Here is a 112,500-nt window from a genome sequence, read left to right on the forward strand (position 1 = left end):
CTCATAACCTGAAGGTCGTAGGTTCAAATCCTACCCCCGCAACCAAATTAAACGTCGTAATCTCAACAGGTTACGGCGTTTTTTATGTTAACAACTCTAACGAATATATGAAGTGCGGAAGCAAGTGCTTGAAGGCAAGGTTCATAACAAGCAGCGGTAGCTGCGAAGGTGCAGAGAGGGGCATAGTCCCGAGCAAAATCCTAACCACAAAACCAAATCTAAACGCCGCTGAGTTAATCGCTTAGCGGCGTTTTTGCGTTTTGAATCCTGAGTAGGTTCACCCGCCGGGCCTGCAATGCTTCGCATCGCGAAACAGCCCCAAGGGCAGCAAAGCTAAATCCTAAACACAAAAACAAATTTAAACGCCGTTATATCAATGATATGGCGGCGTTCTCTCGTTAGCGGGCTCTTCGGCTGCAAGAACTCTGGAAGCACAAAGAAGGGCTACCAATGGGATGCTTCGAGTGCTTTAAGCACTATTGGAACCTCTGCAACCGCCTAAAAAACGGCAATCACCCAGTCTCCGCGACAAACAAAGTCAATTCATTCAAATAAAACAAAACATCAACGGCTTTGCTAAAAGCCACTCAGCGGTTTTTGTTGCCCGGAAATAATAATGGAAGCAAAGTGCAAGAGGCTCGCTGAGATAAACTCTAGCCTTATTGAGGAAACTATCTATCATCCCTTTGGTGCAAGAGCGATTGTGCGAGATGAGGTCTTGCAGTCATGGAGAACGGCAGAATAGTATCATCGGCTCAGCGGGCTATATCGAAAACCGGGTTTGGGATGAGGGGTTGCAGTTATGAGCAATACAGACAAGCCGGCAGTTACAACCGCGAGAGAGGCCTTTTACGCTAAAATCGGTGAAGACCATATGACGCCGCTTTGGGCTGTCATGTCGGATATCATTACGCCGGAGCCAAAAAGTGCCTGTCTGCCGTACCTCTGGCGTTACAGCATAATAAGAGAATTTCTACTAGAGTCGGGCACGCTGATTACGGCAAAGGAAGCGGAACGGCGCGTGCTCATTCTGGAAAATCCGGGATTGCGAGGGGCGAGTAAAATTACGACATCGATCTATGCCGGGTTGCAGCTTGTGTTGCCGGGCGAAGTGGCACCTGCCCATCGTCATAGCCAGTCGGCGCTCCGGTTCGTTCTTGAGGGTGCTAACGCGCATACGACTGTGGATGGCGAGAAAACGCTTATGAATATCGGCGATTTTGTTATCACGCCGCCGATGTCCTGGCACGATCACGGTAATCAAAGCAATGATCCGATGATTTGGCTGGATGGCCTGGATATTCCGATGCTTTCGTTTTTCGATGCCTCTTTCGCGGAGCCTTTTAACATAGACGAGCAGCCAGTCGCACGTGCGACAGGGGATTCATTGGCAAGATATGGCGCGAATATGCTGCCTGTCGACTTTGAAAAGCAACGGCTAACGTCACCCATCTTCAATTATCCCTATGTGAGAAGCCGCGAGGCGTTGCGAAAAATGGAGGTTCAGGAAGAATGGGATCCTTGCCATGGCCTGAAGTTGCGTTATTCCAATCCGGTTGATGGCGGTTTTGCCATGCCGACGATTGCCGCCTTCATGCAGCTGTTGCCAAAATCGTTCAAGAGCTCATCCTATCGGTCAACGGATGCAACAATTTTCGTCGTTGTCGAGGGGTGTGGGCAGAGCCAGATTGATGGAACGACATTTGATTGGGGGCCAAAGGATATTTTTGTGGCCCCGAGCTGGAAATGGGTGACACATGAAGCGAATGACGAGGCTATTATTTTCAGCTTCTCCGATCGGGTGGCCCAGCAGAAACTGGGGTTTTGGCGGGAAGAACGCCAGGAAAATTAATAAGAAGGGTAACATTTAAAAAATTAGTGCTTTGACGCCACGCCCAGAATGAGCCAGGCAATTGTCCAAGGAAATACGGTTTTTATCTCGTGGCCCAGGTTGGTGCGGCGGGAAAACGCGTTACGGAGCCAACCAAGGCTATCCGTACAAAGATAGGGGGATCGCTAGCGATGGTTAGCAGCAGAAAAGTGCAGATGCTGCAGGCAACGATATGGCACTCAGACATGGCCGAAAGGAATGCGGTCTGGGACACTTGGATCGGCCCGCAGAACCCGGCGACCTGGGCGTGCAGCGAAAGCACGCTAGCAACGTCTGATTATAAGGTAGAAATTGTTATTGTGGCAGCGAAGTAGGCTCATAACATGAAGGTCGTAGGTTCAAATACTACTGGCGCAACCAAATTAATCCCATTAACTCAAAGAAGTATCGGCTTTTTTCGTTAATAGATAATTCCGGACATTCAGTTCTGGAAGCAAACTCGACGGCTTCGTTCATTATCTGCAAAAATATTGTTCAACTATGATTGCAGCGGTGTATTACCTTCATTTTTGCGGCAAATGCGCGGTCCAGAGGAGGCCCATTGATGTGAATATCTACAAAGTTGGCAAGAGGGGCATCTATGTTGCAAGGTCAGTTCTCCGTCCAACGGCAGACATTAAAACGGTCCACATTAATAAAACCTTTAGTTCTGCTATGTGCCAGTAGCCGAGATAAGGAAAACGATGGGGGAGGCGGAGGCACCGGCAGCTCGCGCATGGGGTTCAGTTTGAGTATGCTGCTCAGTCTAGCCCGAGCCAGCGGCGGGCTTCGTCCATATCGCGAAACACCTCGCTGTGGGCGCCAGAGGAATCGCTGTATATCTGTAACATTCGACACATCCCGAATGCATAGTCAGTCTCTGCGACGAAGGCCCTTTTGCTTTGGCCGCTGAATATGTCTTCTTGGGCCGCAATCTTTTTCACATCTTCCTCAGGTATCGCAAATTGAGTGACACGAATTTCGATAAGTTGATTGTAATTTGGGTCAAAATCCGGGTCTTCGCGAAGCCTCTTGTTGTGTGTCCGAATTTCCTGTGTTGTAAGCACGCCTTCTCCCTTGCTGAAAATTATTCCATTAGAAAGGTCGATGCGATATTCGGCGGACATTTCAATTCCTCAGAATTGATTAGGAGTTTCATGAGATCGCTTGAATTAAGATTAGCACCTCCGCGAAAGATAAGCAATATTAGCTTGCTGCAGCTGGTCCAACTAGCCTAAGGACCGTATTGGGTTAATATCAGCCTTCTCAGTGGCCCAAATCTTGATCCGCTTTGCACTATTTACCAGACTTTATCCGGAAAAATGTCGGATAAAGGCGTTAAAATAGAATTCTTTTTGCAAGGTTAGAATTAGTTTGTTATTTGCCAACAGCAGTCAGGGAAGGAATGATTGTGGACAACAAAACTTAAGCGAAACCATGCTATCGATATTTGTCCAGAATTTTGTCAAATGTTCCATCTTTATTAATTTGCACCTAGCCGGCATTAAATTTCACCAATAGCGCTTCCGATCCTTCTGCAGATTTACTAAAGCAAGCATAATAGTTAGAGAAGTTAATTTCGCCGTAAGAAACCTTGTTTGATTGTTTTAGTTGACCCAGATAGAAACGAGTTGGTGCTGCATAGCTCTAGTAGTAGTCAAGCCGACCTTTCAGAAGCAATTACAAACCCTGTCGTTCGTTTGAGAGTTCAACAGTATTCTCTAGTTTGGCGGCGCGAAGTTTATCAAGTATATTATACCCTCTGATCACGCCAACTGATTTACGCCCAAATCCTTCAATCGTGTTCAAGCTGGAAAAAATTATGTTCCTTCAGGCTGAGCAAGCCTGAGGAAGCCTTACCTAAAGGAGACGAAAAAAGGAGGTAATTATCCCTATCTTGCGTGTGCGAACAACTGCACACGCCATTTACTCTACCGCTACGCGCTTCTTCCAAGGCGCTTCCAGGGCATGTACTGGATATCTAAAGAAATGCCCACCCGCTTGAAAGACTATTCTAGAGATTCAACATCAAACCCAGATAGACCGGAGGCATTGTTCTCCATCTTGTAGGGTGGGACCTCGTTACAGGCAAAGAATACAGAACTGCCGGCAAGTACGGGGCCAACTGTTCCAAAATATAGGAAAGTGAAACCTGTTAAAAAAGTACGTATTTTTTGTCACAAAGCCTTAAGTGGTCAGATCAAGGCAATCCTCAATTTTTCCTCACTATATCACGAAAATCGAACGTATGGATAATCATCACACTATATGACAACTTTCGAATGATGAGAAATGTTACGAATAACACAAAATAAATGTCTCTTACGGGTCGCGAACGGATATTTTCACTAGCCTGAATACACTTCTGGTTAGACTTCTTATGACGAGCATTGAAAATGGATTTTAATTCGTTTTCCAAATAGCCTCAGCTTATGGTGAAAATACAGACGTAAATTTGTCAATCTCAAAGAGTCTGAAAAGCGCCAGTAACAGTCTTAATCTCTATTTCAGGTTTTACGGGCTGCTGTTATTAAACACGCTAGTCTTCGTAAAGTGCGCCGTCATACTTGACGTTTGTGAGACCTATTTGTAGCCTTGCTTGTAATGGATTTCGAAAGAAACAAGGCAGCAATTTGCCAACTATATAAAGAAGTGTCCCAGGAATGGAACACATCACTTCTCGATGAGATGGTTTCAGATGATTTTCAGGACCATCTGTGGAATGGGCCAGGCGACGACGCTCAACGCGGACCGAAAATGTTACATCAATTCTATTCGTTGCGATGAAGTGCGTTTCCCGATCTTCGTTTTGAAATTCACATTATTATTGCGGAGAAGGAATATGTCATGGGCAAAGCCCCAGGGCACAATAAATCTTATCCCCGAAACCGAACAAACGGCGTGACTTCAACAGATTACAGCGTTTTTGCGTTAATACTGCACGCATATTTAGTTCTGGAAGCACGGCGGAAGAAAAAGACCAAAACAGAAGGGCCACCATGGGGCTACTTTGATTGCAGATTTGATCTTTTGAAAAGTGGCATTCAAACACACCTTTGGCAGGTTTCTGGCCGAAGCCGCTCTTGTGTACTCGCCAAATCGCGCGAAGGCCAAGTCCATTCCCTAGAAAAGAATTCGTCAAAGTCATTAAGTTGGACGGGTTAGTGCCTTGCCAGCGATCAGAGGCTCATTTGACAGCGGAAACGGTGTGGGCGTTTAGCGAAAGAAAAATATGAGGTAATCCGCCAATGATTTGATGGTACCGAAAACGGTTTTGCTAGTAGCGACACATGTTTTTACCTGTCACCGGGCTATTAACTGACCAGCACAATATCTAAAGCAGATAGACGAATGCCGGCCATCGCCTAAAACCCCTGGATTCCTTTCTAAACTGTAAGATGCTTAGAATTCCGGGGACATCTCAATCAAGAGCCTTCTTGCTACTATACGCGTCAACAAACGGGCAACAACTGGAGATGTAGTCTTGCTCGGTTCCAACTATTAGGCTTTGATCCCGATAGGGGAGGGATGCAAACAGCGCTTGTTGCAAATGATGAGTTTCTAGTGACCCGAGAGTACAAGTATTTTGACAGGGAGCAACAGAGCCTGGATACGTAATATAGCGGCGTGAACAAGGGCGGTTGCGTCTACAATATGAAGGAAAATAGCCTTCATAAAGCCCGTTTCAGGATCTTCCAACTGTTGATGATTGTTCGTATAGGCATTTACGATACATTTGCTGCCAGGCGGTATTGATTTCACCTGTTCCGGATAAATGGGTTCCATTAAGACGGTCAGCGTACCGGGACGCGCTGTCTGTTGAATATCTCGTAGCTCGTTTGAGGGGCGGAACTGTCCCGAAGCAATGACATCTTGGACATCGACAATGACCATTGGGACGATTTCAAACGGTGCCGAAAAACATGTAATTTCTGCAGCCATGCCGCTTGTAAGAACCTGCGCCGAAATCTGGTCAAAACCGGCTTGGAAACGTTGAACGTCGTCCACCACAGGTACTAGGATACCTGCCGGACGGAAGAATGGGTTTACATACTCCCCGACTTTAAGTGCAAACTGTTGGATCCGGCCAGAGATGCCCGCATAGATTGATGTTTTGGCTAATTCTTCTTTCGCTTTATCCAGCGCAGAGAGGGCGCTTTCACGTTGTGCCGGTAGAAGACTTGTCAACTTAGATTCTACAGCCTCTGCATTAGCAACAGCGACCGAAATAGCGGCCTTTTGAATATCTGCTTGATAACGAAAGCTTTGTAATTCACTTCTAGAAACAACGCTGTTCTTTCTTTTTGCCAGTTCCTCTTTACGCCTAAGCTCATCTAAAACCTTCTCGTAGGCACTTTTAGCCTGAGTGATTGCGGATTTTGCCGCTTTTAGTTCGGAAGTCGCGACAATCAGTGCTGAATCAATTTCAGAGACTTTTCGCTGTGCGATCTCAACATTCGCCGTTTGGATTTTGTCATCGAGCTTGAAAATTAAATCCCCTGCTTTGACGTCTTGATTGTTTTCAACAAATATCTCTTTAACCCGGCCGCCGGTCTCTGAGACGATGGTAACCGTCCGAAAGAATGACGAAACATTGTTCGTTGTCGGGTGATAGTAAAATATGATTGTTATCAGTGACAAAGCCAAAAGCACACAACAGGTAATACCCCAGCGAAGATGATACCAGACTGAAAAGAGGGTCAGTTCTCTCCCCCAACGCATATCAAGTACATATCGTCGGTAGAGATAGTCCGGTAGGACAGTCAGCAAAGAGCAGAGAAATATTTCAATCATTTAGTTGTCTCTCCGATCTGAAAGTCGTTTGGCCGCGCGGGCAATCGTATTTAACGGAGAGATGAAGTCTGGAATACGTATAACTGCAAGTAGCAGTGCAAATACCCAAAAGAGGTTATTATGAGTGAACAGAGCCAAAAGAGATAAAATGCCGACCAACTGGAATTGGATACTATTTATGCCATGCGCCATTTTCTCGGGGATCGCATGAAGTTTGAAATAGATATTTCCAAATGCAAGAAGAAGAGCAATCATGAAAATTACAACACCAACAAACAGCCCGTCGGTTTCCCCTGGAGCGGTGAAAAAGGACGGAAGGTGTTCCGGTGTTTTAACGTTTATTACTTTATCCATGAATTCACTCCTTCGCAAAAAGACTAGATTCATTTGAGATGGATTACTATAGATTATATTTTGCTTGGGCCGATACGGTTCATAAGGAACATTTGCATTGCTTTGTTTTGGTAGGGTTGCAAATAATCATAATATTGGAAACCTTACAGTCGGAACCGGAATAAAACCCATCAAAATAACAATCGGAAGGCACCTAAATTACAAGTCTCCCTCTGTCTTCGCTGAAGTTCTTCGAATTCTTTAGCGTCTACATAAACACCGACAGAGCGGCGACCGTCAATGCAAGATGCCGGGGTCACATATCACTCTATTGATACATGTTTTCTTTATGGTGGATTGGTCAATATTGTATTTAGCAGGTTTGGGATCAATTGTCGTATAACATTGTATTTTTCGCCGGAACAGGCAAAGATTGTTGATCCAATGCTTACCCAAGTGCGCCGGACGCTAAGGATCAGAATGACGTTAAACCCGGTCCCCGGTCCTTGTAAACCGTTAACGATGGCGACATTGTTAATCAAGGTAAGCGCCTCGGATCTGAAATCCGGGGCTTTTACTATTCATTGGCTCATTCTTATCGGCTGGCCAGTTTGAGAGCGAGCGCTTCTGCTGACTTGTGGGCGTTTTTGACAGACGCCAAATGCCGGTCGTCGTTGAATTCCTGATATTCAGCGTTGATTTCATGGACGGTTCCAACACCCAAATAGTGACTGAGTGTCCGTATATGTGGGCCGAGATGGTTCATTTTTTCGCGGATATCACCAACCCCGAAACCAAACTCGCCACTGGACGTTATCAGAACCAGTATTTTTCCAGACATAATAGGCTCTAATGGAAAGTCCCCACGCGCCAGGTCAAAGGTGAATGTCTTGTGGATGCGGATGACCTGATCAAACCAGGCCTTCAAAGCAGCTGGCATGCCGTAATTGTACATGGAGGATGACATGACAATGATGTCAGCCTGCTCCAGCTCACTGATCAAAGTATCCGATAGGGAAAGCAAGGCCTTTTGCGCGTCAGTTTTTGCGTCATCTGGCGTAAAAACCGCGGCAATCCAGTCTTGGTTGATAAAATCTGGTGGGTTAACGCCAACATCCCGATGGATGATTTTATCTTCATTGTTCAAGGTTCGCCATTTCTTCAAAAACGTGGCGGCGATTGATTTTGATACAGAATTATATGCAGGTGTCGAGTTGGTTGTTTTTCTCGCGCTAGAGTCAATATGCAAAAGGGTCTTCATCTGATATCCTTTCGTGGGTCCTGGTATCCATTGAAAGTAATATTGCCCTTGAAGACGAGTTTGACGAATGGTGATTTCTTATCTATAGATGAATTTATATAATTCATGGTGGGCTGACTGATGTACCCGAAGCTTCCATCCCTTAACGTCCTTAGGACCTTTGATGCGGCTGCACGGCTAAAAAGCTTTAAGAAAGCCGCCGAAGAATTGAATGTCACACCAACGGCTATCTCTCACCAAATCAAGGCATTGGAGGAGGGGCTTGGAACGCGCCTGTTTGAGCGCCAAACCCGTGCTGTAAAGTTGACCAGAGACGGAGAACTCCTTCTGGACACGACATTCAATGTCTTTCGGCAACTCACTGAAACTGTTAACAATATCGTCGGTTCAGCGGAGATATTGACGATCAGTACAACATCATCGTTTGCTTCCATGTGGCTGGTGCCAAACCTGGATAAGTTTTACGAAGAAAATCCTGGCATCGAGGTTGCCATTCAAACGGGAGAGCAAAAAGTTGATGTGTTGCACGATCGTCGCATTGACCTTGCGATCAGTTATGGGCAGTACGATCCTGCATCGCCCCATGCTTCAAAACTCGTCACCGAAAAGTTTGGCATGTATGCTACGCCAAGATATCTGGATAGCGTCACGACCCTAAAGGATGCTCAGCTTCTTGAAACCGAGTGGATGAATAAATCATTGCCGTCCATTACCTGGGAAGCGGTGGTCAGTCAACATAGGTGCGAAGAGAACCAAGCGAACTTCATTGTAAGGCGGTTCGATCAGGAACATCACGTTATTCAAGCCGCATTGGCAGGTCAAGGTATTGCCTTGGTTAGCTCAATACTGGTTAGAAATGCTGTGAAAGAACAATGGCTTGTTCCTTATACTAGCGATGGTTTGCCGGGTGAAATTGCAGGTTTGACCTATTACCTTGTTGTGCCCCCCCATAATCAACGCAATAAAAACGTCATGGCCTTCACTAATTGGTTGTCTTCTGAAATTCAGGAGAGACTCACCTGATCACCGTTTGGTATTTTTTTGAGATGTTGGAAAGGGCCTAAGCCTCTGCGAATGGGTCAATTGAAATGGATGCCGCCATCGGCGACCAGTACCTGACCTGTGACGGTTTCACTTTTGCAAAATGCTACTACGTGTGAGGCGACATCCTCTAAAGAAGTGGTCTTTTCCAAAACTGCGCGGGTCCGCCATCCTTCGACAAAACTCTCCGGTGCACCGCTGCTCATCATGGTATCTTCCATTAGTCCAGGGGCTACACAATTGACGGTGACTTCCGGCGCGAGAGCGGCCGCCAAATAACGGGTTAGCGGCCCGATTGCGCCTTTGCTGGGGGCATATGGCGCGCCGGCACCCCACGGCCCGATCCCAATAGTGGATCCTAGATTCACAATCCGCCCCCATTTGGATTTGCGTAGAAAAGGCGCCGCGGCGCGAGAAACAAGATAAGGCCCTCGTACATTGACTGTCATCATTTCATCCCATATTTCCGGGGTCATTGCGGCAAGATCGCCGTAAGGCAAGCTATGTCCCCCGGCCGCCATCCCGGCGTTATTGACCAACAGATCGCATCCAGCGAAGTTTTCTGAGACCTTTAAGATAGCTTGTTCAATGGAATCTGGATCGCTTTGATCAATTTTGATGAGTACCGCTTTCTGTCCGGTTTTTTCAGCGGCGGCTTTAACTCTTTCGGCTCTGGCTAATCCATTGCGATATCCAATGGCGATGTCTACCCCTTCCTTGGCAAGAGCAACGGCGATAACAGAACCGAGGCCGCCTGACCCTCCAGTAATGAAAGCACATGCACCGGATAGTTCCATCCTGTTCCTCCATTGTCTTGCTCCATCTCATCGAAACTAAGGTAGAAATGTTTCGGCTTTTTTGCGTATGTCGTCTGGTATAAGGACGGCTTTTCGACTGTTGAGATCAAGAAGAACGCACCTGAAGATCGTTTCAAATACAATCTGGTCATTTTCGGCGCGAACAAGTTGATGGCAGAAAATCATTGATTTCCCACCAATTTCTTGGACACCGGTTTTCAAGAATATGACTTCACCTGCCGTAACCTCAGATTTGAAATCGCTTTCGGCTCGAACCACTGCAAAAGAAAGTTGTCTTCCGCTTCGAACATCCTCGGGTCCAAGACCTAGTTCAGTTTGGAAGGTAATAACGCCGTCGCTACAAGCGGCAAAATACCTTGAAACATTCATGTGTCCGAGATGGTCACAGTCTGATGGCGCAACAACCGTCCGATAGGTTTCACGAAATTTCAAGATCGTTCCCCCTCGCTGATTACCTTTCTGAATTCTGATTTATGGTAGCGAGGGCAACATTAGAAGACAATAATTAATCAAGTGGCAGGGCACAGATATTTTGCGCACTTCAACGCGATGCGTAAAAAAAATGGGTAACGTTTGATAGGCTCTGCGTTCAGGTTGTTTTCGATCGATGTTTGCCCAAAGCGGATGAAATGGTTTTTGTGAAAGTTCTTGGCGACGGTTTTAGCCGGCTAGCTTATGCTTTTGTTCCCATGACAACGCTGGATATGTGCGGGAAAGTGAGCGCTTTGCCATCAAAGCAAGTGCTAAGTCCCTCAAGAATGTCGTCCAAGAGAGCATTGCGATCGGTATCAGACCAAGTCGCTATTATGCCGGCCAAGGGCGTGGACATTATGCCGTTTTGTATGAATGCGCGGCCGTCCTTATGCAGCAAAGTCAAATCGACAGTTTCCCAACTGACTTTATCGAACCCTGCTTCCTTAAAATATTCAGCGATTTCATTCCCATTCGGTAAGCTGCAAACAGCTCGTATACCTGCGGCCGCATTTGCGTCAATATGCTTCGTTAGTGCGGCCACCTGACTATTCATTAAAGGGTGCTGCTCGAGCGATTGTGCGGCAACGACCAGACATTTCCCGCCTGAACGCAGAAGGCGGTGTATTTCCTTTAAGGCACCCACTTTATTCGGAAAGAATTGCAGTCCTTGTTGGCAATAGGCTTTATCAAATGACTTGCTTTCAAGCGGTATATTGCCGACATCAGCCTCTATGCAATTTATCCGGGAGCTGCCAACAATAGATTTTGCAACATTCAGCATGCCAGAATTCAAATCAACACCGGCAACGTTTCCTGATGGTCCAACCCTGGATTTAGCCATTCTCGCGACGATACCAGTGCCGCAGGCGACATCTAGTATGTTTTCACCTTCTTGGGGAACAGCCTTGCTAAGAAGATGTTGGGCCCAAGGTACGAAAATCACAGGCACCAATTACTGCTCGTATAATTCCGCAGCACTGCCTGACAATTGCCATTTTACGTTTGAGCTCATGCTATAATCCTCAATTCACAGTTATCTTAAATAGGTCTTCGGGCAATTGCAAATGGAGGACATCCTTCGCTTTTTTTGGATAAGTATTTTGACGGATATCGTATGGTCGAAGCAGATACCCTGCCATTTAAACAGGGATTAGAAATCTGGTAATGGAATGAATTCATCTCGGTCATCCGGCGGCAAATCAAATTGCCCGTTGCCCCAGTCTGCAAGTTTCCATTGATGTTTTGCTTCTTCTATCTTTTCCTTGCTGGAAGAAACAAAATTCCACCACACATAGCGGGGACCGGCGAGAGTTTCCCCTCCCAGGATCATAATCTGTGCACCTTGTGATCCAGCCGCAATCGTGATCGCGTCTTTTGGGCGAAACACCATCATTTGCCCAGCTTTAAACGTTTGCCCGGCAATGGTCACGCTACCATCAACCACATATAATCCCCGGTCTTCGTGGTCGTCCGGAAGGGGAAAGCGAATATTGGGCTGTAAGTTTACGTCTGCATAAAACATGTCAGAGAATACGCTAACTGGGGCCTTTTCCCCGTATGCTCGCCCGAGAATGAGCCGTACGCTAACGCCATGATCGCTAATCACTGGAAGCGTTGTTTCAGCATGATGTTCAAAACTGGGGGCGGTTTCTTCTTTGTTTTCAGGCAGAGCAACCCAGGTTTGAATCCCGAATAGACTATGTGGATTTTTTCGGGTCTCTTCGCTTGTCCGTTCAGAGTGGGTCACCCCTTTACCCGCAACCATCCAGTTGACGGCGCCGGGCAGAATAAGTTGGTTGGTGCCGAGACTATCACGATGCTGAAACTCTCCTCGGTAAAGATAGGTTACTGTTGCCAAACCGATATGCGGATGAGGCCGGACATCAACGCCCTGACCGGTCACGAAGTCTGCCGGCCCCGCTTGATCGAAGAAAATGAATGGACCCACCATTTGTCTTTTTCTGGATGGAAGAGCCCGCCGCACCTCGAAACTGCCCAAATCGTGGGCGCGAGGTATAATAAGTGTTTCGATGGCGTCAGCTCCAATTTCATCGGGACATCCGGGTTCAATTGAGGGGTTCCAGCTCATTTTCTTCGTCTCCTGGTTAAAGTTAAACCTTACTTCCTGCCTTGGATCGCAATGTAAGCGTTCATCAGGTTTCGATAATCGGGAATATGGTTCGAGAACAGTGTCCCCAAACCTTCAATATCGTTGCGCCAGTCTCGGTGTAATTCACAAGCGACACCAAACCATGTCATCAGTTGGGCGCCAGACTGTTCCATCCGGCTCCACGCCGAATGTCGCGTTACTTCGTTAAACGTACCAGATGCGTCGGTAACAACAAACACTTCGAACCCTTCCTCGATGGCAGAAAGGGCGGGAAAGGCGACGCAAACTTCAGTTACGACACCGGCTATGATCAATTGCTTTTTCCCGGTTGCCTTGATTGCATTGACGAAATCCTTGTTGTCCCACGCGTTGATTTGACCGGGACGGGCGATGTAAGGTGCGTCCGCGAATTTTTCTTTTAGCTCGGGGACCATCGGGCCGTTTGGACCATCTTCAAAACTGGTTGTCAGGATAGTCGGCAGGTTGAAATATTCAGCCAAATCTGCAAGCGCCAAAACATTGTTTTTGAATTTGTCCGGATCAAAATCACGAACAAGCGAAAGTAATCCGGTCTGGTGATCAACAAGCAGAACTGCTGCATTGTCTTTGTCAAGGCGGTTATAGGTTTTTGTCATTGTCGTCTCCTTTTTTCCAAATGAAGATCTGCATTCAGGGCTGCTGATCAAAGCCGATAAACACTGGAAGAAGGTTGCGGCGAAAACGCGGCAACCTTCCCAGACCTATACTGTTCCTGCCTTCCGTAAGGCGCCAAAACCATCTCGTTGGAATTCGGCAATCGCCTGGTTGATTTCAGCCGTTGTGTTCATAACAAAAGGGCCATGCGCGACGACCGGTTCATCAATCGGCTCGCCTGTCAAAACGAGGAGTTTAGCGTCACTATTGGCTTCTATAGATACGCCGCCGCCTTCCCGGCCGAGCAGGACCATTTGGGTTTCACGGGCTATCTCTTGACCATTAATTTCAACTGTACCGGAAAGCACAAGTACAGAGACTGTATGTCCGTTTGGAATATCGAGGGTCACCGATTTGTCGCGCATGAGCCGTATGTCCCACATATTGATCGGTGTGAATGTGCGGGCAGGGCCTGAAACGGTAAGATAGTTGCCTGCAATAACGCGTAACTTTCCGGCGTCATTGGGAAGATCAACGTTTGGGATTTCCTCATTGACTAAAGTTTGATAGCCGGGTTTGGCCAGCTTATCTTTGGCCGGAAGATTTACCCAGAGCTGTACCATTTCAAAAGTACCCCCTTTCTCGGCAAATGCCGGGGAATGGTATTCTTCATGTACAATGCCGGACGCCGCTGTCATCCATTGTACATCGCCGGGGCCGATTGTGCCACCGGCGCCCGTGGAATCCAGATGTTCAACTTCCCCGTCATAAACAATTGTGACTGTCTCGAAACCTTTGTGGGGATGGGCACCAACGCCGCGGCGTCGTTCCGTTGGTTCAAAATGTGCTGGACCCGCATAGTCGAGCATGATGAACGGACTAATATGTTGACCTTGTTCACGGTGTGAAAGCATTGTTCGGACAGGGAAGCCATCGCCCACCCAGTGCTGATGGGGCGCACTACGAATTGCAAGAATTTGTCTCATGGGCTTGTCTCCTTTCAGGTGTTGGATTTGCCGGATTGCTTGATTAGAAAGATATTGTGAGACAATAAAAAGAAAAGTAGGCTAAAATTGACTAGACTGTTCTATTTATAAGACAATGAACCATGCAAAATCTCAATGATCTATTCTATTTCGCACAAGTGGTTGACCACGGCAGCTACGCCGCCGCAGGTCGTGCACTCGGTGTGCCGCGGTCCAAGCTGAGCCGCCGTATAATGGTCTTGGAGGAGCGGCTTAATGTCCGCTTGATCCAACGGTCTACCCGCAAGTTAAAAGTTACAGAAATCGGCCGGGCTTATTACAATCACTGTGTTGCAATGATGGTCGAGGCAGAAGCCGCGCAAGAGGTCATAGATCGCTCACTTTCCGGCCCGCAAGGTGTCATTAGAGTGAGCGCCCCGCCGGCACTTGTCTGTTTTGAAGTGGGAGAGATGGTGGCGCGGTATATGGCCGCTAATCCTCTTGTTACTGTCGAGCTGCAATCAACGTCCAGACGTGTGGACGTTATCGGTGAAGGGGTGGATGTTGCCATCCGTGTAAGATTTCCGCCAGCGGAAAACTCAGACCTGAAAGTGCGCGCATTGGGGCGAAGCAAACAGCAGATTGTAGGAAGCCCAAAATTGATCGAAAGTATCGAAAGCCCGATCAGGCCTCTTGATTTGTCTTCACTTCCTAGTCTTGATTTAAATCAGCCCAATCAAGAGCATGTGTGGGAACTGGACGGTCCCGATGACGCGCATATGCGGTTGCCGCATACTCCTCGGTTGGTGACGGATGATATGTCGCAGCTGTTATATGCCGCAATCGAAGGGATTGGAGTTGTTCAACTGCCAAGTATGGTTGCCGAAGAGGCCCTTCGTACGGGGGCACTTGTCGATGTTTTGCCGTCATGGCGCCCTGTGGCGGGAACCGTGCAGGCGATCTTTCCCTCCCGCCGTGGTCTCTTGCCCTCGGTTCGGGCCTTTATCGATTTTTTGGTTGCCGGGTATAAAATGAAGTCCGCTGAAACCGAAAAAGTCTAGAGTAATGCGGGGCCCTGACAGGGAGGGCTCGGGGCAGTATTACCCTGTTTTCGAGCAGTTATGGTGTGGCTGCATCTGCGCAATTTGTTGGTGCGGGAAGATGTTCGCCTCTTCTGCAGGGCGCGGTTTGATTTCTCCTGTCATCATTTTGAACAGCCATGGGAAATCTCCTTCTTGTGACCGACGGGACGCTACCCGCTCTGCAAGATTATTTACCCCTTCAATGGCACCTACCCCATTTTCTAATTTAAAACGGAAAACATAGTTTGGAGTCAGACCCATCCTCAAATCTGCTTGCACTAATTTTTTATCTGTTGCCTGTGTAAGGCTGTAATATCCTTTGGTAAATGCCCGAAGAATTTCGTGTGCCGGATAGCCGCCCAATTGCGCACAGGTGAGATTTTGCGGCCATCTTTTGTGCCTGTAAAAAAGGGGGGTGTCGTCAGTTTCTACGAGCGGTAAATACAGGTTTGTATAGGTGCCTCCCTGAACGGCGATGGCTTTCCAGGCCAAGGTGGAGAAGGGCAACGGGACGACCAAGACCTGATCTGTTGGAATGTTGCGACTGGCAAAATGTTCGATGGCTCTGTTTTTCATCCAGTCCTGAGCGACAACGGACCATCCCAGATAGAGGGTGGACAGGCAAAATGCGACTGTCAGGGCCTTTTTATAGGCTTTTGTCCAAGTTGGACGGATTAGTGCCCAAACCACAACGAACAGTAATGGTAACGTGTATAAAGGGTCGATGATAAACACAGAGCCAATGCCAAAAGGGTGGTTTGTTATTGGCCAGAATAACTGGGTCCCATAGATGGTGACTGCGTCCAGAAGGGCATGGGTGATCAGGCACAACCAGACCATAAGATAGAAGGTAAACCTGCCATCCAATGGTTTTTTGAAGACCCGCCAAAGACCTTCTGCCAGCAAAGGGGTGATGATCGTTTGAAGAACCAGCGAGTGTGTCGCAGAACGATGAAAGACGAAGTTTTCGAGGGGACCACCATAGTTCCAGAAGACGTCAAGGTCAGGCAGGGTTCCCAACAATCCACCTGTTAAGGCGGCTTTACGCAGTCCGTGGCGTTTTCCAAGGAACGCGGCACCAATACCCGCGCCCAGAACAAATTGTGTGACAGAATCCATCCCTGTCCCTTTTCCCGAAACAATAGATCTAACATATAGATCGCGAACAATAATATACAATGAACAAGCAATGCATCCCACGCGAAAAAATGGCTAAATTCTCGAGATTTAACCAATAAAAGAGGCAATTTTAATAAATTTTTAAATGCTTTATTAGCATGGTTGGTTGAAGTTGCAAGTATTTGGTTGATGGGGTTCTATGTTTCTGTTCAGGCGCCAAACGGCAAGCCTTTGGTTGGTTTTGGTCCTTTTTTTTGGTTTCCAATTCAGTGTTGTTGCTGAGGAGCAACCTGATAAACCGGTCGCCAATAAAGGTGTGCTGGACTTGCGTAATTGGAATTTTCAGGATGAAGGACGACTGGAGCTTGCGGGTGAATGGGCCTTTTACTGGCAGGAATTTATCGAGCCTGCCGAAATCAGCACAACAAAGGCTACTCCAATTTATCATGCGGTTCCAGGCATCTGGCTGGGTTTGGAAAATCACGGTGAAATTCTTGGAAAATACGGCTATGCAACGTACCGCCTGAAAGTTTTGTTGCCTGATCAACCTGCCGATCTGGCCTTCTATTTAAAGCGGGTTCAATCTGCCTATCGCCTTTATGTTAATGGCGAACAATGGATGCAGTCGGGTGTTCCCGGTAAAACCGCAGATACTGAGCGCGCGGTTGTTACCCGGGACGTCGGATCCTTGAAGGGCGCGGCGGGAACACTTGATATCGTCGTCCATGTCTCGAACCACATCGGTTATTCCGGAGGTGGATTTTTCAGTTCTTTTACCCTTGGACCGGAAAAAGCCCAGCATTTAGACCATATGGGTGAGTTGTCTCGCGACGTTTTTTTGTCGGGAGCCCTGTTTTGTCTGGGGGCGTTTTTAATGATCCTTCATTTGGGACGCTTTCGAGAACGGATCTATTTTGTTCTCTATGTGATGTCTTTCTGTTCGGCTGTCTACATGATGACTGTGACGTCTACGGTGGTGGAGCTATTCCCGTCCATTCCTTATTTGGTTTCAGAGAGATTGTCGTATGTCAGTGCCGCCTTTCTGATAGCGTTCACATATGAATTTATTCATCATTTCAGTCCGAGACGGGCGAGCTTGGTCGTTTCCTACTATATCCTTTACCAAACGGTTTTTATTTCACTTTTTGTTATTTTCTGGCTTGGTGGACTACCGCTCGAGACAATTTATATAATTTCTTTTCATCTTTTGGTCGTTTCCGTCGCTTGCTTTGTAGAAATTCGTTATGTACTGAAGCGACGCGTATCCGGCAGCTGGCTGATCGTATCCGGCGTCACGACGTTGGTTGTGTTCGCTATTCACGATATTTTACATGCAAACGGTTTGGTGAAAACGACATATCTCGGACCTTATGGGATCCTTCTTCTTCTGTTTTCCTATGCGGTTATTCTGGCGCTCAGGGTCAATGACAGTATCACGCGCAATGAACAGCTGGCAGAGGCAATCCGGTCGTTGAGCGAAGCTGTTGCGATTTTTGATAGTCGGGATCATGCGGTCGTTTGGAACGATGCCTACAGGCAGCATCTGTCAGTCGATGCGCAGAAGATCCTAAGTCCGGGGCGGTCATTTTTCGAGCTGGTGCGAGCGGATGCCTATTCGGGTGAACTACCCGATGCAATCGGTCGGGAAGAGGACTATATTCGGCAGCGGATGAGAAAACACAACCGACCGACCGAGGCATTTGAGGTGGAGCGAAGCAACGGTTGGCATCTATATAGGGAAGCCCGTACTCCGGACGGTGGCCGGGTGACCCTTGCGGCTAACTTGTCTAGTCAAAAAGCAAAAGAAGAAGAACTACAGGCTGCGCTGGAAAAATTGATTGATGCCAACGAAGCAAAGAACAGTTTTTTATCCAATATGAGCCATGAACTGAGAACACCACTTAACGCAATCAATGGATTTTCGGAAATGATGGTCAAGGGTATCCTTGGGCCGATCAATGTTCAATATCGGGATTATGCTGGCCATATTCACCGCTCAGGACATCATCTGTTACGACTGGTTACAGATATGCTGGATGTTGTGCGGATTGAAACCGGGAAGCTGCAAATCTCTCCAGAGCAGGTCAATATTGCTCAAGTTCTGGAAGACTGTTTCCAAATGGAGATGGAGAAATTTAACGCAAACAACATCGTGTTCGACACAGACATCTCTCAGGAGATACCGCCGTTATTTGTTGATCCGATCCGGGTTCAGCAAATTGTTTTAAATCTGTTAGACAACGCAATCAAATTTACGGATGCAGGGGGAAGAATTTCGGCTTCTGTCAGGGCCGCTTCTGATGGCTCTGTTTCAATCTCAATTACGGATACGGGTATTGGGATGGCCCAAAAGGATATTCAGATCGCGCTTCAGAAATTCGGACAGATCCGTCAAAGCCACTTGATGGCACATGATGGGTTGGGGTTGGGGCTATCAATCGCGAAAGTCCTGATGGAATTACAAGGTGGGGAGTTGCAATTGGATAGTCAATTGGGTGAGGGGACAGAAGTTACCCTTGTTTTTCTTCCGATTGAGCAAGCTAAGGCCTTCTTTGAAAATCCGGTCTTACACCAAGACACCGCAGAAACAGTATAGGGCGATCGGATAATTGAAGGCCCGTGCGGAGAAGAGCTTTCTTTGATCAAGAATTCTGGGAATTGTGTGAAAGAGCCCGTCCGCTGAGGCACAGGTGAATTGCAAGGTCTGTTAAAGGCGTTTTTTGAACGGAAATACCTAAAAACTGTTGGAAAAAAGGCGGCCTGGGCCTTTCCCGATTGTTGGAAGGCCTGCCAGAGTGAGCATATGCCAATAGAGGGCTTGATTGCTGCTGACGACTGGCTTGCCTGTTCTTTGCTCGGCTTCGTCGATAATTGAAAAACTATTGAGGTTCGTACAGGAAACAAAGAGACCGTCTACATCGTTTTGCTTGCTGAGGTCAATAAGGGCTTTGAGAATGGAACGGTCACTGATCCGGGCGACAATGGCTTCCTGCTCTTCTGAGAATGAGCCAAAGGCAGAAATTTCCAATCCGCTCTGTTCCAGTAACGTCCGCATGGCATCTGAAACTTCTTCAATATACGGGGTTATAAATCCAATCCGTTTTATCCTGAGCGCTTTACAAGCAGCCAGAACGGCGCGCATGGGGTCCGTAACCTGCGCCGTTGGGTGAATGTTTTGAACAAGTGTTTTGACTGTCTTGGATCCGATATAGGTAGCGCCGGATGTGCAGGCATAAGCAATAACATCGAACTGTGCGCTTTTTGGCAATAACGCAGCGGCAGCCGGAAGGTCCGCCTTCATTTGCATAAGTGTTTCAGGGGTGAGGTCTGCGCCGCTTGGTATGCGGCTATGGAGCAGGCCCACGGCATCGTTATCAAGGACCGACCGGATTTCATTTTCAATGGTTTCATCGGCCTGCAGGACAATGAGGCCGAGAGCTGTTTTTCTGTCCGCGCGATCATCAATGTCATATGGCAGCTTCATCCAATACCCTTTCTGTTCTATCCCGAAATTATCGGCAGACATTCTGGCGCGGGCCGTGAAAGATAACGGGGCGGGCCGTCCTGAATGAGAATGTTTTCCTCGTGAACCATGATCCGGCCCTCACCAACGCTCATGCTGGGCTCAAGGGTGATGACCATATTTTCTGCGAGAAGAGTGTCATCGAAATGAATAAGGGACGGGGCCTCCGTCAATTGCATGCCCAAACCATGCCCAAACCGGCCAACATCGTTGCTTTCCTGCTGGATGGTGTTTTTTATTATCTGATAAAGGTCACTGCAGCGTAATCCGGGACGAGCCGCGTCGAACGCTGCGCGGGTTGCTGAAATTAGGATTTCATAGGCATGTTTTGCGGTGTCTGACGCATGGCCAAACGCGTAGTTTCTGTCAAAATCGCAAAAATAGCCCTTGAGGGTCGCGCCGGTATCCAACATCAGGATATCGCCCTCTTTTAACGGGGCCTGGCTAGGCGGTGAGATTACATCGGCATATCCCCCTGTACCCGCTCCGCCAACCAGATACGGAACATCGTCGGCACCGTTGCGCAATAAATCAATTTTGAAGGCGCGAAAAACATCCTCCAACGGCATCCCGATGTGAAATAGGGTAGCGGCATTTTCGAAGCTCGAAGAAGCAATGCCACAAATTTGCTGGATAAGTTCTATCTCTGCCGTTGATTTTACCATCCTGAGCTTTTGTACAAGAGGAGTTGCATCGACAAATTCTGAGTGAGGTAGCATGTTTTTTAACATGCCGAAGTCGTTTATGGGCATTCGAAGAGCGCTTTCGCGCCCCATAAGCATTCCAATGGTACCAAATGATTTAAGCCCGTCACAAATAAGGGAAAGCCCATCATCCTGAGCATGCGGGCTCGACCAGGTGCGAATATCCTCAACCCAAGTATTTTGCATTAAAGCCGCCCCGATTTCTGGAATGACTGCAATTGGTTTCCCGTTCAGCGGAATGATCAGGTACCAAGGCCGCGTAGGGCTTTGCCAAAACAAGGTTCGAAAGCCTGTGAAGTAACGCATTTCGGCCTCACTCGTGAAAAACAGAGCGTCTATTTTAGCCGTGCGCATCGCCGCCTGTGCTTTCAGAAGCCTGTTCTCAAATTCAGCTGTTTCGAAGTCGATAATGCCCGGCTCAAGTTGCATCAGATGTGGCCTCTTCAGAAAGGATTGCAAGGACAATCGCTGTTTGATCAAGTCCGTCTATAGTGTCATCAGATTCGCAAAGCGTTTTTAAGCCTGCGATGCCTGCAACGCCTGATGGGGTAGAGGCGAGGTCCTGCTCGGCGAGCCACTGACAAGTAGCTTTGGCTTCTGTATCACTGATTGTCATGAAGTAATCGGCTTCCCGGGCCAAATACCGCAATGCAAGATGGGATGGCTCCTTACAATCCAGCCGCCCCATATTTGAGACGGCCCCGTGCGCCCGACTCGGCTTGCCCGCCTCAATGCTATCGATCAGGCAGGGCGCGTCTTCAGGCTCAACAATAACAATTTTGGGACCTTCCTGCCAGAGATGGCGGCACATTGCGGTGACGCCAGCGGCCAAACCACCAACGCCAGCCTGCAGAAAAACATGGGTCGGGGGTTCAGGAATCTGGTGTTCCATTTCCGATCCAATGATCAGGTACCCTTCCATGACATCGCGGGCTGGCTCAGAATATCCCAGCCAACTGCTGTCTGAAAGAAGTTGCCACCCTTTAAGGTCTGCTGCTTGTCGGGCAGCAACCATACTGGCCTCGTAGTCATGCCCCTCGCGTATAACGGTTGCCCCTTTTCCTCTTAACTTTTCGGCAAAGCTTTCTGGTACCGTTTGCGAAAGATAGACGACCGCCGTTGCTCCGAAAATACGGGCACCTGCGGCCATGGAAAGGCCATGGTTTCCTGCGCTGGCACAGACAAATGTTTTGTCTCTCAGTGCGTTCTCTGGCGCGCTGTCTGGATTGGACTCCAGATAGGGGGCTGCCTGTTTGGCAATCGCAAAGGCCGCGCCTAATGCTTTGAAGCTGCCCAGTCCCATGCGGCCTCTTTCATCTTTGACATATAAGTTGGCGATTCCTATTTGTTCCGCGATTTTTAACGAAGATACCGTAGGGGTCGAATGAGCGGCGGGACACAAACTCATGAGCCTGACCGCCGCTTCAGGATTGACCACAATGTCGCCTGGTTCAAAATTGGGTTGATCAGGCAACCCTTTCTGACGGTATGGATTGGTATTGATCCGCATGTTTCCCCCTACTGTTTCACAAGACCATGGTTAGCCTAACGATAAACAATGGGAAAAGCCAGTATCGCCCAACCTACCCATCTTAAGCTTATTAAGAAGATGAGCGAGAGATGAATACTTGACAATTTCGGTAATAATTTAGTTGCAGTTGAAGAGTTTTGTTAAAAAACGGTAGATTTAAAAGTAAAAAAACAAATAATTAAAAGAATAATTGTGAAAGATTCGTTAATTTGTAGTAGTGACTAACAAGGTTATATAATTTGTAAAGTAAAAGTTATAAACATCATGAGGCTCTTTAGAATTTGCAAAGCGGTCTATTGGCTGTGGATAATAAATTTTTTACAGCAGCTGTTGTTTTGTTGGTTGAATTTTGTTTTAATCAAACTAATTGGGAGACGGGTTTGTAAAAAGCCCGAACGAATATTTGTTACAGAACAGAGGGGGCCAGTTTGGCTAATACAGCGGAGGAGCAGGCGTTCGTTGAATTCGAACGCGTGCAGAAAAGTTATGACGGCGAGACCCTGGTCGTCAAAGATCTGAATCTTTCCATGCCAAAAGGCGAATTCTTAACAATGTTAGGACCATCAGGGTCAGGAAAAACAACCTGTCTCATGATGTTAGCAGGATTTGAGACCGCCACGCATGGAGATATCCGTCTTGATGGGCAGGGCATTAACAATATCCCGCCCCACAAAAGAGGGATCGGCATGGTTTTTCAGAACTATGCTCTTTTCCCACATATGACGGTGAATGAAAATCTCGCCTTTCCACTCGAAATTCGAAAGCTGGGCAGGTCTGAGCGTGAAGCAAAGGTTAAGCGCGCCCTAGAGATGGTGCAAATGGGCGAGTTTGGTTCGCGGCGTATCGCCCAATTGTCGGGCGGTCAGCAGCAGCGTATTGCACTTGCTCGCGCCTTGGTATTTGATCCAACGCTGGTTCTGATGGACGAGCCGTTGGGCGCGCTGGACAAGCAGTTGCGAGAACATATGCAGTTTGAAATTAAACGAATTGCCGATGATCTTGATATTACAGTTGTCTATGTGACCCATGACCAGACCGAGGCGTTGACCATGTCTGATCGGGTTGCCGTGTTTGATGATGGCCGCATTCAGCAGCTGGCGCCACCAGATCAGCTTTATGAACAGCCTGAAAACAGTTTCGTTGCCCAGTTTATTGGCGAAAATAATACGCTTGAAGGCGTTGTTGAGAAAATCAGCGGTGGGCAGGCACTCGTTCGGCTCGATAATGGCGAGTTGATCGATACGACCCCGGTTAATATTAGTAAAGTTGGAGAACGAACCAAGGTCTCCATTCGTCCTGAGCGGGTTGAGTTCGACCGTGATCGGCTTGGCGACGAAGTGCATACACTGAAAGCAGAGGTGCTTGAGTTTATTTATATGGGGGACATTTTCAGGACCCGTCTAAGGGTTGCCGGAAATGAAGACTTTATTGTTAAAACCAGAAATGCGGTAAATCAAACCCGGTTTCAGCCGGGACAACAGATTGAGATAGGGTGGTTGGCAGAAGACTGTCGGGCGCTTGACGCCTAAGTTTACTGAAACGACCTGCTGCAACAGATTAGCAATGACTATCTGAAGGATAGGGTGGTCCCATACCCTGCAGCAAATCTCATTTATATGAACGGGACATGACAGAGGAGATTAGTATGAAATTGTTTACAAAGCTGTCCACTGCAATTGTATTTGCTGCTGTGGGAGCAACTGGAGCTACGGCTGCGGATATGTCTGATGAGATGACAATTGTGTCTTGGGGCGGCGCATATTCCACATCTCAGTTGAAGGCCTATCACGAGCCTTATATGGAAAAAACCGGCATCAAGATCATCAATGATGAAAGTTCTGCCGAAGCTGTTGCTAAACTCCGTGCTATGGATGAAGCCGGTAATGTAACTTGGGACCTTGTTGACGTTGTTGCGTCTGACGCCATTCGCTTATGCGATGAGGGTCTTGCAGAAGAAATCGATCACGACAAGGTTCTTGCAAAAGCACCTGATGGATCCCCTGCCAGTAAAGATTTTGGCGATTTGATCGTATCACAGTGTTTTATTCCACAGATCGTTTACTCCACAGCTTTCGGGTATCGCACAGATCTGGTCGGTGACAAGAAGCCTACAAGTGTTTGCGCGATCTTTGATACAAAAACATGGCCTGGTAAACGGTCCCTTGAAAAGCGTCCAATCAACAACATGGAATGGGCTCTTTTGTGTGACGGTGTCGCTAAAGACAAGGTTTATGACGTTCTGGCCACGCCAGCCGGACAAGAGCAGGCTCTTGCCAAGTTGGGCACCATCAAAGATGACGTGATCTGGTGGTCAGCTGGCGCCGATACGCCTCAGCTACTGGCAGACGGCGAAATTGTAATGGGTTCTACATATAACGGTCGTCTGTTCTCTGTTATTGAAGAACAGAAACAGCCTGTTGCAATGCTTTGGGACGCTCAGGTATTTGACCTTGACGGTTGGATTGTTCCAGCTGGTCTGAGCGACGAGCGTAAAGCCCGCGTGATGGATTATTTGAAATTTGCAACGGATACTCAGCGTCTTGCTGATCAGGCAAAATATATTTCTTATGGCCCAGCCCGTAAATCATCAGCTCCATTGGTTGGCAAGCATGCCAGCCTTGGAATTGATATGGGTCCACATATGCCAACTGATCCAGCCAATGCCAAGAATACATTCTTGTATAACTATGAATTCTGGGCAGATTATCGCGACGACATCGACGCGAAATTCCAGGCTTGGTTAGCCAAGTAAGGCTCTGAAGAAGCGGGTTAAATACCCGCTTCTTTTCATTTACCAGACGAAAGTTCTGGCCAAATTTAATGAACACTGAACTGGCGACTAAAGAATGAGTGATACGATCGAAACTGGTCCTGTGTTGGCGGCAGACGGGACACCTTTGAAGCGGAGTTTGCAGCGCTCTTTGCGGCTACAAAAATTCAGAGCTTTAATGCTGATTTCGCCCCTGCTTGCTTTCATCCTGATCACGTTTATCGCGCCGATCGCAGATATGCTATTTCGCTCCGTCGAAAATGAAATCGTGAGTGAAACGCTTCCGCAAACGGTCAATCTGTTGAACGCGGATACAGAATCTGCGCCGATTGTGCCGGGCGAAAAAACATTCTCCGCCCTCTATGTTGACCTCTTCGTTGCGGTCAAAAACAAAGAACATACGCGGCTTGGGAGCCGCCTGAATTACGAACAAACCGGGGTTTCCTCGCTGTTTCGTAAATCCGGGCGACGGGTTCGCCGCCTCAATGTTGAAATCTATCCAGACCAATTTGCGGCTGTTGATCCCAGTTGGAAAGATGTGAAAACTTGGCAGATGCTGGCAGATTCTTCAGATGCACAAGAAGAATTACCGCAATCCATGTGGGCCTATTCGTCCTGGCGGAAATATGTGATTGAAGATGGGGATGACCCTCAAAAAGAGGCCGTCGCAGATTTTGTTTTTGTCGCTCTTTATAATGACCTCGTGCGTTTAGAGGGTGCATCTTCCAATGCGCTCATTCAGAAAAGCGCCGCGGCGGCTACAAATTTCAAGACCGTAAATTTTAAAGAAGCGTTCCTCAAGTTCGATAAGGAATGGGCAAGTGAAGACGTCTGGAAAACACTCCGCGTTTACTCTCCGCCTTATACCGAAGGTTACTTTCTGACAGCCGTGGATCTTAAAAAGGATTTTGACGGATATTCAGTCCGTCCGGAAAATGAGCGTCTCTATGGAACTCTGTTCCTGAGGACACTGTTTATGTCGCTTGTGATTACTGCCTGCGCCATTTTCCTGGGCTATCCGATCGCATGGCTTATGTCTAACCGTCCAATGCGGGAAGCCAACCTTCTGATGATTATGGTTCTGTTGCCATTCTGGACCTCCTTGCTTGTGAGGACCTCCGCCTGGAAAGTAATGTTACAACAACAAGGGGTCATTAACGATACTCTGGTTTGGCTTAATATCATCGATGAGGCAGGGCGTCTTGTGTTGATCAATAACCAGTTCGGTACGATCGTTGCAATGACCCATATCCTGCTACCCTTTATGGTTCTGCCACTTTATTCAGTGATGCGAACAATCCCGGAAACCTATACGCGTGCCGCGAAATCGATGGGCGCGACAAATTGGACGGCTTTCTGGCGAATATATTTCCCATTATCTGTTCCTGGAATTGGGGCTGGATCCATTCTCGTGTTTATTCTGTCCATTGGTTATTACATTACCCCTGAAATCGTCGGTGGCACGTCCGGTACCTTCATTTCGAACCGGATTGCCTACCATATCTCTAGTTCGCTTAACTGGGGCCTCGCGGCTGCATTGGGCACAATATTGCTGCTGGTCGTTCTGTTGCTCTACTGGGTGTATGACCGAATTGTTGGCATTGATAACGTGAAGTTGGGGGGCTAAGAGTATGTCAAAAAAGAAAGAAAAACCGATTATCGCCTCTATTCAGCAGATTGCAGGCGCGGGTGCCTTCTTTGCGGGTCTGTTTGGCTTGCTGTTTGGTATGACCCAGGAAATCCCGTTGATCGGGGTTGCCGGGGGTGTCATTCTGGGTGCTATCGCGTCTACCCTGATTGTCAAAGTCCTTAAAACAAGGCGCATTGCGCAACTGGTAACGGTTGTTCTTGGTCTTGTCGCTGGTTATCTGCAAGCCGAAATCTCAGGAGCCTTATTGGGCGGGCTATTTGGGTGGGTGTTCACCTGGTTTGTCTTTTGGGTTGGAACCGGCGACTATCGCCGCAGGTTGCCTTCTTATGCAACACCAGGGCAGGTCATCTGGCATCATTCATTTGTGGTTATCTGCTGGGCGATCTTTCTGTTCCTGATCACACCTATTATTGTAGTGATGCCCTTGAGTTTTAATGCAGAGAACTTTTTTACATTCACGCCTGAAATGTTGAATTTTGATCCTGCGGGCTACTCATTGAAGCATTATGAAGACTTCTTTACGAATTCAGACTGGCAGGGTGCGATTAAAAACAGTTTCGCTATTGCGCCGGTTGCGACCTTGTTGTCGGTGTCCCTTGGAACATTGGCCGCCATTGGGTTAAGTCAGCCGTTCGTGCCGTTCCGTCGTGCGATCATGGCGATCATGATTTCGCCGATGATTATGCCACTGATTATTTCTGCAGCCGGCATGTACTTCTTCTATAGCCGTGTTGGATTGCAGGGCACCTATTTTGGCGTTGTTCTGGCCCATGCAGCACTCGGTATTCCGTTTGTGATTATTACCGTGACAGCCACCCTTGTGGGCTTTGATCGCAGTTTGACACGCGCCGCGGCTAATCTTGGTGCCAATCCTGTGACAACCTTCTTCCGTGTACAAATGCCTTTGATCTTACCTGGTGTTGTGTCGGGAGGATTGTTCGCTTTCATTACGTCCTTTGACGAAGTTGTGGTCGTGCTATTTGTTGGTTCCGCTGGGCAGAAAACGTTGCCTTGGCAGATGTTTACAGGCCTGCGAGAGCAAATCAGCCCCACAATTCTTGCCGTGGCCACGATTTTGGTTGTGCTCTCGGTGATGATGCTGACAACACTTGAATTACTCCGCAGACGTTCAGAACGGTTGCGTGGCTTGTCACCGGGGTGATGCGAGCCATCGTTGAAAATGATAAAAAGGCCCGGTTTTACGACCGGGCCTTTTTTGTTTCTCCGAATGACCGTCAATGCTGTAATCAAAGATGCAAAGAACCATTCTAGTTTTTGGCGCTGGGGACCTCTTACCTTAATGTCGGAATATTATCGGCTGGGGTTTTTCAGCTCTCTGTTTACGGATAGAGGTAAGTTGAATTTCCTCCATGTACAATCGATCCAGCTTTGGAGCTTTTTGTTTGCGGCCTCAAAAAATCGATGTCAGAACACGCAGTACTCTCATCGAGCATGCCTTGCCCGCCGAGGAAGGTCCTTTGGTCTGGATGCAGGTCTTTTGGGGTCTGATCTTTGGAAGTACAAATGAACCATTACACGAGCGTCGACAGCCGGTCTATTGTCGCCGTGTTGTGCTTTTGAAGAAGGCAAAGTCCGTTAGTATTCTAGGCTCGCATTATAGCTGTATCCGCAACAAGTCGATTTTTTACGGCTGGCCTTTTATATGTGATCGGAGCCGGAGAAGACAAAATATGATCGTAAGGCTTTGCGCCCACACAAAACAAAAGCCCGCGATGGTAAGTTCGCGGGCTTCGTTTTGGGGAACCCTTGATCAGGTTTGGTTAAATACTTCTGTGACGGCTTCGCTCATAGCCCCAACGATGGTATCCGCTTCTTCTTTTGTAAGGCATAGCGGGGGGGCAAATCCGAGAATATCACCCTGCGGCATTGCCCGCGCAATAACGCCGCGTTTTAGAAGCGCAGCAGCAATTTTGGGTCCGGTCATAAGTGAAGGGTCAAGAAAGGTTCTTTTTTCCTTATCTGCAATTAATTCAACAGCGAGCATAAGACCTTCTCCGCGAACATCACCGACATTGGCATGTTCACCGATGGCTTTTTTCATTTGCTGTTTAAAATAGGGTCCAACATCGCCCGCGTTACCCACAAGACCCATGCTGTCGATGAGTTTCAGGTTGGCTACACCCGCAGCTGCACAAACCGGATGGGCGGAATAAGTCCACCCATGCCCAATTGCGCCAAATTCATCAGTTCCCTGCTCCAGAACGTTCCAAACTTTGTCTGAAACAATCGACGCTGACAATGGGGCATAAGCGGACGTAAGGCCTTTGGCGGAGGTGATGATATCTGCTTCAATACCGTAATGATCAGAGCCAAACATGGATCCCAGCCGACCAAAGCCTGTAACCACTTCGTCAGCAATCAGAAGGATGTCATATTTTTTCAGGACAGGCTGAATGGCATCCCAATATCCGGTTGGCGGCGGAACAAGGCCACCTGTTCCCAGAACGGGCTCGCCGATAAAGGCAGCAACAGTGTCCGGCCCCTCTTTCAGGATTAGCGCCTCCAGATTATCAGCGCACTGCTTTGAAAATTCTTCTTCGCTTAAGCTTAAATCGTCGCGGCGATAGTAATAAGGGGCATCTGTGTGAACAACTTGAGAAAGCGGTAAGTCAAATTTCTTGTGGAATAGTTCCAGGCCTGTCAGGGAGCCGGTCATCAGGCCTGATCCGTGATATCCTCTCCAACGCGAGATGATTTTCTTCTTTTCGGGCCGCCCCAGAACATTATTGTAATACCAGACAAGTTTGATATTTGTTTCGTTTGCATCGGACCCTGACAAGCCATAATAGACTTTGCTCATGTTGTCGGGGGCCCGGTCAATGATCATCTTGGAGAGCGTAATAGAGGCCTCGGTCCCATGCCCGACATAAGAATGATAGTAGGCCAATTCTTTTGCTTGTGCGGCGATTGCATCAGAGATTTCGGTGCGCCCATATCCCACATTGACGCAATAAAGACCGGCAAAAGCGTCAAGCAACCTATTTCCGTCTCTATCTTCGATATGAACACCAGAACCGCCAGTCACAATCCGGTTGGCGAGCTCACCCCGGGCAAATTGTGCCAGATGCGTAGAAGGGTGGAAAAAGTTTTCTCGATCCCATTTACTGAGTTGATCATTTGTAAGCATTGATTTCTCCTGATTTTAAGGCAACGGGGTTACGCCCAGTCGCGGCAGACATATTTAATATTTGAAAAGGCCTCTATCCCGTGGCGAGAACCTTCCCGGCCAAGTCCGGATTGTTTCATTCCGCCAAAGGGAATAGGGGCGCCGGTCACTTTTGTTCGATTAACGCCGACCATGCCAAATTCCAGTTGTCGGCTCAGTCGGTAAATCCGTGAAGGATCTTTCGTATGGAGGTAAGCCATCAGACCATATTCCGTGTCGTTGGCCAGATTGATAACTTCTTCTTCTGTGGAAAAGGAGGCAATCGCGGCAACCGGGCCGAAAGTTTCTTCATGCATTATTTTTGCGTTAAAGGGCACATCGGCTAAAACGGTGGGTTCAAAAAATAAGGGACCAAGTGCCATTTGATGCCCCCCGCACAGTAGAGTGGCACCGGCATTTACGGCGTCGTGCACATGATCCAGTTGTTTATCAACTGCCTGGCTGTTCATCAAAGGGCCAATCTCAGGATCGTCAACACCTTGCCCGACAGAGAGCGTCTTGACCTTCTGGGTGAATTTTTCGCAGAATTCATCATAAACGCCAGCTTGAATATAAAACCGGTTAGCCCCCAGGCAATCTTGACCAGACGTGGCAAACTTGGCCTTTATACCTTCCTCGACAGCCTTATCCAGATCACAATCTTCAAAAACAATAAACGGCGCATGTCCACCGAGTTCCAAACTCAGACGTTTGATGGTTGGCGCGCATTGTTGGTAGAGAAGCCGTCCGATTTCAGTTGAGCCGGTAAAAGAAAGGGCCCGCACTCTTGTATCCTTGGTCCATTCTCCCACAATTTCTGCTGGCTCGCCCGTAATGACATTGAACACCCCTTCAGGGAACCCGGCGCGTTCTGCCAATTCCGCCAGCGCCAACGCTGAAAACGGTGTTTCTTTTGACGGATGTATGATCACAGGGCAACCAACGGCAAGAGCCGCAGCTGCTTTTCGGGTAATCATAGCATTTGGAAAATTCCAGGGCGTGACCAAAGCGGCAACACCGACGGGCTCCAGCCAAACTTCTACTTCAGCATTATGAAGATGAGAGGTGATCCCCAGTATATCTGTTCGCTTTGCCTCTTCGGCGAAAAACTCGATGAACGAAAGGCCATAGTCGATTTCACCGCGAGACTCTGATATCGGTTTGCCCTGCTCAAGCGTCATGATGAGGGCAAGGTCTTCCTTATGATCCTCAATAAGCTGATGCCATCGGCGCAAAATCTCAGCACGTTCCTGTGGAAGGCGGGCGGCCCACCCTTTGAAGGCCTGTTGGGCGCAGTCGATAGCCTGTACGCTCTCTGCGGCATTGAGGGCAGGGACTGATCCGATCCAATCGCCATTTGCCGGGTCGGTCACATCGATAACATTGCCAGAGCGAGCGGACTGCCATTTTCCGGCACTATAAGAAAACTCCCGCAAGAGTTTCGGGTCTTTTAATTGATCCAGTTCTTTGGATCGCGACAAATTCTGACTTAATTCGTTCATGGTCCACTCCGCTCGTTTTCGACTGTGCGATAGTAGAAGAATTTGCGTAGTGGATGTGTTTATTGTCCGCCTTATATTCAGAGAAGAATTCTCTAAAGGCAGATAAAAAGAGAGAAACTATCGGAAGTTAAAAAGAAGTTAGACAATTGAACGAGGATTAGGATGCGCCAAAGATTGAAAAGGGGTTGGCCGATCCACTTTTAACCGGTTTCGTGACGACATATGTGTAATAACGCCGCAAGCCGATATCGGCTTCTAGCATATCATCCACTGTGCGTTGATAGTCATCGACACTGGCGCAAACCAGTTTCAGGAAATAATCCACACCGCCGCCAACGGCCCAGCAATCTGCCACTTCGTCTATTTCCTGGACAGCCTGTTCGAAACGATCAAAGTCTTCGGCCCGGTGACTGGAAAGTTCCACCTGCATAAAAATAGTTGCTGTGGGGCCAAGCTTTGTCAGACAAAGCCGCGCCCCATAGCCTTCGATGATCCCAATTTCTTCCAGCCGTTTCAACCGTTCCCAACAGGCCGTTGGAGACAGGTTGACCTGTGTGGCCAGCTGGTTTTTTGGAATGCGACCATCTTTTTGCAAAACGCGCAGAATTTTTAGATCGCGATCATCTAGCTTATTCATTTCAACTCAATATCTTGGCACTAAACCTTTAGAGCAACGACGCCGATAATATCGCCCATTGCGATTAAGCCCGGAAAGTGCCGTGCGGCAAAGACCCCGTCGATCTCACTGTGATACTCTGTCACGGCGCCATTCGTCCGATCTATATCATAAACTCGGGCAATCAGCTGACCAAAAGTCACATCCTCTCCAAGCTCGACACAATATTCAATCAATCCAACGCTTTCACAATAAATAAAGCAGCGGTGATCCGGCATATCAAGGTTCACTGTTTCTGAAATCTCAGGCTCGCCCTTTAGGACACCGGCATGTCGAAGCAGATTGGAGACGCCTTTTTTGGTAATCGAAATCGTTTCGGCAGAAGCCGTGCCGCCGCCGCCAACTTCTGTGGAAATAAAGACCTTTCCCATTTCCTCAGCCGCGGTGTCATACATCCCAACGGAATCGACCTCCAACAGCATAACGGAATAGGGTGCATTAAAGGCGTGCATGGCCGCAACGCATTGAGCCTGTAACTCTTTACTTTCCAGTACATGAGCCGCACAGAAAGGAACAAAATCCAGTGTTTTTCCGCCTGAATGAATATCCAGAACATAATCTGCCAAAGGGAGCAATGTCCGTTGAAAATAGTCTGCGATTTTTTCGGTTACTGACCCCGCAGGGTTTCCGGGGAAAACCCGGTTCATATTCCGATTATCAATGGGGGAGGTCCTGCGGGCCCCTTTGAAAGCAGGGTAATTCATGGCAGGAATAATAATGACGCGGCCATTTACATCTTTTGCATCCAGCTTTCCAGCTAGATCGAAAAGTGCAATGGGACCTTCATATTCGTCGCCGTGATTGCCGCCGGTCAAAAGAACCGTTGGTCCTTCACCCTTTTTTACTACGGTTATGGGGATCATAATTGATCCCCACGCAGATGCATCATGAGAATAGGGTAATTTGAGGAAGCCGTGCTGAGTGCCTTCCTGGTCAAAATCGACGGTTGCCGTTATTGGATTTGCACGCATGGGCCTAACCTTTAATCATTAGTTGTCGGGGAACCGACGCGAGAAGTTCAACCTCGCCTTCAGTGATAACAATACTTTCTGTTGTCTCCAGGCCCCAATTGTCCATCCACAGGCCGGTCATGAAATGAAATGTCATACCGGGAAGAAGCTCTGTTTTTTCCCCAGACCGCAAGCTCATTGTTCGTTCGCCCCAATCCGGGGGGTAACTCAGACCGATCGGATAGCCTGTTCTACTGTCTTTGAAAATACCGTGCTTTTTGAGAACTCCAAAAAACGCATGCGCAATATCTTCACATAAATTACCGGCTTTGGCTTTTTCAAGCCCGGCTTCCATTCCTTCCTGGATCGCTTTGTCAGCATCTATAAAGGTCTGCGACGGCTTTCCTAAGAAGATGGTGCGGGATAAGGGGGCGTGGTAGCGCCGATAACAACCTGCAATTTCGAAGAACGTTCCCTCTCCTGTTTTAAGGGGTTTATCGTCCCAGGTTAGATGCGGGGCCGCCGCGTCCTCTCCAGAGGGAAGCAGGGGAACAATAGCCGGATAATCACCGCCAAACTCGTCGGTGCCACGGATGCCAGTGTCGTAAATTTCTGCGACCAGATCGTTTTTGCGCATGCCTGGCTCGATAACATCAAAAATCCGCTCATGCATTTTCTCGACAATTTTTCCGGCCCGGCGCATGTAAATCAGTTCTTGCTCCGATTTTACAGCGCGGCACCAGTTAACCAGTGAGTTGGCATCGATGAGCGTGGCGTTTGGCAGGTGTTTTACGAGCGATAAATAGGCGGCGGCTGAAAAATAATAGTTGTCCAGCTCAACACCAATTCTCTTATTGCCATATCCTCGGTCATTCAAAAGACCACTCAAATAGTCCATCGGATGACGTTCTGTGGTTTGAATGTAATTCTCGGGATAGAATTCGACATTCTCGTCTGACATGAAAACGGTCCGTCGTGCGCCATTGGCATCCTGTTTTCGGCCATACCAAAATGGTTCTGTATCGATGGGCAGAACAACGCATTGGTGAACGTAAAAAGACCACCCATCATAGCCGGTTAACCAAGCCATATTGGAAGGGTCTGTTACAATTAAAACGTCAATCCCTTTTTCCGCCATTTGCACGCGCGCTTTTGCAAGGCGGGATCGGTATTCGTCAACTGAAAAGGGTAGATCAATGCCCGTCATGACATTCTCCATGAAAAACTAGTTGGTGAAAAGAGTGCCAACCTCCGCACTTTCCGTGCGGTTTCGGGCAAAGGTTGCGATGGCTGTGTCCTGTACACCGGTGCCGGTAAGGTCGCATATAGTGACTTGTTCGTCAGACAGGCGACCGGGTTTCTGTCCGGTAATGATTTCCCCTAATTCGGGAAATACTGTATCCGGGGCAACGGTTCCGGCTGTGATCGCTGGACGCAATTCCCCCTGTTTAATGCACTGCGCCAATCGGTCACAGACGTAAAGGTCCGCGGCTGGAATAACAGCGGCATCCAGTTCTGTTTTATAGTCAGCATCAGATCCCATTGCCGTAATATGATGTCCCGGCTTCAACATACTTGCGAGAACAAGCGGTTCTTGCGACGGGGTTGTAGAAACCACAATATCGCTTCGGTCCATCAGATCCTGAATAGTGTCTGCTGTCTGCATTTCAATACCCAGTTCTTTGGTACAATCTTCAGCAAGATCCGCAGCTTTTTCATGATGCCGCCCCCAGACGATGCACCTTTTGATATCCCGAACCAGTGTAAGGGCTTTCAGCTGAAGGCGTGCTTGGGTGCCTGTTCCAATCATGCCCGCCGTTGTTGCATTTTTACGGGAGAGCCATTTAGCAGCAACAGCCCCAGCTGCCGCGGTGCGAATATCCGTCAAATAGCCGTTGTCCAAAAGAATGTTTTCAACAATTCCGGTTTTTGCTGAAAATAGAACCATCAAACCATTTAAACTTGGCAGCCCAAATTTGGGGTTGTCAAAAAAACCGGGACTCATTTTTACGGCAAATGAATTGATGCCGGGCACATAGGCTGTCTTGACATCCATCTCGCCATTGAATTCTGGAATATGTAAGCTCAGGATTGGCGGCATTGACACGTTTTTAGTTGCCAATAGTCCAAACGCCTTTTCAACACAGGTTACCGCCTCCATATCGAGTTGTACGGCCTGCCTTAACTGATTTTCGTTTAGGATTTTGATGTCGGGCATTGTCTGTTTCTCACTTAGCCTTGGTCCAATGCCACATTGACATTCTCTCCGTCAATGATCCTTTTATGCAGCTTCATGTCAATATTACTGCCACTAATGACAAGGGCGCAATGTCCGGGGGAGGGCACTTTGCCGGAAAGCAAGGCAGCGATCCCAACGCTGCCAGCGCCTTCAATGACCAGTTTTTCTTTCCAATAGGCGTGATGAATAGCCTGCGCAATTTCGGCCTCACTGACAACGATAAGTTCATCCACAAGATCCTTCACCATCTGAAAGGTATATTTGTTTGTTAATCCGATACCACCTCCAAGAGAATCCGCGAGGGTCGGTATTTCTGGAACTTGAACCGGTTTACCTGCTTTTTGACTTTCAAACATAGCTGCCCCTTTTTCCATAGACACGCCAATTATTCGAATGTCTGGTTTTATAGTCTTTAAGGCAAGGGCAGTTCCCGATATCAGGCCGCCCCCTGACACGGGGACCACCACGGTTTGTACTTCCGGCACCTGTTCAAAGATTTCGAGCCCCAGCGTTCCTTGGCCTGCGATAATATCGGGGTGATCAAAGGGTGGCACCATGGTCATCTTTTTATCTTTGACCAAGCGGTCGACTTCGATCTGAGCTTCATCCTGTGACTGCCCAATAATCCGAACGTCTGCGCCTTGCGCCTTAATAGCCTGCACCTTATTTTCGGGTACAAGTTCTGACATGCAGATGACGCATTTTACGTTAGCATTTTTGGCCGCATATGCGAGGCCCCGCCCATGATTTCCTGTCGATACGCCCACAATTCCGGCAGAACGCTGTTCAGGCGAAAGCGAAAGCACAGCGTTTGTTGCACCGCGGAGTTTAAAGCTACCCGTAGTCTGTAGGTTTTCCAGTTTTAATGAAACATTCCCCTCAGTAATACGGGATAGGGGCATAGAAGGCATTATTGGCGTCTTCTGGATTGAAGAGCCAATTGTAAGCTGAGCTTTTTTGATATCGTCTAGCGTTGGCAAGCCCATAAGAATGGTTTCCTATTCAAGAACATTGGGGATCTGCAAGTGGGCTGCGATCATGAGGGTTTCGTACAGGCTTTATGCAATTTTTTGTCGCGGCAAGACTGTTTCAGAAACAGGGGGGATGAGAAAGGGCATTTTACCATTGTCTGGAATCGGGACCTTAGCCAGTTTTTTTGTCATGCCAGCTCCGTTTCGTGGCTATCGGTAGCGCTACGAAAAAAACAGTACCCTCTTTTTCTCCAGGTTCACACCATATTTGACCGCTGTGAGCTTTCACGATTTTTTTGCATGTCGCGAGACCGAGACCCAGACCGTTTCCATTTCGTGCAGCCCCTCTATTGAGCGGCTTAAAAATTTCGACAGCCTGCTCTCTAGAGATCCCCAATCCGTTATCCTCAATTCTAAAAAGGATATGCTCTTCGGTTTCTTCAACTGAGACGTGAGCGACGGGTTCAGCTTTGTCATTATGGCGTATGGCATTGGCCAGAAGGTTTTGAAATAACTGTACAAACTCAGTCTTTCGAACCTGGAGGGTCGGTAAGTCTGAAACGTGTATTTTGGCCTTTTTCTCCTGGATATCAGACTGCAGAAGCTGAAGGACCGTTCGCATAACTTCAGCACTGTCGGTGTTGACGGACTGTTCGTTTGTTGTACCGGCTTTTGCATAGGAGAGCAGGCTGCGAACCACCTTTTCCATGTGTTTACCGCTGCTTCGTGAATTGCAGATATATTCTTGGGCGGTTGGAGATAGTTGACCGGCTTCGTTTTCTAAAATTAGATCGAGATATCCGATGACGCTGTTAAGTGGGGATATTAAGTCATGTGCAACCAAGCCTGCAAAATTTTCAAGGGCTAGTTTCTGGTAATAGTTCCGCTCTGCATTCTTCGCAGAATCAGTTGCATTTTTTACCGCACGATAGAGCTCTGATTTGGATAATTTGTCTTTAACGACATAATCGTGGGCTCCGGTCTTCAAGGCCTGAACCGCCAATTGCTCGTTCCCCGCACCTGTTACCATGACGAACCCCATATAAGGTGGTTCAGAGGCATTGTTGTATTCGGCAAGCAATTCCAGACCCGTATGAGGTGGTACGAGATAGTCAATGAGAACGCAATCAAACCTTTCCTGGTTGAGCCGCGTTCGTGCTTCTTCTATGGAGATTGCCGTTTGCAATTCGAAGTTATCCTCCAATTGCCCCATAAGGCGACAAATTAACCTGAGATCGACTTCATCATCATCGACAACAAGGACTTTTAGAGACTTATTAGGTAGATGACTGACCAAGTTATTTCCCTGCCGTTGATGTTTACTGCAAGCAGATTAGGAGTGAAATGGATTTCTTAACTCCGTATTTCCAAATTTATTTAATAATCTTAATTCAGTTCTATTTTATGTTGTGTTGTCGTCACTCGTCAATCTTGATACGGGGTTTTCGGGAAACCTGACAGTCAAAACAAACTTTTCAAGCATGCTCACCAAATTCAAAAAATCAACGCCAGCACGACTTTTAACAATATATCCAGCGATTTGTTTGTTATAGGCGAGTGCCATGTCGCGATCATCTTCTGATGTCGTCAGCACAAAAACAACACTGTCTTTTAATGCTTGATCCTGTCTAAGCTCATCAAGGAATTCAAGCCCGTTCATGCGCGGCATATTCAGATCAAGCAGAATAAGGTAAGGGCGGGACAGAGGGGCGTTTTCCGGGGTTCCGCGTAATATCTTCAGGCCTTCTTCACCGTTTTCCGCTGTGATGATTGGATTGTCAAAACGGTGTCGCCGCAGGGCCCGTGTTACTCCCCTGATGTCGACGGTATCATCATCTATGATCAGAAGTGTGACGGTATCTTTCAGAGAGTCGGACATGCTGGTTTTCTTCTCCTAGTTCAGCTTTTTGGCCAGACCAAATGAAAATTGGCGCCTCTGCGATCGCTGGGATCTTCTAAAAATACACGACCATTGTAAAGTTCAACGATCTTTTTTACCAGTGCCAAGCCGATGCCTGTCGCTTCCAGTTCGTCGCGGGATTTTAACGTTTGAAAGACTTCAAAAATTTTGGTTTTATACATCATATCGATGCCAGGGCCGTCATCGCGCACGAAGTAATGAACCTCAGTATCGTCACTGTGACCGGTGATCCATATGGACCCGGTCTGTTCATCATGATGTTTCACGCAGTTCATAAGAAGGTTACGAAAAACCTGTTCGATGGCAACTCTGGGAGCGAAAAGTGTCGGTAGATCTTCCTGAACATGAACCGTAAAGGTGTCTGTTGGTACAAAAAGTTCGATCGTATCGTGAATAATTTCTGACATATTGAGAGGCTCTGGAAGACCCTCTTTTCGACCAACCCGGGAAAACTGTAACAGGCCGTCAAGTAACTGGCTCATGCGGATGACGCGGGTTTGCAGCATATCAAGGTCTTTTCTGGAGTCCGGTGGCAGCTGGTCTCCGGCATCTTCTTTTATAAACTGAGCCAGTTGGCTGACACCCCGCAATGGTGCTTTCAGGTCATGGGATGCGGCATAGGCGAAGGCATCAAGCTCTTTGTTACTTCTCGCCAAAGCCTCCGCTCTTTCGTGAAGTGTTTTTTGGGCGATCTTGCGTTCTGTAAGGTCAACAATTGCCGCCAATACATAGGTCGCTTTTTCAGTTCTGACCGGGCTCAGTCCAATTTCGACAGGAACACGTGATCCGTCTTTCCGTTGTCCCTCCAAATCTCGACCTTTCCCCATAGCGCGGGTTTGTGGGTCAGAAAAATAACTGGAAAACAGGCTTGGATGCCTTTGTTTGACGTCGTCTGGTATAAAGATATTCACCGATTTGCCGATTAACTCGCCGCGGGTATATCGGAAAAGCGTGGTTGTTGCAGAATTGACCAACTGAATGACGCCCATCGAGTCGACCATCACAATGGGGCTGGGCGACGCCATGAGAACAGCTTCCAGCCTTTTCTCCGTTTGCTGCTTTTCCTGAAGCTCTGCTCTTAGATTTTTTTCGCGGTCATGTCGGCAGGCGGCGAAGCTGACGGCTTTAATAAAGGCTGTCGGCTCTAAAACAGGCAGCGCAAGGCAGTCATGGGCCCCTTGTTGAAGGGCGGTCATCGCAAAATCTATGGATGTGTTCTCGCTTAAGACAAGGACAGGAGCCGCAGCGCTTTGACAGAGCGTTTGCAGATCAGCCAGGGCGGCCCTATTTCCGCTGTCCATAACAAACAGAATTACGTCGGCATCCAAGCGACTGTCATTCAATATTTTACAAGCCTCGGAAACTGTTCGCAGGACAGTCAAAACGCTGTCGTATGAGAGACCTTCCGCTTTCAGGGCATTGACCACAAACGGTTGTGCAGCCCCTTCCAAGTCAATTAGCAGTACCTGCCGACTATGCGCTTCTGCCAGGCTCATTTTTACTCCAGTCCCAAATCTTGAGGCGGCCGTGTCTACATCCTGCTGAAGGCGAACGGAAAACGGGCACGTGGGTTAGACGCTGGAACTTTTCCTGTATTCGTGAACAATCTAATCAATACTAGTATGGTTTTGTGAAATAACAACCTTTCGGGTCGGATTTTATTGGGGGTTGCGGGAGTCGTGGACTGTGCCTACCGTCAAACTGAATTCGAGAAAACCGAATTGGTTATAATCAGATCTACAGTCGCCGAATTACACGCCAATGGGATGTTAGCCGGGTTGAGATGTTTTAATGACCTGCAAAGGCCTGTAACGGAACAAGCCTCTTTGGGTCATTAAAACAATGTCGGTCATAAAAGGTAAAAGATCACATGTTGCGAACGCCCTCCAAGAACGTTCTGATATCATCCCGAAGGCTACTGTTTTTATCATTGAGGTCGGTCACGATGCCATTTTGATCACGGGCTCTTTTCTGCGTGTCAGATGCTGCCGCTGCGACTTTTGAAACAGCGTCCAAAACTTCTCCCGTGCCTTGCGATGCCAGTGCGATGCTTTGGCTGATCTCGTTTGTTGCGGCCCCTTGCTCTTCAACCGCGCTGGACACCATGGCTGTTAATTCATCAATTCTGTGGACAGTTTCGCCGATATGCGTCACCGCACTTGCGGCCGCTTTTGTTTCATTTTGTACCTCGGCAATTTTTTGACTGATTTCCTCAGTGGCCTTACTTGTTTGTGTGGCTAGACTTTTAACCTCATTGGCAACAACAGCAAAGCCTTTGCCAGCTTCACCGGCGCGTGCCGATTCAATCGTCGCATTGAGAGCAAGCAGATTGGTCTGGCTCGCAATATCGCTAATGATCTGTACGACTTGGCCAATACTGGTCGCCACTTCGTTCAGGGCCGTCACCCGATCATTCGTCTGGTTCACTTCTTCCACCGCTGACCGCGTGATTTGAGAGGTTTGCGATATCTGTCGTGAAATTTCCTGAATGGAGGCTGTTAATTGTGTGGTCGCTGAGGAGACTGTGGAAATATTTTCAGAAGCGCTGGAAATACTTTGGGAAGCTTGTTGCGATAAAGTCTCGGTTTGGCTGGCATTTGCGGACATGCTGTTGGTCGATTCTGTTACTTCGCCAACGGCCTTGCTTACAATATCCAGGCTGCTGCTCATATTGTCATCAAAATTGGATGTTAGGAGGGAAAGTTGTTCAAGGCGGACACGTTCTTTCTCCTGTTCAGCCAGTTCTTTCTCCCGCATTTCCTGTTGTTCAGCTTCTTTTAGTTTAAGGCTCTCAACAAGTGTCGCCAGCTCTTCCTGCTTTTCGATATCCCGTTTTTTCAAACCTTCCTGATCAATTGCGTTCTCTTTGAAAATCTGAACCGCTTTTGCCATGGCACCGATCTCGTCTTTTCTGTTAATGCCTTCAATGTCGATGTTGAGGTTTCCATCGGCAAGATCACTCATTCTATTCGTCATTTTTGAAATTGGGTTTGCAATCGCAGTCGTCAAAGACAGTCCAAAAATAACGGCAAGAACAATCAGCAATGCAATAGACGAAATAATCGTGATTGAGAAACGGTTGATGGCATTTGATTTCTGGTCAAAAACCGCTGTCAGAATTGCCGAAAGGTCTGTTTCCAAAAGGGCTGCAGTATCGGTTATCTTTAAAATAATAGCCTGTGGTCCGCCAGAGACTTCAATCGCGCGGGCCTGATTGACAGAAAGGTAGTTGCGCATAAGAGAAATCTGCTCCGCCGCGTACTGTTCCTGCCACTCTTTATGCAGTGCCCCTAATTGGGAAATTTTTTCAGCGACGGATGGGTAATTCGTCGAGAGCGTTTTTAGTTTGTCAAAATACCCTTCCGAGACTTTCTGATATTTATTGTAAGTTTCCAGGCCATTGCGGTCGCCTGTGAGTAAAAAATATAGAAGCCCTTCTCTTTGTTCAAAGAAGGATGTCTGAAACTTTAAGTAAGTCTCGTCTAAATCAATGGCGACACGGCTTTCCGCGTCAGCCTTTTGAATATCTGTGATTGACCAAAACGAGATTGCCGCCATGATGATGGCAACGACAATGAGTGTCGAAAAGCTGATCGCGAGTTTCGTCCGAATTTTGAGATTGTGCAGGTATTTCATGATTTAGCTCCCTTTCGACATCTGGTGGCGTCTTTGGAGCTCAGTGAGGTTATACTCAATCGTAACGGCACCAATTGGTTTGTCGTCATTATTTGAAATCGTCATATTGACCTGTGCCCGCCAGGTTTTTGAACCTTCATGATATTCGGGCTCATCAATAAAGATCTGACCACTGCCTTTGGGAAATGTTTTCTGAAATTTGGCCTCATCTCCTTGCCAGAAATCAGACGTGATCGAGCTTTGCCCGACATTCAGTCCTTTCGCGTCCATCACAAACATTTCCGTATATAAACCGACTGAGGCGGCTTGTATTTGAAGGAGGTAATTGGAGAGGGGACTGCTCAGGGTTGCTGCGATAAGGGGTTGGTCTTTTTCTGTGCGTTCTTTTCGCCATTGCTTATCCAGATCATCGATCGTCGACTGATCAATTGCGCTGTACTTTTTGTTTTGCGAGTCAATGGAGACACGAACAACCGGGTTAGCAAGCCAGGTGCGCGCATTTGAAATGGCTACTTCTGTAATAAGGGACGTTGACGGTGCTGTTTCATCAGCAAAGGCAAGCTGGGCAGGAAGGCTGAGCAAAGCTGCTGATAGGATGCCAACGCGGAGAGGAATTCTGTACATTAAGCCAGCTCCATTTTTTATATTAATGCTAGTGGTTAATTAATATGGGCTGGCAGTTAAGATGGGATTAACAAAAGCAAAGAACTCGGGATCTATTTACTGATATGGGTTTGAATAAAAATGTCGAATATTTAGCAATTTCTCAGTATGGTGGAACGTAAATATAAATAAATATTGTTATGGTGGTGTTTTTTATTAAAGACCAAATGCTATTTCTTTTATGCCGGTATTTAGCAAAGCCCAAACATGCGGAAAAAATGAACGCCATACTTCTAGATGAAAAGTGGTGTCGGTTTGCCGAAAAAGCGTAACCTCGACTGTATCAAAAAGGGTTCTTGTCCCTTTTCCTTCAGAAAAGGTCGAGAGGTCTCTGGGGCAGCCGATGGAGAGTAACTCAATGGCTTTTGGTCCACCAATTTCGATGGATATCTGACGGTCCGAAATATCACTCAGGCTATGAGGAACTGTTTTCCCAAGTGTTGCAAAGCGATTGATGATCTCTTCTTTCTCGTCCGGGTCTGTTTGTAAGTGCCATTCATCCGGCCCAAGACATAGCGCGCCTTTCATGCCTAACCTGTTCCACGAATGAAGAGTGTCTGGAATTGTTATGCCAAATTCTTCTGAAAACCTTGTCAGGTGAGCGCTGTCGGTGCGGAAGTTGAACCGCACAATTTTCGGGTTAAGCCGCAGGTATACCGGGGCGTTTGGGCCTGCTTCGATATGGGGTGTATCGGCTGATATGTTGAGCGTATCGGGTATCTGTATATTCATAAATTGTTCCTTACCCGTTTAAACGAAGACCATCGGGATCATAAAAAACGGTATTCACTATTTCAGCCGCCAATATCTCATTTGGCATGGGAATGTAGACGGTTTCCCCTAGACGGTTTTGCCCATTTTCAACAACGGCCAATGCTATGGAGTGCCCTAGAGTTTCGCTCCAGTAGGAGGAGGTGACATGTCCTACCATTTTCACGGGAATGACTGCATCTGGAGTGTTGACAATCTGTGCTCCTTCTTCGAGGACCTGTTCTGGTATTTTCGTTTTAAGTCCCACCAACTGTTTTCTGTCGGCTTTGTGCATATCGGGGCGATCAAGTGACCGCTTGCCAACAAAATCAGGCTTCTTTTTACCAATTGCCCAACCAAGACCCGCGTCAAAAGGAGTGAGGGTTCCATCGGTATCCTGACCGACAATAATATATCCTTTTTCTGCTCTCAAGACATGCATGGTTTCCGTGCCATATGGGCATATGTCGTAGGGTTTACCAGCCGCCATCAGCGCATCCCACAGAAGAAGTCCTTGCGAGGCAGGAACGTTGATTTCGAAGCCTAGCTCACCGGTGAACGACATTCTGAACAATCGGGCCTTCAAGCCAGCAACAGTGCAATCAGCAACCGACATATGAGGAAAAGCGGTATCGGAAAGATCCAGCCCTTCGACCAATGGCGCCAGCATTTTGCGTGCGTTTGGTCCGTTTATGGCAATGGTCGCCCATTGTTCTGTCGTTGATGTCAGCCACACCTGCAAATCAGGCCATTCTGTTTGCAGATAATCTTCCATCATATTGAGGACACTTGCTGCGCCACCCGTTGTTGTGGTGACATGGAAATTGTCCTCCGCCATTCGGCCAATAACGCCGTCATCCCGAATAAATCCGTCTTCTCCCAGAAGGACACCATAGCGACACCGACCGACCGCGAGCTTTGTCCAGGGGTTGGTATATAGACGGTTCAGGAATTCAGCGGCATCAGGACCAATAATGTTTATCTTTCCCAAAGTGGACGCGTCGAAAATGCCGAGCGAATTGCGGGTGGATGCGCATTCACGTGCCACAGCATCGTGCATAGACTCTCCTGATCTTGGGAAATACCAGGCGCGGCGCCACAAAGACACCGGCTCAAAAACGGCTCCGTTCTTTTCAGCCCAACGATCGATCGGTGATTTGCGTGTGATTTCAAAGCATTGCTCTTTATGGTATCCGGCAAAGGTTCCAAAGGTGGTAGGGGTGTAAGGAGGGCGGAAGGTTGTTAATCCAACTTTCGGAATGTCCTTGCCCAAAGCATCAGCGGCAATGGTCAAGCCGTTCATATTGGACATTTTACCCTGATCCGTTGCCATACCGTTTGTGGTGTATCGTTTCACATGTTCAATAGATCGCATGCCTTCGCGGACGGCAAGTCGAATGTCTTTCGCCAAAACATCATTTTGAAAATCGATGAATGCTTTTTGGGAATTTATAGGTTTGTCAGAGGGCAATTCCTTATGGGTGACACCTTCTCCGGTATGATCATTTGAAACTGAATAGGAGATTTGATCTGTGGTCAATTGGAGCGTCTCCAAAGCCGCAAGCCCAGCTTTTATACCATCCTCCAAACATGTTTCTATCCCCCACAAACCCCGGCAGGCACCAGCAATTTGACAGTCCTCGGTTAGGGTGCCAGGAAGAAAAACCTGTTGTTTCTCATCCCAGTTCAGACTGCCTTTTGTATGAGAAAAGAGATGCAGCGAGGGGGTCCAGCCACCGCACATGAGCAGCGCGTCACAGGGAATAACATTCCCGGGCTTAACATTGTCGCCGTTCAACGCGTTCATTGTCAGCGCGCTGATACGCAGCCGGCCTTGTGTTTTGCTGACTGTATGGTTTAGAAAATATGGGATCCCTCTTTTGTCTGCTTCTGCGCTAAGCGCCTGATTTACATCAGAGCGGGTATCAATAACGGCTGAAACATCCGCACCAGCATCCGCAAGTTCAAAAGCTGAATACCAGGCGCTGTCATGGGAGGTTACAAATGCCGGCTTTCTACCGACTAAAACACCATACCGGTTTAAATAGATGCTTGCCGCACCACTGAGCATAACGCCCGGTCTGTCATTTCCGTCAAAAACAAGCGGCCGCTCCATTGCGCCCTGGGCTAGAACGACCTGTTTCGCCCGCACCCGCCAAAGGCGTTCCCGGGGCGCATCCTGTGGGGGTGAAGATAGATGATCCGTCAGTTTCTGGGCTAACCCCACCATATTCTGGTGGTAATACCCGATGGCTGTTGTCCGTGTCAGTATTCGAACATTCGGTTTGTTTTGTAGTTTGGTTAGGGCATTGGCCAGCCAATCGCTGGCGGCATCCTGATCGATGGTTACCTGTGATTCAGAGAGAAGGGTGCCCCCTATTTCAGAATTTTCGTCCACAAGGACGATTGACACCGTATCGTTTTTTGACGCCTGTAACGCGGCGGCAATACCGGAAGGGCCGGCGCCAATGATCAGAATGTCGCAATGCAGGTAGCGGGAGGCATAGTGATCCGGATCAGCTTTATCTGGAGAAACACCAAGCCCCGCAGCGGAACGGATCGCGGGCTCGTAGACTTTGTCCCAAAAGCTTTTGGGCCACATAAAGGTTTTGTAGTAGAAGCCCGCGGAAAATAATTTCGAAAATCGGTCATTGATGGCGCCAACATCGAACGTCAGAGAGGGCCAATTATTTTGGCTGGTGGTTATCAGACCCTCATATATTTCCTGGCAGGTCGCCCGTGTATTGGGTTCATACCGGTCAGAGGCACGGTCCGGCCGCTGGGTTCCGATCAAGGCGTTGGGCTCTTCAGATCCTGCTGTAACAGGTCCCCTTGGGCGGTGATATTTGAAAGACCGGCCCATAAGATGAACGCCATTTGCCAGCAATGCAGAGGCAACCGTGTCGCCTTCAAATCCCTGATAATTTTTGCCATCAAATGAAAAATTAATGCGTTTTTCGTAATTGATGCGGCCTTTGTTTTGTATCCGGTAGTTAGTCATTGGCCAACTCTTTCAGGGTATCATCGGACGGGCGGGGCTCGCCACTTTTATAGGTGAGCAGGAATTTGTCAGTGACTGTATTCCTTGCCGCATTGAAGAAACGGGCACATCCGTGAATGTGACGCCAGCGTTCCAGATGAATGCCGCGAACATTACTGCGAATAAACAGAAAGTCCCGCCAGGCTTCATCGTCTAGCTCGGCCGGGTTTTCGGGACGAGCAATATGGGCTTCTCCTGCATAGGAAAATTCCAGCTCAGGGAGGTCTTCTTTGCAGTAGGGACAATGGATTAAGAGCATGTGCGTATCCTTGACACCGACCCTGATTAATGAGCAACCGCAGCCGCGGCGGCCTCATCAATCAGGCGGCCTGTTTGAAATCTTTCCAGTGTAAACGGAGCATTGATCGGGTGGGGCTCATCCCGGGCGACCGTGTGGGCCAACACATGGGCTGCGCCGGGGGTGGCTTTAAACCCACCGGTTCCCCAACCACAATTCACATAAAGTCCCTTGACCGGAGTTTTTCCCAGAATTGCGGACCGATCCGGTGTTACATCGACAATACCGCCCCATTTACGCAGCATCCTCATACGCCTGAAAATGGGGAATATTTCACAGATCGCAGCTACTGTATGTTCGATCAACGGCAGGCCCCCCCTTTGGGAATAGGACGTATACTGATCTGTCCCGGAACCGATCACGAGTTCACCTTTGTCGGATTGGCTAATGTAGGCGTGAACACTGTTTGACATAACAACACAGGGAAAGATCGGTTTGACCGGTTCAGATACGAGTGCCTGTAATGGATAGCTTTCCAACGGCAGCTTGACCCCTGCGGTTTGCATGATCACCGAGGTGTTGCCCGCTGCTGAAACTGCAATCTTCTTTGCTTTTATAAAGCCTTTTTCAGTTTCCACCCCTTGGACAGCACCGTCTGGACCGCGGCGGATGGACAGCACCGGACAATTTTGAATGATATCGACGCCGCGAGCGGCTGCGGCCCTGGCATATCCCCAGGCCACAGCGTCGTGCCTGGCCGTTCCCGCCCTTTGCTGGAAAGTTGCGCCCATAACTGGGTACCGTCGGTGGCTCGAGATATCCAGGGGCGGGCAGATGGCTTTTGCTTCCTCTGGGGTCAGCCATTTATTATCAACACCGTTTAACCGGTTTGCGTGCACATGGCGTTTGAAACTTTGGACATCATGAACACTATGGGCCAGCATCATGACGCCGCGCTGGGAAAACATGACATTATAGTTCAGTTCCTGACTCAACCCATCCCATAAGTCGACGGCGTGATCATAAAGGCCAGCACTTTCATCATACAGATAATTAGACCGGATGATGGTTGTGTTCCGGCCCGTATTACCACCCCCCAGCCAGCCTTTTTCCAGAACTGCAACATTCGTTATGCCATGCTCTTTTGCTAAATAGTAGGCGGCGCCCAAACCATGACCGCCTGCGCCAATGATGATGACATCATATTCTGATTTAGGCGTGGCGTCCGGCCATTGCTCGGTCCAGTTTTTATGACCGGAAAAGGCGTTGGTAAGCAGGGATAATCCAGAAAAGTGCGTCATGGCAATTCCTTAAGTGAACCCTTGAATAGTGATCGAAACATTTGGATTGCTATGGTATAAATGCGAAGGTTGTATGGTATATTTGCGCAAGAGGGAGTAAGGATGCAAAAAAAGCAGTTCGCACAACAGGGCGTCAGGCTTTCAATCGGCTTTATTCTGGCGAAAAATTTCACCTTGAGCGCTTTTGCAAATTTTGTTGATGTGCTGCGGCTTGCGGCTGACGAGGGGGATGGCAGTCGCCCTATTTTGTGCCAGTGGTCCGTATTGTCACCAACCATGGATACCATCAGATGCAGCAGCGGAATACCCGTGACACCGACAGAAAGATTGGGGGATCCGTCAAAATTTGATTATATCGCGGTTGTCGGAGGCTTAATCGATGAAGTTGGTAATCTTGACGCGGAATACTGCCGGTATCTTAAAACCGCTGCAGAAAAAGGAGTGCCAATCATCGGAATTTGCACGGGCAGCTTCATCTTGCATAAGATTGGACTGATGGATGGCAGACGCAGTTGTGTAAGTTGGTTTCACCGCGCTGATTTCGTTGATCAGTTTGATGGGTTGGAACCGGTTTCAGATCAGATATTTTTTGTTGATGGAGACCGGATAACCTGTTCGGGTGGAACGAGCGCGGCCCAACTTGCGGCTTTTCTGGTCGAAAGGCATGTGGGGGTTAATCAGGCGAGAAAAAGTCTGCATATCATGATTATAGATACAGCGCTGGGCGGAGAGAAAACACAACCGGGTATCCCGCTCAGCATTCAGACCTCGGATGAGCTTGTAAGGCGTGCATTGCATATTATGCAACAGGAAATGGAAGTGCCTCAAACCATCTCACGGATTGCCCAGCGATTGAATGTTGGGCGCCGAAAATTGGAAACCCATTTTATAAAAGCGCTGGATATGAGCCCGGCGCAAGCTGATAAGCTGATCAGGCTGGAGAATGCCCGGTTTCTTTTGTCATCGACGGTACAGCCGATAACAGACATTGCGCTGTCCACCGGATTTTGTGACGCGTCGCATTTCACGCGGGTCTTCAAAAGCCATTTTGGGATTACACCAAACGGGTTTCGAAAAAGTCTGCCCGTGGATGCAGTTGCATAATGCAATTTCAGAGTGGGTCCACACAGGAAATCGTCGATGATAATGGTTTGTTTGGCTCCATAACCTTGACAGTTTGAAGACTTGTGCTGTATCGACAATGAGTTGGTGTCTGGATCTATTGTTTGGATCCGGGTGAAAAGGGAATGTAACAGGCCAAATCTGAACCGTTGGATTTTGCCCAAATCAGCCGCCCCCGCGACCGTAAGCTGGAAACGCATCTATTAGCCACTGGGTAATACCGGGAAGGACAGATGCCTGCCTGAGAGCAAGAATCGGGTATTCAGAAGCCGGGAGACCTGCCAACCCAAGAAGGATCGAATGTGGACGGGGTGTTCTACAGCGGGCTTTCCGAATGATTGAGGTTCGGTTTGCGTGATGGCTCCCCCTGTTCCTGTATGGAATGGAGCAAAAATTGAGCGTCGTGCTAAATGTCTGTATCACTTGCAAAAAAAGTGACCGCATATCCAATGCGGAAGAAAACCCGATAGCAGAGACCGCTACCGCCAAGCCCGGTGAAAGTCTGTATCAAGCCCTGCTTGAAAAGAATGACTCTGAAAATATAAAAATTCAGCCTGTTAAATGCCTTTCTGCCTGCTCAAATGGATGTACCGTTGCGCTTGCGGGGGAAGGGCGCTGGTCCTATGTGTATGGGCATATGGACGCAGAAACCGATGTAGAAGATATCCTGAAAGGTGTTGCCGCCTATCATAAGACGGACGATGGCCTGGTTCCTTGGCGAGAACGTCCGGTTATCTTTCGCAAGCAAGTGATTTCCCGTATGCCGCCGATGACAGGCGCGCATTCCTCTATTTCTGAAAAGTGAGTTTCTTAGATGTCTGATTTGACAAAAATTCCTGTCACTGTAATCACCGGTTTTCTGGGAAGCGGAAAAACAACGCTGATCAGTAAAATGATGCAAAATCCGCAAGGTAAGCGCTTGGCCGTTCTGGTGAACGAATTCGGTGATGTTGGTGTGGATGGGGATATCCTAAAATCCTGTGCGGACGAAAACTGTCCGCTTGAAAATATTGTGGAGCTGGCTAACGGCTGCATCTGCTGCACAGTTGCGGATGACTTTATTCCGACGATTGAAGCCTTGATGGCCCTGCCCGAACAGCCTGAGCATATCGTTATTGAAACGTCAGGGCTGGCACTTCCCAAGCCGTTGTTGAAAGCCTTTAACTGGCCAGCCATTAAAAGCAGGATTACCGTTGACGGCGTGATCGCAGTTGCGGATGCTGAAGCAGTCGGAACGGGCCGTTTTGCGCCGGATGTTGCTGCCGTCGATGCCCAGCGTCTGGCCGATGATAGTCTGGATCACGAAACACCGCTTGCCGAGGTTTTTAATGATCAGATTACATGTGCAGATTTGGTGTTATTGTCGAAGGCAGACCTTGCTGATGACAGCCTAAAGGCTCGGGCCCGCATCGCTATTACAGAGGTTGCAACAAAAACCCTGCCGATACTGGATATGGCAAATGGTGATGTTGATCCACGGGTTATTTTGGGCTTGAATGCGGCAGCTGAAGATGATCTGGACGCACGCCCTTCCTGTCATGACGGTTCGGATGATCATGAGCATGATGACTTCAATTCCATCATTGTTGATCTGCCCGAAATTTCCGACCCAGCGCGTCTGGAAGCGGCGATTATTGATCTTGCCAATAAGCATCATATTCTAAGAGTAAAAGGGTATGTTGCCGTTACGGGAAAACCGATGCGTCTATTGCTGCAGGCGGTCAATTCTCGAGTGCAGATGCAGTATGACAAAGCCTGGGGACAGGGCCCGCGGGAAAGTCGTTTGGTTGTCATCGCGGAGCATCATGATTTGGATGCGCCCGCTGTTAATTCGATCCTTGCTGAGGCCTGTTAAGGATTATTCATGCATGTAGTCTTTCGCGAAAGTCATGGTCTGGAAGAAAACGAGGTTGCACAGGATCTGGGACAGGATCCTGCTGATCTTGTTGTCCTGTCGTTTTCCGACAGTGATCTTGGGGCTTTCGCGGCAGGCTGGGAACAGGCCCGTGATAACTTGCCAAGTGTACGGCTTGCCAATCTCGCGGCCCTGAAGCATCCGCTTTCGGTCGATGTTTATATCGAAAATACGCTGCAGGACGCCAAGGCTATCCTGATCCGGCTTATCGGCGGCGAGCAATATTGGCAGTATGGATTGTCAGCGGTAAATGAATTGGCCCGGAGGGAAAAGATTGCACTGGCGGTATTGCCTGCGGACGGCCGGGATGATCCGCGCCTTGACGCAATGTCGACAGTCAGCGTCCCGACGTTACGGCGCTTGAAGTCATTATGTGATCAGGGCGGGGCGCCGGCGGCCGAAACTGCGCTAAAAATTATGGCGGGTCAACTGCCAGAAAATGCAGATTTTGAAGAGAGCGTTCAGCCTCTTCCGCTGCATGGATTTTATGACCCTGACCATGGATATGCTGAAACACTTGAAGCCTTTTCCGCTGGTTCGCAATGTCCGATTATCATCAGTTTTTACCGGTCCTATTTGACCTCGGCCGATCTGGAGCCTGTTGACGCGTTGATCCAGGCATTTCGTAAGAAGGGGTTCGCCTGTTTTGGTGTTTTCGCAGCCTCTCTGAAAGCGAATGAAACGGTTGTCTGGCTTGAGGCGTTGTTGCCCGGATTGCAGCCTGAGGCGATTGTTAATCTAACGGCTTTTTCGGCCAAAGGGGCAAACGGAAAATCTCCGTTAGAAGTCGCGGGATGCCCTGTTTTTCAAACGGCCTTATCCACAGCACCTAGCCAGAAATGGGCAGAGAGCGAACGGGGCTTGTCGCCAGCAGACCTTGCAATGTTTGTTGCCCTGCCAGAGGTGGATGGGCGAATTTTTACAGCCGTCACAAGCTTTAAAGAGCCGTCTAGCCGACATGAAGACTTGCAGTTTTCAAGATTTTATCATCGTGCAGACCTTAATCGGGTTACGGCCATTGTTCAGCAAGTCAGTCGCTGGATTTCGCTCGCCCAAAAAACAGCGTCGGAAAAACATCTGGCTTTTATTTTGTCCACCTATCCGGGCAAAGATCATCAGATCGCGCATGCGGTTGGTCTTGATGCGCTCGCCTCGATGGACGCAATACTGTCGTTCCTAAACAACGAAGGATATCAGACAGGTCCGACAGAAGCGCTGGCCAACCAGCTTTTGCAATCCACAGTGACGTGGCCGCTGGAGTACTATCTTCAAGCACTGAAAGCCTTGCCTGCCGCGTTAGGGAAGGACTTATACGAGGCGTGGGGCGACCCTGAAGATGATCCCACTTGCCGAAATGGCTTCTTTGAATTTCGGGCCCTTCGCCAAGGGCAGGTTAGTATTGCCTTGCAGCCGGAAAGAGGTCATCGGGCAGAACGGGACGATGATTACCATGATCTCGCCCGAATTCCCTGTCACGGATATGTGGCCTTCTATTTGTGGTTACAGCATCACGGTACGATTTCAGGCAATGAATTGGATGCCTTGGTTCACATTGGCGCTCATGGCACTCTGGAATGGTTGCCCGGTAAATCTGTTGCCCTCTCTGACGAGTGCTGGCCCGATGTTTTAACGGGATCATTGCCCGTTATTTATCCGTTTATTGTGAATGATCCGGGCGAGGCGGTGCAGGCCAAGCGACGGATCGGCGCCGTGACACTGGGGCATATGCCCCCGCCAATGAAAGAGAGCGCGGTTCCATCTTCTATGGTTCGCCTAGAGCGGCTTTTGGATGAGTATTCAACAGCAGACGGTCTTGACCCAAATCGTCGGGACCGTTTGGTGACGGCCATTCGCGAGGAGGCGCAGGCAGCCGGAGTTGAAGAGGATATCGGCATTGAGCCCGATCACTCGGCCGCAGAGGCCCTTGTTCGGATTGACCGGTTTGTTTGCGATATCAAGGAAAGCCAGTTTGGAGATGGCTTACATATATATGGGGAAGGCGTCTCGGGATCCACAGAATTGGAAGGTCTGTTAAAAGCACTTTCTGGCCAGGCAGTTGCCCCAGGACCGTCAGGCTCTCCGTTCAAGGGACGGGATGATGTTTTGCCGACAGGGCGCAATCTGTATTCGACAGATCCTCGGGCGGTACCGACCCGGGCAGCTTACGCACAGGGTGTAAAGCTTGCTGAAGAACTGGTTCGGCGCCACTTGCAGGATCACGGTGACTATCCACGCGCCCTGATTGTTGATCTTTGGGGGTCAGCGACGATGAGGACAGCGGGTGAAGAGTTTGCGATGGCACTTCATTTGGCAGGGGTTGAACCCAAATGGGGAGAGCATAGCGATCGCGTTACGGGCTTTGAAATTTTGCCGCTAATGATGCTGGACCGTCCCCGTATTGATGTAACGTTGCGTGTGTCAGGACTGTTTCGCGACATTTTCCCCAATCTGTCTGATTTGTTTAATGCGGCCGCGGCGACACTTGCCAAACGAGATGAAGGAACTGCGGATAATCCCTATGAGGATGAAAATCCGCGTGTTTTCGGGCCGAAGCCAGGCTTGTATGGGGTGCAGATGGACCCAGGAAATACAGACTATACGGCTGATGCCAGGATGTCTGCGGGGGAAAGTTGGCTCGCTGGTTCAGAGTGGGTTATGGCTGGCAGCTTTGGCGATCAGGCAGATCATTCAGACCGCGAAACCCTTGAAAAAAGAGTTCTGCAAGCTGATGCTTTTGTTCATAGTCAGGACTTGCCTGAAACGGATTTGCTGCTGGCAATGGATTATGCCACCCATGAAGCCGGTTTTGCCGCAGCCCACGCAGGGCTAACGGCTGCCCATCCGGGAGAGGCAGGAAAATCCCCGGCCCTTTACCATTTGGATAACACCCGAAGTAATGACCCGAAAGCCAGAACGCTTTCTGAAGAAATAGCGAGAGTTGTTCGTGCGAGGGCAACGAACCCGGACTGGCTGGCAGGGATGTTGCGTCACGGTTTTCGGGGTGGGGCTGAAATTGCAGCGACGTTGGAACATATGGCGGCCTTTGCTCATATGGCGCACGCCGTTCCGGCACATTTATTCGATGCCTACTTCGAGCATACGCTGGGTGATGACGAAATCAGAGAGTTTCTTGAAGAGCATAACCCGCAGGCCTTAGAGGCAATGGAAGCCTGTTTCGAGCGGCTGCATGAAGCCGGGATTTGGGTGACACGCCGGAATTGGATTGCCGCACAGATCGGGATGAACGGCGATGGGTGATCCAATTGTAAAGGGGTGGTGTCCCGGTGCTCTTAAGCCGATGCAGTCAGGCGATGGTCTGCTGGTTCGGATCCGGCCCTTTAAAAGTCGATTAAATGCGGAACAGTTGGCTGGAATTGGAAAACTTGCCCGGGAATATGGAAATGGTCTTGTTGATTTTTCCCGCCGATCCAATTTGCAGCTGCGCGGCGTTCTTCCAGAAAATCATGCTCCATTAATGGCCCGGTTGCAGTCTCTTAACCTTATTGATGACAATGTTTTCGTTGAAAGTCGCCGGAATATGGTCGTCACACCGTTCTGGACGGATGGGGATGACTCCGATGTAATCGCCGCGAGACTTGAAAAAGTGTTGCTGGATGAAAATCTGCACTTGATCGGTTTACCGGGAAAATTCGGTTTCGCCGTTGATTGCGGGCCTTCTCCAGTCCTATCCGGAATGCCTGCAGATATCCGAATTGAACGAGCCGCACAGGGCGGGCTAATTGTGCGCCCGGACGGGTCTGATTTTGGCATTTCTGTTCAGTTGGAAACAGCCGTCGATATGGCAGTTTCACTCGCCCGATGGTTCTCAGACTTGAAGGAAATTAAAGCGGGCCGTGGTCGCATGCGCCAATATGTACATTTGCTGCAGGAAAACGCTGAATTCAAGCTTTCCGAAGCCCGTGCAGAAGCTACTGTGACGCCAGCTGTTGGATGGGCGCAGACGGGGTTTCTTGCGGGTCTGGAATTGGGGCAATTGACAGCAGCAGGGCTGATCGCTTTGTCTGAAAAAGTTGACGCGGTGCGCTTGACACCCTGGCGTATGCTGTGCCTTGAACACTATTCAGCGGATGCAGGATCGCTTGATGCGATTGACGGTATGATAACCAACCCGGATAGCCCGTTCATGAGAATTACCGCCTGCACAGGATTACCTGCCTGCCCGCAAGGCTGGTTGGACACCCGAAAGTTGGCCCGCGACTTATCAACAAGTTTGCCTTTGGGCGATAGTCTGTATATCAGTGGCTGCACGAAAAAATGTGCGGGACAATCAGAGGCATTCAAGCATGCCATGATTGCGGCGCAGTCGGGTGTGACGGTGCATAATAAAATACGAAATGCACCTTCCTCCGGCGAACATTTCTCGCATGAAGAGTTTAAGGAAAAGACGACGATGCACATCAAGGGCGATACTTTCTTTTTCAAGGAAAGCCAATGACCCATTATTACGAAACAGATGGTCAGGCCATTTACAATCAGTCCTTTTCAATCATCCGGCGTGAAGCAGATCTTAAGCGTTTTACGCCAGAGGAGGAAATCGTCGCGGTTCGAATGATCCATGCAAGTGGCATGGTCGGATTGGAAAAGTCGATCGAATTTTCGCCGGGTATGGCAATAAAAGCCCGTTCCGCGCTGGAACAGGGGGCCCCGATTTTTTGTGATGCTCGGATGGTCAGTGAAGGGATTACCCGAACACGGTTGCCTTCGGAAAATGAGATTATCTGTACATTGCATGACGACGGTGTTTTCGAATTGGCGCGGCAGATGTCTAACACACGATCAGCCGCCGCCCTCGAACTCTGGCGTTCAAGGCTGGAAGGGGCGGTTGTTGCCATCGGAAACGCGCCGACCGCTTTGTTTCATTTGTTAAATATGCTGGAAGACCCCGATTGTCCGCGGCCTGCTGCAATCATTGGCTGCCCTGTGGGGTTTGTTGGGGCAATGGAATCAAAAGAGGCATTGATGCAGGATTTGCCTGTGCCTTCAATGACGGTACGAGGACGGCTAGGCGGTTCCGCGATTACGGTGGCGGCGATTAACGCGCTGGCCAGCCGGAAGGAATAAAGATGGCGAAGGTTATTTGTGTTGGTCTGGGTCCCGGGGATCCAGAATTGATGAGCGTTAAATCAGATCGCCTCATTCGCAATGCTGATAAAGTGGCGTATTTCAGGAAAGCGGGACGAAAAGGGCAGGCTCGGCAAATAGTGTCCGGGATGCTTGCGGATAACGTTCTTGAATTACCGATGGAGTATCCGGTAACCACAGAAATTCCGGTAGCTGATCCACGATATAATGAAATGCTGTCTGCTTTCTATGAAGAGCAAGCCTGTCGCCTGATTGATTTGGCAGAAACCAGTGCAACGGACATTATTGTTTTGTGTGAAGGAGATCCGTTCTTTTACGGCTCTTTCATGCATTTATATATTCGCTTGCAGGGGCGCGTTGACATGGAAATCATCCCCGGCATTACCGGAATGTCTGGATGCTGGACCGCGACCGGTGTTCCGATGACCTGGGGTGATGATATTCTGACAGTTCTTATGGGAACGTTGCCAGAAGAAACACTGACCGAAAAGATGCAGGATACAGACGCCTTTGTTGTTATGAAAACAGGGCGGAACCTCCCAAAAATAAAAATGGCGCTGGATAAAGCCGGACGGATGCCGGATGCTTGGATCGTAAGTCACGGCACCATGGCCCAGCAGAAGGTCCAGCGGCTTGTCGATTTTAAAGAAGGTTCAATTCCCTATTTCACAATCATTCTGGTCCATGGTCAGGGTCGGCGCCCATGATACACGAAAACCAAAAAGGCAGCGTTGTGGTAGCAGGCCTGGGACCGGGGCGGGACGATTGGATCTGCCCTTCTGTTCAAAAGGCCATTGATCAGGCGACAGATGTTGTCGGATATGGTCCATATGTCAGCCGCGTGCCAGCCCGTGAAGGGCTGACCTTACATGCGACAGACAACAGGGTTGAACTGGAACGCGCGCGTCATGCTTTGGAAATGGCCGCTAGCGGACATAGGGTTGTTGTTGTCTCTTCTGGTGATCCCGGAGTGTTCGCGATGGCATCTGCTTTGTTTGAAGCGCTGGAAGAAGGAGAGCCTTTGTGGCGTTCGCTTGACGTGGAAATCTTGCCGGGGGTGACGGCAATGCTAGCTGCGGCTGCTCGGTTAGGCGCTCCGTTGGGACATGATTTTTGTGCGATCAATCTGTCTGACAATCTGAAGCCTTTTTCTTTAATTGAAAAGCGGGTTTCCTTGTCGGTAGAGGCGGATTTTGCAATGGCGTTTTATAACCCTAGATCCAAGGCCCGCCCGCATCAGTTCGAAAAAATTCTGGATTTGCTGAAAACTCAGACGAAGGGGGATCGCTTGATCAGCTTTGCCCGCGCAGTGTCAACGGCACAAGAGCATATCAAAACAGTGCCTTTGAGTGAAGCAACACCGGATATGGCAGATATGCGGACCGTTGTGATCGTGGGGTCTTCCTTAACACGGCAAATCTCGGGAACTGATTTTGTGTATACGCCGCGGTCGACCCCTCATTTGGCGGAGGTTGAATGAGCCAGCCAGTTCAGGACATCTTTTGGATCAGCAACAACGTTTCGCTTCGGCAAAGCGGGCCGACCAATCATGATGACTTGAAGCTTCAAATCGCGCGCTGCCTGGATTTTAGCAAAAGCACCTTCGCCACCAGCATTTTTAGCAACCACATATTGAATTCGTTTTTCGGCAAGCAAATTCCGATCTTTTTCAAATTCAAAAGGCCCCCGGTCCACAACAATTTCATAGTTTGGAAAATCAAGCGGGCCGCCAGGTTGGTCGACAATGCGCAACAGATAGTGATGCTGTGGCTTTCGGTAAAAAGAACTCAGATGCTGACGTCCGATCCCAAGAAAAATATGCGCAGGCGTTTCGGGCAACGCGTCGACAGCCTTGGTAATATCCGCGACGTTGATCCAATTGTCGTCAGGCTGTTCGCGCCAGGGCGGTCGCTCAAGGGCCAAAAGCGGCGTGTTCGTTTGAGCACAGGCTGCAATCGCATTCCGGCTCATCTGGGCCGCAAAGGGGTGGGTCGCATCGATAACTGCGCGGATCCGTTCGCGGAGAATAAAATCGACCAGACCAGCAACACCGCCGAACCCGCCAATGCGGGTTGGGATCGGTTGTTCTCGTGGCGTGTCAACCCGTCCCGCATAGGAAAACATAGCATCAAGTTGCGTTTCCGAAACGGCTTTAGCAAGGCGGCTGGCGTCCAGTGTCCCGCCCAGAATGAGGGTTTTCATGATGCCTGATCCGTGGCTGTCCATAATAGGTATCGGCGAAGATAGCCTTGAAGCTTTGACAGATGCAAGCCGGAAAGCGTTGGCGCAGGCAGAGCTTGTTTTTGGTTCTGCTCGGCATCTTGCTTTGGCAGGAATTGCAGAAAAAGGGAGAGAATGGCCACTACCATTTTCGGTAAAAGAAGTCCTTGACCACAAAGGAAAGCCAGTGGCCGTACTGGCATCTGGGGATCCATTTTGGCACGGTGTTGGGGGCACTTTAGCGGCCTCGCTGGACCCATCAGAATGGCTTTGCTATCCGGCACCTTCAAGCTTTTCAATTGTGTCTTCGCGAATGGGATGGCGTTTAGAAACAGTTCGTTGCCTTGGATTGCACGCCGCCCCTTTGGAGAAGCTGTATCCTTTACTTAATGCGGGTGAAAAATTTATCTGTCTGATGCGCGATGGTGCGCAGGTGCAAAAATTGGCGCAGTGGCTTTGCGAAACTGGATTTACAGACACGGAGCTGTTTGTTTTCGAAGCGTTGCTCAGCCCTACGGAACGACGTCGTTCGTCACTGGTTTCAGATTTTTCCATGACGCATATCAATCATCCGGTCACAGTCGCGTTCATTGCCAAAGGCCAGAAAGGGTTGCCGCAAAGTTCAGGTCTGCCCGATGCTGTTTTCGCAAGTGACGGCCAAATGACCAAGCGGGCAGTGCGGGCCGTAACCTTATCCAGTTTATCCCCACGCGCGGGCGAATGCCTTTGGGATATTGGCGCCGGGTCAGGCACAATTGCAATCGAGTGGTTGATCGCAACGAGAACCGGGCAAGCGGTTGCGGTGGAATGCCGTGAGGATCGTCTGCACAATATCCAGAAAAACGCAGATATGTTTGGTGTCTCGTCTCGACTGAAAATTGTTAAGGAAAAAGCACCAGCAGGACTGGACAGTTTGCCGGTGCCGGATGCGGTCTTCATTGGCGGCGGGCTGACCGCCGACATGTTGCACCAGATCTGGTCCTGTATTCCGGAGGGGTGCCGTGTTGTCGTAAATGCGGTAACGCTTGAAAGTGAAGCGCTGCTTATCAGTTGGTCGGCAGAAAAAGGCGGCGACTTGATGCGACTTGCGGTTTCATCGACAAAACCCCTGGGGAGCAAAAGAGGGTGGGTCGCGGCCAATCCGATCTTGCAATGGGTGGTCACCAGATGAAGGCGTTTCTTGGCATCGGCTTTCGTTCTGACGCGACCCTCGCGTCTTTTGAGGACGTGTACGAAAAAGTAAAATCCGGATTTCAGATTTGTGGTGTCGCGACCTTGTCAGGCAAAGAGAAAACGCAGGCGTTCATTCAGTTTATTAATGAATTGGATGTGCCGGTAAGTGTGCATTCACGGGAAAGTTTAGCGCGCTTGAAAACGCCGTCCATTACAGTGAAATCCGTTGAAGTCTACGACGTGAGCAGCGTTGCCGAAGCGTCTGCTCTCGCGGCGGCGGGCCCTTCGGGTCAATTATGCGGAAAACGTCAGGTTTCAGAAGATGGTATGGCGACTGCGGCAATCGCAATGCAAAGAAAAATAGCAGGAGAAGTTTGATGACAGTTCACTTTATCGGCGCAGGGCCGGGGGCTGCCGATTTGATCACAGTTCGGGGCCAAAATTTAATATCGTCCTGTCCCGTATGTCTGTATGCAGGATCGCTGGTTCCCGAGGAGATTCTGGAGCATTGTCCCGACGGTGCCAAAGTCATCAATACAGCATCAATGTCGCTTGATACAATCGTCGCGGAAATTCAAACAGCCCACACTGAAGGCCATGATATTGCCCGGCTTCATTCTGGTGATTTGTCTGTCTGGTCCGCAATGGGAGAGCAATTGCGCAGGCTCGATGCGTTAAATATTCCCTATGAAATTACACCGGGCGTTCCCTCATTTTCCGCAGCTGCCGCGGCGCTTGGAAAAGAGCTAACCCTTCCCGGCGTCGTGCAGTCCGTTATCCTGACGCGGACATCCGGGCGGGCAACACAAATGCCTGACGGTGAAACACTTGCCAATTTTGCCGCAACTGGGGCGACGCTTGCAATTCACCTTTCCGTTCATGTCTTACCAAAGGTCGTCGCAGAACTTCAGCCTTTTTATGGGGAGGATTGCCCGGTTGCGATTGTATGGCGGGCGAGTTGGCCGGATCAGAGAATTATTCGGGGCTGTTTGTCAGATATTGATCAACAGGTTGGCGAAGACCGGGGCCGGACGGCACTGATTTTAGTCGGCCGTGCACTCAACGAACAGAAATTTGATGAAAGCCGCTTATATGCGGATGATTATGACCGACGTTTCCGGCCGCGGGGCACAGACCCACGGTTCCCTGACACAGCCCCTTCTGAATAGGTACAAGTATGATCCCCAATGGTCTTTTGATTTCAGCCCCGGCATCGGGAACGGGAAAAACAACTTTGATGCTAGGACTGGCACGGGCGTTATCTCGCAAAGGTTTACAGGTCCAGCCTTTTAAGTCGGGCCCTGACTATATTGACCCCGCTTTCCATACGGCCGCAACTGGGCGATCTGGCATTAATATGGATAGTTGGGCGATGCCGCAGTCATTGCTGGATAATCTTTTACATCGCGCAGAGGGCGCCGATCTAGTTCTGGCCGAAGGCTCAATGGGGTTGTTCGATGGCGTGGCAAGTGCCGGTGAAGTCGGTAACGGTGCAAGTGCGGATATTGCGACAAGTATGGGATGGCCGGTAGTTTTGGTTATTGATGTCTCGGGGCAGGCGCAATCAGCAGCGGCAACCGCAAAGGGCTTTTCCGAATTGAGGCCGGAAATGCCGTTTGCCGGCGTTGTGCTTAACCGGGTGGCGAGCCCGCGCCACGAGATGTTAAGCCGGGTTGGTATGGAGCAGGCGGGCATCACGGTGTTGGGTGCGTTGCCACGAAATCCGGATATTACGCTTCCAGAACGCCATCTCGGTCTCGTGCAGGCTCAGGAAAAAGGGGATTTGCATGACGTGCTTGAGGCAATGGCTGATTTTGTCGAAAAGCATGTTGATGTCGAAATGATGTTAAAAATGGCGGGGGCTCAAGATCACTATCGCGCGCCCAATAAAGAGGCAACCGTGCAGCCCCCCGGACAACGTATTGCATTGGCGCAGGATGCTGCCTTCTCGTTTGTTTATCCGCATGTGGCGGATCAATGGCGAGTTGCGGGGTCAGAAATCCTGCCCTTTTCTCCATTGGCTGATGAAGCCCCTGACCCAACTGCAGATATTTGCTGGCTTCCGGGCGGATATCCAGAACTACATGCGGGCGCATTGGCCGCGGCCAACCATTTTAAAACATCGCTGGTCTCGTTTGCAGCGGACCGGCCTGTCCACGGCGAGTGTGGTGGCTATATGGCGATGGGTGACGTGCTGATCGATAAAGACGGTGTCGGCCATCAGATGGCGGGCTTGCTCGGTCTGGAAACGTCTTACGCAAAGCGCAAGATGCATCTAGGATATCGGCACGCATCTCTGACAAAACCAATGCCAGGATATAAACCGGGCGCGCGTTTGCGTGGCCACGAGTTTCATTATTCCACTATCCTGAAGCAACCGGATCAACCTCTCGCGGACGTCAAGGATGCGAACGATCAGGCCATTCCTGAAACAGGATCGGTTCGGGGAAATGCAACCGGTACATTCTTCCATTTAATTTCTGAAGGGCGCAAAGGGAACTAGTTGATGCAAAAAGAAAAATCTGAAATGAACGAGAACGAACGCCATACCGCCAAGATGCAAAAGAAAAAAGCGGCGCGGGATCGGATAATGGAAAGCAAAGATGGCGAAAAAGGGCTGATCATTGTTCATACAGGCAATGGAAAGGGTAAATCTTCATCTGCTTTTGGAATGATTTTCAGGGCCATTGCTCATGATATGCCATGTGGTGTCATCCAGTTTATCAAAGGCGCGTGGTCTACAGGCGAACGCACCATGATTGAAGAGCGTTTTTCCGATCTATGCTCGTTTTATGCAATGGGTGAAGGCTTTACCTGGGAGACGCAGGATAAAGAGCGGGATATTGCTGCTGCGACAAAAGCTTGGGAAAAAGCCAAAGAGATGATCCGGGACGAAAAGAACAAGATGGTCTTGCTCGATGAAGTGAATATAGCTCTGAAATATGGCTATATTGACCTCGCGGATGTTGTTGAATTTCTGTCGACGGAAAAACCGGAAATGACCCATGTTGTTTTGACGGGCCGTCATGCACCGCAGGAACTGATTGATATTGCAGACCTGGTTACAGAAATGACCATGGTAAAACACCCTTTCCGATCTGGCATCAAGGCGCAAAAAGGCGTTGAGTTTTAACCCTTTTGGATAGACTTGATGGCCGTTTCCAGTTTTTCCCAGTCTTTTTGCGAGCCGGGAAGCCCCAAGCGAATGAAGCTTTGGGAATAAGGGAAGATGCGTGACCAGATATGGTGGGCGGCAAGCTGGTCTTGAAAAACTGCTGCGTTTGGACAATCGTACAGACGAAATAGTGGGGTTCCACCAACCAGTGTGGCACCGCTAAGCTGGATCAGGATATCCAGCCGGGCCGCGTCTTTTCGTAGTCTGAGGATCGTTTCATTCTGCCATTTGTGATCTGACAGTGCCGTGGTCCCGATTTCGATGGCAGCGCCGGAAACAGGCCATGGGCCGGCGAGTTGATTAAAAACCCGGATGTCTTGCGGTGACGCGACAACAAATCCCAATCTTATGCCAGCCAATCCATAAAATTTTCCAAAAGACCGAAGTATTATCAGTCCGTCTTTATCCGTGTCCGTTGTTAGTGAATATCCGGTTTCACAGTCCATGAAGCTTTCATCAACGACCAACCTGCCAACATGGGGTAAGAGCGCCGCCAGTTGTTCAGGTTGGTAGAGGCGTCCGTTAGGATTGTTCGGATTGACCACAATTGCCAGATCGCAATCAGCCAATTGCTCCAATTGGCTGACTTCCTCAACATTCCAGCCTGCCAGGCGCAGAACATTTGCATGTTCGTTATAGGTTGGCGTTAGAATTTTGGCGTGGCGGCCGGGCAATCCGGCAGCAGGCGCAAAATGCGGCATCATCTGAATGGCAGCCTGTGCCCCGGAAACAGCAAGAACCTCGCCGCGGCAGGACCAAGCGGACTTGGCCGCTTTGTGTAAGCGTTCTTTATTGCTTATGGTAGGCAGATCACTCCAGGCCTGCGAAGGGAGGTCTGGTATTGGATAGGCGCATGGATTAATGCCTGTGGAAAGGTCGAGCCAATCTGAAGAGGCCCCACCATGTCGCGCCATTGCCTGATCTATATTTCCGCCATGATCTTTTAGTGTCACTAAAACAGACTTTCGTAGTTTAAAGAGGCCGCTGCCAAAAAAAGGATGATTGTTGTTCCGATGATCGTTCGGCGATAGAGAGCGAGAGCCCGACCTAGGGAAAGGTGGTCCGGATCCGGTTTCCCGTCATTGACCCATTGATCTTCTGTCATGACCCCGTCGTAGAGCCGAGGACCGGAAAGCCTGATATCCAAGGCGCCAGCCATTGCAGATTCAGGCCATCCGGCATTTGGAGAACGATGCTTTCCAGCATCGTTTTTAATACATTTTAGTCCCTTGAGAGGGGCACCGGATGCCAGCAAAAACAATAAAGCCGTCAGGCGGGCGGGTATCAGATTGACCAGATCATCGAACCGGGCGGAAGCCCACCCAAAATGTAAATATTTTTCATTTTTATATCCGATCATGGAATCCAGTGTGTTGACCGCTTTATAAAAACCGATGCCCGGTAATCCGAATAAACAGGCCCAGAAAAGTGGCGCAATTACCCCATCGGATGTGTTTTCGGCGAGACTTTCTGTGGCTGCACGGCAAATGGCTGACTGGTCCAGCGTCTTAGGGTCACGACTGACAATCATTGCGATGGCCATACGGGCTTTTTCCAGATTATTCTTGGCCAATGGAGCGCGGATATTATCAACATGCTGGTGTAACGAATGAATGGCGAGTAATGGCCAAATCAAAAGGGCATTGATCAAGATGCCAAACGGGCCCGCCGGGAGTACCAACCAGATGAAGAGAGTAATCGCCAAAGTGACAGTTGTTGTAATCAACAATGTTAGTATGCCCATAAAACGCAGGACGGAAGGGCTTTTTTCAGGGATATTGAGCCGGGTGTCCAGCGTCTTTATCAGTCTTCCGATCCAGACCACCGGATGCGAGAGTATTTTAAATAGAAAATCTGGCCAGCCAAAAAAGCTGTCGATTATGATGGCCAATAGGACGGAAACAAGCACATTACCAAAGGAGTGCCCGACAAGGAACTCAAGGATCATTGATCCGCTTCCTTTGCGATCCTGATTATTGCATCAATATCGAGGCAGTTTTCCAACTCCTGCGCAAGGGTATCAAGAGCCTTTTCGATCTTGGAAGAATAGTCGCTATAGGATCCTTCCGTCGGCCTGAAACGGTTCAGAAATTTCTGGCGGAACGCATTATCTGTAAAGAGCCCATGCAGGTATGTTCCCGCTATCTGTCCGTTTTCTGACATGTAGCCGATTGGTCTTTCTTCGTCCAAAAGCCAGGGAACCAACGCTGGGTCCACTATGCGTGTGTCCCCTAGATGGATTTCATAGCCTGATGTTTGGCAACCTAAAATTGCATCCGAAACATCCGTCAGCTTAACTGTTTTGCTGGCACAGAGCGTTGTCTCTATCCCAAGTAACCCAAGTCCGGAAATAGTTTCTTTTGCCCCCTCGATACCGTCAGGATCAGATAAAAGTGTTCCAAGCATCTGGTAGCCGCCACATAGGCCCAAGACTTTTCCGCCCCTCCGAATATGCGCGGCCAGATCAATATCCCAGCCTTGGTGCCTAAAATCATGCAGATCTGCGATGGTTGTTTTACTTCCCGGTAAAATAACAAGATCCGCATCGCCGGGAAGGGGGGTGCCCGGCTGGACAAAGACAACGTCGACATCTTCTTCAGACTGCAACGGATCAAGGTCATCGAAATTGGCGATATGGGCGAGCCGAGGGACAGCTATAAGAAGATTGCTCGATCGTGAGTGGTCCTGTTTGACGTCCAAGGCCATGCCATCCTCAGCAGGCAAATCCCCGACCTCGCGAATGAAGGGTACGATCCCCATGTTACGCCATCCGGTCAGATCTGTCATAAGGGTAAGGGCATTGTCAAATAGCCGTGTATCGCCACGAAATTTGTTGATCAGGTACCCCTTGATCAAGGATTGTTCGTTCTCAGGCAATAAGTTGTGCGTGCCGACGATCGAGGCAATGACCCCACCACGATTGATGTCGCCAACAAGGATAACAGGGACATTGGCAGCGGTAGCAAAACCCATATTGGCGATATCGCCTGACCGCAAGTTGACTTCTGCCGGACTGCCGGCACCCTCAACGACAACGAAATCCGCCTGTTGTTTCAGGATCTCAAAACTTTCCAAAATTTTGCCCAGCAAGTCGGTTTTTTTCTTTTTAAAATAGGACATTCCCCCCGTTCCGGAAACCTGCCCCTGAACGATAACCTGAGATTTTCCGTCTTGTGGCTTCAACAGAACAGGGTTCATGTGAACGCTACTTGGGGTGCCACATGCCAGTGCCTGCAATTGTTGGGCACGACCAATTTCTCCGCCCTCCGGCGTAACAGCTGCATTATTCGACATATTCTGAGGCTTAAAGGGCCGAACAGAATATCCCCTATTTTTTAAGGCCCGACAAAGCCCTGCAACCAATATGGATTTTCCCACGTCTGAGCCGGTTCCTTGCAACATGATCACCGCTGTCATGGCGTTTCCTCGTCGGGGGCAGGTTTATTGATGAATTTTACAATCGGGAATGTGTCGCCATCATAATGCGATATTTCAATGCGGGTCTGACTAGCATAATCGATCGACAGCTGGCTGAATATTTTGGGGTTGCGGTAATCAATATCCAGAATGGCACTCAGGATCAGGCGGATGACACCGCCATGAACTACCAGCCCAATATGGGCGGACACCGGATCGGCGATCAGCCGGTCCCAACCCCGCAGGACACGATACCGAAACTCTACCAGTTTTTCTCCATTGGGCGGCGTTACGCGTGAGGGGTCACTCCAAAAATTCATCAACTGGTCTTTTTGATCAAGGAGCGTCTCGAACGGAACGCCATCCCAGTCACCAAAATTCATTTCCATGAAGTCCAGATCGGTGGCTAACGCTACTTCCCCTGTTTCTGCATATTCGGTCGCGGAGTTTTTACACCGCCGAAGCGGAGATGTAACAATAGATTGCAAAGACGTGTTGTTGTTCAAATGTCGGACGAGAGCCCGGCCACCCTGCGCCGATGGCAGAATATCGGTATGTCCATATAATGCGGGCGGCCCGTCAACTGCACCATGTCGATACAGGTCGATTATGACATGATCATATCTGTTCATGATGCAGACATTCCCAGAAGCAGAGCATAAATTGTAAGCTCAGAGAGTTGTTGGCAGGCGCCCAGTGTATCACCGGTATAGCCGCTTAGATGACGTTTCATGAACCATTGAAGGGCGAAGCGCACTAAAATCAGAACAGCAAAAAGTTTCAAGATTAGAAGCGTCGGCACAAACAGAAATAGAGGAAGCAGGCAGGCGAGCGATACAAGCAATTCCCGTCCGGTTTGGCGAGAGGCGAGCGGGGCGGATTTGCTGGTCTCGTCGAGCCGCGCATAGTCCATATCAAATATAAAGCTGGAGGCAATTGCCCGGGATGCGGGGTAGGCAATCAAAAGAGCCATTGGAACATTTGTTATTTCGGTCAATAAAATCCATTTGCCAAGCAGACTCATAAAAAGGGCAGCCGCACCGTAGGTGCCAAGCCGACTGTCTTTCATTATCCGTAATTTATCGGCCTTGGTGTGCCCCCCATAGAAACCGTCGAATGTGTCTGCCAACCCGTCTTCGTGAAAGGCCCCGGTGAGCAGCAGGCCAACGCTTATACACAGGAATATGGTCACCGACTGAGGAAAAAAAATGTCGAGCAACAAGTACAGGCCGGTTACAAGCAGTCCCAGACACCAGCCCACCAACGTGAAATAGCGACTGGCCTGATTGAGATACTCAGCTTTAAAGGGTACCGATTTTGGAATCGGAATGCGGCTGAAAAACCCAAGGGCAATGAAGAACAAATTGATCTGTTGGTAAAATATGTGCTTCATCAGTCGAGTACCTGTGTTCTTTGGTGTCTTTAAACGGTTACCTGCGCACTCTCAAAGGTTGCCATGTCATTATAGAAGGCACCAGCCGCCCTTAAAAGTGGCAAAGCAAGAGCCGCGCCGCTGCCTTCTCCCAGCCTCAGTTCAAGATCAAGGAGAGGGTCGGCTTTCAGCGCGTCCAGAACCATTTTATGTCCCTGTTCCTGCGAGGCATGCGAGAAAATCATATAGTCCCGTGCGGCGGGGGCCATCATACAGGCAAGAAGGGCGGCGGCTGTAACGATGAAACCATCTACCAGAATCACCGTTTTGTTCTTTGCACATTCCAGCATGGCACCGCATATCTGCGCAATTTCAAACCCGCCCAGTTCCTGCAGGATCACCATAGGGTCTTCGCTTGTCACTCGGGATAAAGCCTCTGATACCAAGGCCGTTTTTCGGTGTAATTGCTCGTCAGTGATGCCTGTTCCGCGACCCACCATTTTGTCCGCGGTTTCATTCAGCGCCGCAGCACAGATCGCCGCAGCGGTCGAGGTGTTACCAATTCCCATTTCACCAAAGCCGATGATATTGCTTCCGGCTTTTATCTGAAGACTGGCAATATGAGCGCCCTTGGTCAGACAGAATTCGAGTTGGTCCTCGCTCATGGCGCTTGTAGTGCTGATATCATTGGTGCCGAGCCCGGCCGACTGATCGATCAGGTCGGCCATTCCCTTTAGCGGAAATTTGATGCCAGCATCAATAACCTTGAACGCCATGTTGTTGGCCTTGCAAAAGACGTTTATGGCTGCCCCGCCATTAAGAAAGTTCGCCACCATTTGTTGCGTGACTTCACTGCCGGCAATGCTGACGCCCTGTGCAGCAAGGCCGTGATCGGCGGCAAAAACCAGCATCATGGGATGATTGATGGTTACTTTATCGCTACCCTGAATTTTCGCCAATGTCGCCGCCAGCGTTTCCAGTTTTCCAAGTGATCCGGGAGGTTTTGTCTTCTGATCAATATTTGCCTGGATCTGAGATAAATTTTTCAGTGAGACGGGAGTAATGCCGTCGATCAGGTGGGCGATATCCATAAATTCAATTCCGTAACAAAAAGAAGCGTAACATATTTGTTATAAGGCCTGTTGCGCAGGCTGCATATCCTTTACATTCTTCAGCATTCATTTTGTGTTTTGAGGCATCGGGTATGAAACTTCATTTTATTCTGGGAGGCGCACGGTCAGGCAAAAGTGGTTTGGCCGAAAGGCTTGCTGATTTTCTGGGTAAAAATGTCTGCTATATCGCAACAGCAACTGCGTTTGATGAAGAAATGAGAACCCGGATTGTACGCCATAAGGAGCAGAGGCCCTCCCATTGGGCTTGCCTTGAGGAGCCGGTCAGACTGGCGCAGGCCATAAGCCAAGGATTTGAACTATCGGATATAGTGTTGGTGGACTGCCTGACCCTATGGCTTAGTAATCTGTTGTTCGCTGAAGACACCGAACAATTGGATGCCGAAAAACAGTCATTTTTGTCTCTGATTTCTGACTTAAAAGGATCTCATGCCGGTAAACATCTTATCTTGGTGAGTAACGAAACGAATATGGGCGTGATTCCATTGGAAAAACTGACCCGTCAATATTGTGATTTAGCCGGTTGGCTTCATCAGGATATCGCCAAGTTGAGTGATGCCGCCATATTGGCGGTTGCCGGGCTGCCGCATGTTCTCAAAGGAAACTGGCCGGCAGAGATCGTCTGAGTTCAACTGGTGACCCTCGCGCGCGTGCGAATATTCTTGCGTCTCATATTTTTAGTTGATACGAAGAGTAGTTATCACGTGGTTTCCAAAGTGTATGCAAAGCATTCGGGAATGAAACGGGAATGAGGATCGGATGGACCTATTTCAGGCATCCAAAGCCTCAACCGCCCCCGCGACTGTAGGTGATGGTTGGTTTTCAGATACCACTGGCCTTTTTAAGGCTGGGAAGGGGATGACCAGCAAAGATCATGAGTCAGGATACCGGCCACTAACTGAAACTTTACCCATACCGTCGGGTGGACGGAGAGGAGAAAAAAATGCATATCGAACCTGGAATAGTAGACAGTACAAAAATTGCCCTGAGTTACGCGACTGCCGTTGGCGCCATTGGTGTTGGCTTAAAATCCGCGTGGGACACAATAAAAAAACAAGGGCCCGTCTCTTTGATCGGTCGAAGTGCCGCCGCCACCGCGCTGGTTTTCTCATTCTTCGAAGTGTTGCCACATTACCCGGTTGGCGTCTCGGAAGTTCATTTCATTCTTGGATCAACATTGTTTCTGATCCTGGGAGCGGCTCCTGCTGCGTTCGGACTGGCCTTCGGTCTGTTGATACAGGGTCTCTTCTTTGCACCGTTTGATTTACCGCAATATGGCATGAACCTGACAACATTGCTGGTTCCGCTATTTGGTCTTCAGTATCTTGCGAAACGCATCATTGCACCAGATACCGCTTATGTCGACCTCACCTATAAACAAACATTCGCATTGTCGACTGCCTATCAAGGCGGCATTGTTGCCTGGGTGACTTTCTGGGCCCTTTACGGATCTGGGTTTACGGCAGAAACCTTAACCGGTGTTACAACCTTTGGCGCTGCCTATATGACTGTGATCCTGATTGAACCTCTTGCTGATTTGGCTGTTTTGGCAATCGCAAAAGCAAGCCGTAATTTTGCAAATGGCGGAATGGTTACAGATCGTCTTCACAACGGCGCCTGATTTATAAGACATCATTGAATGTTGAGGCGGCCTTATCGCGTTAAGGCCGCCTTTTTTATGGGGACAGTATGCTAGAATTATCGCTTGTTGGCATTGGGACCGGAAATCCAGAACATCTAACTCTTCAGGCTGTGCGCGTTCTAAATCAAATGGATGCAATCCTGATACCCCGTAAGGGAAAGAGAAAAGATGAGCTGGCGGAAGTCCGTAGAGGCATTCTTGCGGATATTCTCGATAATCCTGCTACAAAAATTGTTGAATTTGATCTGCCCGTTCGTAATCCGGAAATTGTGGATTATCAGGAAAGAGTAAACGCCTGGCATGATGAAATTTCTAAAATCTGGTTGTCTGTGCTTCAAGCGGAGGTCGGGACAACCGGGAAAGCGGCCTTTTTGATCTGGGGCGATCCCGGATTGTATGACAGCAGCCTTCGAATAGCGTCTCGCCTTCACTCGCAGACACCGATTAAGATTGAGGTGGTTCCGGGCATTACAGCAATACAAGGCCTGACCGCTTCTCACAATATTCCGCTTAATGAACTGGCAGAACCTTTTCTGGTGACCACTGGACGGCAGTTAAAGGAGCGGGGCTGGCCAACGGATGTTGAAACTGTTGTTGTCATGCTGGACGGTGAAAATTCATTTCAGTTTTTGACAGAAGAGAAGCTGTCCATATGGTGGGGTGCCTATGTGGGGATGGATAAAGAAATAACCCTGTCTGGTCCGCTGAAAGACATGGGGGATCAAATTATCGAACAGCGAAATAGAGCGCGTGAAGTGAATGGGTGGGTGATGGATATTTACATTCTTCGCCGGACTTGAACCCTCATTTTTTACTTTTTTAGGACGGATCAGCGACCCTTAAATTTTGGTTGATGTAGACGGAGAGGGCAGGCTGTCTTTGTGCTTTGTCAGCCATCCATACAAAGGAGCCGAGGCAAGTGGGGTTAGGTATATTGGAAACTGAGCCAGCGCAATAAACAGCAGAAGAGAGGCCACTGTTTCAGGGGGAAGCGTCGCAAGAAAGAGGGCGGCGTTGCGGTTACCAGCCATCAGAGCGACGGCACCTTGGGTTGGTGAAATGAGGCTATTCCTCGGTGTTGAAATTCCCCTTGAGGCCACGAAGGCAATGAGAAACAGAAAATGGATGCCCCAGTTGGCAAAAAGGGCCGCGCTCAAGTTCTCAAAAAATGCGTCCATATCATCAAAGGCATGAAGGCCAATGCCGTTCATAATAACGATTGCAAAAATCAACATGATCAACGCTGACACGCCATCCATCACCTTGTGATAGCGAATGAGCCTTGTTTCTCCTATGGTTTTTCGAAGAAAAATAGCGAGGATAATGGCCAACGAGATGGTCAGAAGAAGCCGGGAGAGAAGAGAAAACGGGTCAAGGTTAAGAGGCAATTCCAGAAGGTAGAGGGTAATTAAAGGCACTGTAAACGGGACGATCAAAGTGCCGACAACCAATATATTCAGAACCAGTGCATCATCCAGTTTGAGAAGTGCCGCCATGCTCGGTGCAGAGGCCAGCGGCGGGGCGCAGGCTACAAGAACAAGGGCGATATGAAGAACCGGTGAAAGGCCAATGAACAGACACGCAAGATGAATAATCACCGGTAGCGCAATCATCAGCAAAAAAAGCAGTCCTCCCAATTTAATCGGGTTTTTCAAATGCGATAAAACTTGCAGCAGGTCAACCCGGATCATTGCGGTTGCAAGCAAAAGAACAACAAGAACCTGCATCGCAGGCGCAACGATCTCTCCAAAATTTGGCAGAAACAATCCAATGAGAACACCAAGGGCAAGGATAAGCCTTGCCTGTTGTCCGAAGAAGGTGAAAAAAGTCATCATTGAAATCAATTGCCTGATGCGCGAGGGCCTTCATTTGGCCGGCTGTGTTTAATGCAGAGTTGGTTAGGCTAACCTTGTTAGGGCGGATATTAAAGTTCGCAAAACCAGTATCGCATGGTTGCGACGAGCATAGAAAGATCCTTGTATTCACGCAAATGTTCTTATCTGCAACAGACGGACAAAAGAAAGTAAGGCTTCTGACGGGTGGTCCCTTGAAAATATACCGGGCGGTATGTAAATGTTCCAAAAGGACAGCGCGATGGAACACAATGAGAAACCCGGAACGGACTAAAGAGAAATTGCTGAATACGGCCATTCATCTGGTTAGTAGAAGGAGCTATCACGAAGTGGGCGTCAATGAAATTTGCCGATCTGCGGGGGTTACCAAAGGTGCTTTTTATCATCATTTTGACTCTAAAGCGGACCTGTATTATCAGGCTGGAAAACATCATTGGGACGTTTCGAAACCAGACTTTGACCGGATTACCTCTCCGAATTTTACACCGCAGGAGCATCTGCAGAATCTCGTTGATATGATTATGGATCGCCATCTGGTAGAGGAAGGCCCCTTCACGCCGGATGCGCATAGTTGCACAATATTCAAGACGAGTAGCCATGTGAACGCTGCAGAACCCAAAGTCATACAATGTGCCGAAGAGCTTTCCGCAGAAATCATGAAGCATCATACACAGATGATCCGGGGCCTTCAGCGGGTAGGCATGCTGGCGGGGGACGCCGATCCTGAATTCGTTGCCCGCCTGCTTTATCACTTTATCCAAGGCGTGATTACCTTTGTCCCAATGTTTCACAATGAGGTTGATTTGCGAAGAGATTTGATTGAAGGCATATACCGGGTTGTTGGCTTGAGAAAAGAGTATCAAACGATTTTGTGATGCTCATCTCGGTTTTGTGATCGAAAGTGTAAGACCCGTCACAGAGGAAAGAATTGGTTTCATTCTAATCTTGAAAACAGACCTCCTGTTATGTATCTCCCCTAATAACATACCGATCGGTATCTTCAATTATGGGTGTTCTTTCTGATGAAACGGCTATCATTTACAAAACTGATATTTGGTGTTTCCTTGCTCGTTGCTGGCGCGTTTGCAACGCAATTTATTATGTTCAGCCCCTCCTCAGCCGAGGCCGAGGGTGGCACGCCGCCGAAGGCGCCGCAAGCGATGCCTGTAACTGTTAAAAATGTTGAGATAGAGCAGGTCCGCTTGTGGAGTAGTTACTCCGGGCGTTTGAAAGCAGTAGAAGAAGTGGCATTGCGCCCGCAAGTGAGCGGTGCAATCGTAGACGTCCGGTTTGAAGATGGCCAGAAAGTTCAAGCCGGAGATATTCTGTTCGTGATTGACCCGCGTACCTTTGAAACAGCAGTAAAGCAGGCAAAAGCGGAACTGGATGCTGCCCGGCAAAACCTGACGCTGGCAAAAAAGGAAAAAGTACGGGCTCAGGAACTCGTGGACAAAGGAAATGTTTCCAAGCGCGTTTTTGATGAGCGGATAAATGCTTTCACGGTTGCTGCGAGCCGGGTCCGGCAGTCTGTTGCCGCGTTGGAACAAGCACAGATTGCCTTGGATCATGCCTATGTTAAATCTCCCATTAACGGGCGGGTTAGTCGGGTGGAAATCACTCGCGGCAATTATGTTAATTCAGGGCCAAACGCGCCTGTATTGACGACCATCGTTTCCACAGATGACATCTATGCCGATTTTGAAATCGACGAACAGCGGTATGTGGCGTTGCTTGGCAGCACGGACAAAAAGAATTTAAACAAGGTTGTTATTCCGGTAGAGCTTCAGGTCGGCAATGGCGTCATGATTGAAGGCGTTGTGCACAGTTTTGATAATCGTATTGATCCGAACACCGGAACGATACGAACGCGCGCGATTTTTCAGAATAAGCTGGAAAATCTGGTGCCCGGCATGTTTGCCAAAGTCAAGATCGGACATCCCGATCCCGTGCCGCTGATAATGATTTCGCCAGACGTCATCAATACCGATCAGGATCGTAAATTTGTGTATGCCATATCCAAAGACAGCACGGTCGAATACCGGCAGGTTGTGTTGGGCTCGTTTCAGGATGGCAAGCGGGTTGTTACATCTGGCCTGTCGGTCAATGATCAAGTCATTGTTGAAGGTCTGATGAAGCTTCGGCCCGGAATGCCGGTGGCGCCAAAACCGGTTCAAAAAAGTCCGTCCTAGTTCCTGACGCGTCTCATCCTCATTTTCAGTTACCGACCTCACGGCCGTTTATCTTAAAGGTATCGGAATGCACAATCTATCCCGTTTTTTCATTGACCGGCCCATTTTTGCGGGTGTTCTTTCAGTCCTGATTTTTGTGGCAGGGGCCATCGCAATGATGAAGTTGCCGATCTCTGAATATCCAGAGGTTGTCCCCCCGTCAATCGTTGTTCAGGCTCAGTTTCCGGGTGCTAATCCAGCTGAAATTGCCGAAACCGTGGCGGCGCCACTTGAAGAGCAAATTAATGGTGTCGAGGGAATGCTCTACATCAATTCTCTGGCGGCGACAGATGGCGGCCTGTCTTTGACGGTGACGTTTGAAATCGGAACAGATCCGGATCTTGCCCAGCAAAAAATTCAGAACCGCGTGTCGCAAGCATTACCGCGATTACCGGAAGTCGTGCGACAGCTGGGCGTAACCGTTGTAAAAAGTTCCCCGAATTTGACAATGGTGGTTCATCTGCGCTCGCCAAACGAACGATATGATATGCTGTATCTTCGCAACTATGCGACGTTGAACGTGAAAGACAGGTTGGCCCGAATTAACGGGATCGGTCAGGTCAGTCTTTTTGGTTCTGGCGATTATGCGATGCGTATATGGCTCGACCCTGACAAAGTGGCCGAGCGCGGTCTGTCCGCAATTGACGTCGTGAACGCTGTCCGGTCCCAGAATATTCAGGTTGCCGCAGGAACCATCGGGGGACCGCCCTATGATGACAGTGTGCAGGTTCAGATGCCCATTAACGTTCAAGGGCGTTTGAAATCTCCGGAAGAGTTTGCCAATGTCATCATTAAACGGGATGAAAGCGGTATTATTACGCGCCTTGGGGATGTATCTCGTATCGAGCTTGATGCCCAACAATATGCGTTGCGGTCCATCTTGGATAATAAACCCGCTGTTGCTATTCCAGTTTTTGCCAGCCCTGGATCAAATGCACTGGATATATCCCGGGATGTTCGCGCTGCAATGGCCGACCTCAAAGAGGGTTTTCCAGAAGGTGTTGATTACAGTATTGTTTACGATCCAACCGTATTTGTACAGGATTCCATTAAAGCCGTTATCATGACGTTGCTCGAGGCCGTGGCTCTGGTTGTCATTGTTGTCATCGTCTTTTTGCAAACATGGCGGGCGTCGGTCATTCCGTTGCTGGCTGTACCGGTTTCCATCGTTGGTACATTTGCACTGATGTTTGTCTTGGGTTTTTCAATTAACGTTCTGTCCCTGTTCGGCCTTATTTTGGCAATCGGCATTGTTGTGGATGACGCGATCGTTGTTGTCGAGAATGTGGAACGAAATATCGAACGGGGCTTATCTTCCCGGGACGCGACATTGGCGGCCATGAAAGAAGTGACAGGCCCGATAGTGGCGACGTCACTGGTGATAACGGGCGTTTTTGTCCCCATTGCCTTCATCAGTGGATTAACCGGTCAGTTTTATAAACAATTTGCGCTTACAATTGCCATCGCTACCGTTATTTCAACGATTAATTCGTTGACCCTGAGCCCGGCACTATCAGCATTGCTGCTTAAAAAGAAAGACGCGCCAAAAGATATCCTGACCCGCGGTATCGACGGGCTTTTAGGCTGGTTTTTCCAGGGATTTAACAAATTTTTCAATCGCACGACGGGGGTGTATGCGAAAGGGGTGAAGGCTGTCGTTGGGCGCAAGGCCATTATGATGGGCTTGTATGCTCTTTTGCTTGGCGTAACCTATCAAGGTTTTCAAACGATCCCATCGGGTTTCATTCCTATTCAGGACAAACAGTATTTGGTGAGTTTTGCGCAATTGCCTCAAGGTGCAACGTTAGAAAGAACAGAAGACGTCCTTCGGGAAATGTCAGAAGTGGCCCTCAATGAACCTGGCGTAAAGAGCGCGGTTGGCTTCCCCGGTTTGTCGATCAATGGATTTGTAAATAGTTCAAGCGCAGGTGTTTTGTTCATCTCATTGGAGGATTTTGCAGAACGGACAGACCCGGGTCTGGGCGGTTTGGCCCTTGTAGGCAAATTACAGCAGAAATTCGTCGCAATTGAAGAAGCGTTTGTCGCTGTTTTTCCTGCACCGCCGGTACAGGGAATGGGGAATGTTGGTGGTTTTAAATTGCAGATTCAGGACCGCGCTAATCTAGGATATGTGGCGCTGGACAATGTCATGAAAGAAGTTCAACAAAAAGCATGGGCGGCCCCTGAGCTTGCGGGCGTTTTCAGCAGTTACAACATCAACGTACCTCAGCTTCAGGCCAACCTTGACAGGACCAAGGCCATGCAACTGGGTATTCCCGTGCAGGAAGTTTTCCAGACAATGCAGATCTATCTGGGCTCTTTGTACGTGAATGATTTCAATCAATTTGGCCGAACCTATCAGGTTATTGCCCAAGCGGACAAAAAACACAGATCATCCCCGGATGATATCCTGAATTTGCAGACCCGAAACGAAGAAGGCAATCTTGTACCGCTGGGAAGTGTTCTGACCGTTACCGAGACATTTGGGCCAGATACGGCAATGCGATATAACGCCTTTCGTTCTGCAGATCTGAACGGAAATGCGGCTCCCGGTTATTCCAGCGGGCAAGCACAAGATGCGATAACCAAAATTCTGGACGAGACATTACCACGTGGGATCGACTACGAGTGGACCGAGCTTACCTATCAGCAAATCCTGGCTGGGAACACGGCAATTTATATTTTCCCGCTGTGTATCCTGTTGGTTTTTCTGGTTCTTGCAGCCCAGTATGAAAGTTTGGCAATCCCCTTTGCGGTTATCTTAATCGTACCGATGAGCATTCTTTCGGCCTTGATCGGGGTTTACATTTTCGGTGGTGACAACAACATATTTACGCAGGTCAGCTTGTTTGTGCTGGCGGGGCTTGCGTCAAAGAACGCCATTTTGATCGTTGAGTTTGCCCGTGAACTGGAAAGAGAAGGGCGCTCTATCGTAGCCGCCGCCATTGAGGCAAGTCGTCTGAGGTTGCGGCCTATTCTGATGACATCCTTTGCTTTTATCATGGGTGTCCTACCCCTTGTGCTGTCATCCGGCGCGGGGGCGGAAATGCGACAGGCAATTGGTGTGGCGGTCTTTTCCGGAATGCTGGGTGTGACATTTTTTGGCTTGTTCCTGACCCCGGTTTTTTACGTGCTTGTTCGAAAAATCAGCAAACAGGAAGTTGCTTGATCTGATTACAGAAAACCTGGAAAAGAGCGATCAGGCCGCTTCTCTATTGACAGAGAGGCGGCCTTTTTCGTTCAGCAGGACCAATGAAACCGGTCACAAAACTGTCTTTAAAAATACATTGTATATAAGCTGAGCCCTCTGTAAGAGTTGAAATTGCTGGGCTGCCGGGAAGTGTTCTCCGGCGCGCGTATAAAAATACCGTGAGAGAGAAAATGACTATCAAGGTTGGGATTAATGGGTTCGGCCGGATGGGCCGATTGGCTCTTCGGGCCGCGTGGGATTGGAAAGATGTTTCTTTTACACAGATCAATGATCCTGCCGGGGATGCAAAAACCTTCGCGCATTTGCTTACGTTTGATTCTGTTCATGGCATTTGGCATCATACTGCCGATTTCCGGAATGATCGCATTGTGATTGACGGTCAGTCGATCCTGTTCACCCAAAATTCAAATATTGAAGACACCGATTTTTCTGAATGTGATGTTGTCATCGAAGCGTCGGGTAAGAACAACAAGAAAGAAAGGCTGCAAGCCTATCTTGATCAGGGTGTCAAACATGTTGTTGTGACGGCGCCGGTAAAAGAAGAGGGTATTGTCAATATCGTAATGGGGGTAAATGATGCGCTGTATGAAGAGGGGCAGTATCCGATTGTAACGGCGGCGTCCTGTACAACGAATTGTCTGGCACCGGTCGTCAAAGTTATCCATGAAAACTTCACCATTAAACATGGGTCGATGACAACAATTCACGACATTACCAACACTCAGACCATTCTGGATGCTCCGCACAAGGATTTGCGAAGGGCCCGGGCCTGTGGATCCAGCCTTATCCCTACAACAACAGGCTCAGCAACGGCTATTACCCATATTTTTCCAGAACTGAAAGGCCGGCTCAATGGGCATGCCATTCGGGTGCCCTTGGCAAATGCATCTTTGACAGATTGTGTTTTTGAAGTGGAGCGCGAAACCACGGCAGAGGAGGTGAACGCGGTTCTGAAGCAGGCTTCAGAGACAAATCTGAAGAACATTCTGGGCTATGAAGAGCGTCCCCTTGTTTCTGTCGATTACCGCACGGACCCGCGTTCCAGTATCATTGATGCGCTGTCCACCATGGTTGTGAACGACACACATATAAAGATTTATGCGTGGTATGATAATGAATGGGGATATGCCAACCGTGTTGTGGAATTGATGCGCAAAGTGACCAATGTTCGTTAGCAGGAGAGGATGCCCATGAGCGGAACCCTCCCGGCAGACATCAAGCAGTACTTCGTTATTACCGGTAATTACTGGGCATTTACGCTGACAGACGGTGCTTTGCGTATGCTGGTGGTTCTGTATTTCCATGAGCTTGGATATGCGCCTTTGCAGATCGCATTTCTTTTTCTGTTTTACGAAATTTTTGGTGTTGTAACCAATCTTATCGGAGGCTGGTTAGGGGCGCGTTTGGGTCTCAATCGGACCATGAATATTGGGCTTTTTTTGCAGATCGTCGCCTTATCAATGCTGGTTTTTCCAATATTTGGTTTAACAATTCCCTGGGTGATGGCGGCGCAGGCTCTTTCTGGAATTGCCAAAGATTTAAACAAGATGAGTGCCAAAAGCGCAATTAAGATAGTTGTGCCCTCGGATGCTCAGCATCAATTATTTAAATGGGTTGCCATTTTAACAGGGTCGAAAAATGCGTTAAAAGGGGCGGGGTTTTTCTTGGGTGGGGCCTTGCTTGCCGGGCTTGGTTTTACTTCAGCGAACGCGCTTATGGCCATTGGCTTGGCCCTTGTCTGGCTTGCCAGCCTGATATTGTTGAAAAAAGAACTGGGCCGCGCAAAAAATAAGCCGAAATTCAGCGAAATTTTTTCAAAAAGCCGGGCCATTAATTATCTTTCCGCCGCGCGACTTTTTCTGTTTGGCGCACGTGATGTTTGGTTTGTTGTGGCACTCCCTGTTTTTATGGCTGAGATCCTTGGTTGGAGTCACTGGGGCGTCGGCAGCTATCTTGCCTTGTGGGTTATCGGATATGGAGCCGTTCAATCAGCAACACCGTATCTGACAGGGCGGAAAGTGAATACACCGCCGGGTGTGTCAGAGGCCTTTGTTTGGGCCCTTTTTCTAATCGCTGTTCCAATTTTGATTGCCGGTGGGATGTTTACGGGATGGAACCCTGAATGGTTAATAACACTTGGGCTGGCGGTTTTCGGTTTTGTTTTTGCGATAAATTCCTCGCTGCATAGTTATTTGATTGTTGCCTTTGCAAATGAAGATGGCGTTTCTCTGGATGTCGGCTTTTATTATATGGCAAATGCCATGGGCCGGTTAATGGGGACGGTACTGTCTGGATGGGTTTATCAGGAATATGGACTGGTGTTATGTTTGGTGGTTTCTGCCAGTTTCATATCGATGTCCGCACTCTGTTTATTGCCATTGCGAAAATATCCGCTAGGTTAAACGGACAAGAAACAGTTACCTGCAGGAAAAGAAAATGATTGAACGATTGTGGACAGTATATCTGTCTGGTGAAATTCATACGGATTGGCGTGAACAAATCGAAGACGGCGCGAAGAATGCGGGGCTGTCAGTTGAATTCGTTTCGCCGGTGACAATCCATCAGGATAGCGATGATTGTGGCGTCGCAATTTTAGGAGAGGCTCCTAGCGATTTTTGGAAGGATCAAATGGGTAGTCGAATGAACGCGATCCGGACCCGGACACTGATTGAAGAGGCGGATATCGCTGTTATTCGGTTTGGTGATAAGTATCGCCAGTGGAACGCTGCCTTCGATGCCGGTTTTTGTGCCGCGATGGGAACACCGTATATTACCTTGCATGATGAGGCCGTTAATCATGCTCTCAAGGAAGTAGATGGAGCCGCACAGGCCGTTGCAATTGATCCTGCACAGGTTGTTAAAATCCTGAAATATGTCATCACGGGTCAACTGGACCGCGCATGAATTTGAGTTTTTCCGGGCGGGATGTGTTCGCGCATTACGCTCGGTCTTTTTTAAAACCGAACAAAATTTTTAAATTCCTGAATTCAGAATTGCTTTCGGCTGTGTTTTTGAAATACTGCTTATCTCTTTTGATACGGATATCAAATTTTGTATGGAAAATAACAATACGAAAAAAGGTGTTAAGCCGGTCGGCGCTGCCAAACTGACGATTGATATATTGCGGGCGCTTTCAAATCGGCGCGGAGGGATCGGCGTCACACCTCTTGCGGTTCAGCTTGATCGGTATCCCGGAACAGTCTATGCGGTTCTTAAAACACTCCAGCAAGAGGGGATGGTCGAATTTAATGCCGCCACCAAAACCTATAGCCTTTGTTTAGGCGGTATTCTTGAGCTGACAGGTAAAATGCGGGAAGAACAACTGGCGAAGCGAATTGAGCCAGAAATGAAATCTGCCGCCGATCAGTTCGGTGTCTGTTTGTACTTAAGCCAGCATGTGCGTCAGGACTATATGGTGATTGTCGCCTGTGCCCTTCCCGACTTGCCGATGGGTCTTTATGCGAAGGTTGGAACACGCTTTCCAGCCCGTTATGGCGGCGCGGGCCGACTTTTGGCCGGGTGGCAAAGTCTGGATCCAGACGATCTTCACCGGGCGTATGACAAGCACCGGTGGGCCGGAACACAACCCGCATTCGAGGAGTGGGCGGAGCAGGTGCGTCAGGATAGAATGGCGGGTTTTGCCTATGAAGAGGAAACCTTGCCAGAAGGACTGGCGACCGTTGTTGCCCCGATCAGTGTAGATGGTAAGCCGGTAAAATATATCATCAATGCCATCGGTCCGCGTGGCGATATTGCCCATGGAAAACTTCCTGAAATTGTTGAAATGGTAAAGAAGCTTGCGCAAATCGCGGCTGAGAAGAGTTAAATTTCGGTTTTCTCAATCAGAAGACGCTGATAGGCTGAATGAAACTGCTAATAAGAAAAACAAGGAGCAGGTTGTGGCAAAAAATTCAATGCTGGATGTTATTATTGTCGGTGCTGGTTTCGCCGGGTTGTTTTTGCTTCACCGAATGAAGCAAAATGGGTTTACGGCAAGAATTATTGAGGCAGGGGATGGTGTTGGGGGCACGTGGTACTGGAACCGCTATCCCGGCGCCCGTTGTGATGTGGAAAGTACGGAATATTCCTATCAGTTTTCTGATGAATTACAGCAGGAATGGGACTGGAGCGAACGCTACGCCACGCAACCCGAACTGCTTAAATATGTAAATCATGTCGCGGACCGTTTTCATCTACGGCCACATATTCAGCTTAACACACGGGTAACACGTGCGGTTTTCGATGAAGAAAACGAAGTTTGGTCTGTGTCTCTGGATACTGGTGAAAAATTATCAGCGCGTTTTTGCGTCATGGCGACAGGATGTTTATCGTCTGCAAACATCCCTGATATTGATGGCCTCGCTGATTTTGCCGGAGAGGTTTTTCACACAGGAAACTGGCCGCATCATCCCGTGGATTTTTCCGGGAAAAAAGTCGGTGTTATCGGAACCGGATCTTCGGCTATTCAGTCTATTCCGCTCATTGCTGAGGATGCCAGACATTTATATGTTTTTCAGCGAACGCCCAGTTATGCTGTTCCTGCACATAACAAACCGTTGGATGAGGCTTACCGTGCGGCAGTAAAGAAGGAATATCCAGCCCGGCGGCAGGCTGCACAGCAAACTCGGTCAGGAATGCTGTTTCAAGTGAACCCTGAAGATGCAATGACGGTCAGTGAGGCGGACCGGCGCGCTGAATATGATCGGCGGTGGAAAGACGGGGGGCTAGCCTTTTTAGGGGCGTATAATGATCTTCTTGTCAGTCGGGACGCGAACGATACGGCGGCAGAGTATATACGTGAAAAAATTCGTGAAATTGTTCCAGACCCTTCCGTTGCAAAAACCTTGTCCCCCGATACTGTCGTGGGATGTAAACGTTTATGTGTCGATACGGGATATTACGAAACCTATAACCGCTCCAATGTCTCGCTTGTTGATGTTAAGGCGTCGCCTATTGAACGGATTACTGCGCGGGGTCTTAGAACTCAGGCCGAAGAATATGCGCTGGATACGCTGATTTTTGCGACCGGATTTGACGCCATGACAGGGGCTCTTTTAAAGATTGATATACGCGGCCGTGGCGGCCGTTCGATCGCCGAAAAATGGGAAGAGGGGCCAAAGACCTATTTGGGTTTAGCGATGGCTGGATTTCCAAATCTGTTTATTGTTACGGGACCCGGAAGTCCATCGGTCCTGGCCAATATGATGCCGTCGATTGAGCAGCATGTGAATTGGATCACGGATTGCTTGACCGATATGCGGGCAAAAGGGCGCGCTGTGATTGAAGCCGACCAGGTTTTTGAAGAAGATTGGGTCTCTCACGTGAATGCAACGGCTGGTAAAACCCTGTTCCCGACCTGTAATTCTTGGTATCTGGGAGCCAATATTCCCGGTAAGCCTCGAGTTTTTATGCCATATCTGGGATATCCTGCCTATGTCAAAAGATGCAATAATGTTGCCGCCACTGACTATGAAGGTTTCTCGTTCGCCTGACTGAACTATTCAGGAAAGACCGCTTGTCCCTTTGATTTCCATCAAAGCGTTCCCTAACTTTGTTGAGATACCCTGATTGAAGTGGATAACTTGTTTACAGGAGGAGTGGAATGTTGGATGTCGCTGCAATTGAGCAAGAGCTGAAGTTGCGCCTGAGCACACTTAAGGACCGTGTTACAGAAATGGAAACGACCTTGCGGCAGGAACATAGTGCAAATTTTCATGAACAGGCAACGGAGCGGGAAGACGAAGAAGTCGTTGAAAGGCTGGAACAGGACGCCCTTGTTGAAATTCAAGCCATTGAAAATGCCTTGCGCAATATTGCAAACGGTCGATACGGTCTTTGTACAGAATGCGATGCACCAATCGGTGAGCAGCGATTGAAAGTGTTACCTTATGCAAGTCGCTGTATCCAGTGTGCGTCGTGAAACCCGGTGACGCGGTTTTGGTTCTGCTTTAACCCTAAAAATTTCATGAACCCCGGGCATTTCATGCGCTGACGGTGGAATATCTTTTTTCGGAACCATCGAGCTTTACAAAAATTGAACGGTTGGGGCGTGCACTTAGGAATATGCCCAACCATTTTGCGCCGTTTCTTTATTCCAGAGGAACCGCCATAGATTTGCCTCGGATCCGCATCTAATCGCTGCGTCGAGAACCTGTGCTAAAGGCCGAATTCCGGGATGAAGCGGGGATACTCAGGGGTTGGCCTCTGCCTTTAAAAATCTGTGAAATGACTATTTGATAAATTTGCGCAGCGTTCTATTCTGCAATTCACAGTGTCTAGTGATAATCGCAGAATAAAGGGAATGGCAGCATGAAAACCGGTGGACAAATAATCGTCGACTGCCTTGAAGCACAAGGGGTGGAACGTATTTTTTGCGTGCCCGGCGAAAGTTATCTCGCCGTCTTGGATGCTTTGCATGATAGCGAGATCGAAACTGTGGTTGCCCGTCAGGAAGGGGGGGCCGCAATGATGGCTGAGGCTGACGGTAAATTAACAGGGCGCCCTGGTATCTGTTTTGTGACGCGGGGGCCCGGCGCAACCAACGCGACATCGGGCGTTCATGTGGCAAAACAGGATAGTACTCCGATGATCCTGCTGGTCGGACAAATTGGCCGGCGAATGCGGGGAAGAGAAGCTTTTCAGGAAGTGGACTATCGTCAGACCTTTGGCGATTTGGCTAAATGGGTCGAAGAAATTGATCACGTCGACAGAATTCCTGAAATACTGTCGCACGCCTATCATGTTGCCATGAGCGGTCGGCCGGGACCCGTTGTTCTCGCTCTACCCGAAGATATGCTTACTGAGCAGACCGATGTGACCGTAGGACCTTATGTCGAGGTAGCAGAACCTGCCCCAACGGAGCAGTCTTTGGCCGCGATAGAAACGTTATTATCGGAGGCGGAGAACCCACTGCTTATTGTGGGGGGAAGCCGATGGAACGAAGAAGCCGTTGCAGAGCTCACAACGTTCTCTGAAAACTGGGGATTGCCGGTTGCTTGTTCTTTCCGCCGCCAGCAATTATTTGATCATTTGCATCCTCATTACGCTGGGGATGTTGGCTTGGGGATCAATCCCGCTTTAAAAAGTCGTATCGCCGAGAGTGATCTGGCGTTATTGCTAGGCGCGCGGTTCTCGGAAAATCCCAGTCAGGGCTTCTCTCTGTTCGGTATTCCAAAAACAAGTCAAAAGTTGATTCATATTTTAAGCGGTGCCGAGGAACTGGGGCGGATTTATGTGCCCGATGTGGCTGTCAATGCAACGCCTGGAACGTTTTTGAACGCGATGAATGCGCGACCTGCCGTTCGGGCTGCCAGGAAAACGGCTGAGGCCGCGCATAACGCGTACCGAAACTGGACAGACAGTTTGCCCCAAACCGTTGGTGATGTTCAGATGGGCCATGTAATGGAGGTGCTTCGGGACACGTTGCCGTCTGATGCGATCATGACAAATGGCGCCGGAAATTTCGCGATCTGGTTACATCGGTTTTGGAGATTTCGGCAGTTTGGGACCCAATTGGCGCCGACTTCAGGCTCTATGGGATACGGCTTGCCAGCCGCGGTTGCTGGAAAGTTGCGGCATCCGGAACGTGAGGTTGTCTGTCTGGCCGGAGATGGCTGTTTTCAAATGACAATGCAGGAATTTGGAACAGCCGTTCAATTCGGTGCGAAAATCATTGTGATATTGATTGATAATGGTGTGTATGGAACCATTCGGATGCATCAGGAAAGAGAGTATCCTGCGCGAATTTCCGCAACAGACCTGCAAAATCCCGATTTTGCGATGATTGCGTCTGCTTATGGCGCTCATTCAGAAACCGTTGTCAAAAACGAAGAATTTCTGCCAGCGCTGGAACGTTCTCGAAAATCTGGCAAAGCTGCGCTTATTCACATAAAAACTGATCCGGAAGCAATTACGCCAACCACAACACTGACTGAACTTCGAAATAACAGGTAATATTAGGGCCCAAAAAAGCAAAACAGGTTGGAAAATGAGTTTTCAGAGTTTGTTTTTATTCCCTCTGGTTGAACCGATTGCCTAAAATAAAATGTATGCATACAAGTTGGTTATTTGCTCTGGACAGTAGGGTTGGTGAACCTTACAAACAGGCCAATTCTGGGTAACGGGTGGAAGCCTTATTTTTGCTTCGATTGATCGCTAATCATCCAATGTTTATTTTCTGAGTGGACTCTAAAACCCGGCATATTTTTTAAGGTTGCTGTTTTATGAATACAAAAGACATCGTGTATATCGCTCTTTTTGCTGCGTTGACTGCTGCATTGGGAATTTTTCCACCGATTAATATTCCAGCCCTGGGCGGGGTTCCGATTACGGCGCAAAGTATGGGCCTTATGCTTGCCGGTGGTATTTTGGGGGCGAAGCGGGGCGCGCTTGCTATGGTTCTGTTCCTTGTTCTGGTGGGGGTTGGTTTGCCTCTTCTTTCTGGCGGGCGCGGCGGATGGGGAGTCCTTGTCGGGCCCAGCGGCGGTTTCCTTTTTGGATGGGTGATCACAGCCTTCGTAATTGGCAGCCTGATCGAAAAATACTGGCTCCGACTGAATTTTGTTCTCGTGGCAGCCATTTGCCTGTTGGGAGGCGTATTCCTTCTATACGCGATCGGTATTCCATGGTTGGCCTTTGCGGCTAAGATACCAGTCGAGAAGGCATTTTTTGGTGCTATTGCGTTTGTGCCCGGTGATTTGGTCAAAGTTGTTCTTTCTACTGCAATTATTGTGGCTGTTGGGCGTTCCTATCCCTTAATCACCCGATGATTGGCGCGGGGCAGTAAAATGATTTGCTTCAATGACGTCACTATCAGACTTCAGGATCGCGTCATTCTGGACGATCTTAAGGTTGAGTTGTCGGAGAAGCGAATTGGCATAATCGGCTTAAATGGTTCTGGTAAAAGCACGTTTGCCCGCCTGATAAATGGTTTGCAGATACCGTCAAGCGGGTCAGTAACAGTCGATGGATTTTGCACCAAGAAAAAAGGCCGTCAGGTACGGCGACAGGTTGGGTTCGTTTTCCAAAATCCCGAAAACCAAATTGTCTATCCAACGGTTGAAGAAGATCTGGCATTCGGGCTGAAGAACCTGAAGATCGAAAAATCTCGTGTCCCTGAGGTCATACACGAAGAGCTGGACAAATATGATCTATCCCATCTGGCGAGCCGGTTGACACATCAGCTAAGCGGCGGTGAAAAACAGATGGTAGCCCTGATCGGGGTTTTAATTATGGCGCCTCAATATCTGGTGATGGATGAGCCAACAACGCTTCTGGATCTGAAAAACAAAAATCGATTGATGTCTGTCATTTCAGGTTTGGAACAATCTGTGTTGCTTGTGACGCATGATCTGGACTTGTTAAATGATTTTGACCGGGTTTTATGTATCCATGATCAAAAACTGGTCGCGGACGGACCACCTGCAGAGGTAAAGAAATATTATCAGTCCCTGTGTGGCCTATGATTAGCCTGTATCATCATGGGGATACCGTTTTTCACAAATGCCCCGCGGGTGTCAAACTGCTGGCGTTGGTGGCGCTTTGCACAGGTGTGTTTGTTTTTGAAAGTATCTGGAGCGTAACCGTCGCTCTGGTCTTGGTTTTATGCCTTTATCCTTTGGCCCGTTTACCCTTGAAATCTGTGTTAGACCAGTTGCGGCCAATGATGATTTTGCTGCTGATACTATTTCTGGCTCAGGGGTTAATTAATACCTGGTCAATGGCGGTGTTTATAAGCGTTCGGTTTGCAGCTTTGATCCTCGCAGCTGGGTTTGTCACCTTGACGTCTCGGACATCTGATATGATCAGCGCTCTGGAAACTCTGTTAAGGCCATTTTCCCGCTGGTTAGCTGTTGAGAAAATAAGCCTGGCATTGTCGCTCGCCATTCGTTTCATTCCTGTCATTGCCGGTGTTACCCGTGAAGTCAAAGAAGCTCAACGGGTTCGTGGCTTGGAAAGAAGCTTGTTTGCGGTCGCGATGCCTGTAATTATCCGGACCTTAAAAATGGGGACGCATATCGCCGAAGCGTTGGATGCGCGCTCTTTTGACAGTAATGATCGCAAAGGGAAAAATGACTGACGGCCTGACAGAACAGCATTGGCAAGATGTGCGAACAGTTATTGGCGCACGGCGATCAGTTCGTCGATATTTGAATAGAAATGTCTCCCGCGAGAAGATCGAGGCGCTTTTGGATATTGCACGGCGGGCACCCAGTGGCGGTAACCTTCAACCCTGGACCGTGCATGTAGTCGAAGGAGCCGTTAAAGCGCGGTTGGAGACTGAGTTAAAAGCCGCTTTTTTTGATAAAAAACATGCGCGGGAAGATCAGTATTCTTACTATCCGAATGATTTTACGGCAGATCAGCAAGCCTTGCGTAAACAAGCCGCGCGCTCACTGTTTGAAGCCCTTGGCATCGGTCCGCGCGATGTAAAAAGAAAGAGGGAAGAGCAAGCGAGAAACTACGGTTTCTTTGGAGCCCCAGTGGGTATGATTTTTTCTGTTCCAAAGAATATGGAACAGGGCAGCTGGCTTGATATGGGAATATTTCTCGCTCATCTGATGATTGCGGCGCAAGCCCGCGGACTGGCGACTTGCCCGCAGGCAAGCTTTATTTCATATCACAAAGTGGTCAGAAAGGTCCTTGGATTGGGCGCTGATGAGGTTGTTTTATGTGGCATGGCGCTTGGATATGCAGATGAGAGCCATCCTGTTAATCAACTAACCACCAAACGAAAATCGGTTGAGGCGATAACCGTGTTTCATTCGGATATCCCCGATCAGCAAACAATCGATTATAGAATACGCAAAAATACTGAAGACTATTCTGGTAAAGCTGCACTTTTTATGGATGGCAAGCCCGTTAGCTGGCAATTGCTTGACCAGAATATTCAGGATCATCTGGCGGTTTTGTCTCAAAAAAACAAAGATTGTTCGGCCTTGTGCCTGTGTCTGCCGAACGGCCTGCCTTTTATTTATTGGTTTCTGGCAGGCGTTAGAGCCAGGCTCAATGTTCAAGTTGTGGATACTACTTGGCCGCCAGAAAAGTTGAAAGCGGCTTTATCGATTATTGAACCAGGACTTTTTGTTTCAACAACAGAACGGGTTCAAAAGCCGCAAAAATTGGTAGCAACAGAGGTTCGAACGAACGCTTCAGGTGCTTTTTACACCGGCTTTACGTCAGGCTCCACAGGACTTCCAAAAGGGTTTGTTCGCTCGGAACAATCCTGGCTGGAAAGCTTTGTCTGTGACAACGAAGAATTTGGGCTTTCTTCTTCCGATGTGATTGCCGCTCTGGGTCAGTTTTCGCACTCCCTTCCTTTGTATGCTGTCATACGCGGATTGTATGAGGGCGCGACTAGCTTATTTTATTCACATTTTCGCCCAGATCGGATCCTGCAGGATTTGAAAAAGCAGGAAGCGACTGTGATCTACGCTGTCCCCACCCAGCTTCTTGCACTATGTGATGCAGCGCCTGATGGTTACGTAATAAGCAGCGTCCGTCTGGTGCTCTCGTCGGGAGAGAAATGTTCTGATCTGTTGAAAAACAGACTCAAAAGGTTGTTCCCCCGATCTCAATTTGCGGAATTCTATGGCAGTTCCGAGCTTAGCTATATTACCGTGGCGAAAGAGACGGAAAATCCTCCAGCAGGATCCGTCGGGCGGGCTTTTGGTCCCGTTGAAATCGACATTCTTGATAATCAGGGATGTCCGGTGAAAACAGGGGAGAGCGGTCGTATTCGGGTTAGGAGTCCATTTCAATTTATGGGATATGCTGGACAGGAATTAACCGCGCCCGTCGATTGTTGGTTTTTTACTGGGGATGCGGGCTATCTGGATTTACAGGGATTTTTGTATTTAACGGGCAGAACCGACCGAATGATCAATGCCGCAGGCCGTAATATTTTTCCAGAGGAAATCGAAAACGCACTTCTGCGACATAGCAAAATATCCCGGGCTGCCGTATTTGGACAAAAAGATGCCAAACGGGGTAACCGAATTATCGCGGTTCTCAAGCTGACAGAAGACGGGCTGGCGCCTTCTTCAATCCGGATCTTTTGTCAAAAATACCTAGCCCCTTACGCGGTCCCCCATCACTTTTATCTGTGTGAAAATTGGCCCCAGACGCCTTCGGGAAAAACAGATTTTCAGGCCCTGCATTCGTTTTTATTGCAGTCGCAGCTTAAGGAAATGTCGTGAATAAGGTTTATATGATCGGCGCAAAGCGGACGGCCGTCATTCCACGTGGTGGCGCATTTTCTGCGATAGAGGTTAAGGATCTTGGTGCGGTGGTCCTGAACGCGCTTTTGGCCGACGCCGACATGGGTACTGAAAAGGTGGATTTCGTGGTCATGGGAAATGCGTTATATGGCGGGGGGAACCCTGCTCGGGTAATCGGCTTGCAGGCGGGATTGCCAGACGCGATACCCGCTCTTACGATTGATACTCAATGCTGTAGTGGTCTTGATAGCATCGGTCTTGGTTACGAAAAGATCAAATCAGGCAATGCGCATGTTGTCCTGGCGGGCGGGGCGGAAAGCTATAGTCGATCCCCCCTCAGAATGCGTCGCCCTCGAACACGTGAAGAAGAGCCGCTCCCTTATGATCGACCGCCTTTTACACCTTGGGCGGATCGGGATCCTGACATGTTGGAGGCATCGGCGAAAGAAGCTGTGATCAAGGGTGTTTCCTCGGAAATGCAGATCGCTTGGGCCGTTGAAAGTCATGCCAAGGCCATGAAGGCCAGAGACAGTTTGGCAAGTGAAATAGTCCCCATTGATGGTGTGATGCAGGACGCCTTCAGCCGACATCTAAGTCAGAAAGTTTCTCAAAGGCTCCAACCGATTGTCGGAGATAAGCTGACCGGGTTGAACGCAGCGACAGTTTCTGTCGAGGCAGATGCAGCGGCAGCGGTGTTGCTGGTCAGTCAACGCATAATCGAGAGTATTTCGCCGCGGGAAACAGTCCTGGAAATCGTGGATTACAAAATAACAGGCGCTTCGCCGATGGTCCCGATGAGCGCCATGGCATTAACCGTGAATGAGCTGTTGAAAGCAAATCGGCTTGATCCAGACAAGGTCGCGGTTGCCGAGTTGATGGAAGCCTTTGCCGTACAAATGGTCGAATTTAAAAAGACTGTGAATATGAAAGGCGATCGCATTAATCGCGGTGGCGGTGCGTTGGCCCGGGGGCATCCTATCGGCGCTTCCGGCGCTGTAAATATGGTTCGGCTTTGGCATGAAATGCAAAAGGAGCCGCTTGGTGCCTATGGGATCGCCGCGATCGCCGCCGCTGGCGGGTTGGGCACGTCAATGTTAGTAAAATCTGTATAAAACTCGGTTCTTGCCCCGGTTCTTTTCCCTCTATACTCTGCCTGATCCAACATGCGGGGCGGCAATTATGGAGCGCACTTCTTTTATAGAAGACGCTGGTTTGGTCGTTTGATGATGCTCGGTCAAAACCGCTGTTTCAGGCAATTTAAAAAGAGGAACGAAAATGACAATTAAGAGAATTAACCCAGGAAGCCGGATGAGCCAGGCTGTTGTTCACGGCAATACTGTTTATCTTGCTGGTCAGGTGGGAACCGCAGGCGCTAGCGTCGCGGACCAAACAAAAGACATTTTGGATAAGATCGATGCGTTGCTCGCCGAAGTGGGAAGCAGTAAGTCCCAGCTTTTACAGGCCACAATCTGGTTGGCTGACATGGCAGACTTTCAGGAAATGAACGCAGTTTGGGATAGCTGGATTGATCCGCAAAATCCACCAACCCGCGCATGCGGGGAAAGCAAGCTGGCGACGCCAGATTATACCGTTGAGATTATTGTTGTTGCTGCTGTTTAACAGTACTCACAGAAAATAAAACAAATGCCTTAAAGTAATGATAACTAAAGCAATCGCATTAAGTCGTTTTTGTAAGTTGTTTTATTGAATCATGTTGATTTGGGAAGCTGAATTGACAATTTGTCAAATTAACTTCCCAATTTTGCGATAGTTATTATTACTTTTACTATATTTTCAGTTGTTTTTGGGTTAATTATTTGGTAGTAGTTTCTCTTTATTTTGGTTGAATTTGAACACAACCTGTAAATATTAAGAGCTTGTAAATACTCATAATTGACCATTGTGCCTTCACAAGGTTCCTGGACGTTGATTTGCCCAGGCATTTTTAGGGAGTGCCACATATTATGAGTGTCGTCAGTTTACGGATTTCCAAGAAATTACCGCTACTAATCATCGCTTCGTCTTTGGTTCTGGGATTGAGCCTGAGCTTCCTTGGGTATTTTGAAGGATCGTCGGCTGTTAACGCTGAAGTTGAGAAGAAACTGCAAGTGGTCCTTGATGCCCGTCGGTCAGCCCTAGAGAACTATCTCGTTTCAATCCGAGAAGATTTATCGATAACGGCGGCAAGTCCTCATGTCGTTCAGGCTGTTATGGATTTCAAAGCAGGGTGGGAGAAAATCGAAGGGAACCCGGCCGAGCAACTGCAAAAGGCTTACATAACGGATAACCAACATCCGGTCGGCGAGAAAGAAAAACTGGACTTTGCGTCAGATGGCTCTGCTTATAGTGCCGTTCATAAAAAATATCATCAATGGTTCCGGCAGGCCCTCTATACTCGTGAATATTACGATATTTTCCTGTTCGATTTGAAGGGTAACCTTCTCTACACCGTTTTTAAGGAAGCAGATTTTGCGACCAATCTGAATTCAGGAAAATGGAAGTCATCCGCACTTGGTAATATTTACAGAAATACGCTCAACAAAACGAACCCGGACCAGCAGTCTTTTGAAGATTTTGCGCCATATGCGCCCAGTAATAATGCGCCTGCAAGTTTCATTGCCAGTCCGATATTTGAAAATGGAAAACAGGTCGGGGTCCTAGTCTACCAAATGTCCATTAGTCGGCTGAATAGTTTGATGCAGGTTTCAGAAGGTTTGGGAAAGACGGGTGAAAGCTACATTGTTGGACAAGACTTTCTGATGCGAAGTGACTCGCGTTTTTCAGAAACAAGCACGATTTTAACCCGGTCTATCAAGACTGCCGCGGCAAAAGATGCGCTTGCAGGGAAAACAGGCGTGATGGCTGGTGAAGATTATCGCGGTGTTCAGGTGAAATCAGTTTATGGGCCTCTGGAATTTATGGGTACTAAATGGGCTATTCTCGCAGAAATCGATGAAACTGAATATTTAGAACCCATTGTTGAAATGCGTAATGTGTTCATGATCCTGTGCGTTGTGCTTTTGTTGATTATAGGAACGGTCGGGGTGTTCTTTGCCAGAAACATAACAACCGCTCTGGCGTCGATCACAGCCGCAATGAAAAAAATAGCAGCTGGCGATCTGGAAACAATGGTCCCAGAGCAAAATCGGACGGACGAAATTGGTGACATGTCTGATGCCCTTCAGGTTTTTAAAGACGGTGCGAACGAGCAACGGCGGCTGGAGAAAGAAGCTGAAGACGCTGCCAGAAAAGCCGAAGAGCGAGACCGCCTAGATCGGGAGCGTACAGAAAAACAAATGGAAGAAGAGCTTGAAAGGGAGCGTGCGGAAATAGCTGAGAAAGAAGCCCGTACTGAGAAAATCACGGCCATTATTCAAACATTTGAAAATCGTGTATCTGAAGTCATGGGAACCCTTACCGGGGCATCAACAGAATTGCAGGCGACTGCCAACTCTCTCGTTGAAACCGCAGATGGCACGATGAGCCTTTCGACAGAAGTGGCCAATGCATCGCAGGAAGCCTCTTCGAATGTTCAAACAGTGGCGTCAGCGGCCGAGGAGCTTTCGGCGTCAATTGGAGAAATTTCTCGCCAGGTCGGGCAGGCAACCAGTGTATCTGAAGATGCTGTGGATGAAGCAAGAGTGACGACGGATGCTGTTTCAGATCTTGCTGAAGCCGCAAAAAAAATCAGCGAAGTTGTCAGTATGATCAGTGATATTGCAGGCCAGACAAATCTACTGGCGCTAAATGCAACAATTGAGGCGGCCCGGGCGGGCGATGCAGGTAAAGGGTTTGCCGTTGTTGCAAGCGAAGTGAAAAGCCTTGCCACCCAAACGGCCAAAGCAACGGAAGAAATCACATCTCAAATTTCCGGTATGCAGCAGGCAACAGATGGTGCCGTTTTGGCTATTGAAAAAATTGGCAGTGTTATCCAAACCATCAGGGCTTCAACCGTTACAATTTCATCTGCGGTAGAAGAGCAAAATACAGCAACGAACGAAATTTCCAGAAGTGTACAGGAAGCGTCAAGCGGGACAAATGAAGTGTCATCCAAGATCGGTGAAGTTTCCGCAAAATCCAGCGAAACAGGCTCTGCTGCTTCACAGGTGCTGGCAGCTTCAGGCTCTTTGGATCGTTTAGCCCAAGACCTTAAAAACGACATTGAAGGCTTTTTGAACGAGATCCGAGTAGCGTAGTTTAAAAAGATAACGGCTTAAAAACCGGCCCCTTAAAGGGTCGGTTTTTTTGTGTCTTTTTTGTTCACAAATCCCGCTGGCGTCAGTCTTTATCACAACCTGACACATCAAACTGGAGAATGTCGTGAAAAAGATAAACGCTAGAGTATCGTTGCTGGCGACCGCAGCGATAGGAGCTTTATGCTTCCAGATTTCAAGTGCTGAAGCGAGGGTCGTGATTGACCGAGATGCATACGGTGTCCCATATATTCTGGGAGATACCGATCGGGAAGCATTTTTTGGATATGGGTATGCCATGGCGGAAGACCGGCTGATACAAATTTCCAAGCTTCGTTATTTGAGCAACGGCGTGTATCCTAAAGATAACGAGCAGACGGGAAAAAAAGCCCTTGCCGGTAAGGAGAAGGCAAACTCCTATCTTTCTGATTATCCGTATCTGCAGGAAGATATCCGCCGTGAATTAGATGCGTTGCGCCAGGCATATGAGCAGGATGAGGACGCCCGCCGGGCGGTCGATGCGCTTGAATGTGTGGCTGCCGGCATTAATGCCTTTCTCGTGCAGAATTTTAAACAAATGCCTGCGGCAGAGGATAGTTGCAACCCTCGTGAAGCAATTACGTTCAGAGGTCGGCCTTTGTCCGCAAATCCGCAAGAGCTCGCTTATATTGCTGAGCGATTTGCGGATGAAGCAGATTTTCTGAAACCCACATGGACAGCGGAAGACATGCTGAAAATCTTTCAGAACCGCGTTATGGATGAATTCTCCAATCGCAATGAGGAAGTAAATAACCTTGCGCTTCTTCGGGAATTTGAAAGGCAAAATCCCGGGCAACCAGAAAAAGCACGGCGTATTTTCAATAGTTTCAAATGGGTGGCAGATCCTCATGCCATTACTGAAGTTAAAAATCTGGAGCAGTCGGGCGGCATTAGCCTTCGCGAAGCGCGGGCGGTCGTCGCCGGGTACCGTCAGGCAAAACATACTGAGTTGTTGAAAACCGGAGGCGCAATTTGTCCGTCAATTGCAGGCGGCGGTGTTGGAAAAGAAAGTTATGATTTTGCGTATCAAGGGGCGGACAAAACCGGCTTTGCGCAGAATGCTAGTAATTTTTGGGCTGTAAGCGGTGATCGGCTTGCCAAGCCAGCAAAATCGGTCATGTATAATGGACCTCAAATCGGGGCCTATGATCCGAACGGTTTTTACCCATTTAAGCTGAAAAGCGGGAGTGGCTTTCAGTATGCCGGTACCAGTTTCGCCGGTACCTTTACTACTTTCACCGGCCACAACGGAAAAATTGCAACAGGCTTTACGGCGGGCAATTCAGATGTGGCCGATATGTTCTGCATCCCAGTGAGAGCCGACAGAAAAGTGGACGGACACACGACCTTTGTCGGGGAGGATGATCTTCGTCTGCTGAAAACCCCCGGTACGCCCAAATCTTATCATGTGAAAGGAATGGGTTGGCCGGTGAGCCGCCTTGAAGTCGGTGCTGATGGGCGGGCTGTGGCTTATATTAAACGGGTAACGTGGCAGGGACAGACAGGTAGCAGCTTCAAGAGTTTCCTTGCGTTAGCGTCCGCACAAAATATGGAACAATGGCAGGGTGCGGCCACCGGCGTCGGGGCGAACTTTAACCTGATCGGATCTTCTGATGATGGAACCGTAACTATGCGACTAGCTGGTGTTATTCCGCCTCGGGTAAATTCGAATGGGACGGCGCTCAAGAATTTGAAAGACCGCCCGGACCGTCTTTTGTGGGATGCGGATGTTCGTCTGCCTGTTCCGGTTTCACCGGCCAAAGGTTGGCATGATGAGGTGCCAGACTATTATGTGCAAAATGAAACAACCAACAACGGGACTGTCGTTAGCTGGAACCATAAACCGTATCTGCTGATGCCGGATTCTGATCTGTATTATGATGCATGGTATGCTTGGGACCGCGCTCAAATCATTGAAGATATCCTATCCAACGTTCGCGATTATGACATTGAAAAAGCCTCCAATGTGAACACATTGCTGACGCGCCTGGATATTAATTATCATATGTTTCGCCCGTATCTGGCCCGCTTGACGCAGAGTGGAACCCTGCCAGAAGAATTGGCCCCGATCGCACAGAGTATTCTGAAATGGGATGGGATGCGTGGTGCACCAGGGAAACCAGGCGGGAAAAACTGTGTGGGCAGGTTGCCTTCAATTCCGCAGGGGCAGGTTCTGTTCATGGATTGGTATGAAAATCTGGGAGCGGCCTTTAGTGAAAAAATATTAGGTGTTTCCTTCGATCGATTGGCCAAACTAAAGGCGAAAGCTACGCGCGCAAAAACAGAAAAAGATGTCCGGCTAACAGCCGGGGAGACGAGCGAACTTGAAGAGTTGAACCGGCGGCTTTCTGTCTGGCGTCCTTATGGAAAGCTCAAGCAACCGATGTATAGTAAACAGGCTGAAGGGAAGCCGAAGTTGATTTATAACACCAGTCAGAATGTATATATTCTTGGGAAAATGATGTTGATCAATCTGAAGTTCGCTTTTGGAGAACATCCTTCCTATGACGAGACAGGCTGGAATTTCTTGCTGGGCAAAGCCGCCGATCGGCGTGACGGTAAGAAAACTGTGGCGGCGGGGTATGACTGGATGATTGCCGCGCTTCGTAAAACAGCGCTGCAAAATACAGGGCCGGCTTACTCAAGCTGTCACGCCATCGCAACCATGGCCAATAATGCTATCGTTATGTCGACCCGTGATGAAAAGGCACTGGCATTTCCTTATTTTAGAAATCGGGGGGCACAGAACCATGCCGTTCAGTTTAACGGGGTTTCTCCTGAGCCCGCATCAGGGCAGGAAAGCAATGCCGGGATGCGCAGGCTACAAGCAATCTTAAGGCAATTGGCGCCTGAAACCTCGTTCGAGGCTAGAAATATTGCGGCGCCTGGCGTTCGAGAATATCGTGGCATTTCCTGGAGGAACCTTGATCCTACAGATAACCAGCTTCAGATGTTAAATACAGACCAGCTGCGACCAATGGGTAAATTCGGAGCCCCATCAGAGCAGTAAAACGCATGTTTCGAAAAAACAAAGGGCCGGATATTGTAAGATGTCCGGCTTTTTTTATTTAAAGACGATTGTCTTATGACCGTTTAGCATGACCCTTGCTTCCAAATGCATTTTGACCGCTCGTGCCAAAACGCGGCTTTCAACATCGCGGCCTGTTGCCACAAAGTCTTCTGCACTCATAGCGTGGCTTACACGCTCTGTTTCCTGTTCTATAATTGGTCCTTCATCCAGATCTGGCGTTACATAGTGGGCCGTCGCCCCAATAAGTTTCACCCCCCGCTCATGCGCTTGATGATACGGTTTGGCGCCTTTGAAACTAGGCAGAAATGAATGATGTATGTTAATGATGCGGCCAAACAGGCGGGTTGATAATTGATCCGTTAAAACTTGCATGTAACGGGCAAGGATAACAAGGTCAGCCCCGGTTTCCTTGACTAAATCCAGCAGTTTCTGTTCCTGTTCCTGCTTATTACCAGCATTTACGGGCCAGCAATGAAACGGGATATTTTCGATTTCGGCAGTGCCTTTGCTCGCGTCGTGATTTGAAACGATGGCAACAACCTTTGCCTGTAACCAGCCAACCCGGATTTGATATAACAGGTGGAGCATTGCGTGATCGAACTTGGACACCATAATGATGATCTTCGGTTTGCACTCTGCATCTGTGACGCTGGCTTTCATGTGAAATCGATCGAAAACCGGTTTTAAGCCATGTTCAATCGTTGATTTGGGCACTCCTACCGGAAGAGCGAAGGCAATCCGCATGAAAAAATGGCCTGTCTGCTGATCCCAGAATTGGTTGCTTTCAGTAATATTGGCACCAGCTGACGCGAGTTCGGTTGTAACCGCGGCGACGATACCGGGTTTGTCTTCGCAGGACAGCGTCAAAATATGGAGATGTGTGGACATTCTTTTCTCTGTTTTTGCAGAATAATGTGCAGAAAGGCCAGATTTTGGCGTTTGCTAAGTTTTGATGCACTGTCTGGCATCCCGCTATAATGGTCAAGATATTATTGGATGGAAGCGTCTCTTGATTGTCCAATTGACATGTGGGACAGTTCCTCGAACAGCGTGACTTCCAGAAGGACTATCATGAAAACCCCATCAGAGTATAAAACGTTTGTTTCCCACTTGGAATGTGCTTACACCGGAGAGCGATTTGAGGCGGACAAGATCCACGGCCTGTCGTCGGCGGGTAAACCGATTATCGTAAAATATGATCTGCAGGCATTGGGTAAGCATATTGATAAAGGCACCATCGAACGCCGAACCGGTGGGTTCTGGAAATATAGTGAGTTCTTACCGGTAAGATCTGCGGAGAATATTGTGAGGCTGGGGGAAGAGATGACCCCAATCATTCGCTTGGCTGATCAGGATGCCGGAGGCGGGGAACTGCTTATAAAAGATGAAGGGCGGCTGCCTACTGGATCGTTTAAGGCCCGCGGGCTTGCGTTGGCGGTTGCAATGGCAAAAGAACTGGGCCTGAAAAGACTGGCGATGCCAACCAATGGAAACGCTGGTGCCGCGATGGCGGCCTATGCTTCTCGTGCAGGATTGCAGACTACAATTTTTTGCCCTGATGATACGCCGGAAATCAACGTTTCCGAGATTGCGTTGCAAGGCGGCGATGTCTACCGGGTGAATGGCCTGATTAATGATTGCGGGAAGATCGTTGGTGAGGGCAAGGAAGCGGTGGGCTGGTTCGATGTCTCCACGTTAAAAGAGCCTTATCGGATTGAAGGTAAAAAAACGATGGGGCTGGAATTGGCAGAGCAATTGGGATGGCAACTCCCGGACGTAATTTTTTATCCTACAGGCGGCGGAACTGGCCTTATCGGCATGTGGAAAGCATTTGATGAACTGGAAGCCATCGGCTGGATCGGATCCAAGCGCCCTAAAATGGTTGCTGTTCAAGCAACAGGCTGCGCCCCGATTGTAAAAGCGTGGGAAGACGGGGCAGAGCACGCCCCTCTTTGGGAAGATGCGCATACAGTAGCGGCGGGTATTCGGGTCCCCGTTGCCGTCGGTGACTTCATGATCCTTCGTGCCGTCCGGCAAAGTAAGGGATTTGCCATTGCGGTTGAAGATGAGGCAATCATGCAAGCGCAGAGGCATGTTGCACAGACAGAAGGCGTTCTTCTATGCCCGGAAGGGGCCGCAACCTATGCGGCGTATCGGCAGGCTTTAAAAGACGGGCGTGTATCGGGGGCTGATCAGGTGGTCCTGTATAATTGCGCCACAGGGTTAAAATATCCTATGGCGCCGGTGTCACAGTCACTGGATCGACATCAGCCGATTGATTATTCTCGCCTTTAATTACTGCAATTCATCTGCCTTCTGGCACTGTTTTGATTTGTTCGGCAAGACGTGGATCTGGTGGGCAAATCCGTTTCCGTCACTGAGGGTGACAGAGGCAAAACCGAGCATGGCGATGAGATCCAGAAAGGTCAGTTCTTCAGGGGCACTGGAATTTGTAAAAACGGGTGTTGTTCGGGCGCTTGTTGAAAGCTCCGCCAGAAGTGCCCGCGCACGATAAACTGTGTCCAGATAACCATCCTGCTTAGAGACCACCAGTAATTTGTCCGAAGTCGATCCCTTGGCAAAAACCGAATAGGGCGATGCATAAGGCTGCTTTGACATGCCGGTTTTGATACCAATAATAAACCCGACCCTCTTCTTTTTGTCCACATTGGGCAAGGCATTTACATGCGCGCAATAGACCTCAATTCTTTGCGGTGCAGGGTAATAGTAACCGATATACCGGTCAGACTTTGCAAAAGCTGCCTGCCCGCCGCTGAGCAGAACCGTCAGGGTCAGAGCAAGGAAAAGGGTGACATTTTTCATACCGGTCTCTCACTGGAATTGGAAATCAGCTACCGGCATAACAGAAAATAAAAGGGGACGATAAAGAAAAATGCGCTCTTCAGTGTATTTCTATCGATGCCCGCCCGCCATCTGCAAGGCTTTTGGATGCCCCCGCAAACGTCCCATTGCATAGGTTCCAAGGAAAGGTCCGATTGCTAACGACATGAAGGCGACTTCCCACCCGAAATTCGAAACAAACACCGGGATCAGGTGAATGGTGACCAGGCTGATTAGAAATCCAGTGCAGGTTTGTATGGTCAGCATCGTACCGATCATGTTGGGGGGGCTCAATTCGATGACGCAGGTCGAAAATTGCGCGGAATCTGCGATAACAGAAATTCCCCAGATTACACAGATAATGGCCAGAAATATTGGGTGGGCGCCAAAGAACAGGCCAATTAGAAGGGCGCAACTACCACTTGTCATCATCGCCGTCATTGTGACCGTCGTTCGCCCGTAGCGGTCGGCCAGTTTGCCGGAGATCAAACTACCCACAGCGCCGATCCCGATTGTCGTGAAGGTTAGAATATTCGCCAGTATGCTTGGGTTTTCTTCGCCTGAAGTTCGAAAGCTTTCCAGAAGGAAAATTCCGATCCAGGCCCACATGGCGTAAAGTTCCCACATATGTCCGAAATATCCAAAATTGGCATAGCGAATGGCTTTATCTTTCCAGCCCTCCAAAGCCAGTGTGACCTTGAACGGCGGCGCTTTTGGAATCGGGTGTCCCAAATCGACAAACTGAATGATGATACTGGATAAGAAAGCGAGGCAGGAACTTCCCACAAGGGTGAAACGCCAGTCCAGCCAGTCAATATTCACAAGATTTAAAAGGTGAGGCAATGCGCTTCCCAGCGTGAGCGCGCCAACCAACAGTCCAACCAGTGTTCCAGCATCATTTCGGGCCCAGGTTGCCATCATCTTCATACCAATGGGATAAATGCCAAGCATGCTGATACCGGTTATCAGCCGTAATAGAATCACTGTGTTGGAAAGCGGATCAAGAAGAAGGATGCTGATATTTGATAAACTGGCGACTAAGACGCTGATCGTAAAAATCTGTTTGGGCGGAAACCTGTCGGCAATCGAAAAAAGAGCACTGAAAAAGGTTCCGATGACAAAGCCAATTGCAACACTGCTTGAGAAAAGAGACGCATGAAAGTCGCTTATGGTGAATTCTTCTTTCAAGGCTGGAATAAGCGCTGTGGCCGAAAACCAGAGGGAAAGCGCAAAAATTTGCGCAATAGACAGCAGGGCGACAGATCGCCATTTTTGCTGATGATCAAGGGTCATAGAGGACATAGACATCCTTTGATCTATAGAGACCGGGTATTCGGATGGCAAAGTTTTTCCCGGTTTTTCGGTGCAGGTTGACGCTTTTTTGAACGCGAGATTTCTGGTGCGGATCCTGTCGCGCACTTTTCTCTTGTTTTCCCGTCCCTTTTTCGCGATAACGCGCCATCTTTTCAAGGCAGGGCAGTAGCCCTTGCATCAGGGCTGTGAAAATGTCGAATATTTCTGAGATTGTTGAAATACCGCGTGGTGACGCAAAGGTGGAAAAGCCAGATTATTTTGTCGAAAAAGACGGAATGATTTTCGCTGGAACCCACCTGATTGTTGACTTGTGGAAAGCCACAGGTTTGAACGACAAGGAATTGATCGAAAGCACCTTAACGGAATGTGTACATGTTTCCGGTGCGACACTGCTTCATTTTCACATCCATCAGTTTGAACCGAACGGCTTATCCGGTGTGGCGGTTCTTGCCGAAAGCCATATCAGTTTTCACAGTTGGCCCGACAAGGGGTATATGGCCCTTGATATTTTTATGTGCGGAAAAACAGAGCCTCACAAATGCATTCCGTTGCTTAAAAAAGCGTTTCAGCCGGAAACCGTGCAAATTAATGAAATCAAGCGAGGCATTTTGACATGATGGAGGTTTTTGACGAAGGCCTTCATAGCGGTGTTAATCTGGCGCTGGATGTTGGAACTGTTCTTTATCGGGATCAAACGGGCCTGCAAGATCTTATCATTTTTGAAAATAGTACTTTTGGCCGTGTGATGTCGTTGGATGGTGCGGTCCAGACAACGGAAAAAGACGAATTCATCTATCATGAAATGTTCGCCCATGTCCCCATTCTGGCGCATGGCAACGTAAAACGGGTCCTGATCATTGGTGGAGGCGACGGGGGCGCAGCTCGTCAGGTTTTAAAGCATCGCAATATTGCCGTCACTTTGGTTGATATCGACCGCTCTGTTATTGATCTGTCGATAAAATATCTCCCAAGCATTTCAAATGGTGCCTTCGACGACCCCAGACTGGATCTTGTGGTTGCTGACGGGTGTCAGTTTGTGAAGGAAACGGATCAGAAATGGGATGTCATAATTATTGATTCAACCGACCCGCACGGCCCGGGGGAAGTTTTATATACCCAAGAATTTTATACTGATTGCATGTCCTGCCTAACGGCTGGCGGTGTCATTGTTACCCAGAACGGTGTCCCTTTTGTTCAGGCAGAGGAACTGAGAAATAGTTATGATCGTCTGGGACTTCTGTTTCAGGATGTCAGTTTTTTTATGGCAACAATTCCCAGTTATGTCGGCGGACCGTTGGCCTTTGGATGGGCGACCGACAATAAGGAATTGCGAAACCTTTCTGAAGCAACGCTTGCAGATCGGTTTTTAGACGCTGATATTGAGACCGGTTACTATACGCCTGATGTTCATAAAGCGTCTTTCGTGCTGCCAATCTACGTCAAAAAAATCCTGACAACGATTGAGTAACGGCTAACACTCCACAACATTTACTGCCAGACCGCCCTGTGATGTCTCTTTATATTTGCTGAGCATATCAATACCCGTTTGGCGCATTGTTTCAATAACCTCGTCAAGGGACACCACATGAGTGCCGTCTCCTGACAAGGCCAGGCGTGCCGCATTGATGGCTTTCATTGCGCCCATTGTGTTGCGTTCGATGCAAGGGATCTGGACAAGTCCGCCAATCGGATCGCAAGTCAGACCAAGATTATGTTCCATTCCAATTTCAGCCGCGTTTTCGACTTGCTCATTTGTGCCCCCCAGCACGGCAGTCAGCGCGCCTGCCGCCATGGAACAGGCAACACCCACTTCTCCCTGACAGCCAACTTCAGCCGCAGAAATGGACGCGCGTTTTTTGTAAATTGAACCGATGGCCGCGGCGGTCAAAAGAAAGTTACGAATACCTTCTTCGTTTGAGCCCGGGCAGAACCGTTCATAATATTTCAGAACAGCTGGAATGACACCGGCGGCACCATTGGTTGGCGCTGTAACAACGCGGCTTCCCGCAGCGTTCTCTTCGTTAACGGCAAGGGCATACAGGTTGACCCAGTCCAGAACGGTCAACGGATCGCGGGATGCGCGTTCCGGATTGGCCATCAACTCTTTGAACAGGGCCCCTGCACGGCGCTTGACATTAAGGCCGCCGGGCAAAATGCCCTCCGCTTCGCAGCCACGCCGGATGCAGGCCAGCATCGCTTGTGAAACGCTATCTAAAAATTCATTGGTTTCATCGTCACTGCGCCAGGTGGTTTCATTTTGGCGCATGATTTCAGCAATACTAAGGCCAGTTTCCTTGCCAAGTGCCAGCAGTTCAGCGGCAGAGGTGAACGGATGCGGCATCTGAATGTTGTGACCTTTGGTTTCCGCCCTGTCTCCTTCGTTATGAGAAACAACATACCCGCCGCCGACAGAAAAATAGTCTTTTTCCACCAGAAGATCCCCATCGCTGGTATAGGCGCAAAAGCGCATACCGTTCGAATGTTCAGGGAGCATTTCATCTTTCAGGAACATAAGGTTTTCTTCCTCAAAAAAAGGAATGTTTTTCCGCCCTCCCAAATTGAGAATGTTTTCTGACCGAATTTTATCGACAAGTGGGCCAATGGCTTCAGGGTCAATTAACGAAGGACGTTCGCCAGACAGGCCGGATAGAATAGCAATATCAGTGCCGTGACCGTGACCGGTTAGCGCAAGAGACCCGTATAATTCTACCAGCACCCGCGCCGTGTTATCGAATGCGCCAACAGCACTAAGGTGATCGACAAATCTTTTGGCCGCGCGCATAGGCCCAACCGTATGGGAAGAAGAGGGCCCAATGCCAATTGTATAAAGGTCTGTTACGCTGATATTGACATCAAGCTGTGAGGTGGGCACAGGCTCAGTGTTTCTCGGTTTCGCTGGGATAACCGGCGTCACACTCCCCAGTCCTGCTTTTTCAATTTCTGTCATATCGGCACCCTCATACCCTGTGACCTTGCGGCCAACCTGTTAGATGATGCCCCCTCTGTCCGTGGACCTGAAAGATTACCGGAACGTGCCGGGTACCTCTTCGGTGGAGTCGGATGATTTTCCGACCCTCTCTCCAGAGCCTCTATACCTGACAGTTCATTTGCCTGAGAGTTTCCGGGGCGGTTGCTCCTTCGGCGCCGACTAAACGGACTCTCCCGTCAGGGATTTTAGAGGTGCCTGATTTTACAGGCAGATTGACCCTATGAGGCTAGGCAATAAGCGTCAAGTTTTATTGAACGATCGTCAGTTATTCACTTGTTACCATCCGTTGGAACGATCCCAATAATCCGTTACACGCGGCGGCACCTGATCATCAAGAATGTGATATCCGGGATAGGCCGCAGCCGTAATGCAGGCATGGTTTGGCAGGATCCTGAATTGAGAGCCGATCGGAAAGTCCGTTAGGGATCGATTTGTGTGATCCAATGAAATCAGGCCATGCTCTTGATTGGTTGATGTTACCCATAACCCGTCGATTGGTTGGCCGGTTATTGGGTCGCAGACACACCCGTAATGCTGATCACCACGACCGTTCTTTTTTCCCGGGTCAGCAGATAATGCAAGGCTGCCCGCATCAATTATAAGCCTGTTCCCAGCCTTGTTGTGGCTTATAACTGTTGTCAAAACAGACAGGGCGATATCACTTATTTGGCATACGCCGAGGGCTTCCATCACCATGTCCTGGAAAACAAAAACCCCTGCGCGATATTCAGTGATCCCCTCAAGTGTTTCAGCATAAGTCGCAGTCGGCGTGGAGCCTGCACTCACCACCGGGCAGGGCAGGCCTGCCTCTTTAATCCGTCCGGCTGCAGTTGTGATTGAAATGCGTTCCTGCTCCGCCATTTTTTTGAGTTCCTGCAAGGATTGGCAATAGTAAGATCCACCGGAATGAGAAAGAACGCCTTTCATTTGGGTTCCATTTTGTTCGTTTAGGAACGCGGCTATTTCGACAATTTCGGGGGCTTGTGGGGGTAGGCCCGCGCGCTTTCCGTCACAATCAATTTCGATAAGGCAAGGAAAGACAGTGTGCAGCTCCTGCGCCAGTCGGGCGACCATTTCTGCGGCGTCCATCGTATCCAAGATAAGTGTAATCGTGGCGCCTTGATCCTGAAGCTGTTTTATCTGCGGTAATTTTTGAGGTGCGATCGACACCGCGTACAGGATGTCTGTATGGCCATTCTCCAAAAAATATCGTGCTTCATGCAGGGTTGAAACGGTGATGCCATTTTGTTTGATGTTGGGAATTTGGTCGGCGACCCGGGCGGATTTGCACGTTTTCAGGTGAGGCCGTAGGGGTGTGGAAAGGACCGATAACCGTGAATCCAGTTTGTTTATATTGGCGATAAGTTTGGTTTTTTCCAAAAGCAAAGTAGGGGTGCTTAATTCACCGAATGACACACTTCTCTCCTCGGTTCAGTATTCAGCGCAGTTTCGCATTGCCTGACGTTTTAACAGGTGGTCTTATTAATAAAACCGATGGCGAGAGTATGGGTTAGTTTGAGGGGAAGCGAAAGTGGCAAAAGTGTTATTCGGCTGGGAATTTGGGGCTAGCCTCGGGCATATTTACCCGCTCCTTCGCATTGCCGATGTTTTGAAAGCCAAAGGGCATGATATTCTGTTTGCCTGTCGCGATGTGACCCAGTGTTATGATGTTGTCAAAAAGCATGGCTATCCCATGATACAGGCGCCTTACTGGAAAAATCCGCCGATTGCGAATGTGCGGGGCGTAGCAACACCCAGCTACGCCGATGTTATCGCCCGGCAGGGTTTTGGGTATCCGGAAATCTTGCGTACCATGATGTCCGCATGGGACGATTTGGTTACGATTGCCAAACCTGATTTGATCGTTGCTGATCATAGTCCGGGCCTCAACCTGGCGGTTGGCGGGCGTGTGCCGATAATCAATATTGGTAACGGCTTCACCCTTCCGCCTGCCTCTTTAAAAGAATACCCGCCTGTCATAACAACGGGCAAACCCCTGGTGAACCAGCAGAGACTGCTTGTGCTTTTCAATAAGTTACGTCATGAAAAAGGGCTCAAACCCTATCGCTATCTGCCGGACATTTTTAACAGTGAGGGGCAATTCGCATGCACTTTACCTCAATTGGACCCCTATGATGGCTTAAGGGAAGTGCCGGTGTGCGGGCCGTTGGAAGTATCTCTTGAGCCTGCAAAACTGCCTGACGACGATCACATCTTCTTGTATATGGCGAATGAAGCGGCAGATAGTGAGATACTTTTAAACATCTTGCAAAAAAGCGCGGTTCCAACCACCGCCTATATTCGAGGCGCAAGCCTAAAGCGGCGTCAACGATATCATTCGGAACATCTGAAGATGCTTGAGAAACCAGTGGATTTTGCCAGAATGCTGCCCAAAGTAAGCTTGGTGCTGCATTCAGGGGGCGGGGGGACCGCGACCTCGTGCCTGATGACCGGGCGGCCGCAAATCATGTTCCCAAGACAGTCAGAATCAAAGCTATCAGCAAGACTGATCAAGGCGCAGGGGCTAGGGGACAGTGTACCTTCTGGGGCTAATGAAGCAGAGATATCTGCGATTATCAATGGGGCACTGGGAAACCGCGACATGAGCCAGCGCTGTGCTGATATTTCCATCAGACTGTCAAAAGAGGACTGGAGGCAGGCAATTGAAAAAATAACGATCTGTGCGGAAGATATTCTCCTCAGCACATGATCGCTATTTCGTTAAATCTCACGCCAGATTGTATTTAAGAACCCATAAAGGGAGCAGCGCGGCAACTTCACGACTGCTTCCGTCCAATTCAATGGCAGTTTGTTTTTCTTTCAAATCAATCCGCACGATTCGACCATTGAACTGACACATTTCGGAGGTTCCGTTTGGACCAAAAATACCTTTGACAGGCATATCCAATGCGGCATTTTCCAAGAGGCCATTTACCAAAATACCGTTGAGGGACCAATTTGTCGTGGCAAATTGTTGACCATTGATTTCCACTTGAAGCATTGGACTGGAAACCCGAAAGGAGTCACGCTGTTCAAATCGGTTGGGAACAGAAGTGCTAAGTTGTTGAGCGTGTAGCAAGAGAACCTCCAGACATAAAATAAAGTATGCTTCGTTCAATGCAGGCATCGTGCCAAAACTAAGAATATTTTCCTATTCGATCGGCACCCGAAGCTGTTTCCACTGAACGACCCGTTTAAGCGCTTCTTGTTTTTCTATATTTGACAACTGTTTAGCTAAGAGGGAGGTAGCGCGGCGAATAAGGGCTTTCAAGCTTTTGTTCCGGGCTGTTTCCTGTGAAAGCGTGAGCCACTTCATCGCCTCTATTTTATCCGCGGGCACAATTTCCCCGGCGCGGTATAGCTCTGACACGGCCAATTGACTTTCAGAATCACCGTTTTCGGCTTTAGAAAGCCAGCGGTTTAGTTGTTTTTTGTTATGCTCATTCAGTTGTTTTCGGATCTGTCCCAATTTTACAGTTGCACCGGGATAATTTTGCCGGGCGGCAAGTTCATACCATTTCAAGGCAGACGAAAGGTTCCTTTTTGTCCCTTGCCCGGCTTCCAGTAAAAACGCGACATTAAATTGAGCATCCGGGTCCCCTTTTTGGGCGAGGTCAAGCCATAACAAAAACGCTTCTTGATGGCGTCCTGCCTTGTAAGCGTTTGCGGCCGCCCTATCGGCTTCTGAAAATGCGGCGGTGAAGGTCAGTATGGTGAGTAATGAGATCATTACGACCAGGTTCAGTCTTTTTTGCAACGGGGCCCCTCCCTCAGATAGGGGGAGTGTGCAGAAGATCCGTAGTAGGCGCAAATATAAACATAGTTGGAATATCAGCGCGATTCTGAATTGATATCTCTTTAAAATTGTATTGAACGCTTATGAGCCATCGAAAAGTAGAAAAAATAGGTCAGTGGAAGCATGGATAATAATTTTTTTAGGAACTTTTTTTTAGGAAATTTGTAATTAAAGAACTGATTTTTATCGCTTTTTTGAAATAAAACGAAATTTGGATGTAATTTTTTGATGATTTGTCAAAAATGACAATTTGTCATTTATGCAGAAAGCTGGTAATAATGAAGGCAAGCGAGGTAACTGGACAAAAAGATCCAAGCCAAACTTAAACCGAGTAGCAAAAAGCTGAATAATGAGTGCTTCCAATAAAGAACTTCGTTCTTTTTGATCCGGGAGGAGGCGCAATTTGGACAACACTAGAACTTAGGGCTGTCTTAAAAAATAATCCGGCAGTTTTTGTTTACTGAAATATTTAAGTGTCCAGTAAGAGGCATGACCAAAAACAAAAAGCCGAGGCCACGGCGTCAACTAACTATAAGGCCTGCAGATCTAGACAACCTCCATCCTGACCGGTGGAGGTAATTCTTTTTTGTGGGGCGGCGAAACGAGCTATTCCGCAGAAACAGCGAAACTTTTCTGGGCTTTCTCTTCCTGTATGATATCGCGAATATGAACGCTGCATTTCGCGCATTGGGGTGCGGCGCCTAGACTATGATAGACATCCGGGACGGCACTGATCCCGGTCGCAATCGCGCTTTTTACATCGCGATCTGTAAACCCATTACACAAGCATACATACATCCGAATTTCCTTACAGCATGAAAATGACAATCATTCTTAACATATGGGATAGTTAAGAATGATTGTCAATACCATATATGTCGGGTGTCCATATCTCAGCGAAAAGGACACAAAAAAAGCAAGGCACGAGAGCCTTGCTTTATTCCGGCTTCTTAAATGTCCGGTTTTATTCTGTGTAGCGGCGCACCAGTTGCTTGCCTAAAGAGTTCATGTGGACCTGATCAGGCCCATCAGCCAAGCGAACGGTTCGCGCATATGCAAAGGCTTCTGCCATAAAGGTATCCTGGCTCAAGCCCATCGCCCCATGCGCTTGCATCGCGCGATCTATGACCGTTTGTGCCATGTTAGGTGCGACAATCTTAATCATCGCGATGATGTCTTTTGCGTCTTTGTAACTGCCTTGGTCCATTTTGTCGGCGGCTTGTAATGTCAAAAGTCGGGCCTGTTCAATTTCGCAGGCTGATTTCGCGATGTCTTCGCGAATTGAACCCTGCTCACTTAACTTTTTGCCAAAGGCAACGCGATTTTCAACTCGTTGACACATTAGCTCAAGGGATCTTTGGGCGCATCCGATCAGGCGCATGCAGTGATGGATGCGACCAGGACCAAGCCGACCTTGCGCAATTGCAAAACCTGATCCTTCTTCTCCAATAAGGTTGGAGGCAGGAACGCGAACATTTTCAAACAGGACTTCAGCATGCCCGTGAGGGGCGTCGTCGGATCCAAATACTTTCATTGGGCGGACAATCGTGACGCCGGGTGTGTCTCTGGGAACCAAAATCTGTGATTGCTGTTGATGGCGGGGGGCGTTTGGATCTGTTTTACCCATAACGATCATAATTTTACATCTCGGATCAGGGGCACCGCTGATCCACCATTTGCGACCGTTTATAACATAATCGCCCCCATCGCGTTTTATTTCAGTCTGAATATTGGTTGCGTCCGAGGAGGCGACAGCGGGTTCGGTCATGGCAAAAGCCGAGCGGATCTCACCTTCCAGCAATGGCAGGAGCCATTCCTGTTTCTGCGCTTCCGTTCCGTACCGTGCCAGAACTTCCATGTTCCCGGTATCCGGGGCACTGCAGTTAAATACTTCAGAGCCAATCATGGAGCGTCCCATCGTTTCTGATAATGGCGCATATTCCAGATTTGTAAGGCCGGACCCGTATTGATCAAACTCTGCAAGAAACAGATTCCACAGGCCTTCTGCTTTTGCCTTGGCCTTCAGTTCTTCCATGATCGGCGGAATAGACCACCGGTCACCAGAATTTTCAACATGCGCGGTGTATACTTCTTCGGCACCGTAAACATGCTCGTTCATGAACGCTTCAACGCGGTTTTTTAGCTCAACCGATTTGCTGGATACTGAAATGGACATCGCCTGCTCCATATATGTGTCAAATTTTCCTCACTATAATATGTCCAACTTAATCAGTGAAATTTATAATAATGATACTATAGTATTCACAGAGATTATATTCAGGTGAAATCGGATGAGTTTACGAAGGATTGACTTGAACCTGTTTGTTGTTTTTCAGGTCATATATGATGCTGGAAACCTAACGCAGGCGGCTGAAAGGTTAAATGTTACCCAGCCAGCGGTTAGCAATGCATTGGCTCGGTTGAGGGAACAGTTCAAGGATCCATTATTCGTCCATGCGGGAAAGCGCATGAACCCTACTGCAGCGGCAGACGAATTGATCGGACCTGTGCGGCAAGCTCTTGGCTTGTTGGAGGGCAGCATTGCCCGTGAGGAAGGCTTCGATCCCCGGGACATTAAAAAGGTCTTGCGACTCAGTATCGGGGATGTTGGGGAAGCAGCGTTGCTTCCAGAGTTTATGTCTGTGCTTCGGGAAAAGGCGCCTCAAATCAAAATTCAGGCCTATCAGTGGGAGCGCCGACAATTGGCCCGCAAACTGGCAGCTAGCGAGATTGACTTTGCCATCGATATTCCAATGGCCGTAGAAGGGCAGTTGAGGCAGGCCCGACTTCTCAATGAACATCATGTCTGCGCAGTTCGAAAGGATCATTCACTTTGTGCCGCGCAGACCCTTGATCTGGAGCAGTATTTATCACTGGAGCATATTCATGTGTCCTCAAGGCGAACCGGGGGTGGGGTGGCTGATCTCGCGCTGAGTAAATTAGGCAAGGTTCGAAATAATGCCGTTCGGCTACAGCATTATCAGGCAGCTTTTGCATTGTTGGAGCGATCAGATTTTGTTCTGACAACACCCCTGTCCCTGACCAACCAGTATCCATGCCGAATTTTCGAACTTCCGTTTGATGCGCCGGATTTAGAGTTGCAATTGTATTGGCATGCTTCGTCAGAACGTTCAGGCGTGAGTAACTGGATCCGTCAAACCTTGATTGAAGCTGCGCATCGTCTTTTGAAAAATCGAACTAACAGAACACAAGAGTGAGTTCCTGTTGCGCCTGAAGGATGGATGTGGTTAATCGGCTTATGGAAACTAAAGAACTAAATGAAGAGCCAACCCTGTATTTGATTCCGACACCCATTGGTAATCTGGAGGATATTTCCTATCGGATTATCCGGACGTTGCAACAGGTTGATGCACTTGCCTGTGAAGATACACGGCATACCCGGAAAATATTTGAACGCTATGAGCTGAAAAGCCCCCCCATTATCTTTGCCTGCCACGCGCATAATGAAGATCGCGCGACCGGACGGATTCTTTCACTGTTGCGGGACGGTATGTCCGTTGGTCTGACATCGGATGCGGGGGCGCCGGGGATAAGTGATCCCGGGCAAAGAGCCGCCGCCGCCGCCATTGCAGAAGGGTATCATGTGGAGGTTCTACCGGGACCAAGTGCGGTCATTACAGCCCTAACTGTATCGGGTTTTCCCATCCCGGCTTTTTCCTTCCTGGGTTTTCTGCCCAGACGTCCCGGGCGTCAACGCAAGGTGTTCAATGCTTTTGCGGACACTCCTTCCGCTATTGTCTTTTTTGAATCACCTTTTCGAGTTGGTAAAATTCTGAAGATTGCTCTGGAATGTTTCGGGAACCGTCATGCAGCTGTGTGTATTGAGCTGACGAAAAAATTTGAAAATATCCACCGGGACAGGCTGGACGTTTTGATCGAAAAGTTCAGTGATAAAAAGATCAAGGGCGAGGTGACAATCGTGATCGCCCCTGCAGATCACGATTTAGATGAGGAAGAAGACAGCGAAGATTGATGTATCGTTTTCTACGAATATTTGTGAAGTCGTTGAAAAAGTGGTAATTTCTTAAATACGAACTTAAAGAAGCAGAATAATCAGGAGGATTACCATGAATGTAGCAAGTATCCTGAAAGGGAAGGGCGGCGATATCATTACGGCCAACGCGAAGGATGAAATAACAGCGGTTGCTGGAATCCTTGGTAAAAATAAGATCGGTGCCGTGCTGATTGTGGATGATCACCAGAAAATGATGGGTGTCATTTCCGAACGAGATATCGTACGGGGCCTTTCTGAAACAGGGGATGCTTGTCTTCGTACCAAGGTAACTGAACTGATGACTTCTGATGTTATTACTTGTTCTCCTTCTGATACAATCGACGAAGTGATGGCGTTAATGACGCAAAAACGTATTCGTCACCTGCCTGTCATGGAGGGTGGTGAACTGGTCGGCTTTATCTCAATCGGTGACGTTGTCAAAAATCGAATGGACGAGGTTGAACGCGAAGCCGCTGCAATGCGCGATTATATCGCGACTGGTTAAGACAAAACCTTCAGTGCATGGTGCAGGAAGGGGAGGGCTCGCTCGACAGCATTCTCACCTTCCCGGATCATTTCGTCAGCTCTATCAAATTCAAGTAACCCCATATGGGCCAGACGGGGTGCGATATGAACATCCGGCGGATCACCCGCTAGTCTGGATCTGCTTAACCGGTCCTGAACGATGTTAAGAGAAGACATCATCACCCCGAACATGCTGGGCTCTGTCCCGGAACGGTCGAAAAACCGATGCTTTAATAGGTTCATTGG

General features: G+C 48.8%; 97 protein-coding genes, 1 pseudogene and 4 riboswitches (1 of these 102 only partly in view). Of the genes and pseudogenes, 50 read left to right on the forward strand and 48 right to left on the reverse strand.

Annotated features, from left to right (window positions below):
* The first annotated feature begins 802 nt into the window (after positions 1-802).
* Both gtdA and ACJAYR_RS04910 read left to right on the forward strand, forming a co-directional pair.
* Positions 803-1,852, forward strand: a complete 1,050-nt coding sequence (gene gtdA / locus ACJAYR_RS04905) for a gentisate 1,2-dioxygenase (RefSeq protein WP_415235556.1) — start codon at positions 803-805, stop codon at positions 1,850-1,852.
* A gap of 48 nt (positions 1,853-1,900) precedes the next feature.
* Positions 1,901-2,205, forward strand: a pseudogene (locus ACJAYR_RS04910) (Rid family hydrolase).
* A gap of 426 nt (positions 2,206-2,631) precedes the next feature.
* Here the strand turns inward: ACJAYR_RS04910 and ACJAYR_RS04915 are convergent.
* The 4 genes from ACJAYR_RS04915 to ACJAYR_RS04930 all read right to left on the reverse strand — a co-directional run bounded on the left by ACJAYR_RS04915 (position 2,632) and on the right by ACJAYR_RS04930 (position 8,258).
* The gene (locus ACJAYR_RS04915) at positions 2,632-2,997 is read right to left on the reverse strand and encodes a hypothetical protein (protein WP_415235557.1); all 366 of its coding nucleotides are present in this window, start codon (positions 2,995-2,997) and stop codon (positions 2,632-2,634) included.
* 2,434 nt (positions 2,998-5,431) lie between these two features.
* Entirely contained in the window at positions 5,432-6,664 is a 1,233-nt protein-coding gene (locus ACJAYR_RS04920; protein WP_415235558.1) for an HlyD family secretion protein, read from the reverse strand.
* Positions 6,665-7,018: a hypothetical protein gene (locus ACJAYR_RS04925; protein ID WP_415235559.1), complete on the reverse strand. Its 354-nt coding sequence runs from the start codon at positions 7,016-7,018 to the stop codon at positions 6,665-6,667. It abuts the gene before it with no gap.
* 574 nt (positions 7,019-7,592) lie between these two features.
* Positions 7,593-8,258: an FMN-dependent NADH-azoreductase gene (locus ACJAYR_RS04930; protein ID WP_415235560.1), complete on the reverse strand. Its 666-nt coding sequence runs from the start codon at positions 8,256-8,258 to the stop codon at positions 7,593-7,595.
* Between the two features lie 120 nt (positions 8,259-8,378).
* Here ACJAYR_RS04930 and ACJAYR_RS04935 point away from each other — a divergent pair, with 120 nt between their 5' ends.
* Positions 8,379-9,281: a LysR substrate-binding domain-containing protein gene (locus tag ACJAYR_RS04935; RefSeq protein WP_415235561.1), complete on the forward strand. Its 903-nt coding sequence runs from the start codon at positions 8,379-8,381 to the stop codon at positions 9,279-9,281.
* A 56-nt stretch (positions 9,282-9,337) separates the two neighbouring features.
* On the opposite strand, the gene ACJAYR_RS04940 is transcribed toward ACJAYR_RS04935, so the two are convergent.
* The 6 genes from ACJAYR_RS04940 to ACJAYR_RS04965 form a co-directional block, all read right to left on the reverse strand.
* On the reverse strand, positions 9,338-10,096 hold the full coding sequence (locus tag ACJAYR_RS04940; protein WP_415235562.1) for an SDR family NAD(P)-dependent oxidoreductase: 759 nt from the start codon (positions 10,094-10,096) through the stop codon (positions 9,338-9,340).
* A 36-nt stretch (positions 10,097-10,132) separates the two neighbouring features.
* Positions 10,133-10,549, reverse strand: a complete 417-nt coding sequence (locus tag ACJAYR_RS04945; protein WP_415235563.1) for an acyl-CoA thioesterase — start codon at positions 10,547-10,549, stop codon at positions 10,133-10,135.
* A 241-nt stretch (positions 10,550-10,790) separates the two neighbouring features.
* On the reverse strand, positions 10,791-11,540 hold the full coding sequence (locus ACJAYR_RS04950; RefSeq protein ID WP_415235564.1) for a methyltransferase domain-containing protein: 750 nt from the start codon (positions 11,538-11,540) through the stop codon (positions 10,791-10,793).
* Positions 11,541-11,741: 201 nt separating this feature from the next.
* Positions 11,742-12,680 carry a pirin family protein gene (locus ACJAYR_RS04955; RefSeq protein WP_415235565.1) on the reverse strand — a complete coding sequence of 313 codons (939 nt, stop codon included), beginning with the start codon at positions 12,678-12,680 and terminating at the stop codon, positions 11,742-11,744.
* A gap of 29 nt (positions 12,681-12,709) precedes the next feature.
* Complete coding sequence (ycaC, locus tag ACJAYR_RS04960) at positions 12,710-13,336, reverse strand: isochorismate family cysteine hydrolase YcaC (protein ID WP_415235566.1); 627 nt, start codon at positions 13,334-13,336, stop codon at positions 12,710-12,712.
* Between the two features lie 105 nt (positions 13,337-13,441).
* Positions 13,442-14,320: a pirin family protein gene (locus ACJAYR_RS04965; RefSeq protein ID WP_415235567.1), complete on the reverse strand. Its 879-nt coding sequence runs from the start codon at positions 14,318-14,320 to the stop codon at positions 13,442-13,444.
* Positions 14,321-14,442: 122 nt separating this feature from the next.
* Here ACJAYR_RS04965 and ACJAYR_RS04970 point away from each other — a divergent pair, with 122 nt between their 5' ends.
* On the forward strand, positions 14,443-15,360 hold the full coding sequence (locus ACJAYR_RS04970; RefSeq protein ID WP_415235568.1) for a LysR substrate-binding domain-containing protein: 918 nt from the start codon (positions 14,443-14,445) through the stop codon (positions 15,358-15,360).
* Positions 15,361-15,399: 39 nt separating this feature from the next.
* Here ACJAYR_RS04970 and ACJAYR_RS04975 read toward each other — a convergent pair whose 3' ends face one another.
* Positions 15,400-16,500 (reverse strand): metal-dependent hydrolase, encoded by a 1,101-nt coding sequence (locus tag ACJAYR_RS04975; RefSeq protein ID WP_415235569.1) that lies wholly within the window; start codon positions 16,498-16,500, stop codon positions 15,400-15,402.
* Between the two features lie 199 nt (positions 16,501-16,699).
* On the opposite strand from ACJAYR_RS04975, the gene ACJAYR_RS04980 reads away from it, so the two are divergent.
* Positions 16,700-19,096: a sensor histidine kinase gene (locus ACJAYR_RS04980; protein WP_415235570.1), complete on the forward strand. Its 2,397-nt coding sequence runs from the start codon at positions 16,700-16,702 to the stop codon at positions 19,094-19,096.
* A gap of 138 nt (positions 19,097-19,234) precedes the next feature.
* Here ACJAYR_RS04980 and ACJAYR_RS04985 read toward each other — a convergent pair whose 3' ends face one another.
* Genes ACJAYR_RS04985 through ACJAYR_RS04995 form a run of 3 tightly spaced genes read right to left on the reverse strand, consistent with a single transcriptional unit; the run spans position 19,235 to position 22,237 of the window.
* Positions 19,235-19,984 carry an Asp/Glu racemase gene (locus ACJAYR_RS04985; protein ID WP_415235571.1) on the reverse strand — a complete coding sequence of 250 codons (750 nt, stop codon included), beginning with the start codon at positions 19,982-19,984 and terminating at the stop codon, positions 19,235-19,237.
* A 17-nt stretch (positions 19,985-20,001) separates the two neighbouring features.
* Positions 20,002-21,156 carry a M24 family metallopeptidase gene (locus ACJAYR_RS04990; protein WP_415235572.1) on the reverse strand — a complete coding sequence of 385 codons (1,155 nt, stop codon included), beginning with the start codon at positions 21,154-21,156 and terminating at the stop codon, positions 20,002-20,004.
* Positions 21,146-22,237 (reverse strand): pyridoxal-phosphate dependent enzyme, encoded by a 1,092-nt coding sequence (locus ACJAYR_RS04995; RefSeq protein WP_415235573.1) that lies wholly within the window; start codon positions 22,235-22,237, stop codon positions 21,146-21,148. Before ACJAYR_RS04995 ends, ACJAYR_RS04990 begins: the two co-directional genes overlap by 11 nt.
* Positions 22,238-22,686: 449 nt before the next feature.
* Here ACJAYR_RS04995 and ACJAYR_RS05000 point away from each other — a divergent pair, with 449 nt between their 5' ends.
* The 4 genes from ACJAYR_RS05000 (at position 22,687) to ACJAYR_RS05015 (ending at position 27,841) form a co-directional block, all read left to right on the forward strand.
* Positions 22,687-23,787, forward strand: a complete 1,101-nt coding sequence (locus ACJAYR_RS05000; RefSeq protein ID WP_415235574.1) for an ABC transporter ATP-binding protein — start codon at positions 22,687-22,689, stop codon at positions 23,785-23,787.
* 116 nt (positions 23,788-23,903) lie between these two features.
* Positions 23,904-25,010 carry an extracellular solute-binding protein gene (locus ACJAYR_RS05005; RefSeq protein ID WP_415235575.1) on the forward strand — a complete coding sequence of 369 codons (1,107 nt, stop codon included), beginning with the start codon at positions 23,904-23,906 and terminating at the stop codon, positions 25,008-25,010.
* A gap of 94 nt (positions 25,011-25,104) precedes the next feature.
* Positions 25,105-26,655 (forward strand): ABC transporter permease, encoded by a 1,551-nt coding sequence (locus ACJAYR_RS05010; protein ID WP_415235576.1) that lies wholly within the window; start codon positions 25,105-25,107, stop codon positions 26,653-26,655.
* 4 nt (positions 26,656-26,659) lie between these two features.
* On the forward strand, positions 26,660-27,841 hold the full coding sequence (locus tag ACJAYR_RS05015; RefSeq protein WP_415235577.1) for an ABC transporter permease subunit: 1,182 nt from the start codon (positions 26,660-26,662) through the stop codon (positions 27,839-27,841).
* Positions 27,842-28,450: 609 nt separating this feature from the next.
* On the opposite strand, the gene ACJAYR_RS05020 is transcribed toward ACJAYR_RS05015, so the two are convergent.
* The 16 genes from ACJAYR_RS05020 to ACJAYR_RS05095 all read right to left on the reverse strand — a co-directional run bounded on the left by ACJAYR_RS05020 (position 28,451) and on the right by ACJAYR_RS05095 (position 47,732).
* Entirely contained in the window at positions 28,451-29,827 is a 1,377-nt protein-coding gene (locus ACJAYR_RS05020) for an aspartate aminotransferase family protein (protein ID WP_415235578.1), read from the reverse strand.
* A 29-nt stretch (positions 29,828-29,856) separates the two neighbouring features.
* On the reverse strand, positions 29,857-31,347 hold the full coding sequence (locus tag ACJAYR_RS05025; protein WP_415235579.1) for an NAD-dependent succinate-semialdehyde dehydrogenase: 1,491 nt from the start codon (positions 31,345-31,347) through the stop codon (positions 29,857-29,859).
* A gap of 157 nt (positions 31,348-31,504) precedes the next feature.
* Positions 31,505-31,984: an Lrp/AsnC family transcriptional regulator gene (locus ACJAYR_RS05030; RefSeq protein ID WP_415235580.1), complete on the reverse strand. Its 480-nt coding sequence runs from the start codon at positions 31,982-31,984 to the stop codon at positions 31,505-31,507.
* A 20-nt stretch (positions 31,985-32,004) separates the two neighbouring features.
* Entirely contained in the window at positions 32,005-32,994 is a 990-nt protein-coding gene (doeB, locus tag ACJAYR_RS05035) for a N(2)-acetyl-L-2,4-diaminobutanoate deacetylase DoeB (RefSeq protein WP_415235581.1), read from the reverse strand.
* 4 nt (positions 32,995-32,998) lie between these two features.
* Positions 32,999-34,180, reverse strand: a complete 1,182-nt coding sequence (gene doeA, locus ACJAYR_RS05040) for an ectoine hydrolase DoeA (RefSeq protein ID WP_415235582.1) — start codon at positions 34,178-34,180, stop codon at positions 32,999-33,001.
* Between the two features lie 18 nt (positions 34,181-34,198).
* Positions 34,199-35,191: a cyclodeaminase gene (locus tag ACJAYR_RS05045; protein WP_415235583.1), complete on the reverse strand. Its 993-nt coding sequence runs from the start codon at positions 35,189-35,191 to the stop codon at positions 34,199-34,201.
* 14 nt (positions 35,192-35,205) lie between these two features.
* Entirely contained in the window at positions 35,206-36,198 is a 993-nt protein-coding gene (eutB, locus tag ACJAYR_RS05050) for a hydroxyectoine utilization dehydratase EutB (protein WP_415235584.1), read from the reverse strand.
* Between the two features lie 157 nt (positions 36,199-36,355).
* Positions 36,356-37,480 (reverse strand): sensor histidine kinase, encoded by a 1,125-nt coding sequence (locus ACJAYR_RS05055; protein ID WP_415235585.1) that lies wholly within the window; start codon positions 37,478-37,480, stop codon positions 36,356-36,358.
* A 105-nt stretch (positions 37,481-37,585) separates the two neighbouring features.
* Positions 37,586-38,062: a response regulator gene (locus tag ACJAYR_RS05060; protein ID WP_415235586.1), complete on the reverse strand. Its 477-nt coding sequence runs from the start codon at positions 38,060-38,062 to the stop codon at positions 37,586-37,588.
* 20 nt (positions 38,063-38,082) lie between these two features.
* Positions 38,083-39,600 (reverse strand): PAS domain S-box protein, encoded by a 1,518-nt coding sequence (locus ACJAYR_RS05065; RefSeq protein ID WP_415235587.1) that lies wholly within the window; start codon positions 39,598-39,600, stop codon positions 38,083-38,085.
* Positions 39,601-39,970: 370 nt separating this feature from the next.
* Positions 39,971-41,740 (reverse strand): methyl-accepting chemotaxis protein, encoded by a 1,770-nt coding sequence (locus tag ACJAYR_RS05070; protein ID WP_415235588.1) that lies wholly within the window; start codon positions 41,738-41,740, stop codon positions 39,971-39,973.
* A gap of 3 nt (positions 41,741-41,743) precedes the next feature.
* Entirely contained in the window at positions 41,744-42,364 is a 621-nt protein-coding gene (locus tag ACJAYR_RS05075) for a hypothetical protein (RefSeq protein WP_415235589.1), read from the reverse strand.
* Positions 42,365-42,559: 195 nt separating this feature from the next.
* Positions 42,560-43,135 carry a sarcosine oxidase subunit gamma gene (locus ACJAYR_RS05080; RefSeq protein WP_415235590.1) on the reverse strand — a complete coding sequence of 192 codons (576 nt, stop codon included), beginning with the start codon at positions 43,133-43,135 and terminating at the stop codon, positions 42,560-42,562.
* A gap of 10 nt (positions 43,136-43,145) precedes the next feature.
* Complete coding sequence (locus ACJAYR_RS05085) at positions 43,146-46,154, reverse strand: sarcosine oxidase subunit alpha (RefSeq protein WP_415235591.1); 3,009 nt, start codon at positions 46,152-46,154, stop codon at positions 43,146-43,148.
* Positions 46,147-46,452, reverse strand: a complete 306-nt coding sequence (locus ACJAYR_RS05090) for a sarcosine oxidase subunit delta (RefSeq protein WP_415235592.1) — start codon at positions 46,450-46,452, stop codon at positions 46,147-46,149. The genes ACJAYR_RS05085 and ACJAYR_RS05090 overlap by 8 nt, the downstream gene beginning before the upstream one ends.
* A 26-nt stretch (positions 46,453-46,478) precedes the next feature.
* A complete protein-coding gene (locus ACJAYR_RS05095) occupies positions 46,479-47,732 on the reverse strand; it encodes a sarcosine oxidase subunit beta family protein (RefSeq protein WP_415235593.1) in 1,254 nt (417 codons plus the stop codon).
* A 102-nt stretch (positions 47,733-47,834) separates the two neighbouring features.
* On the opposite strand from ACJAYR_RS05095, the gene ACJAYR_RS05100 reads away from it, so the two are divergent.
* From ACJAYR_RS05100 to cobJ, 8 genes are all read left to right on the forward strand, one after another.
* Entirely contained in the window at positions 47,835-48,836 is a 1,002-nt protein-coding gene (locus ACJAYR_RS05100) for a GlxA family transcriptional regulator (RefSeq protein ID WP_415235594.1), read from the forward strand.
* A gap of 86 nt (positions 48,837-48,922) precedes the next feature.
* Positions 48,923-49,155: riboswitch (cobalamin riboswitch) on the forward strand.
* 102 nt (positions 49,156-49,257) lie between these two features.
* Positions 49,258-49,659: a DUF1636 family protein gene (locus ACJAYR_RS05105; RefSeq protein ID WP_415235651.1), complete on the forward strand. Its 402-nt coding sequence runs from the start codon at positions 49,258-49,260 to the stop codon at positions 49,657-49,659.
* 9 nt (positions 49,660-49,668) lie between these two features.
* Positions 49,669-50,709, forward strand: coding sequence for a cobalamin biosynthesis protein CobW (gene cobW, locus ACJAYR_RS05110; RefSeq protein ID WP_415235595.1), 1,041 nt, complete (start codon positions 49,669-49,671; stop codon positions 50,707-50,709).
* Between the two features lie 9 nt (positions 50,710-50,718).
* The gene (cobN, locus tag ACJAYR_RS05115) at positions 50,719-54,027 is read left to right on the forward strand and encodes a cobaltochelatase subunit CobN (RefSeq protein ID WP_415235596.1); all 3,309 of its coding nucleotides are present in this window, start codon (positions 50,719-50,721) and stop codon (positions 54,025-54,027) included.
* Positions 54,020-55,225, forward strand: a complete 1,206-nt coding sequence (locus ACJAYR_RS05120) for a precorrin-3B synthase (RefSeq protein WP_415235597.1) — start codon at positions 54,020-54,022, stop codon at positions 55,223-55,225. The genes cobN and ACJAYR_RS05120 overlap by 8 nt, the downstream gene beginning before the upstream one ends.
* Entirely contained in the window at positions 55,222-55,851 is a 630-nt protein-coding gene (locus ACJAYR_RS05125) for a precorrin-8X methylmutase (protein ID WP_415235598.1), read from the forward strand. Before ACJAYR_RS05120 ends, ACJAYR_RS05125 begins: the two co-directional genes overlap by 4 nt.
* A gap of 2 nt (positions 55,852-55,853) precedes the next feature.
* Complete coding sequence (locus ACJAYR_RS05130) at positions 55,854-56,579, forward strand: precorrin-2 C(20)-methyltransferase (protein ID WP_415235599.1); 726 nt, start codon at positions 55,854-55,856, stop codon at positions 56,577-56,579.
* Complete coding sequence (gene cobJ / locus ACJAYR_RS05135) at positions 56,576-57,352, forward strand: precorrin-3B C(17)-methyltransferase (protein ID WP_415235600.1); 777 nt, start codon at positions 56,576-56,578, stop codon at positions 57,350-57,352. Before ACJAYR_RS05130 ends, cobJ begins: the two co-directional genes overlap by 4 nt.
* On the opposite strand, the gene ACJAYR_RS05140 is transcribed toward cobJ, so the two are convergent.
* Positions 57,331-58,074, reverse strand: a complete 744-nt coding sequence (locus tag ACJAYR_RS05140; RefSeq protein WP_415235601.1) for a cobalt-precorrin-6A reductase — start codon at positions 58,072-58,074, stop codon at positions 57,331-57,333. The two genes, cobJ and ACJAYR_RS05140, sit on opposite strands and share 22 nt — an antisense overlap.
* On the opposite strand from ACJAYR_RS05140, the gene cbiE reads away from it, so the two are divergent.
* Genes cbiE through cobO form a run of 5 tightly spaced genes read left to right on the forward strand, consistent with a single transcriptional unit; the run spans position 58,073 to position 62,398 of the window.
* Positions 58,073-59,263, forward strand: a complete 1,191-nt coding sequence (gene cbiE, locus ACJAYR_RS05145) for a precorrin-6y C5,15-methyltransferase (decarboxylating) subunit CbiE (protein ID WP_415235602.1) — start codon at positions 58,073-58,075, stop codon at positions 59,261-59,263. The two genes, ACJAYR_RS05140 and cbiE, sit on opposite strands and share 2 nt — an antisense overlap.
* Positions 59,260-59,643, forward strand: a complete 384-nt coding sequence (locus tag ACJAYR_RS05150; RefSeq protein ID WP_415235603.1) for a cobalamin biosynthesis protein — start codon at positions 59,260-59,262, stop codon at positions 59,641-59,643. Before cbiE ends, ACJAYR_RS05150 begins: the two co-directional genes overlap by 4 nt.
* Positions 59,643-60,434, forward strand: a complete 792-nt coding sequence (cobM, locus tag ACJAYR_RS05155; protein ID WP_415235604.1) for a precorrin-4 C(11)-methyltransferase — start codon at positions 59,643-59,645, stop codon at positions 60,432-60,434. Before ACJAYR_RS05150 ends, cobM begins: the two co-directional genes overlap by 1 nt.
* An 8-nt stretch (positions 60,435-60,442) precedes the next feature.
* Positions 60,443-61,768, forward strand: a complete 1,326-nt coding sequence (locus ACJAYR_RS05160) for a cobyrinate a,c-diamide synthase (RefSeq protein WP_415235605.1) — start codon at positions 60,443-60,445, stop codon at positions 61,766-61,768.
* Between the two features lie 3 nt (positions 61,769-61,771).
* On the forward strand, positions 61,772-62,398 hold the full coding sequence (gene cobO, locus ACJAYR_RS05165; RefSeq protein ID WP_415235606.1) for a cob(I)yrinic acid a,c-diamide adenosyltransferase: 627 nt from the start codon (positions 61,772-61,774) through the stop codon (positions 62,396-62,398).
* On the opposite strand, the gene cobD is transcribed toward cobO, so the two are convergent.
* From cobD to cobT, 6 genes are read right to left on the reverse strand one after another with little or no spacing between them, the layout of a single operon-like run.
* Positions 62,395-63,393 carry a threonine-phosphate decarboxylase CobD gene (gene cobD / locus ACJAYR_RS05170; RefSeq protein ID WP_415235607.1) on the reverse strand — a complete coding sequence of 333 codons (999 nt, stop codon included), beginning with the start codon at positions 63,391-63,393 and terminating at the stop codon, positions 62,395-62,397. The genes cobO and cobD overlap by 4 nt on opposite strands.
* Positions 63,393-64,388 (reverse strand): adenosylcobinamide-phosphate synthase CbiB, encoded by a 996-nt coding sequence (gene cbiB / locus ACJAYR_RS05175; protein WP_415235608.1) that lies wholly within the window; start codon positions 64,386-64,388, stop codon positions 63,393-63,395. The genes cobD and cbiB overlap by 1 nt, the downstream gene beginning before the upstream one ends.
* Positions 64,385-65,857 carry a cobyric acid synthase gene (locus ACJAYR_RS05180; protein ID WP_415235609.1) on the reverse strand — a complete coding sequence of 491 codons (1,473 nt, stop codon included), beginning with the start codon at positions 65,855-65,857 and terminating at the stop codon, positions 64,385-64,387. Before ACJAYR_RS05180 ends, cbiB begins: the two co-directional genes overlap by 4 nt.
* Positions 65,854-66,489: a histidine phosphatase family protein gene (locus ACJAYR_RS05185; protein ID WP_415235610.1), complete on the reverse strand. Its 636-nt coding sequence runs from the start codon at positions 66,487-66,489 to the stop codon at positions 65,854-65,856. Before ACJAYR_RS05185 ends, ACJAYR_RS05180 begins: the two co-directional genes overlap by 4 nt.
* The gene (locus ACJAYR_RS05190) at positions 66,486-67,250 is read right to left on the reverse strand and encodes an adenosylcobinamide-GDP ribazoletransferase (RefSeq protein ID WP_415235611.1); all 765 of its coding nucleotides are present in this window, start codon (positions 67,248-67,250) and stop codon (positions 66,486-66,488) included. Before ACJAYR_RS05190 ends, ACJAYR_RS05185 begins: the two co-directional genes overlap by 4 nt.
* Positions 67,251-67,279: 29 nt before the next feature.
* Positions 67,280-68,320, reverse strand: coding sequence for a nicotinate-nucleotide--dimethylbenzimidazole phosphoribosyltransferase (gene cobT / locus ACJAYR_RS05195; RefSeq protein ID WP_415235612.1), 1,041 nt, complete (start codon positions 68,318-68,320; stop codon positions 67,280-67,282).
* 113 nt (positions 68,321-68,433) lie between these two features.
* Here cobT and cobU point away from each other — a divergent pair, with 113 nt between their 5' ends.
* The 3 genes from cobU (at position 68,434) to cobF (ending at position 70,801) form a co-directional block, all read left to right on the forward strand.
* Entirely contained in the window at positions 68,434-68,985 is a 552-nt protein-coding gene (cobU, locus tag ACJAYR_RS05200) for a bifunctional adenosylcobinamide kinase/adenosylcobinamide-phosphate guanylyltransferase (RefSeq protein WP_415235613.1), read from the forward strand.
* A 62-nt stretch (positions 68,986-69,047) separates the two neighbouring features.
* Positions 69,048-69,270: riboswitch (cobalamin riboswitch) on the forward strand.
* 32 nt (positions 69,271-69,302) lie between these two features.
* Entirely contained in the window at positions 69,303-69,980 is a 678-nt protein-coding gene (locus ACJAYR_RS05205) for an energy-coupling factor ABC transporter permease (protein ID WP_415235614.1), read from the forward strand.
* A gap of 68 nt (positions 69,981-70,048) precedes the next feature.
* Entirely contained in the window at positions 70,049-70,801 is a 753-nt protein-coding gene (gene cobF, locus ACJAYR_RS05210) for a precorrin-6A synthase (deacetylating) (protein ID WP_415235615.1), read from the forward strand.
* Positions 70,802-70,840: 39 nt separating this feature from the next.
* Here the strand turns inward: cobF and ACJAYR_RS05215 are convergent, their stop codons facing one another.
* Entirely contained in the window at positions 70,841-71,836 is a 996-nt protein-coding gene (locus tag ACJAYR_RS05215) for a hypothetical protein (protein ID WP_415235616.1), read from the reverse strand.
* 269 nt (positions 71,837-72,105) lie between these two features.
* On the opposite strand from ACJAYR_RS05215, the gene ACJAYR_RS05220 reads away from it, so the two are divergent.
* The 18 genes from ACJAYR_RS05220 (at position 72,106) to ACJAYR_RS05305 (ending at position 96,753) form a co-directional block, all read left to right on the forward strand.
* Positions 72,106-72,729 carry a TetR/AcrR family transcriptional regulator gene (locus ACJAYR_RS05220; RefSeq protein WP_415235617.1) on the forward strand — a complete coding sequence of 208 codons (624 nt, stop codon included), beginning with the start codon at positions 72,106-72,108 and terminating at the stop codon, positions 72,727-72,729.
* A 147-nt stretch (positions 72,730-72,876) separates the two neighbouring features.
* Positions 72,877-74,043 carry an efflux RND transporter periplasmic adaptor subunit gene (locus tag ACJAYR_RS05225; protein WP_415235618.1) on the forward strand — a complete coding sequence of 389 codons (1,167 nt, stop codon included), beginning with the start codon at positions 72,877-72,879 and terminating at the stop codon, positions 74,041-74,043.
* Between the two features lie 67 nt (positions 74,044-74,110).
* Entirely contained in the window at positions 74,111-77,251 is a 3,141-nt protein-coding gene (locus tag ACJAYR_RS05230; protein ID WP_415235619.1) for an efflux RND transporter permease subunit, read from the forward strand.
* 212 nt (positions 77,252-77,463) lie between these two features.
* Positions 77,464-78,468 carry an ArsJ-associated glyceraldehyde-3-phosphate dehydrogenase gene (locus ACJAYR_RS05235; RefSeq protein WP_415235620.1) on the forward strand — a complete coding sequence of 335 codons (1,005 nt, stop codon included), beginning with the start codon at positions 77,464-77,466 and terminating at the stop codon, positions 78,466-78,468.
* Positions 78,469-78,477: 9 nt separating this feature from the next.
* Positions 78,478-79,695 carry an organoarsenical effux MFS transporter ArsJ gene (arsJ, locus tag ACJAYR_RS05240; RefSeq protein WP_415235621.1) on the forward strand — a complete coding sequence of 406 codons (1,218 nt, stop codon included), beginning with the start codon at positions 78,478-78,480 and terminating at the stop codon, positions 79,693-79,695.
* A gap of 34 nt (positions 79,696-79,729) precedes the next feature.
* On the forward strand, positions 79,730-80,197 hold the full coding sequence (locus tag ACJAYR_RS05245; RefSeq protein WP_415235622.1) for a YtoQ family protein: 468 nt from the start codon (positions 79,730-79,732) through the stop codon (positions 80,195-80,197).
* Between the two features lie 151 nt (positions 80,198-80,348).
* A complete protein-coding gene (locus tag ACJAYR_RS05250) occupies positions 80,349-81,119 on the forward strand; it encodes an IclR family transcriptional regulator (protein WP_415235623.1) in 771 nt (256 codons plus the stop codon).
* Between the two features lie 73 nt (positions 81,120-81,192).
* A complete protein-coding gene (locus ACJAYR_RS05255) occupies positions 81,193-82,785 on the forward strand; it encodes a flavin-containing monooxygenase (RefSeq protein WP_415235624.1) in 1,593 nt (530 codons plus the stop codon).
* A 110-nt stretch (positions 82,786-82,895) separates the two neighbouring features.
* Entirely contained in the window at positions 82,896-83,213 is a 318-nt protein-coding gene (locus ACJAYR_RS05260; protein ID WP_169546382.1) for a TraR/DksA family transcriptional regulator, read from the forward strand.
* A gap of 389 nt (positions 83,214-83,602) precedes the next feature.
* Positions 83,603-85,246 carry a thiamine pyrophosphate-binding protein gene (locus ACJAYR_RS05265; protein ID WP_415235625.1) on the forward strand — a complete coding sequence of 548 codons (1,644 nt, stop codon included), beginning with the start codon at positions 83,603-83,605 and terminating at the stop codon, positions 85,244-85,246.
* 269 nt (positions 85,247-85,515) lie between these two features.
* A complete protein-coding gene (locus ACJAYR_RS05270; protein WP_415235626.1) occupies positions 85,516-86,061 on the forward strand; it encodes a biotin transporter BioY in 546 nt (181 codons plus the stop codon).
* Positions 86,062-86,079: 18 nt separating this feature from the next.
* Positions 86,080-86,757: an energy-coupling factor ABC transporter ATP-binding protein gene (locus ACJAYR_RS05275; protein ID WP_415235627.1), complete on the forward strand. Its 678-nt coding sequence runs from the start codon at positions 86,080-86,082 to the stop codon at positions 86,755-86,757.
* Positions 86,754-87,371, forward strand: coding sequence for an energy-coupling factor transporter transmembrane component T family protein (locus ACJAYR_RS05280; protein WP_415235628.1), 618 nt, complete (start codon positions 86,754-86,756; stop codon positions 87,369-87,371). The genes ACJAYR_RS05275 and ACJAYR_RS05280 overlap by 4 nt, the downstream gene beginning before the upstream one ends.
* Positions 87,364-89,490 carry an AMP-binding protein gene (locus ACJAYR_RS05285; RefSeq protein WP_415235629.1) on the forward strand — a complete coding sequence of 709 codons (2,127 nt, stop codon included), beginning with the start codon at positions 87,364-87,366 and terminating at the stop codon, positions 89,488-89,490. Before ACJAYR_RS05280 ends, ACJAYR_RS05285 begins: the two co-directional genes overlap by 8 nt.
* Positions 89,487-90,623, forward strand: coding sequence for an acetyl-CoA C-acyltransferase (locus tag ACJAYR_RS05290; protein ID WP_415235630.1), 1,137 nt, complete (start codon positions 89,487-89,489; stop codon positions 90,621-90,623). The genes ACJAYR_RS05285 and ACJAYR_RS05290 overlap by 4 nt, the downstream gene beginning before the upstream one ends.
* A 163-nt stretch (positions 90,624-90,786) precedes the next feature.
* Entirely contained in the window at positions 90,787-91,131 is a 345-nt protein-coding gene (locus ACJAYR_RS05295) for a RidA family protein (RefSeq protein WP_415235631.1), read from the forward strand.
* Between the two features lie 344 nt (positions 91,132-91,475).
* Positions 91,476-93,707, forward strand: coding sequence for a methyl-accepting chemotaxis protein (locus ACJAYR_RS05300; protein WP_415235632.1), 2,232 nt, complete (start codon positions 91,476-91,478; stop codon positions 93,705-93,707).
* 124 nt (positions 93,708-93,831) lie between these two features.
* Positions 93,832-96,753, forward strand: a complete 2,922-nt coding sequence (locus tag ACJAYR_RS05305) for a penicillin acylase family protein (protein WP_415235633.1) — start codon at positions 93,832-93,834, stop codon at positions 96,751-96,753.
* Positions 96,754-96,807: 54 nt separating this feature from the next.
* Here ACJAYR_RS05305 and purU read toward each other — a convergent pair whose 3' ends face one another.
* Positions 96,808-97,662, reverse strand: a complete 855-nt coding sequence (purU, locus tag ACJAYR_RS05310; protein WP_415235634.1) for a formyltetrahydrofolate deformylase — start codon at positions 97,660-97,662, stop codon at positions 96,808-96,810.
* Positions 97,663-97,845: 183 nt separating this feature from the next.
* On the opposite strand from purU, the gene ACJAYR_RS05315 reads away from it, so the two are divergent.
* The gene (locus ACJAYR_RS05315) at positions 97,846-99,069 is read left to right on the forward strand and encodes a threonine synthase (protein WP_415235635.1); all 1,224 of its coding nucleotides are present in this window, start codon (positions 97,846-97,848) and stop codon (positions 99,067-99,069) included.
* Here ACJAYR_RS05315 and ACJAYR_RS05320 read toward each other — a convergent pair whose 3' ends face one another.
* The gene (locus ACJAYR_RS05320) at positions 99,070-99,597 is read right to left on the reverse strand and encodes a hypothetical protein (protein ID WP_415235636.1); all 528 of its coding nucleotides are present in this window, start codon (positions 99,595-99,597) and stop codon (positions 99,070-99,072) included.
* Positions 99,598-99,687: 90 nt separating this feature from the next.
* On the reverse strand, positions 99,688-100,908 hold the full coding sequence (locus ACJAYR_RS05325; protein WP_415235637.1) for an MFS transporter: 1,221 nt from the start codon (positions 100,906-100,908) through the stop codon (positions 99,688-99,690).
* A gap of 212 nt (positions 100,909-101,120) precedes the next feature.
* On the opposite strand from ACJAYR_RS05325, the gene speD reads away from it, so the two are divergent.
* Positions 101,121-101,546, forward strand: coding sequence for an adenosylmethionine decarboxylase (speD, locus tag ACJAYR_RS05330; RefSeq protein ID WP_415235638.1), 426 nt, complete (start codon positions 101,121-101,123; stop codon positions 101,544-101,546).
* Complete coding sequence (gene speE, locus ACJAYR_RS05335) at positions 101,543-102,397, forward strand: polyamine aminopropyltransferase (RefSeq protein ID WP_415235639.1); 855 nt, start codon at positions 101,543-101,545, stop codon at positions 102,395-102,397. The genes speD and speE overlap by 4 nt, the downstream gene beginning before the upstream one ends.
* A gap of 3 nt (positions 102,398-102,400) precedes the next feature.
* Here speE and ACJAYR_RS05340 read toward each other — a convergent pair whose 3' ends face one another.
* The gene (locus tag ACJAYR_RS05340; RefSeq protein ID WP_415235640.1) at positions 102,401-103,876 is read right to left on the reverse strand and encodes an L-serine ammonia-lyase; all 1,476 of its coding nucleotides are present in this window, start codon (positions 103,874-103,876) and stop codon (positions 102,401-102,403) included.
* A gap of 53 nt (positions 103,877-103,929) precedes the next feature.
* Positions 103,930-104,015, reverse strand: a riboswitch (glycine riboswitch).
* A 3-nt stretch (positions 104,016-104,018) separates the two neighbouring features.
* A riboswitch (glycine riboswitch) is annotated at positions 104,019-104,104 on the reverse strand.
* Positions 104,105-104,194: 90 nt separating this feature from the next.
* Positions 104,195-105,334 carry an alanine racemase gene (locus ACJAYR_RS05345; protein ID WP_415235641.1) on the reverse strand — a complete coding sequence of 380 codons (1,140 nt, stop codon included), beginning with the start codon at positions 105,332-105,334 and terminating at the stop codon, positions 104,195-104,197.
* Between the two features lie 115 nt (positions 105,335-105,449).
* Here ACJAYR_RS05345 and ACJAYR_RS05350 point away from each other — a divergent pair, with 115 nt between their 5' ends.
* Positions 105,450-106,628, forward strand: a complete 1,179-nt coding sequence (locus ACJAYR_RS05350; RefSeq protein ID WP_415235642.1) for a hypothetical protein — start codon at positions 105,450-105,452, stop codon at positions 106,626-106,628.
* A gap of 18 nt (positions 106,629-106,646) precedes the next feature.
* Here ACJAYR_RS05350 and ACJAYR_RS05355 read toward each other — a convergent pair whose 3' ends face one another.
* From ACJAYR_RS05355 to ACJAYR_RS05370, 4 genes are all read right to left on the reverse strand, one after another.
* Positions 106,647-106,997: a hypothetical protein gene (locus ACJAYR_RS05355; protein WP_415235643.1), complete on the reverse strand. Its 351-nt coding sequence runs from the start codon at positions 106,995-106,997 to the stop codon at positions 106,647-106,649.
* Positions 106,998-107,069: 72 nt separating this feature from the next.
* Positions 107,070-107,675, reverse strand: a complete 606-nt coding sequence (locus tag ACJAYR_RS05360) for a tetratricopeptide repeat protein (RefSeq protein ID WP_415235644.1) — start codon at positions 107,673-107,675, stop codon at positions 107,070-107,072.
* 645 nt (positions 107,676-108,320) lie between these two features.
* Positions 108,321-108,512: a bacterioferritin-associated ferredoxin gene (locus ACJAYR_RS05365; protein ID WP_415235645.1), complete on the reverse strand. Its 192-nt coding sequence runs from the start codon at positions 108,510-108,512 to the stop codon at positions 108,321-108,323.
* Positions 108,513-108,678: 166 nt separating this feature from the next.
* Positions 108,679-109,890 (reverse strand): acyl-CoA dehydrogenase family protein, encoded by a 1,212-nt coding sequence (locus ACJAYR_RS05370; protein WP_415235646.1) that lies wholly within the window; start codon positions 109,888-109,890, stop codon positions 108,679-108,681.
* A 115-nt stretch (positions 109,891-110,005) separates the two neighbouring features.
* Between ACJAYR_RS05370 and ACJAYR_RS05375 the strand changes: the two genes are divergently transcribed.
* The 3 genes from ACJAYR_RS05375 (at position 110,006) to ACJAYR_RS05385 (ending at position 112,234) form a co-directional block, all read left to right on the forward strand.
* A complete protein-coding gene (locus tag ACJAYR_RS05375; RefSeq protein WP_415235647.1) occupies positions 110,006-110,932 on the forward strand; it encodes a LysR family transcriptional regulator in 927 nt (308 codons plus the stop codon).
* Positions 110,933-110,973: 41 nt separating this feature from the next.
* The gene (gene rsmI / locus ACJAYR_RS05380) at positions 110,974-111,708 is read left to right on the forward strand and encodes a 16S rRNA (cytidine(1402)-2'-O)-methyltransferase (protein ID WP_415235648.1); all 735 of its coding nucleotides are present in this window, start codon (positions 110,974-110,976) and stop codon (positions 111,706-111,708) included.
* 94 nt (positions 111,709-111,802) lie between these two features.
* The gene (locus ACJAYR_RS05385) at positions 111,803-112,234 is read left to right on the forward strand and encodes a CBS domain-containing protein (RefSeq protein ID WP_415235649.1); all 432 of its coding nucleotides are present in this window, start codon (positions 111,803-111,805) and stop codon (positions 112,232-112,234) included.
* Here ACJAYR_RS05385 and ACJAYR_RS05390 read toward each other — a convergent pair.
* On the reverse strand, positions 112,231-112,500 hold the end of the coding sequence (locus tag ACJAYR_RS05390; RefSeq protein ID WP_415235650.1) for a patatin-like phospholipase family protein. The gene runs 633 nt beyond the window's last position; 270 of the gene's 903 nt are visible here — the last part of the coding sequence; its start codon lies beyond the right edge, outside the window; it ends in the stop codon at positions 112,231-112,233. The genes ACJAYR_RS05385 and ACJAYR_RS05390 overlap by 4 nt on opposite strands.

It is taken from the genome of Sneathiella sp., assembly GCF_047631475.1.
GTDB lineage: Bacteria > Pseudomonadota > Alphaproteobacteria > Sneathiellales > Sneathiellaceae > Sneathiella.

Excerpts from the sequence above, each read along its gene's own strand:
- ACJAYR_RS05185 (WP_415235610.1), bottom strand. The coding sequence starts at position 66,489 with ATGAACAGATATGATCATGTCATAATCGACCTGTATCGACATGGTGCA.
- speE (WP_415235639.1), top strand. The coding sequence starts at position 101,543 with ATGATGGAGGTTTTTGACGAAGGCCTTCATAGCGGTGTTAATCTGGCG.
- ACJAYR_RS04970 (WP_415235568.1), top strand. The coding sequence starts at position 14,443 with ATGCAAAATCTCAATGATCTATTCTATTTCGCACAAGTGGTTGACCAC.
- ACJAYR_RS05230 (WP_415235619.1), top strand. The coding sequence starts at position 74,111 with ATGCACAATCTATCCCGTTTTTTCATTGACCGGCCCATTTTTGCGGGT.
- ACJAYR_RS05090 (WP_415235592.1), bottom strand. The coding sequence starts at position 46,452 with ATGCTCTTAATCCATTGTCCCTACTGCAAAGAAGACCTCCCTGAGCTG.
- ACJAYR_RS05160 (WP_415235605.1), top strand. The coding sequence starts at position 60,443 with ATGATCCCCAATGGTCTTTTGATTTCAGCCCCGGCATCGGGAACGGGA.
- cobN (WP_415235596.1), top strand. The coding sequence starts at position 50,719 with ATGCATGTAGTCTTTCGCGAAAGTCATGGTCTGGAAGAAAACGAGGTT.
- eutB (WP_415235584.1), bottom strand. The coding sequence starts at position 36,198 with ATGGGCTTGCCAACGCTAGACGATATCAAAAAAGCTCAGCTTACAATT.
- ACJAYR_RS05325 (WP_415235637.1), bottom strand. The coding sequence starts at position 100,908 with ATGACCCTTGATCATCAGCAAAAATGGCGATCTGTCGCCCTGCTGTCT.
- ACJAYR_RS05340 (WP_415235640.1), bottom strand. The coding sequence starts at position 103,876 with ATGACAGAAATTGAAAAAGCAGGACTGGGGAGTGTGACGCCGGTTATC.
- ACJAYR_RS05205 (WP_415235614.1), top strand. The coding sequence starts at position 69,303 with ATGCATATCGAACCTGGAATAGTAGACAGTACAAAAATTGCCCTGAGT.
- speD (WP_415235638.1), top strand. The coding sequence starts at position 101,121 with ATGTCGAATATTTCTGAGATTGTTGAAATACCGCGTGGTGACGCAAAG.
- ACJAYR_RS05130 (WP_415235599.1), top strand. The coding sequence starts at position 55,854 with ATGGCGAAGGTTATTTGTGTTGGTCTGGGTCCCGGGGATCCAGAATTG.
- ACJAYR_RS05085 (WP_415235591.1), bottom strand. The coding sequence starts at position 46,154 with ATGACTAACTACCGGATACAAAACAAAGGCCGCATCAATTACGAAAAA.
- ACJAYR_RS05215 (WP_415235616.1), bottom strand. The coding sequence starts at position 71,836 with ATGATGACTTTTTTCACCTTCTTCGGACAACAGGCAAGGCTTATCCTT.
- ACJAYR_RS05030 (WP_415235580.1), bottom strand. The coding sequence starts at position 31,984 with ATGAATAAGCTAGATGATCGCGATCTAAAAATTCTGCGCGTTTTGCAA.
- ACJAYR_RS05015 (WP_415235577.1), top strand. The coding sequence starts at position 26,660 with ATGTCAAAAAAGAAAGAAAAACCGATTATCGCCTCTATTCAGCAGATT.
- ACJAYR_RS04915 (WP_415235557.1), bottom strand. The coding sequence starts at position 2,997 with ATGTCCGCCGAATATCGCATCGACCTTTCTAATGGAATAATTTTCAGC.
- arsJ (WP_415235621.1), top strand. The coding sequence starts at position 78,478 with ATGCCCATGAGCGGAACCCTCCCGGCAGACATCAAGCAGTACTTCGTT.
- ACJAYR_RS05220 (WP_415235617.1), top strand. The coding sequence starts at position 72,106 with ATGAGAAACCCGGAACGGACTAAAGAGAAATTGCTGAATACGGCCATT.
- ACJAYR_RS05065 (WP_415235587.1), bottom strand. The coding sequence starts at position 39,600 with ATGAGCCTGGCAGAAGCGCATAGTCGGCAGGTACTGCTAATTGACTTG.
- ACJAYR_RS04920 (WP_415235558.1), bottom strand. The coding sequence starts at position 6,664 with ATGATTGAAATATTTCTCTGCTCTTTGCTGACTGTCCTACCGGACTAT.
- ACJAYR_RS04995 (WP_415235573.1), bottom strand. The coding sequence starts at position 22,237 with ATGCGGATCAATACCAATCCATACCGTCAGAAAGGGTTGCCTGATCAA.
- ACJAYR_RS05295 (WP_415235631.1), top strand. The coding sequence starts at position 90,787 with ATGACAATTAAGAGAATTAACCCAGGAAGCCGGATGAGCCAGGCTGTT.
- ACJAYR_RS04975 (WP_415235569.1), bottom strand. The coding sequence starts at position 16,500 with ATGGATTCTGTCACACAATTTGTTCTGGGCGCGGGTATTGGTGCCGCG.
- cbiE (WP_415235602.1), top strand. The coding sequence starts at position 58,073 with ATGATGCCTGATCCGTGGCTGTCCATAATAGGTATCGGCGAAGATAGC.
- gtdA (WP_415235556.1), top strand. The coding sequence starts at position 803 with ATGAGCAATACAGACAAGCCGGCAGTTACAACCGCGAGAGAGGCCTTT.
- ACJAYR_RS05005 (WP_415235575.1), top strand. The coding sequence starts at position 23,904 with ATGAAATTGTTTACAAAGCTGTCCACTGCAATTGTATTTGCTGCTGTG.
- ACJAYR_RS05120 (WP_415235597.1), top strand. The coding sequence starts at position 54,020 with ATGGGTGATCCAATTGTAAAGGGGTGGTGTCCCGGTGCTCTTAAGCCG.
- cobU (WP_415235613.1), top strand. The coding sequence starts at position 68,434 with ATGAAACTTCATTTTATTCTGGGAGGCGCACGGTCAGGCAAAAGTGGT.
- purU (WP_415235634.1), bottom strand. The coding sequence starts at position 97,662 with ATGTCCACACATCTCCATATTTTGACGCTGTCCTGCGAAGACAAACCC.
- cobO (WP_415235606.1), top strand. The coding sequence starts at position 61,772 with ATGCAAAAAGAAAAATCTGAAATGAACGAGAACGAACGCCATACCGCC.
- ACJAYR_RS05070 (WP_415235588.1), bottom strand. The coding sequence starts at position 41,740 with ATGAAATACCTGCACAATCTCAAAATTCGGACGAAACTCGCGATCAGC.
- ACJAYR_RS05020 (WP_415235578.1), bottom strand. The coding sequence starts at position 29,827 with ATGCTTACAAATGATCAACTCAGTAAATGGGATCGAGAAAACTTTTTC.
- ACJAYR_RS05045 (WP_415235583.1), bottom strand. The coding sequence starts at position 35,191 with ATGCCCGACATCAAAATCCTAAACGAAAATCAGTTAAGGCAGGCCGTA.
- ACJAYR_RS04980 (WP_415235570.1), top strand. The coding sequence starts at position 16,700 with ATGTTTCTGTTCAGGCGCCAAACGGCAAGCCTTTGGTTGGTTTTGGTC.
- ACJAYR_RS05285 (WP_415235629.1), top strand. The coding sequence starts at position 87,364 with ATGACTGACGGCCTGACAGAACAGCATTGGCAAGATGTGCGAACAGTT.
- ACJAYR_RS05095 (WP_415235593.1), bottom strand. The coding sequence starts at position 47,732 with ATGACGCACTTTTCTGGATTATCCCTGCTTACCAACGCCTTTTCCGGT.
- ACJAYR_RS05235 (WP_415235620.1), top strand. The coding sequence starts at position 77,464 with ATGACTATCAAGGTTGGGATTAATGGGTTCGGCCGGATGGGCCGATTG.
- cobW (WP_415235595.1), top strand. The coding sequence starts at position 49,669 with ATGTCTGATTTGACAAAAATTCCTGTCACTGTAATCACCGGTTTTCTG.
- ACJAYR_RS05370 (WP_415235646.1), bottom strand. The coding sequence starts at position 109,890 with ATGTCCATTTCAGTATCCAGCAAATCGGTTGAGCTAAAAAACCGCGTT.
- ACJAYR_RS05320 (WP_415235636.1), bottom strand. The coding sequence starts at position 99,597 with ATGAAAAATGTCACCCTTTTCCTTGCTCTGACCCTGACGGTTCTGCTC.
- ACJAYR_RS05385 (WP_415235649.1), top strand. The coding sequence starts at position 111,803 with ATGAATGTAGCAAGTATCCTGAAAGGGAAGGGCGGCGATATCATTACG.
- ACJAYR_RS05180 (WP_415235609.1), bottom strand. The coding sequence starts at position 65,857 with ATGACAGCGGTGATCATGTTGCAAGGAACCGGCTCAGACGTGGGAAAA.
- ACJAYR_RS04990 (WP_415235572.1), bottom strand. The coding sequence starts at position 21,156 with ATGCAACTTGAGCCGGGCATTATCGACTTCGAAACAGCTGAATTTGAG.
- ACJAYR_RS04930 (WP_415235560.1), bottom strand. The coding sequence starts at position 8,258 with ATGAAGACCCTTTTGCATATTGACTCTAGCGCGAGAAAAACAACCAAC.
- ACJAYR_RS05365 (WP_415235645.1), bottom strand. The coding sequence starts at position 108,512 with ATGTATGTATGCTTGTGTAATGGGTTTACAGATCGCGATGTAAAAAGC.
- ACJAYR_RS05280 (WP_415235628.1), top strand. The coding sequence starts at position 86,754 with ATGATTAGCCTGTATCATCATGGGGATACCGTTTTTCACAAATGCCCC.
- ACJAYR_RS05250 (WP_415235623.1), top strand. The coding sequence starts at position 80,349 with ATGGAAAATAACAATACGAAAAAAGGTGTTAAGCCGGTCGGCGCTGCC.
- ACJAYR_RS05190 (WP_415235611.1), bottom strand. The coding sequence starts at position 67,250 with ATGAAGCACATATTTTACCAACAGATCAATTTGTTCTTCATTGCCCTT.
- ACJAYR_RS04965 (WP_415235567.1), bottom strand. The coding sequence starts at position 14,320 with ATGAGACAAATTCTTGCAATTCGTAGTGCGCCCCATCAGCACTGGGTG.
- ycaC (WP_415235566.1), bottom strand. The coding sequence starts at position 13,336 with ATGACAAAAACCTATAACCGCCTTGACAAAGACAATGCAGCAGTTCTG.
- ACJAYR_RS05375 (WP_415235647.1), top strand. The coding sequence starts at position 110,006 with ATGAGTTTACGAAGGATTGACTTGAACCTGTTTGTTGTTTTTCAGGTC.
- ACJAYR_RS04940 (WP_415235562.1), bottom strand. The coding sequence starts at position 10,096 with ATGGAACTATCCGGTGCATGTGCTTTCATTACTGGAGGGTCAGGCGGC.
- ACJAYR_RS04925 (WP_415235559.1), bottom strand. The coding sequence starts at position 7,018 with ATGGATAAAGTAATAAACGTTAAAACACCGGAACACCTTCCGTCCTTT.
- cobF (WP_415235615.1), top strand. The coding sequence starts at position 70,049 with ATGCTAGAATTATCGCTTGTTGGCATTGGGACCGGAAATCCAGAACAT.
- cbiB (WP_415235608.1), bottom strand. The coding sequence starts at position 64,388 with ATGATCCTTGAGTTCCTTGTCGGGCACTCCTTTGGTAATGTGCTTGTT.
- ACJAYR_RS05125 (WP_415235598.1), top strand. The coding sequence starts at position 55,222 with ATGACCCATTATTACGAAACAGATGGTCAGGCCATTTACAATCAGTCC.
- ACJAYR_RS05075 (WP_415235589.1), bottom strand. The coding sequence starts at position 42,364 with ATGTACAGAATTCCTCTCCGCGTTGGCATCCTATCAGCAGCTTTGCTC.
- ACJAYR_RS05100 (WP_415235594.1), top strand. The coding sequence starts at position 47,835 with ATGCAAAAAAAGCAGTTCGCACAACAGGGCGTCAGGCTTTCAATCGGC.
- ACJAYR_RS05150 (WP_415235603.1), top strand. The coding sequence starts at position 59,260 with ATGAAGGCGTTTCTTGGCATCGGCTTTCGTTCTGACGCGACCCTCGCG.
- ACJAYR_RS05265 (WP_415235625.1), top strand. The coding sequence starts at position 83,603 with ATGAAAACCGGTGGACAAATAATCGTCGACTGCCTTGAAGCACAAGGG.
- ACJAYR_RS05060 (WP_415235586.1), bottom strand. The coding sequence starts at position 38,062 with ATGTCCGACTCTCTGAAAGATACCGTCACACTTCTGATCATAGATGAT.
- ACJAYR_RS05080 (WP_415235590.1), bottom strand. The coding sequence starts at position 43,135 with ATGAATATACAGATACCCGATACGCTCAACATATCAGCCGATACACCC.
- cobT (WP_415235612.1), bottom strand. The coding sequence starts at position 68,320 with ATGGATATCGCCCACCTGATCGACGGCATTACTCCCGTCTCACTGAAA.
- ACJAYR_RS05260 (WP_169546382.1), top strand. The coding sequence starts at position 82,896 with ATGTTGGATGTCGCTGCAATTGAGCAAGAGCTGAAGTTGCGCCTGAGC.
- ACJAYR_RS05025 (WP_415235579.1), bottom strand. The coding sequence starts at position 31,347 with ATGAACGAATTAAGTCAGAATTTGTCGCGATCCAAAGAACTGGATCAA.
- ACJAYR_RS05270 (WP_415235626.1), top strand. The coding sequence starts at position 85,516 with ATGAATACAAAAGACATCGTGTATATCGCTCTTTTTGCTGCGTTGACT.
- cobJ (WP_415235600.1), top strand. The coding sequence starts at position 56,576 with ATGATACACGAAAACCAAAAAGGCAGCGTTGTGGTAGCAGGCCTGGGA.
- ACJAYR_RS05140 (WP_415235601.1), bottom strand. The coding sequence starts at position 58,074 with ATGAAAACCCTCATTCTGGGCGGGACACTGGACGCCAGCCGCCTTGCT.
- doeA (WP_415235582.1), bottom strand. The coding sequence starts at position 34,180 with ATGACGGGCATTGATCTACCCTTTTCAGTTGACGAATACCGATCCCGC.
- ACJAYR_RS05275 (WP_415235627.1), top strand. The coding sequence starts at position 86,080 with ATGATTTGCTTCAATGACGTCACTATCAGACTTCAGGATCGCGTCATT.
- ACJAYR_RS05225 (WP_415235618.1), top strand. The coding sequence starts at position 72,877 with ATGAAACGGCTATCATTTACAAAACTGATATTTGGTGTTTCCTTGCTC.
- ACJAYR_RS04985 (WP_415235571.1), bottom strand. The coding sequence starts at position 19,984 with ATGAAGCTGCCATATGACATTGATGATCGCGCGGACAGAAAAACAGCT.
- doeB (WP_415235581.1), bottom strand. The coding sequence starts at position 32,994 with ATGCGTGCAAATCCAATAACGGCAACCGTCGATTTTGACCAGGAAGGC.
- ACJAYR_RS05315 (WP_415235635.1), top strand. The coding sequence starts at position 97,846 with ATGAAAACCCCATCAGAGTATAAAACGTTTGTTTCCCACTTGGAATGT.
- ACJAYR_RS05300 (WP_415235632.1), top strand. The coding sequence starts at position 91,476 with ATGAGTGTCGTCAGTTTACGGATTTCCAAGAAATTACCGCTACTAATC.
- ACJAYR_RS04935 (WP_415235561.1), top strand. The coding sequence starts at position 8,379 with ATGTACCCGAAGCTTCCATCCCTTAACGTCCTTAGGACCTTTGATGCG.
- rsmI (WP_415235648.1), top strand. The coding sequence starts at position 110,974 with ATGGAAACTAAAGAACTAAATGAAGAGCCAACCCTGTATTTGATTCCG.
- ACJAYR_RS04955 (WP_415235565.1), bottom strand. The coding sequence starts at position 12,680 with ATGAGCTGGAACCCCTCAATTGAACCCGGATGTCCCGATGAAATTGGA.
- ACJAYR_RS05010 (WP_415235576.1), top strand. The coding sequence starts at position 25,105 with ATGAGTGATACGATCGAAACTGGTCCTGTGTTGGCGGCAGACGGGACA.
- ACJAYR_RS05245 (WP_415235622.1), top strand. The coding sequence starts at position 79,730 with ATGATTGAACGATTGTGGACAGTATATCTGTCTGGTGAAATTCATACG.
- cobM (WP_415235604.1), top strand. The coding sequence starts at position 59,643 with ATGACAGTTCACTTTATCGGCGCAGGGCCGGGGGCTGCCGATTTGATC.